This window comes from Paenibacillus tabacirhizosphaerae (assembly GCF_040812395.1).
Lineage (GTDB): Bacteria > Bacillota > Bacilli > Paenibacillales > NBRC-103111 > Paenibacillus_E.
Genome location: NZ_JBFNXH010000002.1, coordinates 288,357 through 403,699, shown reverse-complemented (window position 1 = coordinate 403,699; position 115,343 = coordinate 288,357). Strand labels below are relative to the sequence as shown.

Here is a 115,343-nt window from a genome sequence, read left to right as displayed (position 1 = left end):
AACACCCCTGTAAGAGTAAGATTCCGGGTACATTTCACCTCCGCAAGCCTCGCAAGAAAACGGTGAAGGTACCGCCGGACAGCCTATTCTCCATGCACAGCGATATCGACGGAACTACGAAGCCTTATTCCACGGCAACGTCCCTTTCCTCCCCCTGAAGCGGAACTATGGTGCGTTAAATGAGCGAAACTGTGCCTAAAGCCCAGCATTTCCTGCTCATAACGCACTGTAGTTCCGCGAAACTTCCCTACAACCGAAAATACCGCCTCTTAAGGAACCTGCGTTCCGCTCACCCGTGCAAACAGACGGACGATCTATCTATCGCAGATCGAGGCGCTATTTCAATACTCCAAACAACTTCAGCACTTCTGGATATTCTACATCCATCACGTCAAATGCAATTGCTCGTGCCACACGATTCGTTCGGAATCTCTCCGCTCTGTGAGCTCGTCACACATAAACCTGAAGGCATATGCTTTCTGTTTGTAAATAAAAGGAGCTTTCATCGCTGACAGCTCCTCTCTTATTTTATGAAACGATAGCCGATACCCTGCATCTCATCTTCACTTATTTTAAAATTTGCAAATGCGTCTTGAGCATCATCATTATCTTCGAATGCATCCATCATCTTCAGAAGCTTTCCGCATTTTCGCCATCAACCATTACCATAGTTTCGATCAAAGATAATCCAGCTCATAAAGCAAAAAAGACAGCTCCGAGTCGCCTCGGATACTGTCTTTTGTTGTTTGTGCTATGACACTCTATTTATAAGTGGGTAGACCCAATTTCTTATAATTTGGTGACGTTAGCTGCTTGAGGACCACGGTTGCCTTGAGTAATATCGAACTCAACTTCTTGGCCTTCTTCTAATGTTTTGAACCCTTCGCCTTGAATTGCGGAGAAGTGTACGAAAACGTCGTCTCCACCATCAACTGAAATGAATCCGTAACCTTTTTCTGCGTTAAACCATTTAACTGTACCTTTCAAGTGAACAACCTCCTAAAAATATCGCCATCTGTGACGAATAACAAAATTATATCACCAACAGCATGATAAATCAACTTCCAAAAGTGAGTGAAACCCCTGTAAACAGCGAATATTTCAACGGTTTGTCCCTATTCTCAATGGGACTTGCCGACACTCATATAGTGCTCCGAATTGGGCAAAAACGGTAATTCTGATTTCCTTTTTTCGGCTATATACCCCATCAATGTTAATTCTTCCAATAGTTCTTGCAGCCGTGTGTACTCCACTGTACGGAAACTCAGCAGCGGATAAATACGCACTTCTCCACCTGGTTTGCATACGCGAAGCAGTTCTTGAATCGCTTTAAGGTGAAAGTCATAATCGAATTGTTCTTCATACAAAAAAAGAAAATGACTGCATAACACAAGTTCGAACGTATCGTTCTCGAAAGGAAGATTGGGAAGCATGGCTGCGTGATATCTGTTGGATGCATCCTCACTCGCATAATCGTCCGCAAATAGCTCCAGGCTATTCTCACGCCCTGCTCTATGCTTTTCCACAGAGCCATAAAACTCCCAGTTATACACGTTAACAAGCTTTTCCATTTTGAGAGCAACAAGTTCAATCTCCTGCTTGCCATGTTCGGTTATCTCATTAACGGTTTTACTATACAACGGGTCGACTGCTTGCGCTAAGACGCCCTTCTGTCTGGCTTCCGTCGTAAACGACGAAGCGCCTCCTGCAACATCCAACACCTGTTTCCCCTGAAGCTCTTCCGTATTTAACACAAACATTTTCTCGTACTCGGCACACGATCTGGAGGTCATAGCAACCCCAACTTGCTCATAAATTCGATTTTTTTCCATCTTACTCGCTCCTCTGCTCAGCTCTAATTCGTCTCTACTAATCTCATATCCTAGCCCTCTGGAAAGGATTAGGAGAATTCTACCACCATCGCTACAAAACTGCAACTGCTATTTCTTGATTTCGCAGCCCCCTTGCGGTATGATGACTTCAACTTATGTAATGGGGAGCAGCGGATATGATTAAAAAACATACAATTTACAAAAAAGATAAGTGGAACATGATGAATGTCGAGGTGCATGGAACTAAAATCATTCTTACCGAGATCTCTGATCAATGGGGAGAAGAGTGCCACACCTTCATCGGTCGGCCGGCTATGATGCAATGGGCGAAGGAAAAGTTCCCCAAGGAAAGCTTTCAAGGCACTGAAGAAGAATGGCAAGCTATCATGGATGCTTTTAAGGAAGTCTAGTTTTCTTTAGAAATTACCTTGACTCCCAGCTTGTTTTTTATTTATAATAAAATCATAACTTTATAGTTTTCACTCCAAAGGGGAGTAGCTGTTACAGTAAAGTCGTCAATTCGGATCCTCATCAGGTCCCGGCTTTATTGGCAACGATAACGTTGTTAGCAAGACCTTTGCCAATTTATTTATTGGTGAAGGTCTTTTTTGATGAAATAGAGCCTTCACCGTTCAACGGTGCTGGGCTCTATTTTTTTCAAAAAACGTTAAAGGGAGTGTTTGAGTATGGATTGGTTGTCTGCTGGTTTTTTCGTCTCACTGCTAAGCATTATTCTGATTGACTTGGTACTGGCGGGGGATAATGCAATTGTTATTGGCATGGCTGCACGAAATTTGAAAAAACAAACGCAAAAACGAGTTATTCTTTGGGGCACAGTCGGAGCTATTGTCATTCGTGCATTAGCCACAATCGTCGTGGTGAGCATTTTGAAAATCCCTGGGCTGCTGTTAGCCGGAGGTTTGCTGCTGCTGTGGATTTCCTATAAATTGCTTACCGAAAAGAAAAATCACGATAACATTCAAGCCAAAGACAGCATGTGGGCTGCGATTCGAACCATTATTATCGCCGACGCAGTTATGGGTCTCGATAACGTTATTGCTGTTGCCGGCGCCGCACATGGCGAATTCTTGTTGGTTATTCTCGGTCTTCTTGTCAGTGTGCCCATCGTCGTATGGGGAAGCACCTTGTTCATTAAGTGGATTGAAACTTATCCATGGATCATATATATCGGATCAGGCGTACTTGCATTAACAGCGGGTAAAATGATAACCGGCGAGAAGTTCCTCGCGCCTTATTTTGAATCGAATCATTTTGCGAAATGGCTGCTCATCGGTTTACTCGTTGTCGTGGTGCTAGGCGCAGGAAAATGGACCAAAATGGTCGGTTACCTCGTCCAAGTGGGCGAGCGCGGACAGCTTACACTTCCTAAGGAATTGAGCATTGAAGCGCAAATTGAGCCGGAGGATCGTTTTTCCGTAAAAATGGATGCCCGAGGCAAACTGATTCTTGTCAAAATCGAACATGACAAAGATCCGGACGCCATGCAGCACGCAGGTTAACAAAAAGGAATTTGCTCCTTAACAGCGAAAGTTACTAGGTGAAGCAAGCTCGTTGTGTTCTTCCATATACTATAAGCTGATAGGATGATTCCGTAATGACCGATTCCGGCTCAATATTAACATTTATTCTCGTTTCCTTTTGTCTCGCCATCATTTTAATTATGAAAAAAGATTCGCTTGCTCCTCAAATGAAACGGTACTTAGCTCTTCTGGCCATCGTTATGGTCGCGATCTCTTTTGTACTCATCGTAATCAGCTTCTTCGGCGTCGGTATCTAAATTTACTTCTTTCCAGCTTTTTCATATAATCATAATTGAATGAGCTAACGGTCATACTAGGTGAAAACCATCTTATGGATTTCAATTTGAAATGCATGGGTGGGTAAACACCGGGAGCGTGACCATGATGCGCTGGATCTGCGTAACCGCGGCGATGAGCCTTCTTCTAAGCTCGATGCCTGCCAACGATTTGCATGCGAAGGAAGTAGCACGATTACCCCAATCTCAACACAAGGACAGGAGGGCTCCGATGAATCAAGTACTGGAACGCAAACAAGTACCGGCCGAGCACCGTTGGAATCTGGAGGATTTATTCGCCGATCAGAAGGCTTGGGACCAAGAATTTCAGAAAGTCAAAGATTCTCTTGGCAAAATCAGCGCCTTCCAAGGGAAACTTAGTGATGCCGCAGCGGTCAAACAATGTTTCGAGCTGGAAGATGACGTTTCTCTGAAGGCCGAAAGACTGTATGTTTACGCCAACATGAAGCACCATGAGGATACAGCAGAACCCACTTATCAGGCCTTATCCGATAAAGCGAAAAAAATCAGTGTCGAAGTTGGCGAAGCACTCTCTTTTATTTCCCCGGAGATTTTAAGTTTATCGGATGAAAAATTGCAACAGCTCGTGAATGAACCTTCCTTATCCTTTTACAAAGATACATTAGAGGAAATGATTCGCCAGAAGCCTCACACACTGAGCAAGGAGCAAGAGGCTCTGCTTGCACAAGCAGGCAATATGGCTGGAGCGCCGAGTACGATTTTCGGCATGCTGAACAATGCGGATTTGAAGTTCCCTAAGATCAAAAACGACAAAGGCGAAGAAGTCGAGCTCACGCACGGCAGCTACATTCAGTTCCTGGAGTCGCGCAACCCAGAGGTGCGCAAGAACGCTTTCGAAGCCGTCTATGCCACTTACCGCAGTCAAAAGAATACAATTGCCGCTACGCTTAGCGCGAACATTAATAAAAATATTTTTTACGCAAAAGCGAGACACTACCCTTCGGTGCTGGAGTCCACGCTATTTGGAGACAACATCAAGAAAGAAGTGTATACGAACCTCGTCTCCACGATTCATGATTCTTTGCCGCAACTACAGCGTTATTTGAAGCTCCGCAAGAAGCTTCTGAAGGTCGATGAGCTGCATATGTACGACTTGTTCGCTCCACTCGTGGAAGAATTCAACATGGATATCACTTACCAACAGGCCAAGGAAGAAATTAAGAAAAGCTTGCAGCCTCTGGGTGAGAACTATTTGAAAATTCTTCAAGACGGCTTTGACAATCATTGGATCGACGTCTACGAGAACAAGAACAAGCGTAATGGCGCTTACAGCTGGGGGGCATACGGCACGCATCCTTATGTGCTGCTGAACCACAAGGACAACTTGAACAGCATGTTCACTTTGACGCATGAGATGGGTCACGCTATCCATTCCTATTTGTCTGACGAAAATCAGGCTTACCGTTATGCGCAATACACAATTTTCCTAGCAGAAGTAGCGTCTACGCTCAACGAAGCGCTCCTGATGGATTACTTGCTGAAACGCGTCACAGATCCGAAAGAAAAATTATATCTGCTTACATACTACGCTGACCAGTTCCGGACGACGGTATTCCGCCAAACGATGTTTGCGGAGTTCGAGATGATCACGCACGATAAAGCGGAGAGCGGCGAGTCGCTCACACCGCAGGAATTCAGCGAGATTTATTATGGCTTAAATAAGCTGTATCATGGTGATGTTATGGTCGTCGATCAGGATATTGAGATGGAATGGGCTCGCATTCCGCACTTCTACAACAGCTTCTATGTGTACAAATATGCAACAGGGTTTTCCGCTGCTACCAGCTTTGCGAAGCAAATTCTCGATGAAGGCCAGCCTGCGGTTGATCGTTACCTAGGCTTCCTGAAAAGCGGAGGCAGCGATTATTCGCTGAACATCTTGAAGAAGGCCGGTGTGGATATGTCTACGCCAGAGCCAATCAAGCAGGCAATGAGCGTGTTCAGCTCCCTACTCGACCAAATGGAAGAGTTGACGAAGTAATTTGACGAAAAAGGTTGAAGGCGCAGGCTTTCAGCCTTTTCTCCTTGAAAGGAAGAGCACCCGATGAAGATGCAGTGGATCCTTATTTGCGCGTTAATATTCGCTCTCATCACAGCCGTTTTCGCTGTCGTAAACGTTGAGCCTGTACAGGTTAATTTCATGTTCGCGCAAACCCACACGCCATTAATCCTTGTTATTCTAAGCTCCACTTTATTAGGCGGTGTTATCGTCGGCATGTTCGGGATGATCCGCCAGTATAAGCTGCAACGTAAAGTTCGCAGCCTCGAGAAGCAGCTTCAGGAGTCGCTGACTGCACTGGCGGTTGAACAAGTCGTTCCGGAAGCTCAGCCCCAAGAATCAAGCAGCACCACCACAGTTCATTAGCCGTGAAAAAAGGAAAACAACCCTATTCCGATTCAGGAAATAGGGTTGTTTTGTATCCTTATGTGAATTACAATAATGTAATGGCAACGAGATTCATGCCTATCTTTGATAAGGGAGCTTGCTACCATGACTGCCGTTATTGTTTTTTCAATTCTTATCGTATTAGGAATGTTGAGCCTGCTGATTTGGGTCTTAAATAAAGCGTATTCCCGTAAAGATGAATAATAGGGTTCCTATGTTAGCAACACGCCAAGCATCAAACAGATTAAACCTCCAGCCAGAGAACTGACCGCATTCACCAGATCATTCGTCATGCCGCTTATTCCGCGAGTCTGCGAGGCACGCTGGTTGCAGTGAATTTGTTTTTCAATGGTTTTGCCGCAAACCTCACACCGATACATCACTTGCAGCGTTGCGCCTAACCAAGAATCCACCAAAGAACCTAACAAACCCGATGCTCCGCCCAACAAAAGCATAGCAAGCAGACCGTTATCCTTCGCCCCTATTTGACTGAGTCCCCACCCCATCGTTCCAATGAATATGCCACCGAACAAAGAAGCCAATAAGCCCATGCCCGTCACGCCGCCTGATGTACCGGCAAGCACACGTTTCCCATTTATGATCGAGCGCGGCAACGTTTTACTCAGCCCGCCAATTTCCGTCGCCCACGTGTCTGCGGTTACCGTTGCCATGACACCCACAAACAAATACCACCAAATCGGATTCGGCCACCATGCATGTCCGATACAAAGCAGCAAACCCAGACCTCCATTTGCTGCAACTTGGCCAGCATCTCTTCTTCCGCTTTTGGCATAGTCCTTTTCCGCTTCCGCTTTCCGTTTCTGCTTGAATTTGGACAACAGCGTGGATGAGACAAAAAAAGCGATAAGCGTGCCGAACCAAGCCATGCTGCCTAACCCGAACATTGTTGTCCCCAAAAGGACTGCAGCGAACAAGCCCGACAAGGATAAAGAACCTTTCCAGTAGGCAGCACCCGCGATTATCAAGCTCCCTGCCAAACCCCACACCCACACCCACACCAATTTCAACACTCCATTTCCCGCTAATCCGAACTTAAATAACTTACACTTATTGTAGCATACCCCTGTGTGCTATACACGGCTGGAAGAAAAGCAAATAATTTTTTCGACAAAAAAAGTCAGTATACTTGCATTTTTAGCAGGAAGTTCGATTGCTGAGGCTGAATTACTAATAAAAGCAAACTCTTAGGAGGCTTTCATGGAACACGAACTTTTTGATTTAGAGCCCCGTTTCCGTAGAGACCTAAATCCACAAGAAATGCTGCGGGTCATCTTTGACTATGCGGCAAAAATAGCAAATGAACGTATTGTCGATCATGTACTCATGCTGATGGCGGATATGGGCCGGGAAATGATTGTTTCTGATCGTTGCACAGTTTGGCTATTAGATACGAACAAAAATGAGCTATGGTCGAAAGTTGCGCACGGCGTCGATGAGATTCGCATACCCAAAGACGCAGGTCTTGTCGGCTACGCGGTTACCCACGATAAGCCGGTATTTATCGATGATGCCTATACGAATAAGGAGTATAAGCCCTATTTGATCAATGGCGCACTTCATACGGATCAACTCACCGGATATCGGACGAAAGCATTGATGGTTATTCCCTTCCGTAACAATGAAGGCGAAATTATGGGCGCTTACCAAGCGATTAATAAAATGACGCCTAGCGAGCAATTTTCGATGAGCGATATGGAATATCTAACACTTGCCGCTTCCTACGCCGGGAAATCATTGGAATCTGCCCTGCTGGCGAATGAGATTGAGGAAACGCAAAAGGAAATTATTTTTACGATGGGCGAAATCGGTGAAAGCCGCTCAAAGGAAACCGGTAATCACGTCAAGCGAGTAGCGGAATATTCCTATGTATTGGCCCTTGGTTTAGGCATGAGTCAAGAAGAAGCCGACTTGCTCAAAATGGCCTCGCCGATGCACGATATCGGCAAAGTTGCAATCCCTGACGAGGTGTTAAAGAAGCCAGGCAAGTTAACCGACGAAGAATTCAAGATTATGCAGAATCACACCCTCATCGGCTATCATTTGCTCAAAAATTCATCCCGGCGCATCCTCAAGACGGCTGCAATCGTTGCAAAGGAACACCATGAGAAGTGGAACGGCAAAGGTTATCCACATGGATTAAAAGGCGAAGACATTCACATCTATGGGCGCATTACAGCGTTAGCCGATGTCTTCGACGCACTAGGCAGCGAACGAGTCTACAAGAATGCATGGGATTTAGACCGAATTTTGAACTTATTTAAAGAAGAGCGCGGCGAACATTTTGACCCGAAAGTTGTCGACACTTTTTTTGAACAATTGCCAAGGATTCTTAAGATTCGGGATACGTACACGGACACCCAGCTACAGAAGGAAGCGCTATGATAAAAGAAAAAACGGGGGGATTTATCCCTCCGTTTTGATCGTTACCGCTCCGAAAACCTCTTCGCCCCATACCAGTTCCAGGCGATCGCCATTGCTGACCGGGCCTACTCCTTCCGGAGTCCCAGTATAAATGATATCTCCTACACCTAATCCATAATGCTTGGCAATGTAATCAACGATCGTTTGAAGATCAAAGATCATGTTGCTGCTATTTCCGTCCTGAACAACGTTTCCATTTTGAAGCAGTTGAAAATTCATTTGTTGCAGCGCAGCCACACCAGGGAAAGGACGGAATGCGCTAATGGGCGCAGAGCCCAGAAACCCTTTGGCCGGGAGCCAAGGCTGGCCTTTTTTCTTAATGACGGTTTGCACATCACGCAGAGTAAAATCAATGCCAAGCGCATACTTGTCGACGATTTCATCTACTGAAATGCCAACGTGATAAGGCTTCGCGATATGTAACACCAATTCAGCCTCGTAATGAATTTCGCCTTTATCGCCAGGCAGCGTTAATTCCCCGCCGTCAATTTCAACTAAAGCATGCGTTGGTTTTGTAAAGATCATCGGTTGATCCGGAACGTCATTGCCTAATTCTGCGGCATGTGCGCGGTAGTTGCGTCCTACACAGTAAATGTTGCGAATGTTTGCTGTCATATGGTTTTCTCCTCTATTCATTTCTTCCTAATATTCCCTTGTTCATCCACACGCGCGCCTATTGAAATTTGACTGAGCCGCTGAAACAGCTTTGCCCCGTCCTCCGTGTTCATCGGTGTTGGGAGCGCGCCTTTGGTAACAATTGGAACGAGATGAATATCACACTTGCTATCCTTGGAACATGCAGCTTCCAGAATGACGGTCTCCCATGTCTTCGGAACATCATTCGTCGTGAAAATGAAATTGCCCAGACTGTAAGCAATCCATTTCCCTTTGTACTCTTCGAATCCTTGAAGAACATGCGGATGTCCGCCTATGATGAGATCCGCGCCAGCATCGATGTAACGATGAGCGAGTTCCTTCTGGTACTTGTCCGGTTGATCCGTTCGTTCGACGCCCCAATGAGCCACGACCACAACGAGATCGGCCTTCTCCTTTGCCTTCTGAATCGCTTCGACAGGGAGCTTATAGCTATAAGTTTCAGCGACGCCTGGGTGCCCTGGAGCCGCTTTCCATGAAGATTCCGGCACGACCCGGCTAAATCCGAGGAATGCGATTTTGATTCCTTGCTTTTCCACGATAACAGGCTGGTAAGCCTCTTCCAAGTCTTTGCCAGCGCCGACCCGCATCACGCCTTCATGGTCCAGGGCAGACATCGTGTCTATGAGGCCTTCTGCCCCGTAGTCCATGACATGATTATTCGCCAAATTGACGAGATCGATGCCTGCTGACTTCAAAGCCGGCAGAGCCAAGGGGGATGACCGATACACATAATCTTTGGACTGTACAGTACCTCTAGCAGTTATGGGAGTTTCGAGATTGGCAATTGTATAATCAGGCTTGCTTAAGTAATCTGAAAGATTCGTATAAGGATAATCATAGCCTTTTTGTTTCAAAATATCTTCCACTTTAGAGGCAAACAGCACATCGCCAACGAAGCTTAACCTCACTTGCGAGCTGCTTCCCGTTGTTGGCTGATCCGAAGGAGCGGACGACGGTACTGCTGCTGAACCCGAAGGCGATGCAGCGGCTGTTGGCTGCGGTTGCTGAGAGTTCGGCTTGTCGCTTGGCTGGGGTGATATTTGCGCCGACAGCTGAGGCGTTGTAGCCGGTCCAGGCGTGGATGCTGATTGCTCTTCCTCAGCGGACCCGCTGCGTGTAGATAAATAGGAAGCGCCTACACCAATGGCGAAACAGACGACAGCGGCAAGTGTAAGTCCGCCAATGACTTTAAATGGAGTCTTGTTATAGTTACGGGCTGGTCGTTCCTGCTTTTGTTTACGATGACGTTCTGATCTGGATTCCAATGAAGCATTCCCCTTTCCCCCTATAAATTATAGCAGAACAGGCCCTAGAACGGTATTAGTAAAGTCGCTGACATTCTCATCTAAGCTTACGTATGGTATAAATGAAGCAGCAGCAACTTACGGACATGGGGAGAAAGGATGTACATTCATTGGACAAAATTGCAATTATTTCAGATATACATGGAAATATCCCTGCGATGGATGCTGTGCTTGATTATCTCAAACAAAGAGACATCAATCGTATTATTTGCCTCGGCGATCTTGTCGGCAAGGGACCCGGCTCCGCTGAAGCGGTCGACCGTGCGCGAACCGTATGCGAGTCAGTCGTACAAGGCAACTGGGACTTGGGCATCACATGCCCGCAAGTGGAGCAGGCAGGCTTATGGCATCAGCAGCAGCTTGGCGAGGAGCGCCTGGCATACTTGAAACAGCTGCCCTTCTCCGTCGATTTGCGTTTAAGCGGAAAGCTGATACGGCTCTACCATGCTTCTTCACGAAGCATCTTTCACAGGGTGAAACGCAAAGCCTCCAAAGAGGAGCGGCTGGCTATGTTTCAGAATACAGAAATGACCGGAACACCTCCTGATGGGCGGCAACCTGATATCGTTGGCTATGGGGATATTCATATCCCTTATCTGTTAACGCTCAAACGGCCTTCAGATGCGCTAGAACAAGCTATAAGGCCTGTGAACAAAGGACTGATGCTATTTAATGCGGGAAGCGTTGGAACGCCTTATGACGGCATTCCGCAAGCCTGCTTCTGTATACTGGAGGGTGAAGCGGGGAATGCCGATAATGCCGGGTTCTCTATTCAGTTCGTCCGAGTCCCTTATGATATCGAACGAGCCGTCCGGCTAGCTTACGATGCTGAAATGCCGGAGAGCAGGAGATACGAGCTTGAACTTACGACCGGGTTGGATCATAAATCATAAAACTAAGCATGTTGTTGGTCTGCTCACGAAGCAAATCATATAGACGAATGCGCAGCACGAAATGAGGACTTCGGATGGTTCGTTGGCAAATAAATTTGATCGTACTCTGGTTAGGTCAATTCCTTGTGATGGGCGGCATGACCATGATCGTCCCTTTCCTCCCGCTTTATTTGCAAGAGCTGGGAATGAAGGATCCTCATGAGGTAGCGACATGGGCAGGCATTATTTTCGCAGGCAATTTCGTAACATCCTTCATGTTTCAGCCGATATGGGGCGGACTAGCCGACCGCTATGGCCGTAAAGTGATGCTTCTGCGCTCCGGCTTTGGCATGGCGGTTATCATGACATTGATGGGCTTCGCCGGGAATGCTTGGCAGCTGCTTATTTTGCGAATGGTGAACGGAACCATCTCCGGTTATGCGCCGGCGGCCGTCGCGCTGATGTCCACGAACACGCCTAAGGAAAAAATGGGTTTCGCTATGGGTACGCTGCAATCCGGTGCGGTTGCCGGAACAATTCTCGGACCCTTCATTGGAGGCTTGCTGGCTGAGTGGATTGGCTACAGATACATTTTTTACATCACGGGCACACTGCTCTTTCTCGCTTCGATTTTGACAATGTTGCTGGTAAAAGAGAAATTTAATGTTAAAGAAGCAACCGCCAAGCCGAAAATTTCTGTCTGGCAAGGTTATAGTCAGCTTAAGCATGTCCGACAGCTGACTTCCCTTTACGCGGTCACCTTTCTTATTCAATTCGCCATGCTGAGCACCATGCCGCTCATGCCATTGTTTGTGGCAGAACTGCATGGCCAAACCGCGGGGCTCGCCTTTTTCGCTGGCCTTGTAGGCTCGATTACCGGTTTCTCGAACATGTTCGCTTCACCTGTACTAGGCAAGCTCTCCGATCGAATTGGACCAGAGCGGATACTCGGCGTCTGTCTCGCCGGCGCAGCGGTTCTTTTCATTCCGCAGGCGTTCGTGACCAACGTATGGCAGCTGTTTGCCGCAAGGTTCGGGCTTGGCATTTTCATGGGCGGGCTGCTTCCGACAGTCAATGCGCTTATTCGAAAATACACACCTGAAGGCATGGAAAGCCGATCGTACAGCTTTAATACAAGCGCGCTTAGCCTCGGCAACATGACTGGCCCAGTCGTAGGCGGCGCCATTTCAGGCATATTGAATATTCGCGAAATATTCATCCTGTCAGCGATCCTTCTCTTCGTCAATTCCTGGTGGGTCTATAAGACTCTTCTCATAAAAAAGGATAGCCAATAATTCCACATTATGGTAATATAGGTGTATTGTTGATAGAGAGGATGCCCATCATGAAACTGAACTGGCGCAAAATTGTGTTTATCGTCGTTTGTGCAGAGCTGCTCTTTATTTATTGGAATGGAATTACCGCAATTCCGTTTAAGAAGCAGCAAACCAGCAGTCCCATATCCTCACCACAATCGAATCCTACATTGACGCAAATAAAACCTCTAACCCCTCGCGGACTAACGACGGATATTGAAGAACATAACCAATTACAGAAAGCTTCTTGACCTAAAAAGCGCCGAGTGCTGTGAGATAACCAGCACTTGGCGCTTTTTCCATTTCAATTATGTTCTTTTACGCGAGCAAGCGCCAGCCCGTCATAAGCCGGAAGAATCGTGCTTTCCAAGCGGGGATCGCTGGCGATTAGGCTGTTAAACTTGCGCATCGCTTGAACGGAGGTTTTGTTCTGCTGCGCATCGACCACTTTGCCTCGCATTAATGTGTTATCGCCGGCAATCAGGGCGCCGGGATTCGCTAGCTGGATCGCGTACTCCAAATAATTCGGATAGTTCACTTTATCCGCATCAATGAAAAAGAAATCAAAGCGCTCACCCTGCTCGTGAAGCAGTTTCAAGTGCTCCAGCGCCTCTCCGATGCGATATTCCACGCAATCGCCAAGCCCCGCTTCGGTGACATAATGTTTAGCCACATCCGCAAATTCCTGCTTCAACTCGAGGGAAATCAGCCGACCTCCCTGCTTTAATCCTCTTGCCAAGCAAATTCCGCTATATCCGCCAAGTGCGCCGATTTCCAGAACCTGCTTAGCGCCAATCATTTTGACAAGCATTGTAAGCAGCCTTCCATATCCCGGGGCGATCGATATCTCAGGCATGTTATGCGAGCGAATACCTGCCTTCACCTTCTCCAAAACTTCATCTTCCTCATATAAGCCTTCCATATAGCTCTCGGCTGTTATCAATTCCATCACGGTAACGCTCCTAACTTTGGGGTTTCGTTTGTAAGTGTACCCTATTTGTCCTATACTTGTTAATTGTATGAGTTTTATGAACGATGCACAACCCGGTAGAAAGGGATACGATCATGTCACAACTTGAATTAATCGCTACATGTCCCATGGGACTGGAAGCCGTCGTAGCGCGCGAGATTCGCGATCTGGGCTACACAGAAGTGACCGTCGAAAACGGTCGCGTACGATTTATCGGAGACGAACTGGCCATTTGCCGTGCAAATATTTGGCTGCGTACTGCAGATCGGATCCTCGTGCTAATGGGCCAATTTCAGGCGCTCACCTTCGATGAGCTGTTCGAAGGCACGAAAGCGCTAGCTTGGCCGGACTGGATACCGAACGATGCTGAGTTTCCTGTGGAAGGGCGTTCGCACAAATCGCAGCTTTCCAGCGTGCCCGCTTGTCAGGGAATTGTAAAGAAAGCAGTCGTGGAGAAAATGAAGCTGCGCTACGGCGCCGAATGGTTCGCGGAATCCGGTGCGCGCTATGTTATTGAAGTCGCGCTTCTGAACGACATCGCTACGCTGACGATTGACACAACCGGCTACAGCTTACACAAGCGCGGCTACCGTAAACTAGCGACGGAAGCGCCGCTTAAGGAAACGATGGCGGCCGCTATGGTCCTGCTGAGCCGTTGGCGCGTCGAGCGCCCGCTCTACGATCCGTTCTGCGGATCGGGTACAATCCCGATCGAGGCTGCAATGATCGGGTGGAACATTGCGCCAGGCCTTCGGCGCAGCTTTCCCAGCGAGGAGTGGGACAACATCCCCTTCAAGCTATGGGAGCAGGCACGCGACGAGGCCTACGATGCAGTCCGCGACGATGTTCCGCTGAATATCGTTGGCAGCGACATCGACGGGTCGGCCATCGAAGTTGCCGAAGCTGCAGCAAAGGCCGCTGGCCTTACGAAGAAGATCAAGTTTATCGTCGAGCCTGTGGCTAAAGCGCGACCGCGAGGCGACTACGGCTGCCTGATCACTAACCCTCCCTATGGGGAACGGCTTGGGGAGCTGAAGGAAGCCGAGAAAGCACTTCGCGAGTTAGGCGCCATCACGGCACCGATGCCCTCCTGGAGTATGTTCGTGTTGAGCCCGACCCAACAGCTTGAGCACTTTATCGGTCGACGCGCCGATAAGAAGCGCAAGCTCTTTAACGGGAGGATCGAGTGTAATCTATTTCAGTACCTGGGCCCGCTTCCCCCACGTCGAGCGCAAGAAAACAACTAGGCGTCATCCTATGAAAAATCCCTCAAACATTTCTCCCGACTGCTTCGCGTAGCAGCAGTCAGGTAATGAATTGAGGGATTCTTTATTTAAAAAACAACCACCATATCAAAAGCGCCCAGAACGGAGTCGAAATGAGCATGCTCCACAAGCAGCCCTTGGCAAACCCCAGCTTCGGCTCTTGCTCGGTCTTCAAATCCGAATTACTTGGCATATTCAACCAACTCCAATGGCAAACCGTCCGGATCTGCAAAAAAAGTGTATTTCTGCCCTGTAATCGGGTCAATGCGAACAGGCTCCACGGTAATACCTTTGCTACTAAGTTCCGCAATACTTTGCTCCATATCCACTACAGTAAAAGCCAGATGCCGAAGCCCGCGCGCCTCTGGCTGATTCACTCTGTGAGGCGGATTCGGAAAAGAAAACAGCTCGATCTGGAGCTCTGACTCCCCGACTTGCAGATCCAGCTTATACGAATCCCTCTCCGCGCGGTACGATTCGTGAATTATTTTCAAGCCAAGCAGCTCCACATAAAAATGTTTAGACTGCTCATAATTTGAGCAAATGATAGCTACATGATGAATTCCCTTCATAATCATGATTTTCTCCTCCAAATTCACCGATTACAGCTCTCTGTCTTTATTGCTCATCATACCTTCTTGGCGCTGTCTGACGCAACACATTGAAGCTGCCAAACTATAGCCATCGCTTCGTTTCAAAGAAAAAAAACGGCTAGCCTATATAGGCTGAACCGTTCTCCATTTGGATGATAAACATTGATAAAGCCTATTCATAAAAGCTTCAATTTGAGATAATGGCGGTATTTTTACAGAAAGTTTAACTTCACCTTTCCAGTAGAAAATGAGAATACTGTTGCTGCGGCCATGAAACATTTCAACATCCCAGCAAGTTTCGTTCAAGGCATATTCGTCACGGTTGATCATTAATTTCGGTCCATCCAAAGATGGTACCAGACGGGCAACGTGATTACCGCATAATGAAGTGATTTTCTGTTCTTCATGTAGCATCCATTCTGGCTGCATAGAGCAGGATCCTCCCTTTTTATCTAGCTTATTGTTGACAAAAGAAATACCCCCACCTAGTAAAACGACTGGAGGGGATCTGAGTGTAGATGACCCAATCGTTAGGCGGCTGGCTGGCAGCTTGTCCGTTGCAGGACAAGTGAGCCCCTTTAGCTTTGCGTCGCTGGCTTTCGCCAGGTTTGCCTTTTGCGCGATATTGATTAGCGAGATATATCGAAAGCTGTCATAAGTTTTCTTCTATACTATAAAGATACGGGAAGTTGTTTTGAAATCGAATAGTTCTTCAGAACTATTTTTCACATATTCTTCATCATAACGTCGGGTTTTTCACAGAAATTCGATTTTTATATCAAATTGACGTTACCCTAGTTGGTAAAACATGGTTCCTCCTATAGTGATTACGGCCATCACGATATAAAGCGTTGTTCCGACAAAAGAAGCAAGCACAAATCCACCTACCTAAGGACCCATAAAATGACCTACATTCGTAAAGGCTTGCGCTCCAAGAATACGTGCCCCGCCCCGCATATGAGCAGGAGCTAATTTATCAATGAGGATGTTCACCACCGTAATTCAAAATCTCCCCAAGCGTAAAAACGGCCATTGAAATAATAAAAGGAATCATCATTTGCGAAAAAGCAAAATCGATATCACCGAGGGCAAACATCGGTAATATAATAACGAAATGTCGAATGCCGTTGAATAACATTCCATGCTGAGGCGAAAGAAACAGGCGCTCTCTTCTCGCCTTCGATTTTCTTAATGCCGAATGCGGACAACAGAACAAAGAGAGTGACAGCGTAAATAAAATAGACGATTCCCGTAAGCAGGAAATCACATTATACAACAAAAGTGTCCCGCGTGTCCTTCCGCACAAAAAAACACCTTTCCGGAGGAAAGATGTTCTCAATCGATACTGCGACAATTGAAGCCTAGGAGCAGCTTGATCCGGATGAGCAGCTTGATCCGGATGAGCAGCTGGAACCGGACGAGCAGCTTGATCCAGAACTGCAACTGGAGCTCGTGCTGCAAGAACTGCCGCCTCCCTGATCCCCCGAGCTTCCTCCATTGTCAGAATCGCCGCCGCCATCCCATAATCCGCTGCAGGAGCTGCAGCCGGATGTAGAACAGTTAGCACCATTCACTTTCTCCTTCCCTTTCTGCTGTAGCTCATCCGGCAATACTGAATCCATCATGCTGCCGTAATTCACGCTGTCAACGACTGAGAAATACAGCATCGCTCCTGCCAGAACCTGCATGTTGGTGGCGTTGTTCGGCGAGTTCGACCATTCGGTCTCCTCGAAACTGCTGCGCTGAGCAGCATGTCTAGTCTCATCTATCGCTTGCCTCACTAGGAAGCGAACCGTCTCTGCAACATCCGGGTGCCGCTCCGCTTGTTTCGCATCAAATAAAAGTTCGATAATTTCATCTTCATTGCCTGCCAGCAAAAGATCCGTCCGATCGGCATCCAGCGGATGACGGAAAAATCCGTTCCAACAAGCGGCACTCGAGGGCGCAAACTCGAACAAATGAGCATAAACCCAGTCAAACCAGGCCCGCTCGCCAGGCATTTGCTTCGGTTCTCGCTCCGGCGCATGATGAATCACACCGCCGGCGAACATGTCGCCGAAGCGTTGATATTCTCTTGTAAACATTAGCATTTCATGCCAAATGCCATCAATTGCGCCGCTAAACATGGGCGTTTGCTTTAGAATGACGCTCATTAGGAAATATCGCTGTAATTCAAACCATTTACAAGCAAATTCATCATCTGTCATAGTCCGATTTTCAGATAAAACACGATATTTCAATCTCTCCACATAGTCAAGCGGAATGGAGCGCTGAAGCCTTTCAACTGACTTCATAAGAGGAACACCAGCCAATAATCCAAGTCCTTGGGGCAACTTAGAGGCATCGTATTTGAATCTCGCTCTACGCACAGGTCGGCTGCGGTTCTTGTTTGACGGCGGCTTCTTCAGTAAGTTGTATAGAAAACGGAACATGCGTGCACCCCTCCCTTTTTCCAATATAACACATAACTGTTAACGGAAAAACAACGGCGATTGGAAAACACTTCTACGACGCCCTATAATGAAGGGAAAAGGAGGCTCGCAACGATGAAAATTGCAGTCACAGGAGGCAGCGGTTTTATTGGCGGCCGATTGATCACATATCTTCTTCAACAAGGGCATGAGATTATCAACATCTCTCGCTCAACCAGGGCTTCTATACCCGGCGTCAGGACGCTTACTTGGGAGCAGCTCAAAACGGATAACGCCGATTTGAAAGGTCTGGAAGCCATCGTCAACTTGGCCGGAGAATCGATTAATCAACGATGGACGTCAGATGCGAAGTCGCGAATTTTGGAGTCCCGGCAAAGGGCAGCTGCACAAATCGCCGATCTCGTCGAGCGGCTGGATATCAAGCCAAGGGTTGTCGTTAATGCTTCGGGCATGTCGATCTACGGAACTTCGGAGACGGCTGTTTTCGATGAGCGGAGTCCGCATCATGTCGTTGATTTCCTATCCGGGGTCTCTGAAGAATGGGAACGAGCCGCTGACCTCATTTCAGGAACAAGGTTAGTAAAAGTCCGCGTCGGTCTTGTTCTGGACGGCAAGGATGGCGCCTTTCCGAAGATGGCGCTGCCCTATAAGCTCGGCGTAGGCGGTACGATCGGCAGCGGCAAACAATGGCTATCATGGATTCACATCGAAGACATGGTCAGACTCATTGATTTCTGCATTCAGCATGATGACATCAGCGGTCCTGTGAACGCGACGGCTCCGAATCCAGTAACGAACAAACAGTTTGGAGCTGTGTTGGCAAAAGTCATGCGGCGGCCGAATTTCTTTCCACTGCCAGCATTTGTTTTAAAATTAATTTTCGGAGAGCTTTCCACCCTCCTTCTGGAAGGTCAAAAGGTACTGCCGAGAACGCTGCTTGAGCATGGCTTCGTATTTACCTATTCCACGGTGGATCAAGCGCTGTCCGATATTCTAGCGAAGCACTGAGATTGAGAAGCTCTGCAATGATAAAAAAACCCAGCAATCGAGATTCCGCTCGATCTGCTGGGTTTTTACCCTATTTATTTGTTCGACAGGGACAAATCGTCTGTTACTTGGATGAGCTGCAGTTGTGAAGGCACGCCGGTCAAGGTTAAATTCCCTTTTTCATCATAGCTGATTCCAAAGTCGTTATCATTCACAATCGCAATCGTATTTTTATCCGCTACGGCAATGCCCTCGATTTTCTCATAAGGGTAGCCCAGCTTTGCGATGTCAACGATAAGTTCTTTGCTAACAGGCTGAATGCCTTGATCTTTCAACTGCTTAACGGTTAGGCTCTCCAGATTTTTACTAATGTCTGTGCCGAGCACATTGGTAGCTTTGGAAAAGTCGGATTTATAAATACGCTTTAGCTGAGCGTCAGCCCCAGCGTTTTTATCGCGCTCATCCACAAGCAGCGTATTGTTTGACAAGGCGGACAGATCGCTGATAACGACATCCTTCTGCTTCACATTCGTGAAAAGCCCTGCCTGCTCAGCTAAGTAAATATATTCGCCGGTGATTTGCTTCGTTGCCACATCCATTTTCAGGATGCGGAGATTACGTGAAGCTTCGCCTGTTTTTTTATCCGGATTAGCCATTGGGCTTTGAATGGACGTATATAAGGTTTTGCCGTCTGGGGAAATGGTTACCCCCTCAAAACCACGGTTAGAGATACGTGTATTGTAGACTTCCGGCAGCGTTTCATAAATCGGTGTTTGTGCGCCGGCTTGGACGAGCTTGTCTTTCATGCCTTTCGGTACATAACGGCCAAGAATAGTGCCGTCACGCTTCACTTGTAAAATGGATGGACGATATTCCTCCGAAAGCCAGAAGGTATCGTCAGACGGGCTATACGCGATGCCTTCCAGATCAAGGCCATCCGCATCATAAGATAGCTGCTTTACGCCTTTTTCATCATATGGCACTTCGTCGTTGCCAACCAGATTGGGAAGTCCAGTTATGTATTTCATTTGACTTACTTTATCGATTTTGCCATCCGGGAGCTGCAATTTAATGGTATCCAGAATCTCAATTGCACCATTGGCAATTTTCAATTTATAAATGCGCGGATTGTAGGAATCGATTGGGAATGTGCGGAGCTTGTCTTTGCCGACTTCACCGTTAGGCCCGCGATCTGCGAGCGTGTAAAATGTATCCGCAGCATCCTTAGGCAGATGAACCAGACCGGAGAATCCGCCTTCTTTGATGCCTTTTCCGAGCTCAGGCGCATTTTTCCACTCGAACTTGCCTGTCACTTTCGGAATATCTTTAAGTGCGATAGTTTGATTCCATTCATTCCATTCAACTTGCTTGCCAAGCGCTTCACTAATCGTGCGAAGAGGAACATACGTGCTTCCTTCAATAACCACAGGATCCTTATCAAGGGTTAGCGTTTTGCCACCTGCTGTCAGCTGAAACTTGGCAGTAACCGCCTCCAATGTAGCTTGTCCAGCCGATACAACACTTGTGCCGGAAACGGCGAAAACCGCTGCCAGCACGATGAGTAGACGTTTTCTTCTAAGCAGTCTTTTCATATCCTACCTCCGCTATAAGTAAAATTGCAATATGATAAGCATACTTTCCTTGTATTTACGGAGTATTATTGGAATGTGAAGAAATTGTTAATGAATTGAAAATGCAGCCTACCATTTTACATAGACATCTGAATTAGCATCAATCGTTTTTAACCAGTTCTCCCACTGGGTTATTGCTGTTTCAAGCGATACGCCAAGCTCGTCCTTATATTTCAACTTAATCGTTTCCACATTATCTTCATACCGTAGGCTTTTCAAAAATGTTGTAAAGGCATCTCTTGTTTTGAGATTATTCATATGGAAAAAGACGAACGATCCTGCTTTATGGTATTCATCTGAATTGCGTATGGGCTTATCCATTAGCTTCAAGAGATTCGTGCTGCCATCCTGCAGCAAATACTGCTTGGCATTCAGGCTCACATTCTGCTCAACATAGGTTTTGTTTCCTTCGATTTGAAAGCATTGCGCCATTCCCTCATTGAAAAAGCTGTTGGAAACTGGAATCAGCGTATGGATTAGCTCATGAGATGATGACACATCCGACATGTCATAGACCTCGCTTGTGGCGTACTTGGCAAATGGGACGAGCAGGTTGAACCCTGAATTTTCCATTGTACTCGTATAATCCATGCCATAGTACCTGATTTTGGCCCTCTCGGGCTTTGATTTCCAGAAGGCTAATAGACGCTCCGTTAAAGTAGCATACATTTTTTCCAATTCGGCTGTTTTATCCGTTGTTCCCAACGTAAAGTATTCAAAATGATTGCTCGCATAAGCATGAATCGGTTTATCAAAATTGGAAGTCCCGTTGATCGCCGGATCGACATAAGAATTTTCGTTAATGCCCTTCACGTCCAAGCTGAATGGATCAATTGTCCACTCGCCATCCACCACAAATTTGTACTCAGCAGACTGATTCAAAGGAATAACAGCTGTGAACCAATTCCCTTGCTTGCTCATAGGTGCAGCCGTTGGCGACCATTGATTAAAGTCGCCCGCCAAATAAACTTGGTTCGCTGTGGAACTAAAATATTTAAATACAACCCATTTCCCCGTTTTATTCGTTACAGCTAATTCGCCCAATGAACCATCATTGGCTTGAATCACATCTTCTGGGGCAAAAGCCTTTTTCTCGATAAGATCCTGAACCAGTGTTTTCGTCTGTCCCTTGATCTTGGACTGCAAGGCATTGTAAGAAATAATGACGACATATTTCCGTAGAAATTGGTCCTTTTGCATTTCCTTTGTATCATCCGAAGTCAAAACGCCTACTTCAACAAGCTTCTCAACAGCTCGACTCCAATCAAAATCTCCTACCTTGTCATCATATCCAAGGACACGCAGGACAAATGTACAATATTGTTCTGCCGTCATTTCACCTGAGCCAAACTGAGTGGGGCTGCTGCCGCTTGTCAATTGATGGTGATATAAGTAACCGATGTAAGGATCTGCCCATGCTGGAATGTCAGAAAAGGGGTGGGCATTCCCTTGGATTAAGGCTTCTTTCTCTTTGCCCAACAAACGTACAAGCATGACAGCGCCTTCAATTCTACTTGTAGAGTTGTCCAACTCCAATCCATTGCTGCCGCCCTTAAACACATTAAGCTTGTTCAACACATCAGCTTGATGTTCTAACTCATCTGCGCTTGTGGCCAGAGCTACTCCAGCGCTCGACATAAAAATCATTAATGATGCAAAAATAGATAGGCCAAATTTAATGCTATTTTTCATCGTTAGCATTCAAGTCCTTTCAATTTGTATTTGCGTTGAGACATAGGAGAAGGCCTCATGAAAACGAAGTTCATAGCGAGAAAGGAGGGAAATAACACAAGTGGTTACTCCCTTTCGACTGTGCAATCGTTTGCATTTCACTCACTAAAAGATTATTTTTTACTTTCGAGGACCCTGTAATGTTGCCCGCGCCCTGAGTTGTAAAGCTGAAACAAAGCCACAGGAAGCAACGCTCGACTGTAGCTTCCCGTTTTATTAATATTTCTCTAAATACTCAGGCAGAACTGTAAATTCAGCTACAGTTCTACCTTCCTTATCACAAAATTCTACTTCATAAGCTTCGGTTGGCTGGGTAAAAATATGAACTATTGTACCAAAGTCACCTTTCCTTATGCCTTCCTTTTCAAAATCTTTTAACACCCTAACAACTTCAAGTTCAGAAAACTTCATCGAAATTTATCCTCCTTATTCCTTTACATAAATCGAAGTTAATCTCGGGACATTTGAACCTTCGTCAATTATCCAGCCGGTTCTAACATTAGCTGTTTTTCCATTCGGACCTGTAATACTCATATCAACTTGGAACTTTTGTCCCCATTTATCGCTGCCTTTTTCAAGAGATTCACTCTGTGACAATTTGTTTTTAACTTGCTTGATTAAATCATCAGCATTCGACTTGTTATATCCTAATGCACTATCAAACACCTTTGCTTTGTCCCCGCCAACTGGATGTTCAGGATTAAGTGCATATTCTGTTAATTTCCTTGAATCTATCGTTGCGTTCTCTAGATTAGGCAACGAATTATCTGCCATAAGAATCCCCGCACCCTGACTAACCGGCTCAGTCCTCGAAGCCTCCGCCGCCTTATAAATATCAGCGTCATTAAATTCGTCAATAGCCTTAAGAGCTTTGTATGCACTTTCTGCTGCTGCATCCGTAGTTTTAGCCGCCGTGCTGATTACTTTGGCAAGCAGTGTCTTTGCACTGGCTGCTGCGGGAAGGGCTACTGCTGCAATATTGAGCGTTTTTTCCAGTGTAGACAGTTCTTCACCTGTCAAAATATTTTTTCCGCGAATCGCTTCCACAAGCCCTTTTACTCCACCTACTGGTGTAAAGTCCAGTATGGTACTTGCCATTTGACCCAGTTCTTTTCTCATTGGCGCAGCAAATTTTTCTTCGTAGAACACTTCATCAAAAGCTTTCTGGTTAACAAAAGCTTGGCCAGTGGCATCCTTACTGTTTCCTGTGTAATTAAATGTTCGTGGATCATACCCTTTTTCTAAGGCAAATTGCAGGAAGTCCGAAGTTCCTTTCATACTCGAATTCAGAATGTCACCTGGGTAGTAGCGAGCCTTTGTTTGCGCATATTCATCCAGCAGTTCATTCATCTTCTTCGTGTTGACATCCAATTGATTTCCGTTTGTTGTTGTATAAACAATTGCGCCACCTAGCGATTTCTCGGTATAACTTCCTGAAATATCTTCTATTTTAACACCTGTTGAGCCCGACTGCAGAGTAGCACTGCCATATGTTTGATATTTTTGTTTCTCATTCTCGTTATTGATCGTAATGGGAACACCGTTTGCACCTATTTTAACATCAAATGAACTACCCTTCGGGGTGGTTTGGACTGCCTGATCCGATTGTCTCGCTGCCAATGCATCACTTCGTCTTTTTAATTCAATTATTGCTAATTGGCCTTCATACCCATCACTTTGCGAGAGCTCGTTCAAACGATCTTGACTCTCCTCTCGGAACATGCGGCTTAGCTCTTGCTTCGCATCATTATCACCGTTTTTGCTTTTTTCATACAAATTATCTCGGAGTTCAGAACGATTCAGTTCTGCTAATTTTTGCTTGGCCCAAGCCGCATTCCCGTCGCTGCCATTGCTTAATTTGGTCAAGTAAGTTCGTTGGTTTGCTGCTGCCTCAGATGTATCCAATTTAGCTAATTCTTGCTTAGCCCATGCCGCATTCCCATCACTGCCATTACTTAAGTTCGTCAAGTAAGTTCGTTGGTTTGCTGCTGCCTCAGACTTGTCCAATTTAGCTAATTCTTGCTTAGCCCACGTCGCATTCCCATCACTGCCTTTGCTTAAGTTCGTTAAGTAAGCCCTCTGGTTGGCATTTGGATCTTGCTTGGTAATCGGCTGACTGGTTGTAGCAGATAAACTTTGAATAGCGTAAGGTGAGGTTGACACTGTTTGATAAGGTGTTGTTGACACGTTCGTAGGTGATGCAACAACCGTATTGTTTAATTGCTGCTTAGCCCACTCGGCATTTCCGCCGCCGCCATTTACCAGGGTTGTCAAATAATCATACTGATTTTGCGAAATGACTGTTGGGGCCGGGGTTGTTGATACGTTCGGTCTTGGAGTCGCTGAGACAGCTAATGGCGTTGTGGATACCGTCTGGCTCGGTGTATAAGTTGGTGTCGTTGATGTTATTTTTGGTGTTGTTGACACGTTCGTAAGTGATGCAACAACCGTGTTGTTTAATTGCTGCTTGGCCCACTCGGCATTTCCGCCGCCGCCATTTACCAGGGTTGTCAAATAATCATGCTGATTTTGCGAAATGACTGTTGGAGCCGGGGTTGTGGATACGTTCGGTCTTGGAGTCGCTGAGACAGCTAATGGCGTTGTGGATACCGTCTGGCTCGGTGTATAAGTTGGTGTCGTTGATGTTATTTTTGGTGTTGTTGACACGTTCGTAAGTGATGCAACAACCGTGTTGTTTAATTGCTGCTTGGCCCACTCGGCATTTCCGCCGCCGCCATTTACCAGGGTTGTCAAATAATCATGCTGATTTTGCGAAATGATTGTTGGGGTCGGGGTTGTCGAGACGTTGGGACTTGGTGTATAGGACGGTGTCGCGGAAACGATCCTTGGTGTTGCAGAGACGTTGGGACTTGGTGTATAGGACGGTGTTGTGGAAACTGTCCTTGGTGTTGCAGAGACGTTTGGACTTGGTGTATAGGACGGTGTTGTGGAAACCGTCCTTGGTGTTGCAGAGACGTTTGGACTTGGTGTATAGGACGGTGTTGTGGAAACGATCCTTGGTGTTGCAGAGACGTTTGGACCTGGTGTATTGGAAGGTGTTGTGGAAACCGTCCTTGGTGTTGCAGAGACGTTTGGACTTGGTGTATAGGACGGTGTTGTGGAAACGATCCTTGGTGTTGCAGAGACGTTTGGACTTGTATATGACGGTGTCGGTAATGTTATCTTGGGTGATGTGGAAGCAGATGGACTTGTCGTGTAAGACGGAGTTACTGGTAGAGAAACAACCGTATTTTGTAATTGCTGTCTGGCCCATTCGGCGCTTCCATCTCCACCATTAACCAAATTCGTTAGATACGTATATTGGTTTTGGGAGATGACTGTAGACGATGTTGAAGAGTTTGACTTTGATTGCGATGATGAAGATGAACTTGAACTTGATGATGAAGATGAGTTTTGAGCTGCTTGCACCGCCGCCGTGGAAGGCACATATGGCTTTTGAACTGGTGTCGGTGTCGGTGCAGGCACTGGAGCTGGTTTAGACACCGGCTTTTCTACAGTGGTATCTTTTAGCTGGGCTTTTGCCCATTCAGCATTCCCTCCACCACCATTTACTAGGTTATTCAAATACGTATACTGATTTTGTGAGATTACTCCCATTTTGCTGAATTCCCCTCCCAATTATCTTGTTTTGAACATCCTTTCATGATTTATATATTCCAAAATATAGAATTTTTGTCGAAAATAACATTAACATATTTAGGTATTTTTTACTAGATACATTTCAGTTTATCGTTTGACACATTCAGAACTATTGACCTAATTCGACAAATTACCCTATAATATTAAATTATATGCCCAAATTATACATATTTTCCACAAAATGAACCCAACTTAAAGGAGCCCCTATGAATTCATTACTGCTGCCAAAAGAAACAGTTTACTATGGAAGAACACTGGTACTACCGGACGAGTTCCTAATAAATCCTCAATTTGAGGCTTTTTTTATTGTCGATTTTTCAAGAAAGTTCGACGATCCTGATTTGAATAAAACGCCCGCGCTGGTTGTTCAACCTTTAACAAAGCAAGATAAATATATGCTTTTTAAATATCAGGTAGTGCTAGGAGAAGTGATAATCAGTGATTAATATCGAATTTAAAAAACACTATGATGCTTTGCATTTTACAAATGAAATAGGCAAATATTTAGTTGGCGGACTAGGATCTTTTATGAACGAACTTTACATGCATCACACGGAAGAAATTGGCTTTGTTCATCTTTATAACGATGACTTTATTCACGATATTGAGATTAGTCGCTATCCAGGCACCAAAGATGTGCTTTCCGCAAAGTATAGCGAGGCATACCGGTTAGGTGAACTTTCATTTGACATCGCAGTATGCCATTTTTACGAGTTTCAGTTTATGATAGACGAAAATTTTTTAAGAGGCAGACCGCTAATTTATGTTATTCATTCGATTCCAACCCCCGAGCCTTATGACATCCATCAACCATTCGCTAGTTATCAAGACCTTAAAATTCAGTTTCAGAACTTATGCAACCGCGCGGACAGGATCGTATGTGTGTCTCATGCCGAAAAACTAAAATTGCAAGCGCTTTATCCTGAGTATGATCACAAAACGATGGTTATTCATAATGGCATGCAGTTTGAGAATAATTCGTTGACAGAGACGCGATCAACTCGTAATGAACGTATAAAATTGGGCTATATTGGAAGGTTGGACTATCGGAAAGGGATTCTCGAATGTTTAATGGCCATAAAGGAACTTCATGCGGAATTATGGATAGCTTCAGGTAATGATGATCCAACTTATCTTGCATCATTGATTAGTTATATAGATGGAGCTAATATGAAGGAGCGAGTACATTTTTTAGGCTGGTGCAGCGGGGAAAGAAAGAGAGGATTTATACAATCTTTGGATGCGCTGGTCGTCCCTTCCTTATATGAACCTTTTGGTTATGTGGTACTTGAAGCAATGAACGAACAAATTCCTTTAATTTGTTCTACAGGGGGAGGCATAGGAGAGATTGTCGGAAATTATAGATACAGTTATGATCCGTATGAATCCGGTGCACTTAGAAACACGATTCTGCAATTTCAAATGGATGATGCGGAAGTAATTGAAACAGAAACTATGAATCTGTTTAAAAGAACTTGCCTGTTTACATCCGAGCAAATGTGTGAAAATTACAGTACGTTATTTAACAGTTTATTACGAAAGTTTGTGTAAAATCCCCTTAAGAAGGTGACCTTATGAGCGTCCATCAATTTCAGGCTCGTACTATACGCGGCGAAGATAAGCCGCTTTCCGATTACGATGGCCAAGTGCTGCTGATTGTTAATACAGCGACAAAGTGCGGATTCGCTACGCAGTTCACGGGACTTCAGGAGCTTCATGATACCTTCAAGGATCAGGGATTTTCCGTTCTTGGCTTTCCGTGTAATCAGTTCAAAGATCAAGAGCCTGGCGACGATGCACAAGTTGAGCAGGCATGCCAGCTGAATTTCGGCGTCAACTTCCCGCTCTTCTCCAAAATTGACGTAAATGGTGCGAATGCTCACCCGCTCTACCGTTATTTAAAACAACATGCCTCTGGCATTTTCGGTTCCGGAATCAAGTGGAATTTCACGAAATTCTTGGTCGATCCTCAAGGCCATGTGATCAAGAGGTTCTCTCCTACTACTTCGCCTAAGAAAATCGAAGGTCAAATTCGCAAGCTGCTGGAGAAAAAATCTGCTGTGCACACTTAAAAAAAGCATCCCAACCACTTGCGTGGAGGGATGCTTGTCTGTTTTTCAGCTGTTACCGTCGTTACTTCACATACTTCTTCGCCTTTTCGATCGCTTCATCTTCTGTCGCTCCGGTCACGTAACGTCCATTAATAAAAATAAAAGCAAAACGAGAACACGGACCGCAATAAGATTTGCAGGCCACTTTGACGTCAGCGTCCGGCGCGATAAGCTTCAGCTTCGGCAGGGCGGTCTTCATTTTCATGTGTTTGCATTTATCACAAATGCGAATATCATTCGCCATTAGTGATCTCCGTGGTTCCCCTTGCCTGGGTTCGTGATCATGAAACCTTCTTCAGGCGTGTAGAAATAGTCAATACGAATGCCGTCAAGCAGCGGCTCATTTTTATCCAGCAACACATCAATGCCTTTATCCGTGCTGACAACAACATCGTTAGCCGTTTTATCATCAAGGCCCAAACCATAATGGGCATGGTCACCATGCTTATGAGTCACTTGGACACGAACGATTAAACCTTTGTTTTCTTCTTTCTCTAGCTCCAATTGAAGTACTTTTGCTGCGTTGCGAGAAATTTTGACGTTCATATGTACACATCTCCTGAAACATTTTTTATTTCTTATTGTAAAGAATCCGAAGAACGAAATCAACCTCTCTTCCAGCTTGCCATTTCTCCCATCACTCTTTAAAATGGATAGCAGTGGAAAGATTCATTACTAAATTCAATAATGAAACTTACTTACTTGAATGTTAGTAACCTACATAGAAAGGATGCGTTTCTTATGTCTACGCTAGAGAATGAGAAAGTCGCTCCGCTTAGCAATTATGTTCCCAAAGAACCGCAAGTCATTGAATGTTCGATCGAAAGAACACTTGAAGTCATCGGCGGAAAATGGGCTTTTCTCATTTTACGAGAATTGTTTTGCGGGACTCGCAGATTCGGTGAACTGCAGCGTCAAGTTACAGGCATTTCCCCAAAATCTTTAACGGATACGCTCCGCCATCTGGAAGAACACGGCGTTCTGGAGCGAACGGCCTATCCAACCGTACCTGTCACGGTGGAATATACGTTGACACCGAAAGGCGAGGATTTGCATCAAATATTGAAGGAAATGAAGTTATGGTCCGCGAAATGGACATAATAAACAATTAGAGAACCAGGGAAATGCACAGAGGAGTGTTACTTGATGATCACGATTAAATCCAAAGAACAAATTGAGAAAATGGGCAGCGCCGGTCGTATTCTGGCCGATTGCCATAAAGAGATCGCCAAAATGATTCGTCCTGGGATTACGTCCTGGGAGATTGATCAATTCGTTGAAAGCTTTCTGGCTAAACACGGCGCCACCCCTGAGCAAAAAGGTTACCACGGCTATCAATATGCAACCTGCGCTTCTGTCAATGATGTCATCTGCCACGGTTTCCCCAAAAAAGAACCTCTCAAAGACGGGGATATCGTAACCATTGACATGGTTGTTCGCTTAGACGGTTGGCTCGCTGACTCTGCATGGTCGTATGCGGTTGGCACGATTTCACCAACAGCAGAAAAGCTTCTGCAAGTAACGAAGGAATCGCTGTACAAGGGTATCGAGCAGGCTGTCCCTGGCAATCGCATTGGCGATGTCTCTCATGCCATTCAGGTGTATGCCGAATCGCATGGTTTCTCAGTCGTCCGAGACTTTATCGGTCACGGCATTGGCTCCGAGATGCACGAAGAGCCTCAAGTGCCGCATTATGGGCCGGCCGGTAAAGGCCCGCGAATTAAAGAAGGCATGGTTTTTACCATTGAACCGATGCTGAATGTAGGTAAATTCCATGCCAAAGTTGATTTGGATGGATGGACAGCCCGAACCGTTGATGGAAGCTTGTCGGCTCAATACGAGCATACCATCGCCATCACAAGCAATGGCCCTATTATTTTAACCGAACAATAACATGCCCCGGAGGTATCGGAGTGATTTCTTTTTATAAGAAATATTGGAGGACGGCCTTTGACATTGCGCTCATCGTTCTCACGGTCTATTTATTCATGCTGTTATTCAGCTACTTGTATAGGATTGCGACGCCTATTTTCCTGGCTCTCATCATTTTTGCAATGATAGAGCCCTTGGCTCGCTTTTTACATCGCAAAGGCATGCGGAAATCGATAGCCTCCGCGATTTCAACTTTGCTGTTCGTGCTGGTCATACTAGGCGCGCTAGCCGGTGCGGCTGTTATTTTCACAAGCCAGATCATGAGTCTGTTGGACAAGCTGGATGACTATCAGATCATTTTCCAAGAGCAGATTGTGCAGAAAATTAGTGATTTGAACGGACAATTCCAGACGCTTCCGCAGGATGTCATTGATAAAGCAAAGGATTATGCCGGGCAATTCGTCGGCAAGGCCACCAAGATCCTCATCGCGCTCTTAAGTGGCATGGTGAATTCGCTTACGTCCTTCTCAACCTTCATGTTTAACTTCATAGTCGGGATCATTTTAGCCTATTTCCTCAGCATTGAAATCGATTCGTGGAAAAGGCTGGCTAACGACAATACGCCGAATACGTTCAAAAAGGCTTTTTATTTCTTAAAAGAGAATGTCGTAAGAGGCATCGTTTCCTACATAAAAGCACAGCTTAAGCTGATTACCCTAACGTTCGTTGTCGTTTTCATCGCACTGCTCGTACTCGGCGTGAACAACGCATTCTCCATCTCATTGCTGTCGGCGATTTTTGATGTGCTGCCCTTATTGGGGGTTTCAACGCTGTTCATTCCATGGATTATCTACTTGTTCATTGTCGGCAACACAACCTTAGCGATATGGCTCAGCGCCGTGCTCCTGGTCGTCATTCTTGTCAGACAGATTATGGAGCCGAAAATAACGGGTGAATCACTTGGGGTATCCGCGTTTACGACACTCGCGTTTATGATTTTATCGCTCTCCTTGTTCGGCGTTGCCGGGGTTATCCTGTCTCCCGTGCTCATCATTCTGATTAAAGCGCTGTACGATCAAGGTTACCTGCAGCGCTGGATTCGCAAACCGGAGGATGAATATACAGAAGGCAACACGCCTTATAACGGTCCATAAACAAGAAAAACCTGAGGTTGTGGCAGGTCCTTAAACTCATACGTTTGAACATGGAGAGGGAATTGGGTATGTTTTGGATATGGGATTCCAACCGCTATCGCTTTTCCACCACACCCATTCCCTCTACTGTTCGACTTTGTGCTAACTTCCACTTCTCTTTTCCCTAACCTGTCTCCTATCCGGTATTTCTATCCATGAACGCCCTTGTAAGATTCCAGGGACATTTCGTCTTCGCAAGAAAACGGAGAAGGTACTGCCGGACCGCCTATTCCCCATGCACAGCGATATCGACGGAACTACGATGCCTTATTCCACGGTAACGTCCCTTTTCTCCCCCTGAAGCGGAACTAGAGTGCGTTAAATGAGCCAAAATGTGCCTGAAACCCTCCTAAAGCCCAGCATTTCCTTCTCATAGTTACAATGAACGAAACCGACTGCCACTTTGCGAAAAAAAAGAAAGAAAGAATGATTTTTGCAAACGATCAATTTCGGCATAAACAATTGCCTTGGGCACCTGTTTAATTAAATACCAATCCAGCGGAAACGCTGAGAAAACGCGGGCTTGTCGATTCGTCTTTGTGCACATAATTTTTCTCTAAAGACCACAGGAATTTATCCGCTGATTGCTGAACGCTCCTGTACCAGTCTTGTTCTTGGAAATGCTCATAATTCAGCATATCAAGCGGCTTATAGGATGTATAATAATGTCCCTTCGTGCCCAATACTGTATAGTAAACCGGCGCACTGGTCAGAAAAATAGAGCTGGTAATGGCTTCGAACTTATTTTCCAAATTGATTTGCGTATCATACCTGTCGTAATTCTCCGGGTTTTTGAGCATGTCCGAAATGTTCGGATCTTGTTCCAGCAAGGTGAACGTACGAAACGTCGTTCTCATGGATTCTTCGAACGACCTTTTCATTCGTTCCAGTTCTTCTTGGCTCTGTTCGCTGACCTTCAATCGAAGAACAGCCTCCATTTTCTTGAAATTGTACACATTTAAGATGGAGAAAGGCAGTAAAATTAACAAAATAAAAGCCAAAAACAGCTTGTTTTTAATGGTTGAAGGTACAAAATGCGATAATTTCGGTTCATAGCAAGCTCCTAGTCGATGACATCATCTATAAAAGATTATCCCCATTTTACACTTTAGCAAGTAAATGTTTTCGCGTACAGTAACAAAATCATGAACCCCAATAGAACAGTTTCTATATTTCGCCAATAACCACATCTGCAAATGGGTCTTTCCTCCCCTTGTAAAATATAACATGGTATGTTATATTAAAAGTGCGTCAAATCAAGGTTTCCACTTCAAAAAGTTGACATAGGAGTGATGAAAATGAGCAACAATAACGTCCAAATCCCGCAAGGCGAAGAAGTTATTCGTGTGGAAATGACGGTTAAGGAAGCGCTTGCACTTACAGGCGCGAAATTCAACCAAAACCACAAGATAGAAACAGACGCCATCAAAAAACTTAAGCAATCGCTTGAAGACAAATTGCTAACGCCAAACCACTGATCAGCACTACACACATAACCTTTAAGCCTGACGAACGATCCCCATCGCTCGCCAGGCTTTTATTTTTGTTTCCGTATCAAATTTAAGTCTCGGCTCATAATAAACGGGTAGTCCAATTGTCCACCCAAGAAAAAGGAGGAAAACATCTATGTCCGACAAAAAACAACAAGGTCACGGGAACCAGAACACGACCACACGCACTTCGGATCGAAGCGGTCAAAAAGGCAAGAAATAACCATTCTTGGTCCATAGGAGGCAGGACATGATCAATAATTTGGAAAGCAATTATGACTGCGCGAATGCAGGCAATGATTTGCACAGCTTAAAGGAAGAGCTCCAGCAATTTCAAACCCAAGCCTCATCCTCACAAGAAGCGAATGAGACTCTGAATCGGATCGAGAACCAGATTCGTTTTATTGAAAACAAATGCTCCATCCATCATAAGTAACATCAAAACAGCCCTTGCATCCAACTCTAGATGCAGGGGCTGTTTTGATGCGGTGTTCGATTAGACTAGCGAGTTTATTCAGGATACCTCTACGCAGCAGGCGAATTATGCTTATCATCGTTTCACCTCTACGTATATGACGGCATATCCTTCTCTCCTGTTCAATCAGTTGATGCGCTTTCTCGTAAGTATACACGGAACCCCTTTGCCTACGGCCCCCGGCTCCGACATATGCGCCAGATATCTCAGTCCCCTCGCGCATTGCTGTTTGCAAACCCCGCAAGTGGACGATTCTACAAGTCTCATCGTATATTGAACGCGAGATGAGAGTTCTTTCTTTTTCGTAACCTTGCCGCCTTTACCTTTCGGTGCCATGTTCATTCCTCCCAACAGTTTCCTGTCAACAGTATATGAACGCTGGGCGGATCGGTTCTTAACGTGCACGGCCAAGTTAGAGCGACTTGTCTCCGAACTAAACCTTTAACTTAAGTCCTTCTAACAAGATTGGCACTACTTCTTCATATAGTGCAAGGAACTTTTCGGCTGGGAGCGGATTTACGCCCAAACCAACCTCAACGGTAAATCCCGGTCTTCGAAAACATTGAATAAACCAGTCTTTATAACCGGCATCGCTCCCGGTAAGTTTAACGGCCTTATAGCCGCTAACCAAAGCCAAACGTTCCGCAAACGCCTCAGACTCCGTAGGTTCATAATCGCGATAGTTCCAGTAGATCTCTTGCCCTTGCGTATGCAAAGCCATAACCAGCTCGAAGGACCGCCATTCTGTAAAAGCAGCTATTGCAGTGGCTTCAGGCTCTGTTAATGGCGCTTCCCCCCCATAATCCCGCTCACCCGGTCCAAGCTGGCCTCTACGGGCAGCCTCCTCCTCCCAGTGCGCAGGGAATTGATCGTTGAGATCAACACCTCGAATATTCGCCTTCCAATTCTGAAAGTCTTCCGACCCGCTGTTCCAGTAGCGAAGCGCAGCCCCGAAAGGATGGTCGGCTGTAATGCCCTCCAGCACTAGGTCTACGCCATCTGGGTTAACCATGGGCACCAGCCATAATGTCGCTTCGGAAAGCAGCTGCCGAATGTTGCTGCCACGCCAAGATGCTCCCCTCGCATAAGCGTCGGCAAGCTCTTCCAGGAATCGCATAAGCAGCGGTGTTGTTATCCACTCGTTCGCATGAAAAGAGGCATTATACGAGATCTCTCTTGTCCCCTGTCCGATCCGAATAGCAGCCATATTTTTGCCCATGACACTTTGTCCGATAACCGGCATATGGAGAAATGGATATGCCTTCGCAAGCCTTGTCATTTCATGATGGAGCGTCCAAGAGCCGTACCCCTCCATGCAATCACCTCGCCACTTGATACTTGCTTCGTCACGTTAGATTATGCCTCAGAGCTTGGAATCATTCGGATGTGAAAAAACCTGAGGCTGCGGGCTGCGCCTCAGGTTCTTGTCTAGACCCATACGTCGGCGCATAGGGAGTGGACTTAAGAATGGGGTTCCGACCGTTTCTTGAAATCGTCTTTTTATTGAATTTACTTAGCGGTAATAAGACGATTTCAAATACGGGCGCTAACGCTTCTCCACCCCATACCCATCCCCCTCTCTGTTCGACTTTGTGCTGCCTTCCACTTCTCTTTTAACTACCTGTCTTCCATCCGGTATTCCTATCTATGAACACCCTGTAAGGTTCCGGGTGCATTTTGCCTCTGTAAGCTTCGCAAGAAAACCGGGGAGCAACTGCCGGACCGCCAATCCTCCATGCACAGCGACATCGACGGTCGACGGAACTACGATGCCTTATTCCACGGTAACGTCCCTTTCCTCCCCATGAAGCGGAACTAGGGTGCGTTAAATGGGCGAAAACTGGCCTGAAACCCAGCATTTCCTGCTCATAAGGTACGGTAGTTCCGCGAAATGTGCGTATTACCGTAAATACCACCAATTAAGGCATCTACGTTCCGATCACCGGTGCAAAAAGACGATCTATCGCGGATCGAGGCGGTATGGGTGATCCAAACAGCTGTGGCACTTCCGGATCTTCTACGTCCATCATCTCAAATGCTCGTACCGCATGATGCTTGCTTGTCAGAAAGAGTCTGTCCCAACAAACATGCCTAACGGAACGTGCACGTCCGTATTCAAAGAAAAAGTGAGTATCTGAATTGAAATAAGGAGCTAAGCGGCTTGTATGTGCTAAGCTCCTTTTAAAACGAAACAATGCGACTTCAAGTAGCCGTTTGAAAAATTTCATATACGTTCAATGCACATGAGATATTGTAAATAAATTACACAATTGATACGATATGTAACAATAAATTCATTGGAGGTTGATGTATGATCATTTCAGCGCGTAAAAAATTGATGCTCCCCATAATGTTGCTTGTTTTTTTTCTGCTACTGCTTTGTAGCCTTGCTTCAGTGGCCAAAGCGGAAAGTGTGGTTCTGGATAAAGTTCCAGGAGGGATAGAGGATTTTGATAGTAACAGAATTTTGTATATATCCAGTGACTCCGTATCTATCAAAGACAGAAACACTCAGCAGGTTACATCGGTTCCTTTCGAGAATGTGACAAAAGCTTATTTAACGAGTAGTGGGGCTATATTTGTGGCGATGAACAATCGGCGTTCCGATCTTTATTTGTGGAATACCGGTACAAGTCCGACTGTTATCATCAACAATGTGTTTCTAACGTCCCCCAAGTCCGGCAATTTTGTAGCGTTCTCATCCCATATTGGAGAAAATAAGGCTCATATCTGGATATATAATACCAGCAACAACAACTACAAAGATGTTTCAGCAGAAAATCAAGTCAGTAGTGAAAGTTTTTACGCAGCAATATCAAAAGACGGCCATTTGGCGTATAAAAATGAGCAGGGAACCATTATCATTTATTATGATGGAGCTATAACAAATACAAATTTAACTTCCGCTGATAGTTATACCATAGACGAAAAACGACTCATTACCAAAACGAGTGTTTATGAGTATGACCCACAGCTGGGTGGAAAGAGTTGGAAGTACAAGTTTTGGCTCTATGACATTCAAACACAAACGACCACAATTCTTGCTACTTCTGAACACCCTGTTTGGAGATTTCTATCGAACAACGGATGGTTCCTCTTCGTTGATACTTACTCAGTAACAACTCGGATATCCCCTACTGGAGTCATTACTCACTATTCTGGTTCGGAGGTGGAATCCCTTTCAGATAGCGGGGAAATCATTCTTAAAGGACCGCACAATTATCGGTATTTCATTAATTCGAACGGTGAAATGATCAAGATTGAAAATATGAATTTTGCCCCCCCATTCACCAGCTTCTACATAATGAATTTCAATAAATTTGAAAACGGAAAATGGTACGGGACTGCTTATGGACTAGATCTATTAATTGAATTCACACCTACACCAGCTCCTGAAAACATCATTCGAATCGATTCAAGAGAGACAAAGATCGAATCACATTCCAATAGTACCTCTGGCTTCTACGGTCGTGCCTACTTGAGCGACAACGTTCAGTTACTATGTTCATCCAGTAATACACAAGTCGCCACAGTTTCCTGCAAGTTTGATCCCGAAACTACAGGGTTGGAGGGCACGGTACATACACTAACACAAGGAACTGCGAAAATTACTGTAACTACTTCCATCGGTACGCCTACGGTAACAATCGATGTTAATATCGCTGATAAACCGGTCCAAGGTGTTTCTCTGGACGCCAGTGAACTCCATTTGTACACAGAGGGGTATGACGCAATAGCGCAATTAACAGCAAAAGTTCAGCCAGTAGATGCAGCCAATCCTAAAATTACCTGGCATTCCACAAATCCAAAAGTCGTGGAAGTAAGTAACTGGGGATATGTAAGGGCACTTACTCCCGGAACAGCAGATATCGTCGTGACGACAGAGGATGGGAACTACACAGCAACGTGCAAGGTTACGGTAAAAGGTCCAGCGCCATCTAAAGGCAAAGTAATGTTTGCTTCGAGTTCGTTGTTACAATGGGTCAATGAAGACGCCGGCACGGTAACCGCCAATGTGTACAGGGGCGGAGGAACCGCTGGCGAAATTGCGGTGAATTATACGACGGTAAGCGACACTGCACTGCCTAATACAGACTTTATTCCAGTGAAGGGACAGCTTATCTTTGCTGATGGAGAAACCGTAAAATCCATAAAGATCCGATTAGTGGACGATACCGTGAAGGAAGCTTTCAAATCTTTCTCCTTGAAACTAACCGGCCCTTCTGAGCTCCTGAACATGCCGGATACCAACACTACTTTTTTTGCGATAAGGGATAATGATTGAAAAAAAGACCCTGATAAGCTCCCTTTTAAGTTGACTGGTTTAATAAATAAACCGCTGCTTAAAGGGGCGTTTTATTTCAGAATATCCATTTAACAGGTCTGTTTGTCGAGGAGGCTGTCTCAAAAGCCATGAAATAATATGGCTGAGAGACGGCCTCTTTTCAAATTTGTCCTGCCAATGGATCTCGAGGAAGACATCCCTCCAAATCACCTCGTTCGCGTCGTGAATGCCGCCGTGAATCGGCTTGACGATGCCATCTTTGACGCGGCTTACCCCGGAGGCGGACGAGACAGCTGTCATCCGAAGATGCTCTCCTCACTTTTTCTTTGAATACGGACGTGCACGTTCCTTTTTTATTATTACTTTTGGGAAAGCCTCTTAATGTACAATTTTCGCTTCTCGGGTTAATCGAGTGTTTGTTCCAACTGCTCAACTGCCGCAAGCTGATCGTCATCTTCCGCTTTTTCTGCGCTTGCAAAGTTCCTGATCGCCTGTCTGTATTGTTCGTCGTTGTTCATCTGTAGGTCACGTTCTGCGTGTTTATCACTCAACAACATCATCACCTTTTCCTAAAAATAATGGTCGCTTACTTTCAAGGGCAAAAAGCTTGCCGCTTTGGACTACTCTTGCTTGGAAATGGAAAGCAGCGCTTCCCGGAAATTTTGGTCTTTATTTTTTTCCGAAGATCCCTTCTCCGTTGAACCCTTCTCTTCCGCATTCGGTTCATCCTTGGAGAATTGACGCAAAGCTTGCCTATACTGATCGTCATTGTGTCTCTTGTATCCCATAGTAACTGGCGACATGGCGTCCGAATTTTCCTGTTTCGAAGCGATCGGTGCTTCTTCATGAGCGGAGATGGAGGCTGCCTGAGAAGGAATGGGATGAACCGATTCAACTGGCGGCTTCTCCTCCGTTATTGTCGATGAGCGAACCAACTTCTCCGGAGCTGGATGTTCGGATGGTTTAGGAGATCTCTTTGCAGCCCGCATGTTGAATACGATCAAAAAAATGAAAGCCACTACGACAACAGCAATAATCGCATAAAGCATAAGTATTGATCACCTGCCCTACTTCAAGTTTAATTTGTTAAGTCAATTTTTTGGCGAATTCAGCTACCCGTTTTCCAAGCGCTCTCCCAAGGGCCAAATCATTAGCTGTGGGCAAATTAGGCGGATCGGCGGGAGACTGCTCTACCGAGCAGGTCACGCCTACACCGTAATAAGAGCCATAAAGCGCATTTTCTTTAATGTTACCGGGCAAACCCACTATGACCATTCCTTGATGCAGCATCGGTGTGATCAAATTCAGCAACGTGGTTTCGATGCCCCCATGAACCGTTGCTGTCGTGCAGAACACAGCGCCTAGTTTATCAACCAGCTTGCCATGCGCCCATAAATAACCTAACCGGTCTATCCACGCTTTCAACCCGGCGCTGATGGATCCGAAATGGCCTGGACATCCCCAAATAATCGCATCCATATGCTCCAATTGGTAGATATCCGCTTCATGTACATGATGAACCCACACCTCGGTCTGATCAACTTGCCGTGCTCCTTCTGCAACAGATCGCGCGAGAGTTTCAGTGTGGCCATTCTCGCTGTCGTAAACAATGTAGATTTTCATCGCAATCTCCTTTGTATGGTTTCGCCGAATTTATTTGGCTGGTTCGACGGCGATCTCCGTATGAGGGACAGTTAAGCTTTGCGGATTCTTCTTCGGGTTCGAAACAAAAAAAGAAAGCACCAGTGAGAAGGCAGCAAACAAAGTTGCGATCACAAATGCATCATTGATCCCCTTGATCGTGGCCTCTTTCATGGCTAACCCATACAGCGTTGAAACCGCAAGCGACTGTCCCGACTGAATGGGAATGCCTGCTGCCGCCGCTATCCCAGCGCTTAATCCTTGCAGCAAATCCACAATTTGCGGCTCGCTTGTCGTGATATTATTTGCATAATCGCCCATATGCACAGTCGTTCTTGATGTCATCACCGTAACGAGCAAAGCTGTTCCTATGGACGCAGCAATTTGCCGAATCGTATTCGACATGGCCGTGGCATGAGCATTGAGATTGTGCGGGATCTGATTGAGGCCCGCCGTTTGTACGGTCATCATAATGAGCGACATACCGAAGCTGCGGACCGTATACAACATAATAATATGCGAATAGGTGCTTTCTGAAGTCAGTTTACCGAACTCCCAAGTTGCAAAAGTGGTAATGATAAGCCCAACTATCGCTAATGGACGCACGCCGATCCGGTCGAACAGAGCGCCGGAAATCGGAGACATGACTCCCATCAGAAGCGCCCCCGGCAGCATCAACAATCCGGACTGGAGCGGTGTAAAACCGCGTATATTCTGGAGATAAATCGGAAGCAGGATCATCGCTCCAAACATCGTTAAATTGATTGCGGCTCCGATAATCGTCGTTAATGTAAAAATATTGTATTTAAATACACGCATTTCGAGGAGCGGCTCGTCGACCGTGAATTCCCGCCATACGAATGCCGCCGTAAAAATTGCTCCGAAGATTAAAAATCCGATAACAGTGAAGCTTCCCCACCCTTTGCTGCCCGCTTCGCTAAACCCGTACAATAATCCGCCGAATCCTAAAGTTGAGGTGAGAGCTCCCCAGCCGTCAAACTTCGGATTTGTCGGTTTAATAATATTGGACATATAGCGGAAGCCAAGCACAACAGCTAATGCGCCAAGCGGAATGACCATGATAAACAAAATCCGCCAGGAGTAATTTTGCACAATCCATCCCGCAAGTGTCGGCCCAAGGGCTGGAGCGAACATCATCACAATGCCCATTGAGCCCAAGGCTGCACCTCTTTTTTCCGGAGGAAACACGGTCAGAAACACACTCATGATAAGGGGCATCATGATTCCCGCACCGCACGCTTGCAATACACGACCGAGCAGCATTAGCGTGAAATTCGGGGTAATCGCACATACGACAGAACCGACCGTGAAAACAGACATCGCCAACACGAACAAGTTTTTGGTCCCAAAGCTTGCTATCAAATAAGCAGATATAGGGATCAGTACTCCGTTAACAAGCATGTAGGCCGTGGACAGCCATTGGGCCGTTGTCGCTGAGATATTAAAGTCCGTCATCAGATGCGGAAGCGCAATATTAAGCAGCGTCTGATTCAAGATGGTAATAAATGCCCCCAGCATCAATACGGTCAGCGTTCCCCCAATCGATTTTTGTTGTTCCATCCTTCGACCTCCTTAGATATGGATACGGACCTTTACACTCATTCCAGGGGCCAAGGCGACGCCTTTATACCCATCAAGCACCACGGTGACTGGAAGCACCTGCGCTACCTTGGTGTAGTTGGCATTTGTATTGGAGGAAGGCATAAGGGAGAAAGTTCCCGTTGTGGCAAGTCCAATTTTATCCACTTTACCGCTTAGGATCGTGCCAGGAAACGCATCTACATACACATCAACGGTTTGCCCTGTTTTGATATTGTTGTAACTTTTCTCTTCAATGTTGGCCGTGACCCACAAATTGTTCAAATCATAAGCGCGTGCCAGTATAGCACCTGCGGAAACAAATGAATTTGGGACCACAGACTGCTGCACGATAGTAGCACTTGTCGGAGCTTCAATATCTATCTTGCTCGCAGTAGGCTGCCCAATCAGCATTACACTGCCTATGCGGTCTCCCGAGGAAAATGCTTTGCCAATTTGGCCATTCCAATCCGTGAGCTTTCCTGATGCCGTTGCTGCAATTGTTACCTGCTGACCATCAATATGCGCATTATCGGTACTTATGAAATTAGCAGACTGGTTGTAATAGTAGGCTGCGGTTCCCAAACCGGCAAGGATGATTAAGATGACGATTACATTGATAAGAACCATTTTACTGTTCATAGTTGGCCTCCAAATTAATTTAATTTATCTATATTTTGATTAGTACAGCTGTTTTATATGCATGCCTTTTCCTTTTGCAGACACTCTCATTCCAATTTATCGGCGCTCATCATATGTAACCGATCACATTCACCTGAACGCAAAAAAAGACCGAGCAAGCTGCTCGATCCAAATTTGCTATCATACAATATTAGGTACCTGCCAGACGACAGGTGTAATGGATATTTGCTCTTTCAACCATGAACGGGCAATGTGCTTAAACAAGCCAGGCTTGCCGCTGCAAAAAAATTGATGCACAGGCAGTACCCCCGAATCCGCTAGCAATTCATGGTGATACAGAATGGTGCTGATCTCACGTGCTGTTTCATCGGCTGAGGAGATCAGCGTAACGTCCGGTCCCATAACACGGGATATCTCATGTTTCAGGAACGGATAGTGGGTACAGCCCAAAATTAAACAATCCATGGGCTTGCCAATCAGTGGTCGCAGCGATTGTTCAACGATATCATACGCTACGTCGGAGTCGTAGAGCCCCTTCTCTACCAAAGGAGCAAGCAGCGGGCATGGCTCGCTGACGACTTGGATACCCGGTGAAATCTTCCGAAGCGCATGCTCGTAAGCGCGGCTCCGAATCGTTCCTTCCGTCCCTATGACACCGACAACGCTGCTTCTTGTCGTTTTGATTGCTGCTCTCGCTCCAGGAGAAATGACGCCAAGAACAGGAATCCTGACACTTTCTCGAATATCGTCAATCGCTACGGCTGTTGCCGTATTGCAAGCGATGACAATCATTTTGGGGTTGAATTGAGTTAAATAATTGACAATTTGCCGAGTAAAGTTGCGTACTTCATTTGCAGATCGGGGACCGTAAGGGCTTCGGGCAGTATCCCCGAAATAGATCACTTTTTCTTGCGGAAGCTGTCTCATGACTTCTTTAACTACAGTTAATCCTCCAACTCCGGAGTCCAATACGGCTATCGCCTGCTGCACAACTATACGCTTCCTTTGCCGATTAATGAATAACGGAACCACATGGTTAGAATATGAACGCCCAAGCTCAAATGTACCTAGGTGTTTGTCTCAGATTTCGTCCGCAATCCTACTTTTGGGGCTGAAGCTCATTCACAAGTCCGAATTCATAACCTTTCTTCTTAATCTCTTTACAGATGCGATCCAGTGCCTGCATATTTTCCTCAGAACCTTGGTGCATCAAAATCACATTACCTTCGTGCAAATTGTTCATAATGTCATTATACGGATCCTCCGCGCCGTTCTTCCTGGGTTCCCAATCCCTCATTGCCGTGGACCAGAATACGGACGTATATCCCATCTCAGAAACTAAGCTAAGATTATGCATATTGTAGCTGCCAAATGGAAAGCGGAAGTACTTTTCTACATCTTTTCCTGTCATTTTCTTGTACATCTCTTCGAAATCCGTAATTTCCTTCTTAATCTGCTCATCCGTCATCTTATTAAAATCCTGATGCGTCATCGTATGATTCGCGATGAAATGGCCATCTGCCACAAGACGCTTCAAGTAATCCGGGTTTTTCTTAATATTGTTGCCGGAAATAAAAAAATTCGCTTTAACGCCATTGTCTTTAAGCGATTTAAGCATGAGATCTACCTCGATGAGCGGTCCGCCCGCGTCAATAGTGAGGTATACCTTTTTGCCAGTACCTACCCAAACGGCTTTCTGATCCCCTGTGAAGGATTTGGTCTCCTTCGGAAAATCAGGCACTTGCCCTGTTTTTTTCTTCATGTAATACCATGATAATGGGGTACGGTCTCCCGTTGACGGCTTGCTTGTGGAAGCAGGCTTCGTCGAAGCGGCAGGCTGTGCCGTAGGATGCGGCTCCATACTGGACGCAGGCGCAGCCGTTGGCGTCGGTATAGGTGGAACCGTTGGTTTCGGAGTTGGTGTTGCCGGGACGCTGGTCGCGCGAGGAGTTGCTGCTGCGGTCGCCGCTGCAGTTGCGCTTGCTCCCTTTTCGGATGATGTCGATAGCAGATTCTTGTCTGCACAGCCGATCAATGTTGCGCTCAGGACGATCAGCAGTGCAGCGCTTTTAGTTAATGGAGTCATGCCAGCACCTCGTCTTTTCAATGAATACTCTCGTACTCATTTCGACAGTGCCAGACAAATTACCTGCTTGTCCACGAAGGGGAAGAACTTATTTCGTAGCCCGATAAGTCAAATATTGTAGAATGGTGATCAAGATAAATGCGGTGCCAGCAAGCATCGGGATGGTAAGAAAGCTTAAGATGCCGGGCAGATCCAAGTAATCCACATCGCAAGGAATAGGTCCGCAAGCCGTCGCATCTTCATGGAAAACGCCGGACTGAAGCAGGACGTGATAGATGGATATACATGCGCCCCAAATCGTCATGGGCAGCACATAGATCGTTAGCTTATAGTCACGCCGGACGGCTGCAATACCTAATAGAATCACGAGCGGATACATCAAAATTCGTTGGTACCAACATAATTTGCAAGGCAAGAAGTGCAAAATCTCCGAAAAGTATAAGCTTCCGAGCGTAGCGACAAGTGCAATCAGCCAGGATACGTGCATTCCATTATTTTTGAACCATTTTTTTGACATGCGTGTTCGTCCTCCCTTTCCCCATTATTATAGAAAAATATAGAAAAGATGTATAGCCCGCATTCTCAGGAAAGGTTAAAGAGAAACCTGAGGTTGTGCCTCAGGTTCTCGTCTAAACCCATACGTCCAGGCATGTGGAGGGACTTGGGTATGGTTGAGTATGGGGTTCCAACCGCTGTTAAAGTCGTGTTCCTTGACTGGATAAGGTGGTGCGAACACGACTTTAAAGGCGGACGCTATCGCTTTTCGCCCCGCACATTTTCCGGGTACATTTCGCCTCAGTAAGCTTCGCAAGAAAAACGAGGAGGTACTGCCGGATCGCCTATTCACTAAGCACAGCGATATCCACGGAACTACGATGCCTTATTCCACGAAAACGCCCCCTTAATCCCCCTGAAGCGGAACTAGGGTGCGTTAAATCAGCGAAAATGTGCCTGCAACCCCACTAAAAGCCAGCATGTCCTGCTCATAACGCACGGTAGTTCCGCGAAATGTCCCTGCAACCGAAAATACCGACTCGTAACGCACCTACGTTCCGCTCACCCGTGCAAAAAGACGATCTCCCACAGATCAAGGCGGAATCTAAATACTCCGAACCGCTGTGACACTTCCGTATCTTCCACGTCCACCCTGTCAAATACTCGTACCACACGATGCATGTGGAATCTCTCCTCCCTGTGAGCTCGCCACACACAATCCTGACGACATTTAAAAAAAGAAACCCCAAAAGGGGTTCCTAGACCGAAAAGCTATATTCGACTTCTTTCGATTGCTTCACGAGCTCACGCCACTGAGAAGCCGGAACCATATCTACGACCGCTTTGATCGCGATGCTCTTGAAATCCAGCTTCAGCACCGCTTCCAAATCCATCCGATTGGTGATTACTCGGGCCAACCAGCCGGGATAAAGCTTCTCCATCTGTTGAAGACGGTAGATGGCGGTTTCGAAATCTTTGCGCGACGCGTTCACAGAGCCGATCACGCACTTGTTCTCCAGGACCATGCTCTGATTGAGCATGTCCGAAGAAATCTCCAGCCTCCGATCGGCTGGAGTAACGCCAAGCAGCGCCAGCACACCGTTGGGCGCTAGCACCGACATTGCCTCGAAGGCTAGCGGGCTGAAGCCCGTACATTCGAGGATGAAATCCACCGGCTTGCCGAGTCCATCGGCATAAGCCGTCAAGGTCGAGGCAGTCCCCGCTGCGCCGGACTGCTGATAGGAGGCGCCGCACGCACGCACAAGCTCCGCTTGTAAGCTGTCTGGCGGCGCCATGGACCATACTGCCGCGTCCAGCCCCAGAACCCGGCAAGTAATCGCGGCAAGCAAACCGAGCGGCCCTGAGCCCAGAATAAGGGCCGTACGCGGCTCCCAGATCAGCCGTTGCTGAACACGCAGCACCTGATCCCACACCTTTTCAACAATACTTTGCGGTTCCACCAGCATGCCAAGCTCCAGCAAAGAAGACGGCACTTGAACCAAATAACGGGCTTCCTCCTTATAATATTCAGAGAGAAATCCGTGAGCCCCCTTAATCCCCCGCTCTACATAGTCGCCCGTTTGACAGAAATCGGCGTGCCCATTCCGACAGTTCACGCAGCTCTGATCCTTGCACGGCCGTCTGACAATTGCCGTAACCAGATCCCCTGGCTGGAGCCCGCTTTCGCCTCCTGCCTCTGTTACGACGCCAAGAGACTCATGGCCCGTCGTGAGTTCATCCTCATCTACTGGTGGAGTCCCGTACTTGTCTTGCAAAATTTCTCTGTCCGTCCCATCAAGACCGACAGCCAATACACGGACTAACACTTCCTGTGGATGCCCAATGACCGGTTGTTCCACATTTTCCAGAGCGATGAACGGATTTCCCTGCCTTAGCTGTTTGATTCGAATTGCCTTCAACGGCTCCATCTCTCCCTTCTAACGGCTTACTGGCTCTAGAACCTTCGCCTCGCTGACATCAACTTTTTGCGCAGAGCCTCCCGAAGTAAGAACCTTCAGTTTAGATAAATATTCTTGGGTAACTTTAATAAACGAAGCATGCGACCAAGTTAGAGGGGATACCGACATCGGCTCTCCTGTGAAGGGGTGAACCTGCTCAGCCATCACGCCCGAAGGCAGCGCATGCTGGATCGCCCAGCGCATGAGGTTCTCTGCATCCGTTAGATCGTTTGCCGTCTTCGCAGATGCAATGAGCCACTCTGCATACCACAAGGTGCAGATAAACCACGGGTTACCGGGAACTTTTGCAATGTCATTCGTCACTTGATGGTAATAGTCGTTTTGATAACGAGCTATTCCTCCAATCGCCGTATGCACCCACAAAGTGTCCTTCAGAGCTTGCATAGTTGCAACGATCCGGGGATCTTCCAAAGCAAACAGGCCAAAATCAAACAAAGCGTACATGCTCATATCGAGCGTATAGTCCGGCACATAGGTTTGTTTGTCATAGTCCCAGTAGAGTGCTCTCAGGAAACGCTTGTGCTCTGGGGCGTAAAGCTGCTGTTCAGCGGCTTTCTTAACCTGAACGGCTGTATCGGCATAATAAACCGCGCGCGCTTTATCTCCGTGATACTCAGCGAAACGAGCCGCCGCCACGAGCCCCGCATACACACTAGCTACTGTAAAAGCAAATACACCATACCGTTCTTCCCACAAATCATAAGAGGGCAGCGGCAAACCGGATGCATCGCGATAATGCACCACGAAATCAGCCGCAGGCTTGACCAATTTCTCATAATCTTCACGGGACTGATCAAGCGTACCCGCAAGCTTACGATGATGCCACAGCGCATATAAGACGAGTGCCGTCTCATCTTCCTGAATCGCGAGCTGCTTAGTGCCCTGCACATTTACCCAGGGGTGCCAGCTTGAACCTACGGAACCATCAGGATTGTATTTATGCATAAGATACCCTTCCGGGGTCAAAGCCTTCGTACAAAAATCGAAAAACTTCCGGGACAGCTCGTAGTAACCGGCACGGTCCAAAGCATGCGACACTAATGCGCCGTCGCGGGGCCACATATAGGAGTACGAATCCTTGGCAAATTTCAAAATATCGGAATCGTTCGCCGCAATAATCGCTCCCCGATTGTCCAGATTTGTTCTTGTGATCAGCAAGCTTCTCTTGTAAAATAAAGCCAAATCTGTTTTCAGCAGCGACAGCTGATGCTGATCGCGGTTTACCCATTTCACCCAGTGATCATGGGTTCTCTGTAACATGGCTTGCGGAGTCGACTTTCGAAGCTGCAGCTCCAACTGCTCGACTTCCTGTTTATTCCGGCCAAAACAGATCCAAAACCACGCTTCCTTCGTGCTTTTGGGAGGCAGCGTCACCGTTAACTCGATCACGCCGTCGACCGAGCCTTGCGCAATCGGATTGCCGCCAAGATGACCATCCGCAGCATCACGCCACGTCCCTTCAAGGCCGTTTATTCCCTTTTGGCCTGTTGCATAGCCGCTCATCTTCACCTTGCCCTCATCGGGCGAGAGACAAGATAACGACAGGTAACGGTGCCCTTTGTAAAAAATAAGCGAATTCAACTCCGGATCAAAATAGATCGTATCCCCAATGCCATTCCCATAAATTTGCAAATCAAGATGAAAGTACAATTTTATTATTCGTTCCTTATCCCATCGGTTTTCCAATCTGACTTTACGCAAAAACACATTGTGCTGAACATCAACGCCATCTCTAATAAGGAGCTCCAAACCCAATCGTTCATGGGTGCACGTGGCATTGGTAACAAGAGAATCTTCTAAGTAACCCAAGCTTCGGGACACCTCCGAATCGTCAATCCAGAAGAATCCTTCCTCGCACCAAACGCCAAAATGTGAAAGATGATCGCTAGATTGATTTTCCTGACCTACTAAAGGGAAGTACATGTCACGAATATTATAAGCAGCATCAAAATTGATGAGTACATTCCCATTTCCAATGGGTAAATCTCTTGCCATGCGATCAGCCTCTTTCCAAGAATATGAACCTATTTTTCCAAATTAAAAGCTTATCTATGCATTTCTTGCTGACTGCGCTGGCAAATGAGGTAAATGCCGCCAATAAAGCCATTTACATTTTCATTTTTCTGAAAATTCGTTTACAATATGAGCAATGGAGGGATACGTGATTATGCAGCAATTAGAAGGATTCGGTAAATTTTTGGAGAGCTTGCGAGGCAAGATGTCCTTGCGAGAAGCAGCCCATAAAAGCGGACTTTCGCATGCCTATATTCGAGACCTTGAATTAGAGCGGAACCGTTCCACGAATGAGAAGATCAAGCCATCCCCAGTCACGCTGAAAAAGCTGTCGGATGCATACAATTATTCCTATACGGAATTGATGGAAAAGGCGGGTTATCTTGAAAAAGAGGACATGCACCATACAGAAGTGCCCATTCCTGTTCAGGAAGTTCTATTTATAGAAGTTAGCATGAAAGAAATTACCTATCATACCCACTTAAACCGGTTGAACAGAAGCGTGAATTCTTTAATTGATTTCAGCAATTTTCTCGACAAGCTTGAGGAACAGGGCTTTAAGAAAATGGATGCCGACTTGTTTGTAAACCTGACCTATGTGCAGAAATATGTTGAAAAAGAAGGCAAATTATTTTTTGATTCCTTAGGTCTCGGCAAATATGTCGTTATTGCGGCTATTCGGCAAAAAAAATATCATGAGCTTATTATTCGCAGCGTAGCCAAGAATACAGGCATGAGTCTCAACTATCAATTCGATCGTCAAGGACCTGAACCGTTATTTTCCACATTAAAACGACAGATCTAATCAGGAAATATGCCCAATTTCGGCAACATTCGACATTTTTCGCTTGATTGGTAAACATTTGTATAATAAAATGTTAAAATATGTTTACCTTTCGCACTGATGGAGCTGATCGAATGTCGCAGAAAATCCCTGTTACCCGTGATGGAAAAAAAGGATCTCCTATTTTGCTTATCGACGCTCATAAAATCGTCAAGATTGTTAAGGATCTTTATCGCGGCTATTTGATCCACACGAGAGAACATCAGTATTATCTGAACACATCGCCGACTGGCATCGAAGAATGGCTCTATGAAGAAGGCTTCCGGCTTGTCGATAGTTCGAATCTCGTCAATATGAATCAAGTTAAAGCCTACGATGCGGACAAAGGCATCCTTTATTTAGGCGATCCTGCCGACAAGAAGTCGAAGACAGCGTCTGCGGCACGCATTCATCAGAAGCACATCGAGAGTATTTTAGCCATCTTACAGACTTCTGCTGCTGCAGATGTATTCAAGGGCATTCCCAAACAAAACGATATACAACCTCCTTCATTCGTCATGAATGAGGATAGAGATTATTCCAGATCCTTTGCCACGATTCGGGCAATTAGCGCCAAGCGCATCGCTGAAGAGCAGCTTATACACATGGCCTACCACGACTCGCTGACGAATCTGCCGAATCGTCTACATTTTCAGGAACATCTCAAACAGTCCTTCGAGCATGCATTTGCCTCGCAGACGCAGCTTGCCGTTCTGTTCGTTGACTTGGATCGCTTCAAAATCATTAATGATACGCTCGGCCATCATGTCGGCGATCAATTGCTTCAGCACGTTGCAGACAAGCTTTCCCAGTGTGTTGGATCTGTTCATATGGTAGCCAAATTTGGCGGAGATGAGTTCATTATTCTCATGCGCGACGTCAAACAAGTTGAAGAGGTGCTCGCTTTAGCCGGAGACATCCCCCATTACTTGAAGGAAGCTTTCCATTTTGAACAACAGGAGCTGTACATAACAGCCAGCGTGGGCATTGCTTTATATCCGCGTGACGGAGATGATGTCCAAACCTTGATTAAAAATGCCGACACAGCCATGTACAAAGCCAAAGAAAAGGGTGGGAACACCTTCCAGCTCTACCATCCGGAAATGAGCATGCGCTCCCTGCATCACCTGACGATGGAAATTGAGCTGCGCAAAGCGATCGAACGGGAACATTTCATGGTGTATTATCAGCCGCTTGTCGATCTCTCCACCGGTACCATTTTTGGCACGGAAGCCTTGGTCCGTTGGCAGCATGCCGAATGGGGCATGGTATCGCCCGGCGAATTTATACCTCTGGCCGAAGAAACGGGCCTCATTTTACCGCTTGGAAACTGGGTGTTACTCCAAGCCTGCAAGCAAAATGCGCAATGGATGAAGATGGGGCTGCCACCGCTATGCGTATCTGTCAACATTTCAGTCAAGCAATTTATGCAGAACGGGTTTGTGCAACAAATCGAAAGTGCGCTGGCCTCCTCCGGGCTCTCGCCAAACTTGCTCTGTTTGGAAATTACAGAGAGTGTCGCTATGAATAACGTCACGGTCATTATAGACACGCTGGACAAACTCAAGCAGTTAGGTGTGCAAATATCGATTGACGACTTCGGAACGGGATACTCCTCCCTGAGCTATCTCAAACGGTTCCGTGTACATACGCTGAAAATAGATCAATCCTTCATCCGGGATGTGACAACGGATGAAGATAATGCAGCCATCGTAACCGCGTTAATTGCGATGTCGAAGCAGCTTAAAATGAAATCCTTGGCAGAAGGCGTTGAAACCTTGGAGCAGCTGCAATTTCTAAGGGAACGAGGCTGCAATGAGATCCAAGGCTACATTTTCAGCACGCCGTTGCCTGCCGAAATGTTTGAACATATGATCGCTGAAAACAAAATGCTATATCCTCATTGACGAAAAAGGAAAAAAGTTCAGCGAAATCTGAAACTTTTACTTCCTTTTTTTCGTTTATGTAAAAGGATTGTTACCCTGATTTGGAGAGGAATGGTTGCGCATATATGGCTTCACAGCAAACTGCTTCTCAACTGCCTCCTCGTCAAAACTTCAAAGCAAAGCGGAAAAAATCCGCTGGCATGCGTTTCGTACTCGTTTCGATTCTTATGTTTACGCTGCTAGCTTTGTTATCCTTATGCTGGTTTTTCCTGACTTCATCCGGAACGAATCTGAGACTGATGATGGCCGATACCATCATAGCAACCCAACATCGCGATTGGGCCAAATACTTGATAGGTTCAGAGGAATTGCAGAAACGTGTAGAAGCATATTGGAAAAAGTTTGATGAAATGGGCGTTGAGAAAGACAAAGGGTTAGTGGAGATTGAAAAAAAGTCTTCCGTACAAGCCCAAGCGAAAAAAGAACTCGTCAAAATCGATCCCATCTCCGGCACGAACTTCAAGGGCTACTTGGTTACGATTTCGGATCCTAAAAAAATCAGAATCGCTGTACCGGAGAAAGCCGGTAAAGGAGAGAAGGTCTCCTCCATGGTGAAACGGACCGGTGCGATTCTCGGTGTGAATGGCGGCGGATTTATCGATCCGAACTGGGAAGGGAACGGCTTTCAGCCTGAAGGTGTCGTCATCTCCGGAGGCAAAATTTTTTATAACGACAAGGGCATGAATGGCAGCGTCCAAGTAGTCGGTATTGATAAAGAGGGACGTATGATCGCGGGCAAGTACAAAGTTTCCGAGCTTGTGGACATGGGCGTTCAGGAAGCGGTATCGTTCTCTCCGCGCTTTATCGTGAACGGTGTCGGCCAGATCAAGAGCCAGGCCGACGGCTGGGGCATCGCTCCCCGCACCAGCATGGCGCAAACAAAAGATGGCTCGATCCTTTTCTGCATCATCGACGGCAGACAGAAACATAGCATTGGGGCCACACTCTATGATGTGCAGCAGATCTTCCTTGCTCATGGCGCCGTGACAGCAGCCAATTTGGACGGAGGCGCCTCGACAGTTCTCGTTCACAACAACGAGATCGTCAACAAGCCTTCCAGCGAATGGGGCGAACGTTATCTGCCCACAGCTTGGCTTGTCTTCGACCACCCGGAAACCGCCAAGATCAAAAATATTTGGGAAGGGCTCGATATTCGTAAAATCGACCCGTCCAAGTGGTGATTGAAAAACGCAAGCTTCTCGATACCTCCGAGAAGCTTGCGTTTCTTATTATCGATATGAATTAGACTTAGCGATTTCCGATAATAACCAGATCTTCAGCCGCTTCAGAAGCTTCCAGTTGATCGATCGACTCGTCGCCTTTTTTCCAGGAACGAACCGTTTCAACTACGCTAGAAGCCGTATCTTTCGCTTTGCCAACCAATTCGGAAGTTTGGGTGCTTACTGTTTTCGCGACATCCTGCGTTTTTTGCGTGACAGCGCCTGCGATTTGCAAAGTTTTATCACTTACGGCTTGCGCCCCCTCAGCGATGTCGCTTCGCAGCTCGCGCCCTGATTTTGGCGCAAACAATAGCGCTGTTGCCGCTCCCAAAACACCTCCGATAATCGCTCCAATAAGAAGATCTTTCCCTTTTGTTTGATTGGACATATGAATCCACTCCTTTAGAGATAATCAATCAGACCCTTTGGTGTCTGATTTGGCATTCTTGTGAGCCTGCCATCTTTGCCACAGTTCGAACCCGGTCGTTGCCCATTCCATGGCATCCTGCAATCGTTTCTGATGGGTATGCACGGTCTTTTCCGCACCCTGAATCGATTGATGGAGTACCTTTGCCGCCTTGCGAAGAACAGAAGCGACATCCCCTATAGCTGCTCCTGCCTGCTCTACAGAGTGAAAACAGGGCTCTAGCACCCGCACCTGTGTGTGCACGTCCTCTGTGAGGCCTTCTACGCGCTCCAACAGCTGCTCTGTCATCTTAGCCGTTTGTACGACGCTATGCGATGTTAACGCAATCGCTTCATTCATTTGACGCAGTGAATGCTTCACCGCAATTAACAAACGTACAGTAAAGACGACAAGCACGATAAATGCGCAAGCAGCGCTGACCGCGCTAAGCTCCATCCATGTCATGACCGGCACCTCCTTCGGTTTCACGCCTGGGCTGATGGCTTCTTTTTCTAACTTCTTCTAGACGAATGCCTATGAATTAGTACAGTATAAGTAGCTGCGGCTCGTCTTGACACAAAAAGGGTGGAAAAATTTCGAGGACCTGTCATAATGAAAATCAAAATGATGATTTGAAACTGTGGAGGCTATCATGAACCGTGAACAAGGACTTAAAGAAATCGAGCGCACGCGCATTGTAGCTATTGTCCGTGGCGTTAAAGAAACACATATCGCATCTGTCGCTCAAGCGCTTCACCAAGGCGGTATAACCGTGATGGAAGTGACCCTGAACACGCCCGGCGCACTGCGAATGATTAGTGAACTGCAGAGCCAATTCGCTGATCAAATGTATATTGGTGCCGGTACCGTTCTGGATCTGGACGATGCGAAGAAAGCCGTGGAAGCCGGCGCTGCTTTTCTGGTCACGCCAAACATGGACGAGGAGGTCATCCGCTGGGCGAAAAGCGAAGGCATTCCGATCTTCCCTGGGGCAATGACCCCAACGGAGATCGTCAAAGCCTGGAAAGCTGGAGCGACTGCGGTCAAAGTATTCCCAAGCGCGAGTCTGGGCATCGCCTTCATCAAGGAACTGATGGGCCCGCTAGACCACATCCCGATGATGGCCGTAGGCGGCGTAACGGAAGAGAACATCAAGCAATTCCTAGACATTGGCTGCTACGGACTAGGTATTGGCGGCTCCTTAATTAATGTGAAAGAAATCGAAGCAGGGCGCTTTGAATGGATCACCGACAAAGCGGCTCGACTTCTCGCGGCTTCCAAATAGGAGATCTCGCTCCCTTGTAAAAAAATAAGCCATCTCCCCCAGGAAGAACCTGCGGAAGATGGCTATTTTTGACTGATCCTATATACGCATTTGTTGCCGCCCTTGGCCAGACATTCCGTCCGGTCCACGTGCGCATCAAGCAAATTTTGAAACAATGTTAACTCACAATTGCACGCTTGCTGGAACAAATTGGCCACCTGTGTGATCGGGCAGTTGTGCTCGCTCAGGATATACTCACCTTCTCCCAGCTGCGACCACTCCACCATGTAGCCATTCTCGTTCTGAATTTGCGCCAGTTCAGCCACGCGCTCCTCCAGATTTCTCGCTTTCATTCGAGATTGATACCGGAGTTCCAGCTTCTCTTGCCTACGCTCAAACAGGTGATCGATCTTCTCATGTCCTTCGTCTTCCAGCAGCTCTCCCAGCAAATCCATCGTCAGCTGCATGTATTTTTTGGGGAACAATTCATCCGCCAAAGGTGTCAATGAATAGGCATTTGAAGGTCTGCCCATCGCTTGGCGAACCAGAGTAGCATCCAGCATGCCATCCTTCTCGAGTGTGTTAATGTGGCGTCTTACCGCCATTTCCGTAATTCCGAGCTGCTTCGACATGTCATGGACACTTAGAGGCCCTTGTGTTTTGAGCATGGAAAGGATCACTTTACGCGTGGACATCTCAAGTTCATGAATCATAAGCTCACCTACCCTCGGAACTGTCATTTAGTCTCATTTTACAGCATCCGATAGAATAAGTAAATTAAACAACAACTATGTATGTTATTCCATTTCCTTCTTAATGAATGCTCTTACACTGCCAGCAAACTCTTGGAAAGCAGCAGGAAGCTTAGAAATCAGGGGATGCAGCTCCGTGCGATTCCAGCTTACGAACTCCTGAACGAGCGGCTTGCGCAGCCTCACAAGCTGAAGTAAGGTCTCCGTCAATGTTTCCGAGTAGGCGCCCTCTCCGTGCACAATTTCGACAATATCCTCATAACTGCTAGCGTCTCTTAAAATAAAAGCATCGATTAATAAGCTGCCAACATCGGTAACTGTTTCAATCCCAAGATGAAGCACTCTTTCCTGAGCCATCTGCTGAATGAGCGCGGAATCGCCCTGACCCCAGTGCTCCTCAAGCTGCTTACACGAAAGTGCCAATTCATCCAGAAACTGAATTCTTTGATCGATTTGCTCATGATTAATAAAATACATGGGGCTATCTCCGTCCTCTTTTTCTCCATTTCGTCCATATCATCATGGCAAAGAACGTCACGATGACCAAAAAAATCAGCAAAACTGCCTGCATCACATACTCATAACTCACGTCAGTCACCCTCTTGATTTACTCTTCATTCATTCTCCTAACCAGTTTATCGCTATGACATGGGAGCGTCAAGCATGCCGCGCTCTAGCAGCTCTATTGTTCTCTCCTATCATTCATGATAAAGTGGACGAATGAAAAAGGAGAAGAATGATTGTGCAGAAACGTCCCAAAATACCGGAAATTGACTTCGTAAGAGCCATTGCCATCCTGGCTGTTCTCTTGATCCATGGCACGTCCACAGCCACTTTACTCACTGTGGGAAGCGCCTCGCAAGCCATCTTTTTCACCCTCAACCGCGCTTGCTTGTTTACGGTTCCCGTGTTTATATGGATCAGCGGCGTCGTACTCTTCTATAACTATTACGATCATTGGGAGCCACGAACCTCATTCGTTTTTTGGGCGAAAAGGTTGCGGCGCATTCTCATTCCCTACTTGCTGTGGTCCGTTTTCTATTATTTCTATAATCAGCTCATGTTCCATGGCAGAATCGACCTGGACGCCTTTTATTTATTCAAATTGCTCTTGTCCGGCAATGCGAGCTACCATCTCTATTATATGGTCATTATCGTGCAGTTCTATCTCTTGTTTCCAATTGTCATGACGGCTGTCCGCAAATTTCGATGGCTCAGGCAAGGTTTGATTCCACTAGGGCTCAGTATCCAGGCAGCTTCATACTGCATCAATCATTGGTTGTTTCCCATACCGGAGTACGCTTCCCTGTTTGCCAGCTACTCCGCACTCTTTGCGTTCGGGGCTTTCATCGGCATTCACTATGCTTCGATGATTGCATGGACAAGCAGAAATAAGCTATGGATCTGGTTAGTGCTTATCCTAGGCGGGGTCTCCTTTGTCGGCATGCTGCTGCTGCACCAGTACAGACTCATAGCCTTAGAAAATACGTGGTTCGAGCTGGCTCTGCTCCTCTACTGTTTCGCTGCCGCGCTTTGCCTTGTCGAGTGGGGACAGCGGATATTCAAGAAGAGCTCTCCCCTCAGAGCGGCAATGACGGGCTTAGGCGCCGCCTCGTTCGGCATCTATCTCGTTCACCCTGCCCTCTTAACGCTGTGGGATCGCCTCAAGCCCGTTCAGGAACAGCTCATGCTGTACGATCTGCACACTGCTTCTTCGATCCCCTTCGGGCTGTTCGGCTCCTGGCTGCTGGTCATGCTCTATCGCAGCGCTAAGAAAAAAGGCAAAGCAGCCGCTTTTTAAACGGAGCTTTGCCTTTTTTCATTTAAACCGCGCTAACAATGCCCAGCGACGCTGCTGTCTGCGGCTGTAACGGGGCAAGCCGCGATGGATGTCCAGCGCTTCACGATAAGCGCGCTTAGCCTCTTCGCCGCGACCAAGCTGCTGATACAGCTGGCCAAGACGATAGTAAGCTTCAACCGATGAAGAATGCACATCGCGAAACTGCTCCATATACGTTACCGCTTTCTCTGCCGAAACAGCGGCTAACGCTTCACCGAGCCGTAAATACGGCTCGCCATATTTGACCCTGGGATTCAGCTCGATCGCTTTGAGCATAAAGCTCTCGCCTCTTGGCAAATCCCCTAATTTCAAGCAGCATAAGCCGATTTCATAATGCACATCTGCCGAATCCTGCATCATATTCAGCGATTGCTCCAAGTATGGCAGCGCTTCGCTGTATTTTTTGCGCTCAATCAGAATTCTTGCAAGCTCCAGCTTGGCTGAGGTGTTATGGGGGTTAGCGTGCAGATCCTGGCGAAGCCTTGAGGCCTTGCGGCTCAGTTGAAACGGTCTAAATATATTTGGCGTTAACCCTACAAATCTGCGATCCAATACATACAGGATGACAAGTAAAATAATAAGGGCAATAAACGGATTGCCTGTAAGGCGCCATAGCAATCCAAATGCAAGCAGCTTGGTAAGCAAGTTGAATCCTCCTTCAATCTCTCAGTATGTCGCTCTGCCTCCCCTATACTACCATATTTTACATGCATTGGTCATCCTTCTAGCGAGTCAGTCGTTATTTTTCATATCCAATGCTATAATGAAATGAAAAACTGATCCTACGTTGCCTGTTTAATTGGCGCGAAAAATTTGAAGGAGATTCCGCATGAGCGATCCGCGTAAAGAGATTTGGCACAAAAGAAAACAACTGGGAAGATCCAAGTACTTGATTCTTTTCGGCTTATTGCCTTGGGGCATTGGACTTACTGTCCTTTTCGGCCTTGTTGAATTCATTAATTTTAACGAGATGAACCCGATATGGATACCGATTCGTCTTATCATCTTCTTTTTTGTAGGCTTTTTCATCGCGAATGCCCGTTGGATGTCCATGGAGCGTCGCTACGAGCCGTCCAGCCAGCAACGACCTTAGGGTCGTTTTTTCGATTTTGGCATATAAAATAGCGTGCAAATGGATTTATCAGCGGCTTGGCGCAAACCATATATTCCGAAAGTCGACCCAGCCCAGATCATTGATGCTTACACCTTTTATCGAGTGGTGATACGTTGTCTGAAGGGAACGGTGAAGAATGAATAGAAACGATTTCTCTTCCTGCAGCACATCAACAAGGTCATTCAGCTTGGCAATCCGTTCTTGCTGACTTGGATTCGCTAGAAGAAGCTCTACTTCCCGATCCATCCAGCTCTGTAGTTTATCGTTAAGATGAGCGCGTACATAGCTATTGCTTTGCTTAAGCGTCTGTACAATATGAAGATCATAATCGCTTTCCATGCAAATGTGATAAAAGATAAGATCAGCACACGCGATCGTCTCCTGCTTCATCATGTCTGATTTGCTTCGGGTCACAACATCAACCGTTATTCCTGCTTTCATACACTGCTCCGCTATCCAGGCCGCGTCCTCGCTATTATTGCTGTAGATATACATGCACAGCTTTTCGCCCTTATACCCAATCTCCTTTAACAAGCGCTGCGCTTTGTCTATATCCGCTCGATTAGGTGAGGCTCCGATTGACGCACTTGGCAAAAAGCTGGTCGCCGGCGCTTCCCGAAAACCTCCAAGCTCAGCAATCATTTTCTCTCTGTCGATAATCAAATCAACCGCTTGGCGGAATTGCCGGTGCTGCTGCGGTCCTTTTTTATTCATATTAAACGTAAGCAAGCTGCATCCGGTGACCGATTGTTCGATTTGCTGCCATTCCGACTCTTTTCCCACAGCCCCTACGGGCACTTTGGAATGTGTTTGATCTAACAAAACTTGAACCATATCCCAACTGGGACCGACCTCTGACAGATCCTGCGGAAGCAGCCAAATTTCCACTTGATCCAAATGCGGCCTGACCCCGAAATAGTCGTCGAACGCGCGGAGCTTGCATATATAGTCGTCATTGCGCTCCAAGCGAAACGGTCCCGTTCCAATCGGCATATTGGCAAATATAGACTCGTTATCCCTGCATATGTCCTCAGGTACGATTGACATTGAGGTATGGGACAACTGCTGGAGGAAGAGAACATTCGGATGTTTCAACTCGATAGCAATCGCGTTACGGTTCAGCACGATCATCGCCTCGATGCTTTCCGCCATCCACCCTTGACAAGCAACAGTTCCAAGCTCCTTCAATCGAGATAACGAGTAGTAGACATCATTAGCCGTCATCTCTCTACCGTGATGAAACAGGACACCTTTACGCAAATAAAAGGTATAGTGCAGTCCATCCTCACTGATTTCCCAATAATGGGCTAAATGCGGCTCTACGACTTGCGTATTCGAATTATACAAAACCAAAGTATCGAAGATTTGCCCCGTCAGATGGCAGTCAAACGCAAAAAAAGAACACGCCGGATCCAGACTCACCAGCCATTGATAGACCGGAAAGCGCAGCGTATCCTTGAACCTCTCCTCATGCTCATCTGCACGGTAACCGAAATAGCTGAACAACCACTCGATGAATGAATCTTGCAGCCCTTCCGCATGACCCAGATGATGAATGAGTTCAATCGTTCCTTTGTAGTCGCCTTTGGCGGCAAGCTCCATAGCTTGCTTCGATATCATTACTTCTGCAGAAACGTGAAAAGTCAGCTCGGACGCATTGCCTCTGCCCCGTCCAGGTTTCCAGCTAATCCATTCCTGCTCCGCCATTCTCTTCAGCAGCAGCTTCACATTGCGGGTACTGCAGTATAATCTTTCTGCCAATTCCTCTAGTGTTATGCGCTGCGGATGATTTTCCACACCGTGTTCAAAGCCAGATCTTAGCTCTAAATAATGGGTTAAAAGCTGCATGTTGCCTTCCTTCCAAGAAAAGGGGAAATAGTTAAAGTAAATTATACTCTTTTTGTTCCCCTTATTCTAGCTGTATGCTAGGAGCAACAGGAAAAGAAAGGAAGGCGATCGGCATGCAACCATCTGACATCTATATGTCCGAGAAGCTGATGCAATGGCAGCAAGAGGAAATTCGGAAAGAAGCACGCGAGATGTGGAAATGGAAATCGGTAAAAAAACGGAAAGTGTATATACTGCTTACAAACTTGTTCTTCTTCTAACCTTGGATCTAATGAAGAGTCCGAGGAGAACGATAATGATGGCAAGTACCATGCCAATTGTATCGATCGCAACATCGACCGCATGACCGGTCCTGCCTGAAACAAAGGTTTGATGCCATTCATCCGTAATCGCATAGAGCACCGAAATGATAAAGGAGGTGACCAGTGCCATGACAACTCTCATGGGTTTCGCCAGCAGCGTCAAGCACCAGAGCAGGGCTAGAATAGCGTATTCGCTAACGTGCCCTGCTTTTCTTATGAAGAATTCGATTAATCCGATGGGGTCCTGCCATGAGACCAGATCATGATCGTAAGCGAACTCCCAATGCGGTATGCTGTTTGTTAATTCCATACCATGAAACCACGACGATAACAACGGTCTCAGACTCTGCTGCTGATACGACTCCGCCGATTTGAAAAAAATAACCGCCATCCACAGGAGGGCAGCGGCCAATAACACATAATAACGCGTTGTAGATCCTTTGCGCATCTCTCAATCAAACTCCCTATGGATTCAATTTCTTCCGGATACTAAATAAAGCGAAAAACTCAAGCACCATAACATTGACTGAAGCTATTCCATAAAAGGCCATTCCGAACATCATCCGGAAACCTGCCGGACTCACTGACTTCCACCAGCATACAGCAGCTAGCGTCAGCACGATATTCAACGCCGTCGATACCCAGAATGAGAGCCCCAAACGATCCGTTTTTTTCATCATCCAAACGCCTAATAGAAATGGCAGAGCGCAAGCTCCCCCCAAATAAAGCCAGTACAACACATTGTCCGACACTTCCCGTCACTCCCAAACAAGAACTTCTAATGATTATATTAGGTTAGCATGAATGCGTAGTTGAAACAACGTTTCGTAGCGGCTTGCAACAGAATCGTCAATTGAAATCGGTCGTATGAGACCGCCGGTATTTTTCTGTTGGGCAGGGCTTGATCACGATGAACAATTCGTGTATAATACGAAAAGTCGACATTATACTTGGGGCCTTAGCTCAGCTGGGAGCACACCATGTAGCATTGAGACAGCCAGAGGAAGTAAGAATTGAATACCAGCATCATGTAATCCATTTCCTTAATTGGAAATATATGGGGAATTAGCTCAGCTGGGAGAGCGCATCGCTGGCAGCGATGAGGTCAGGGGTTCGAGCCCCCTATTCTCCACCAACACCTAACACAAACGGCAGAGATGCCGTTTTTTTGTTTCCTATAAATAGGATAACCGCGGAACAAGGCCAATTTCATTTTAAAAATAATTATTTAATTTTGTTAGTGCTAGAGCGGGTGGGAGGACAGGTTATGAACAAAGAAGATCAGGTTATAATGGGTTTCAGGGACTTATATAACAAGATGGTTTGGCTCAATAAGGATAAGATGGAAAACAGTCTAAAGGGTTATAAGTCTTCTGAAGTCCATTGCATCGAATACATTGAAAAAAATGTAGATTCCAACGTGACACAACTTGCGGAATCTTTTTATATGACTCGCGGTGCCATAAGTAAAATAACTAAGAAGCTCATAGAAAAAGGCCTTATCGAAAGCTACCAGAAGTCGGATAACAAGAAAGAAATCTATTTTAGGCTTACTGAGCAAGGGAAAGTCATTTATAAAATCCATGAGGACCTGCACAAAGAGTTTCAAGAGCGGGATAAAGCCGTATTTGAGCAGGTAACTGAGGAACAATTTGACAGTATGCTAGGCTTCTTGGACACGTATAGTAGGCATTTGGATGCAGAAATAAAGAAACTGGGTATAGATGTGAAGTCAGAATAAATTTGAATAATGAAAATGAAACCACAGGCAGCCGGGCTCTATTGAGAACGGGCTGCTTTTTTATTGTTGTTATTTTGTTGACAGGGAAACAATAGTGCGATACGATAACTTTGTTTCCAAGGAATCAAAATGATAGCTTTTGAGGAGAGATTTTAAATGTCCCGATTTAGATCACACAATGAACAGAACACAGAACAAACCATAGATAAACACGCTTTACTATTCGGTCTTATCTCTGTGTTTCTTTGCGGAATAGGCTTCAGTATCCTAGCACCTGTCGTCCCATTCTTAGTGCAGTCTTATACAAGCAATCCAGGAGAACAAGCTATCGTTGTTACGCTGCTGACCTCTGTTTATGCTCTCTGCGTGTTTTTTGCGGCCCCCGTACTTGGAGCTTTGAGCGACAAATATGGCCGTCGGCCATTGCTTTTAGTATGCCTTTTGGGTTCCGCAATCGGGTACTTCTTTTTTGGCATAGGAGGAGCTCTATGGGTATTATTTGCTGGGCGTATAATAGAAGGTATAACAGGCGGGAGCATAGGCACGATCTTCGCCTATTTTGCAGACATCATTCCTCCAGAACAGAGAACCAAATACTTTGGATGGGCGAGTGCAGCTGTAGGTGTAGGCACCGTCATTGGCCCAACGCTAGGCGGTTTATTTGCCAAGTTTGGTTATACTGTACCCATGTATTTTGGAGCCATTATAACTTTATTGAATGTTGTTTATGGATTCTTTTTTATGCCTGAGAGCCTTGACAAGAAGAATAGACTGAATGAGATAACCTTTGTTAGACTGAATCCATTTACACAGCTTGCTAACGTGCTTAACATGAAAAACTTAAAAAGGCTATTTGTCTCAGCGTTCTTACTTTGGATACCCAACGGGTCTTTACAGGCAGTTTTTTCACAATTTACAATGGATACTTTCAATTGGAAGCCTGGACTAATCGGACTTATGTTTTCAATTATTGGCTTTCAGGACATCATTTCACAAGGTTTCATCATGCCAAAGCTTTTAATAAAACTTAGTGATAAACAAATCACAATTCTTGGAATGGCCTCGGAGATTATAGGCTACAGTCTTATTGCAGCGTCTGCTTTGTTCTCATTCTATCCTCTTTTAATCGTTGGCATGTTTATATTTGGTTTTGGTGATTCGATCTTTGGGCCTTCATTCAATGGGATGCTCTCCAAGTCTGTCGCTTCCAGTGAGCAAGGAAGGATTCAAGGAAGCAGCCAATCTATTCAGGCTTTAGCAAGAATAATTGGGCCAGTCATTGGAGGTCAAATCTATGTATCACTTGGTCATGCCGCCCCCGCTTTTATGGGTATGATCCTTATTGCAGCCGCGATATCAGTTTTATATAAGAGAACGCATGTAAATATGTAAATAGCAAACTTAGTGACATCCTCTAGGCTCCATAAAGAAAAAGGTGAGCTTAGAGTAACACTTGATGAGCGATTGGCAGCGATGGAGTCAGGGGTTCGATCCCCCTAGCTCCACCATCCCCTGAGATTCACCATAATTGACCTTAAAACCGACTTGATGTCAGTTTTCTTCTTCGAGCCGATTTCGGTCTCAAGATCTGCTCTCCCATGTGTAGACTGGCAGCGGATCGGTCTGCTTGGGTTGCAGTATGCGTTCTATTCCCGCCAACGACTCCAGTAATGGCAACCGGGCTGCAGTGTTTCTTGCCCACATGCCGATGCGGCTCTTTGGTACCATGAGGCGGACATTAGGGCCAATCTGTTGCATTCGTTTGACCATTTTCCGGCAACCTTCCTCGTACCTTCTGAATGCGACCTGGTGGTTACTGGCCGAGGCAGCGATCTCCACTGCGAGTCGGTACGCGCCAACCAAGGCCAGTGTTGCCCCGGCGCCTGACGCCGGAGAAGCACAGTAGGCGGCGTCACCCACTAGCGCCACGCGTCCCGACGACCACGATGGCATCCGCACCTGGCTGAGCGCATCGAAGTAGAAGTCGGGATCGGCGAGTGCCGCAGTGAGCAGTTCCTGCACTCGCCACGACGATACGTCCGAAAACGCTTCGCTCAGCAATCGTTTCTGATGCTCAATGTCCCGGTGGTCGTACGTCAGCGGTTCGGACCGTCGGAAAATGAAGTAAGCTTTGGCCTCGGAGTGGTTGCCCGAGCGATAGATCCCTGTCATCATGCCCGGCATGTTATACATTGTCATCCAACGGTCCTCACCCAATGCTGGATCCGCATTCGCGAACCCAAAATAGTGCTGCTTGTATTGGATGAACCGTGATTCCGGACCAAAAACCAGATGACGGACCGTCGAATGCATCCCATCGGCACCGATGACCAGATCGAACTGGCGGGTAGATCCGCGTTCAAAGGAGACCGTTACACCATCGCCTGTCTGTTCCAGCGTCCGGATTGAGTCTCCGAAAACGTACTCGACGTCGTTCTTCGTCACCTTGTGCAGCAACGCCACCAGGTCACCGCGCATGATCTCGACTTCGCCACTGGCATGCTTGCGTTGGATGGCCTGCATGTCGATCCGCGCCACTCTTTGGTTAGCCGCGTTTACGAATGACATCCCGATGACGTCCGCCGCCGCATCTCGGATTTGCGGCAAGATCCCCATTCGCTCGACCACCTGGATGGCCTGCTCCCGTACGTCAACTCCGTTACCTCCTTTGCGCAACTGAGGGGCGCGTTCGATCACAGTGGGTCGGAACCCGTATTGCGCTAACCAGTATGCCAGAGTCTGTCCTGCAATGCTCGCTCCAGAGATTAGTATCCGTTCGTTCATTGTATTCCACCCTTCCTACCGCATCGTTTTTGATCACCTGATGATTGAGCAAATGCACCATCGTACCCATCAACTGTGAACGCCTTATCCATCAAATATTTATCGAACGTTCGTTTAGTGAATTGTTAAAAATTTTTTATTTAGACCATAGCCCTATCGTAAAATCGACTATTTTTTCAATATGTTTGTTATAATCCTCCTCGGCGCTGAACTCAAAGATGATTTGATTTATTGCAGTAAATCCGATGTGATAAACAATTTGCCTGACGGCAAGCCTGTAATCCATTTCGCGAATATGCCCTTCTCTTGCATGCTTCTCCAGAAAATGAATTATCGCGGTCATAGGTTGCTGACCCATTTGAGAAAAAGCTGCCAATTGCTCACGATCTAATAATTTTCGGTCTTGAATAAGAATCTGTAAAAGCTCCTTGTCCTTCGTGAAACGTTCGGAAGTTCGATGGGCAAATAAAAGCAAAGCATCACGGAATGGTACGTCGTCATTGAATGCTTGGATCACATCTGTATAGTCATCCACTTTCTTCTCATGCTCTTCTCGAACGATCGTATGCAAAATTTCCAATTTGCCGCCAGGAAAATAATGATACGTCAATGCCTCCGTCACGCCGATCTCCCTATTAATCGTTCGCATGGAAGTGGCATGATACCCGTTTTCAGCAAACAAACGTTTTGCCACATCCAAAATCTGCTGTCTTCTGTTTGCCGCCTGCAAATCCCTATTTGACATACTCTTTCTTTGGTTATTGGGGGTAGGGGACATAGGGGCGCCATCCTTTCTTAATGATTTTAACTAAACGATCGTTAAGTAAACAATATCATGCTGATTTTAATCCGTCAATATCGTGAGTAGCAATGTCATTGCAATAGAAGTAGGCGCGATAGACATTTGAAATATAGGGCAGTGAAACCAGCCAATGCGGTCGGGGGTTCGATCCCCCTAGGCTCCATAAGAAAAGAAGCACTTTGGGACCAACTTCAAAAAATCATATTAACTCTGGCGAAAGGAAGGCCGGTTAATCGGATATGCTCTCTCAGCATTTTATGTCAACGATGATGACAATTTTTTTTCTAAAGTCTATACTTAATTGAAGAAGAGCATCAAATTATGTTCTATTCCTTTCCAATCGCTGCGTAACCGCTCTTTTCAACAGATGACGCATTAACCCCAAAGCTTGAGTTTCTGAAGTCCCATAGAAAGACGCCGACCATCTGGCTTCTGGCCAGCTTCTTTTTCGACGCTGGTAGGGGATCAAGACTTCGGGCTCGGAGCCCTCCTCCGATTTCCAGCTCAATTATTTTCGCCTCTCAGATAACCCTTTCGCATCCATGTTGTTTGTTATCAATATAAATAACAGTACAGGAAACTATCGAAAGGTGATGACTATGAGAAAAAAATGGATCGCGTTCGGCTTCACGATACTCGCTCTCACCAGTCTCTCCGCATATGCTGTCAACCATCGCGGCGGCAATACAGCAAATACGGTATCCCAACCTATCGAGCGGGGTAACGGGCGTTATCTGGTACCGATGTTCAGAACGAGCGCACACCGCAACTTGATCTATGCCGACACGCCGGCCACTGGCCAAATTCCGTCTAAATTGTCACTCGACCTGTATGAACCCGAGAGCGACAATTTGCAAAAACGGCCAGTCGTCGTCTTTATCCACGGCGGCGGGTACAAGTCCGGCGACAAACAGGAAGCGACTGAAATCTGTACCGAATTGGCAAAACGGGGATTCGTTGCAATCTCCCCGAATTACCGCCTGCGAGACAATCCGGATTTAGATTTTTTTGGAACGCTGAACGACGCGATGGATGATGTGTCGAATGTGCTGCAGTGGATCGAGTCACATCAGGATGAATATCGGTTGGACGCTTCCCGCATCGCAATTGGAGGAGACTCTGCAGGCGGCCATCTGTCAGTCAATTTCTCCAACGAACGAAGCGATAAGCGGAACGCCAATAGCATTTTCGCTATCCTGAACTTTTACGGTGGCGGGATCATTTCTCCTGACTGGAAAACGAAGTATTATCCCCCCGTCATCTTCCTGCACGGACGTCTCGACCAGACCGTGCCTTACGAACGCAGCGTCGGTTTATCGGAACAACTGCTGAATCATCATGTATACCACGATTTCTTGACCTTCGATGATGCCGGACACAGGTTCTACAAAAGCAAAAAATATTGGGATCTCGAGCTGGCGGCGATCACCCATTTCATGAGAAACACGATGAACGCGGACAAACAAGCATTTCTCCCGGAGACGACCGGTATTCAGGCGTTTGCAGGGGACATTGCCAAAATTCGGTTAAAACGGCAGCCCGCTTTCGCAAATGCGCAAGGGCATATCCGACTGAAGCTGCCTGAAGGATGGAAGCAAGGCGACGACGGCGCATTTCAGGTGAACGCCGACGCGACCGTTTCGATTCAAGTGCCGAATGCAGCGGCAGGGTACTACCCGGTCGTGGCGGAACTGGCGAATGATCCGCAAGCCGCGGATGCGGCATCTTTCTCGTTCTACGTCGAGGTGGTACCGCCTTTGAAACTGACCGTATCGACGTTCTATGACGCGTCGTCGGAACAAGTTGGCACCCGCTTGGAAGCGCTTAACGTTTCCGCCGCCACCATGATGGGCAAACTGGTGATCCGGCAGGAAGCAAGCGGCAAACCGCGGGAAGAAACGTTTGACCTCGAATCATTGAATCCGGGCAAGACGAAAACGGTTGTGCTTCCCCAGGCTATCGACGGTGCGTACTCGGTAAGGGTCACCGATCCGGACGGAAACGTCTTGCAAAAGTATGAGGCGACTTCCCATGTGCTCGTTTCCGCAAAATCGACGAAGTCGTTCCGTATCGACGGTTCGTTGGCAGATTGGAGCGACCAAACCGTCTTTCCACTGGATAAGAAAGACGAAATTCGCATACCCGATTGGAAAGGGCCTGACGATATAAGCGGCAAAGGCTATGTGGCATGGGACGACCGGTATTTCCGGATCGCCTTGGAAATGACCGATGACCAGCATGTACCTGATAAACGGGATAGCGAAATCTGGCAAGGCGACAGCGTGCAATTTGCGCTTGCTCTCCCCGAATCGTCAGGCATCCCAGGCGTGCATGAATTCGGCGTGTCGCTGCAGACCGATGGTTCGGTAAAGACATGGCGCTGGATCGCGCCGGAAGGATTCCAAACGGGACCCGTGAAATCGATGGAAGTCGCGGCTGTCCGGAAAGGTAATCAAACCATGTACGAAATTGCGGTTCCTTGGGAGGAGATTTTGAAGCAACCGGATCGGTTGCAGGAGGGGGACGTCATCAAGTTCTCCCTGATGGTCAACGACAACGACGGAGACGGACGTCGGGGCTGGATCGAGTACAACAGCGGTATTAGCGACGACAAAAACATCCAATTGTTCGGTGACCTCTGTTTGGTTGGCGGATGAGCCAAAAGTTGACGTCACCCTACGCTCTGTACAGGGTCGAAGGGTTTATTTCCCGCTAGATTTGCGCAGAAAACAGGCTTCGCGGAAAATGACCTCAGCGTGTTTTTTGAAACGTTGAAGATGATGTTCGACCACGATCATTCGGCGGCGAGAGGTAAGATGTCTTGCGCGCAAATTATTTGTATTCAAGCATCCATAGATAAAGAAAATGTGCCAACGGGTGTTGAATTGCTCGAGATGTTATAAACGACAACCCGATAGCATTCGAAATGCTTCGAGACGATAAGGTGCGAATCGTAAGCTCACATAAAATTCCTGGGGGGATTCGCACCTTGCGTAAAGTAAGACTGAGGCGTTAATGTTTGAAACAAATTTCTAGTTTTATTGGTTTGGTAATTGTAGTTCGCACTTTATAGACTCTGAGGCCTTGTGGTATAAGGCTTCAATTATGTCGCTGTCGCTCCTTGTATAGGAGCGTGGATTGAAATACCTGTACCCGTTGTACTTTGTCCTGTTGTTAACGGTCGCTCCTTGTATAGGAGCGTGGATTGAAATCCGCATTCGGCCCCGATGTTAGCATTATACAGCCAGTCGCTCCTTGTATAGGAGCGTGGATTGAAATTCCACAGGTCCTCCACTGCATCCCTATCCAAACCAGTCGCTCCTTGTATAGGAGCGTGGATTGAAATACATTAAACGTTAGCGTAATCTTTTTGTCTCCAGGTCGCTCCTTGTATAGGAGCGTGGATTGAAATCTCCAGCTCGCGGCAATACTTGCTTACCGTTGAGTCGCTCCTTGTATAGGAGCGTGGATTGAAATCATGATAGGTTGACTGTTTGATTGCCAGGAATCGGTCGCTCCTTGTATAGGAGCGTGGATTGAAATCCCGAATTTGCAATAACGTTATTAGGCTTCTGCGTCGCTCCTTGTATAGGAGCGTGGATTGAAATTCAGCATCCAATAGACCATTTAACGACGGGTATAGTCGCTCCTTGTATAGGAGCGTGGATTGAAATTTTTTTTATTTGAGTGCACCTTTTGCCAGATCGAGTCGCTCCTTGTATAGGAGCGTGGATTGAAATACAGCAAAAGCAATCGGAGAACCGAGTGACATCGAGGTCGCTCCTTGTATAGGAGCGTGGATTGAAATATTGAAATGATGAGAGAGTCTGATGGTTACAAATTGTCGCTCCTTGTATAGGAGCGTGGATTGAAATATTGGTACGATTAGGAAGTTGATACCCTTTTACGTCGCTCCTTGTATAGGAGCGTGGATTGAAATGATCTTTCGTTGGCAGAGTGATAGGCGAGACAGGGTCGCTCCTTGTATAGGAGCGTGGATTGAAATGCCTTCAACGTCTGCAAAAAATCGTTTAATGCGTGTCGCTCCTTGTATAGGAGCGTGGATTGAAATGACAATCTCAGCAACGAATATGCCACCGATTTTGTCGCTCCTTGTATAGGAGCGTGGATTGAAATCTCGAACTGTCTGTAAAAAAGACAAGAACACATCTTGTCGCTCCTTGTATAGGAGCGTGGATTGAAATTGTCCCTGCCCTTGATAACGATATTGAAGGTCGCGTCGCTCCTTGTATAGGAGCGTGGATTGAAATTTCCATCGCTTCGAATTCTGGTTTCAACGCTTTGGTCGCTCCTTGTATAGGAGCGTGGATTGAAATTTGTAATGGACGACGTAGGCGTACGCGATTCAAGTCGCTCCTTGTATAGGAGCGTGGATTGAAATTTTTTGTTGTTGATATATTCACCAGCTTGTTGCCTGTCGCTCCTTGTATAGGAGCGTGGATTGAAATGTCCCTATATCATAAGGAAAGGAGAATACAAAACACGTCGCTCCTTGTATAGGAGCGTGGATTGAAATTGACCGTCGAACCCGCGCTTTACGAATAAACTGGTCGCTCCTTGTATAGGAGCGTGGATTGAAATACAAAGTAAACCTGCCCCTTGCCCGTTACCTTCGGTCGCTCCTTGTATAGGAGCGTGGATTGAAATGATTTCGTGCAGCCAGGTATCGTAATTCGTTCCCGTCGCTCCTTGTATAGGAGCGTGGATTGAAATACGTACTGATGGGATGCGCAAAGAATGCGATCGCAGTCGCTCCTTGTATAGGAGCGTGGATTGAAATTTCCGGCTTTTGCCGGATTACGTGAAAATTGTAGTGTCGCTCCTTGTGTAGGAGCGTGGATTGAAATGAAGGAGGCATGCTTGGTTGCTGCTTGATTGAAGCGTCGCTCCTTGTGTAGGAGCGTGGATTGAAATGATTACGACGCAAGACATTACAGAGGGTAGCGTGTCGCTCCTTGTGTAGGAGCGTGGATTGAAATTGGTGGCTACACCTTGTATAACTTAAATACGGGGACGTCGCTCCTTGTGAAGGAGCGTGGATTGAAATCGGATAACGGACATAGGGGATTATGATTGGCAAAGTCGCTCCTCGCATAGGAGCGTGGATTGAAATCGGACCAGTTGCGCTCGTTAAAATAGTTAACGCGGTCACTCCCTCATAGGAGTGTATAGGTCATACGTTGAAATCACCGAATGGCCAACGCTCAGTACGCCTACGTTTACCCCCATGAAGCCCCCCCAAATGCTTACTCAGGCATTTCCCACTCCGATCCCCCATCATTTTTCTCAAGCCAGAGCGTGTCGCACCAGTTCTTTCGTCATACGTCCGCTTGTCTGCCAATCAACGATTTTGCGGGAGTATAAATCCACTACGCAAGCGAGGTAAAGCCAGCCTTCTCCGGTCGCGACGCAAATGATATCTGTCACCCATTTTCATTTGGCTTGTTGGCTGTGAAATCCTGATTAAACACATTTTTATGCACAGGCAGGTTATGCTTGGAATTCGATGTCCGTTGTTGAGCAACGCGGAACAAAAAGAGAAGGCTCATGCTCAGCAGCACGGGCCTTCTCTTTTATCATAGCGTTATCAATTTGTATACTCTTTCCAAACTCCCCATTGCCCAGTGGTCCCTGGAACCTCACGGTTTGTCCACCATTGAGCTTTCCATAACTTCCCATTATAGGTCACAATTTCGCCGCCAACATACTGTTTATTAATATCCCAGGCAGGATACTGCTGGTTTGTTGTGTCTGTTGTGACATTCAATGTGCTGCTTGCATCAGATACATTGCCTGCAGCGTCTCTGGCCTTAACCGTAAAGCTGTAAGCCGTATTTGCAGATAAGCCTGTAATCGTATAGCTTGTATCCGATGTTGAACCTGCAAGAGTGGTTCCATTGTAAATGTCATAGGCTTGCACGCCAACATTGTCGCTCGAGGCGGACCATGTAAGATTAACAGATGCGGACGTTTTAGCCGGACTTTGCAGGTTTGCAGGTACGGTTGGCGCCTGTTTATCTATCGGTGGCTTGGGATCGATTTGTTCCGCAAGTTTGATGTTATCAAAATACAGTGTTCCGTTTCCTGCGTTCCCTTGCCCTTGATCGATATATAAGGAATACTCTGCGATGGATCCAAGATCAAGGGTTCCATTCCCGCCACTGTACCAGCTCGGGTGGGTAAAGCTGCTGAACGGTAGCGTTACGGTCGATGCTGTGGCGGAGGATAGGTTGTAACGTGTTTCCCAATACTCCCCGCCGGTTTCCTTGATCTGTATCGTTAGTTCTCGATTCGAACCGTCGGGTTTCAGCCAGAAGGAGAGTCCTTTAAAGCCAGACCAGCTCTTGTTGCCAATCGATCGAGTCACTCCCGCATAATTAGGCGAACCAATGGTGTATGCATAAGACATTCCGTATGCGCTTTCACTGTTGTGGTTATCTAGCCCAACTGTTAAAGAGTTCCCGTTCCCATTCTTCACATAAGCAGATTGCAAGCTGGAAGCTGAACCGGCATAACTCTCAAAGTTGTCTATTATATCTTGGCCTGAAGTATCTGCCACTGTAATCTTCAATACCGGATCAGTTCCCCGGTTGAAATCAAAGGTCAGGTTAACTGTCCCCACAGCTTGATTAGCCAGGTAGCTCTTCTTCACGGCCACAGTATTGCCCGATACCGTGTAGTCTGTGCCGCTTGTCAGCACAGCGGATCCATTCTTAATGCCAACAAACGTATTTCCGTTGGAAGTGAAAGAGACGGACACATCATTCTGTCTCGCTACGTTTTTGTCAAAAGAGGCTTCCGTCGAATTCAGCTCCGAGTTTAATATGCCTGAATCTATGATGTTTATCGTGGCTGACGGGTCATAGCCCGAGCTGATATCAAAGACAAGAGTGGCATTTTCTTGAGGCAATGCCGCTAGATAGCTCTTTTTGATGATCACGGTATTGCCCGATAGGGTGTAGTCGGTTCCTTTTACTAGAGTTGATGCGCCATTCTTAATCGCAGTTAACGTATTGCCTGACAAGAGACTTAGTGTCAAAGAGATATCTGCCTGCGTACCCTCTTTTTTGTCGAAAGTGGCCTGTGCAGGGGTTACATAGTTTGCGGCTACATTATTCTTGGCAGCCATTCTGTCTGAATGGGCTTTGAAATAGGTAAGTATGGGGTCGCCATGAACAATGGTAAAGTCGCTCAGCTTTTTGCTGTTGTATTCCCAGAGCAATCCGCCTGCTGCGCCTTTCTCTTCAATGACTCCAAAAACGGAGGGCCAATACAGATCCTTATTGTTATGGCTATTGAATTCGCCAGCGACAAACGGTTTGCCTATCACGTTATGAGAATCGTTAATCCACATTCTCATTATATCCGCATTTTTTTCCGGAGTAAGATTCGCCCAATATTCGTCCGGATACGGGTGTGCGGAAGTGAAGTCAATATAAGGAGATTGCTGAATATAAATAAACGGGTTGCCTTCATCCCCGCCAAAGCCATATCTGGTCTCATGTCCTTCGATTCCGGCGGTTACCATATGGTTGGGATCCAGGCTCTTGATGTAGGCACCCATTTCATCTACCCACGCCCTCAAGGTAAGGCCTGTTTTATTTTCATTAACTGGTGCATCCTGGTATCTCGGCTCGTTCATTAAATCCCATGCGAATATGGTAGGGTCGTCCTTGTAAGCTACTCCTGTATAGTGATTGATCCGGTTAATAAAATGTTCTGCATAGGCCTTGTAGTGCGCTCTCGTTTTTGTATTGGTGAAGAACTGGGCTCTTGCTGTGTGGTTTCCGCCGCTTAGCCCTTCCCACTGCAGCTTTCTATCAATACCGCCGTATGCGTCCCAGTAGTTCTCGAGGGTGATGATGATTTTAATGCCGTGTTTATTGGCAGATTCCATAATATAGTCAAACAGCATGAACTGCGCTTCGTTATACACGCCTTTCGCTGTCTCGAATCCATGCCAGTTTTCATTAGAGAAGCCCCAGGTTCTCACAACCTTAATGCCGTCTTGCGCCATCTGACTCATAATGGAATCGATTTTGTCCTTGTACATATACTTGGTTTCAATGTCTTCAGTGGAACTTGTGTTGGAACCGTCCCCATAGGTAAACAAATCATAGGAATTGGCTCCCGCAAAATAGAAGGGATGGCCGTCAACAATAAATTGTGTTCCCGATGCTTTGACAAATCCTGCAGATGACGTTTGCTGCGTCGTCGAAACCGCAGGTTCATTGGCAGCGCTTACAGTTACAGGGGTGATAATGCTGCCAAACATAACGCCAGCCACAAGTACAGACTTAAACTTTCTCATCATTTCTCCTCCAATGGAATATAGTCGCATAACACCAAACTTCCAAATTATATGAAAGCGTATACAAATAGAATTGTTTAATAATCCCTCCTTATTAATCGGAATGTAGTGATTATATCATTATATGAAAAAATTTGTAAATAGATGGCGATCGCTAGATTACTCGAAATCATTAATTCAATTTAATTATTTTTATGTAACTACTTAGAAGGATTTTTAATAACTAGTGTCAAAAATATACTTACCAACGCTGACACCGATACCCCATCAGTGTCAGCTTGTTTTCTGTTCCAATTATTTAACAAAGTTTCTCTTTGGGTTTCACGGGTGTCGGGTGCCTGGGACAATCCGTATTTTATAATTGACATAATTGATAAAAAAGAATAAATTAATTATATACCAATTGGTACAGAAAGAGTGGCCGAATATGGCAAGACCACGCGAATTCGATGAACAGAAAGCTTTGATGAAGGCAATGGAATTGTTCTGGCAAAAGGGTTACGAAGCGACTTCGATCAGCGACCTTACAGAGGTGATGGGCATACAGCGGCCAAGCTTGTACGGTACTTTCGGGGGCAAAGAAGAACTTTTCAACGCCGCGATCCGCAAATACGCCGATATAAGTCTTGTCTATATCAAGAGTAAGCTGAGCCAAGCGCCTTCCGCAAAAGAGGCCGTGCGACTCTATTTGTTGGGCATAACGAACAACGAGGGTGGGAAACGTCCTGAATGGGGTTGCTTATGCGTGAACACGTTGACGGAAATGGCGCCGCGGAATGCGAGCCTTGCCTCTTTCACAACAGAGTTTCATCAGAAAGTAACGGTTCTCCTGCGGGAGACGATCGAGGAAGGCATTCGTAATGGAGAGCTGTCGGCCGAATTGAATGCGGCAAGCGTCGCTTCCGCTTTATCTATTTCAGCCGTGGGCCTTTCAGTCACGATGAAAGGGCAGCCTGATCGCGCAGCCATCGGCGAAGCGATTGAACAATTGGTTCATCTTTTGAAATGAACCACTTTTTTTTGATCATTATGTACTCATCAGTACAAAATAAATGGCAAGCGGAGGATGAAATCGATGAACGATAAGAAAGTGGCATTAATAACGGGGGCTTACAAAGGGCTAGGTCTGGAGATCGCGAGACAATTAGGCCGGCAAGGGATCGCCGTACTTCTCGGAGCGAGGTCGATAGCCAGAGCCGATGAAGCCGCTGCCGGATTGCGCAAGGAGCAGATCGAGGCGCGAGGCGTCGAGCTGGACGTGACCGATGCTGGGCATATTCGCTCTATAACGGAGCTGATCGAAAGGGAATACGGCAGACTGGACATACTCGTGAACAACGCCGGCGTTTATTTGGATCATTTGGGCAATAATCTCGAAGTTATGAGAAGCTCGTTCGAAGTGAACATATTCGGGCCGCAGGCATTAACCGAAGCGTTGCTCCCCCTCTTGAAGGTGAGTGCTGCAGGCAGAATTGTTAACCAATCGAGTATTCTCGGTTCTCTCGGCACAATTCTCTCGAACGACATGCTCGGAAGCCGGGCCGTTCCGGCGTATACGACTTCGAAAGCGGCGATGAACGCATGGACGGCACAGCTATCGATAGCTTTACGCGATACGAACGTGAAGGTGAATGCCTGTCATCCTGGTTGGGTAAAGACGGACATGGGCGGGGACGGCGCACCGATGGAGGTAAGCGAAGGCGCCGAAACGGCGGTATGGCTTGCGACATTGCTGGCTGACGGCCCGACGGGCGGATTCTTCCATAAACAAGAAGCGCTCCCTTGGTAGAATCGGCGCCAACAGCCTAACCAGGGTTCAAAAGATTCCTGCTTCGAGGCTTACCCAAAGTAAGTCTGGAGATCGGGCGGCTTTTGCTCGCCCATAACCTGCTGAAGAGAGCAGCAGTGGACGTAAAAAACAAAGGAGTTAAGCACGCACAATCCGCTTAGCTCCTTTGTCCATTTAAAATCATAAAGTAGCAGAAATACTACATCCCAGCATGGATAGACATCTGTATGACCCCATTATATTGTTAATTGCAAGCCTCTTTGCATTTTCCGCAGCATATAGTAAGAAAGCATAACAAACATAAAGACTACGACAGACTTAATACTTCCCATAGGATTGCCGACAGCATTTTCCGACCAAAATGCAGCTATACAATCAATTGTAAAACCAGCATATGCCCATTCTTTGAGCCTGTAATATTTAGGAACAAGAAGAACAATGATGCCTATCAGTTTTGCCACTCCAAGAAGAGTCAGAAAGTATGCTGGGTAGCCCAACAGCTGCGTAGTTTCTATAAATGTTTTAGGAGATTGGGCAATCTCATTGACAGCACTGAGTGAGAACCCTATAAGTGTACAAACAGTGATTACCCAGTAGGTGATTATTATTTTTTTCATCTTCATAACTCCTCATATTGTATTTTCTTACACTTTGATTTTATCAAGAACATGGTGTAAGCAAATCTGTGAAAAGTCATGTATTCACAAAGAAAAAGGCAGAACGTTTGATCGCTAAAGCATGATTATTCTCACACTTTATGCCAAAAGTCATACCCTTTTAGTTATATTTGATGACGAACTGAAAATACAGCAGCTTGTGTTCGGTCGCGCAGCCCAAGCTTCGCTATGAGATTCGAAACGTGATTTTTCACTGTACCTTCCGTGATAATAAGAATACCTGCAATCTCTCTGTTGTTTAAGCCTTGGCCTAATAAAGATAGTACTTCTTTCTCCCGTTCGGTCAGAGACCCGAGCTCATCTGGCTCATTGATACTTGATGGGTGAGTCCTATTTGAGTTCACTTTCGACATTTTTTTAAGATCATGAATAAGCATTGCCGTTATCTCGGGTTGAAGCACTGTCCCGCCATTGTATACCGTTTGAATCGCACTGACGATCGCCTCAGACGGCATATCCTTCAACAAATATCCATGGACGCCTTTTTCCAAAACGCGTAAAATTAACTCCGCATCATCAAACGTGGTCAGAATCAGCACTTTTGTCTCCGGTAAAGCCCTAAGAATCAATTCCGATCCTTCCACGCCATCCATTCCCGGCATTCGGATATCCATCAATACAATGTCCGGCCGCGATTCAAGCGCTTTGGTATAGGCATCTCTCCCATCCACTGCCGTTCCAATTACTTCCATGTCCGGTTCCAAACCGATGATGGTCGCAAGCCCCTCTCTCATAAGCCGCTGGTCGTCTACAATTAGGATTCTCAAACATCGACACGCTCCATTTCCATTAAAGAGTAAGGGAGCTGCACTTCAACAGCAAAACCCTCGTGCCGATCCATGCAAAAACGCACTTCTCCATTCCACTCCCTCACTCTTTCTTTCAAATTGATTAAACCAAACCCCGGTTTTAGTTCTGCAGGGAGCTCTCCGTCATTGCGTATGCTCAGAGAGAACCCAGTCGCAGAATAGGCTAACAATATTTTTGCATGTTTCGCATGACCGTGCTTCTGTGCATTCGTAAGTGATTCCTGTGCAATTCGATAGGCGGTTAGTTGCAGATCACCTGGTAGTGGAACTGGAATCCCAATCACTTCAAAATCGGTTTGAACCTCGGCAAATTTGCTAAACTCCTCCGTTAGCTTGCCAAGACTATCCGTTAAAGAAGTAGACTTAAAAGGTTCATCCCGAATTGCCCTTACCGAAAGCCGGACCTCTTGCAATGACGATCTGATTAAATCTTCACATTCCAGATAGGTTTGTTCGCTGCGCAAAGAATCCAGACCGCTTAGTTTGCGGGCAGCTTGCATTTGAACCAATAATGCCGTCAGTTTATGACCTATCGTATCATGAATGTCGCGCGCGATTCGCACTCTTTCCCTTGTCGTAGCCCACTCTTCCGTCTTGAGAGCATAGTCCTGTAGTCGCTCATGGGATTGCATCAATTGTGCATATAACTGCATCGTATCCCTTCGTGCGCGTTGATAATAATGGATTAAAGAGCTCACAATACCTGCGAAAACAATAAACGAACCGGATATAAAGTAGCCAATTTCATCGAATCGTTTATATAAATACCAATCAATACTCCCCATCGTAACCACATATACAGCCAATAAAAGTATGCAAGTCATGATGATCGCTCTGGTGTTCTTTACTAACATTAAAATCGCCAAGGCTGTAATTCCAATAAATAAATGATTGGGGAAGTCTCCACCGATATACACATAACCATAAGAAGCGGATACCAAGAAATCAATGATGAGGATATGTAAAAGCCATGCCTGTTTTCTTTTCATGTTAAAGTAAAATAAATTTATCAAAAGGAAAACTACCAATGAAATGACGATAAAACTAAGTCTCCAAAAGATCGTAATCGAATTTTCAAAATAAAAAACACCTGTTAATGCTAAATCAAAGATTAGCTTTAAACCAAAAAACAGTCTCCATGTAAGAGTGCTATTTCTAATTTTGCCCGTTTCTTGGATCATTCTCTCTTGCTCACCTCATCTATTCGTGAATCTTAAATCTTATAAAAGCGATTATAGCATATATCGATTCACATACGATTCAGTATCGTTCTATTCCTTGTGTAAAAATACAAAAAACACTCTTTAGAAACTCAATTCCAAAGAGTGAGATCCATAGGCGCAGCCATGCAAGCTTATTTCCAGGTGGTCACTGTTTCCACGGGCAAGCGGTAAGACGGATATCCAGCCCCAGCTTTTTTCCCGATGGAGATCAGCATTACAGGTACGAAGCGATCTTTGTCCAGCTCAAAAGCCTCGGCGATTTGATCTTTCTCGAATCCGCCAATCGGATTTGAATCATAGCCATGCGCACGGGCAACGAGCATGAGCTGCATAGAGACGAGTCCTGCATCGACCAATATGACATCGCGCATATCGGCGTCCGAAATATTTGCATAGTATGGCGTGAAAGCTTTCATCTGCATATCTTTCACTTCTTGCGGCATATAGCCTAGCTCGACAGCTTTGCCAAAAATCTCTTCCGCGTACTGGAAATTATTCATATCCCCAAAGACGGCAATAACTGCCGACGAGGTTTTTACTTGATTTTGATTAAATCTGGCAAGAGGGGCAAGCTTAGCTTTCCCTTCTTCGCTGTCGATTACGACAAAGCGCCAAGGCTGCATATTGACCGAAGACGGGGCGCGAGTCGCTTCAGCTAGAATTTCAGTCATTTCCTCACGACTGATTTTGACGCTAGGGTCATAATTTTTAACGGAACGACGCCCGAAGACGACTTTATTAAAATCATTCGTTTTCTGATATTTACTCATGATGTTTGTTAACTCCCTTTCTTTCTCATCCTAAAGACAGATGGATTCAGCATATTTAGATATTGTTTTGCATACGGCCGAGAAGATCAACAAGGGTATGAAGTTCTTCTCGACTAAAATCTTGCAGCATTTGGGATACGAAGGCTGCTTTCTCTTCCTTGTATCCTACAATTCGTTTGCGTCCTTCTTCAGTAAGGCGGACGAAAGTGACCCTGTTGTCGTCAGGGTTCTTGCGTCTAACAACCATGCCGTCAGCTTCGAGTTGTTTGAGGTGCCGCGTAATCGCGGCGCTGTCTATATTGACGACCTTGCCTAGCGTGGATTGGTTTATTTCATCGGCTTGGTACAGCTCATGCAGCAATTCGTATCGTGACGAACTAATACCCGTACAACGTTCAAACTTAGGGTTGATTTTATTAGCGAGTCCTTTGAGCAGGTATAAAATTTGTTCCTCTTCCAACAGCGATCGAGACATGATCAGCCCCCTCTCGAGTGAGTCGCATGAAAACAATTTGTCATGGATACGCCAATAATTGACCCATCAATGATTGACATGTCAATTAATATACTACTTTTTATTATTCATTTCAACACGTGGTATTATTTACTTAAGATGCTTTATAGCAAGGGTTTTGTTTTTACGCATAAAGCTTGATAAACTTAGGTATGGGGGCTCTCGCTCAAATCAATTTCTGCTGTGAACAACAGGATTATTTTCTTCTTAATGAATATCGTGACCAATCTACTTTTCAGCAGAAGATCGGATGGTGTGAATCAAAAATCCAAAAAAAGAGCAAATACAAATACAAATACTGGGAGGCATCCGATTTGAGCAATCTCAACACACAAAGCTTGGACAACCATAAGAAATTCGTTCCTTTGTACCATTTTGTCCTGGCACCCATCTCTTTGATCGTTTTCATCGCGTCTGTGGTCTACTTACTAAAAGAAACATTCACTTTTTCTTCCTTGTTAATTTTCGGAATCTCACTTTGCGTTATGGTACTGACAGTGCTTGTCCGGCAATTTGCAACCAAACTGCAGGATCGTAGTATTCTTCAGGAAGAGAATTTTCGGCATTTCCGTCTGACAGGCAATGCGTTGGATGCCAGACTCAGTCTGCAACAAATCATAGCGCTTCGTTTCGCAGATGATGAATCTTTTCCCCAATTATGCGTGAAGGCTGCGGAAACAGGGATGACCCCTATGAATATCAAGAAATCCATCACCCGTTGGCGAGCAGACCACTTTCGCGTATGACAGCTCTAACCTTCTAGTGAAAAGGAGAACTGACTATGACAAAAGAACTTTGGTTGAATTTGCCGGTGAAAGACCTTAATAATTCCAAAGCGTTTTTCACTGCCCTCGGCTTTTCTTTTCATCCTCGACATGTAAATAGCAATGAAATGGCCGGCCTGGTTATCGGAGAAAAAAATGTATTGATTATGCTTTTTCCTGAACAGACTTTCAAAAATTTTACAAGAAATGAACTTGTAAATACACAGCAAGCATCTGAGATTTTAATCTCCATAGACGCAGAGAGCAAAGAGGAAGTAGATGAATTACTTAAGAAAGTAGTAATAGCCGGCGGGACAGTCTTTAGTGAGCCTCATGATCAGGGTTGGATGTACGGCGCTGGCTTTGCTGATTTGGATGGTCACCGGTGGAATGTGCTGTATATGGATATGAGTAAAATACCAGAAGTTTAGTGGTATTCATCACCGTAAGAAGGCTATCAACGAGCTAATCTGAGCCTAGGGGGGCCTCCCCCTAGCTCTTTATAGGTAAAAATAATTTACCTTTACCTATATACAAACCGATGGTCGGTTTATATAATAGGAAATAACCACATTTTAGAAGATAAGTTCAATACGAACCTGGAGGAATTCAATTGAGGCAAGAGGAACGCAGACTCCAAACCATACAGCAATTATTAGAAGCAACCAAAGAACTGATTCATGAAAAAGGCTGCCATTCCGTTACAATGAAGGACATTATGGAGAAATCCAAATTATCCAAGGGGGCAATCTTTCATTACGTGAAGACCAAAAATGAGATTTTTGCCTGGGTGCTGCAAGAACGGCTGGAAGAAACGAACCAACGATTCATGGGTGAAGTTGATCAGGAAAAGAAGACGTTCGATGGACCGATGCAGAAAATCACGAACAATCTGCAAGCTTTGGAAACGCCGAATGACGTGACAAATAAAGTTTTAGCTTATTTAATCGGGAAAGAAGATGATCCGGCGGTCGCGGAGGTGCTCACCCGGTTCTATGAACGATCCGTTCAGTTATCTGAGCAATGGATTGTAACCGGACAGCAGCACGGGGTTATTCCCATGTCCGTGGATACGGGCAAAACAGCTGAGCTTTTCGTTCTGCTTTCACTTGGACTGCGCATCCGTTCTTCATTCCCGCTCTTATCCAGATCCTTCACATCAGCGGATTTCTCAGCGTTTATTATCCAAATTTTGAAATCTGAATAACGAAAAAAGAATTGGAGGAAATTGTATGGCTCCCCTTATTGCCCTCGTCGCATCATTTTCGTTTATCCGCCTTATCGGTCTTATCGGCTGGTCTTATTTTGACGGCTGGCATCCATCCCTTCAAGCGGCGGTAGCTGTCATGTTTCTGCTGACCGCTTCCGCACACTGGGGAAAAAGACGTCCCGACCTGATCCAAATGGTCCCTCCTTCTTTACCCCAGCGCGAATGGATTGTAACGGCAACAGGTTGGCTCGAAATTGCCGGAGCGATCGGCATCCTGATTCCCGCAACTTCCCAGGCTGCTTCCATCTGCTTAGCGCTGCTGCTGCTTGCGATGTTCCCGGCCAATATACGCGCTGCGCGGGAGAAGCTTACCATTGGCGGCAAGCCAGTGTCGAAGCTTCTTGTTCGAACTTTGCTTCAGCTAATATTTCTTGCAGCTGTTCTTTTCGCTTCTCCCGATCTATTCAGCTTACTCGGCGTTTGAATCCAAAAGCAATTAAATATGCTGGGTTACAACCCGGGATACTTTACAACTGGCCATTTCTCCTTTCGCAACGCATCAAGCAGCTCCGGTCCGACATGCAAATTGTCCCTAACCAAATCGCGAGGCGTCAGCGCCATCCACTGGTTCAAGGATATATCTTCAAACCGATCACTTTTGAACATTTCAAGAAACCACAGGGTTTCTGTCCCGGTATTTTGGATGTAGTGGCCGTTCGCGAAAGGCACATACCCTACGTCACCAGCGCGGTAATCAAACGTCCTTGCTACTCCGTTGCCGCCAAATACCGTCATCCTTCCTTGCCCTGTCAGATAATATTGCCATTCATCATTATTCGGATGCCAGTGAAGCTCCCTCATCGCGCCGGGTTCGATCTCGACCAAAGCTGCAGCAATTGTTTTCGATATGGGAAAATTGGTGGAATCAACAATTCTCACCGAGCCTCCAGGTGTACGGAGGGGTGCCTGCGCAAGCAACCGATGCTTGAAGCTGAGAGGAATCGGGCCGTAAGGGGATTTGACCTCCTGACTTTCCAGCGAGCCTGGGACTGGGGATTGAAAGATATAAAGCTGATCGGATGGAATCGAATGAAAGGCGCTTGGGGAGACGCCAAAATTGGCAGCTAACACGTCTTTGGGCGTGTGAGCAAACCAATCGGATATCGATAACGTATTGAGATCAGAAAAATGCCCGTCATCGAAAACAAGTAAAAACTCGCAGCCTGATGCCAATGCTTGAATGGAATGCGGTAATCCGGCAGGGAAATACCATAAATCTCCAGGGCCGATATCCGCGATAAAATTACGCCCATTCTGGTCAACAGAGGTGATTCGTGCTGTTCCCCAGATCATATACGCCCATTCGGCTTGTTGATGCCAATGTAACTCGCGTACCCCTCCTGGCGTTAAGCTCATGTTTACACCAGCTAGCGTAGTAGCAACCGGCAGCTCCCGTACAGTAATTTCGCGTGACCAGCCACCGTGATTCAATTGCATATGCGTATCCGAATATGACATTTTCAGATTGGGAAGTAAGCCAGCGTCAGTGACCGGAGGCACTAACATGTCCGGATTTTCCATGTCCCTCATGATATCGCGCGGGCCAAAATCCGGTCCTCCCGCTCCATCGCTTCTTATCGGCTGTGGCACAATAATAGGTTTTCCATTATTTGAGTTTGGATTTGCCATGCAAATGTCATGCCTCCTCTGCATCCTGTTCGACCTTATCCATTAAGGATTATGAGCACATGCCGGTTATTATGAAGGCAATCGGCATGCAGATGGCAATTGAATTTTTCCAAGCAATAACTTTTCACTCTCATGAATAATAATCCATTAACTCCACAAACTACTCCCACACACAATAAGGAGTGAGTCAAATGGCTAGAAGAAGCAACACATTAGTTGTGCAGCAAGCGAAATCAGCTTTGGAACAAATGAAATATGAAGTTGCTCAAGAACTAGGTATTCAGATTCCTCAAGATGGCTATTACGGCTATATGGCAACACGCGATACTGGCGCAATTGGCGGTCACATCACTCGCAAGCTGGTTCAGATTGCTGAACAACAGTTAACAGGGTTCAAACGTTAATCAGAGTTAGCGCATGCCCATGATAAAAAGACTGCGTCCACCATTCGGTAGATGCAGTCTTTTTCATATCGCGAACTCCAAAAATTCGGGAGAGCGAAGCTTGCCCTCTTTCGTCCATGATTTCGTTTTGATTCTTGCCATGAGCACGGGCTCCATATAGGCAAAGTTGTTATTTTCTTTGTACACGAGACGCCGCTTGATGCTGTCTAAAGCTTTTTTATGCATCGGCGTAATACCTGACTCCACGATGCCGACTGGCACCTTGAAACCATTCTCAGCGTCGATAGAGGCCAATAAACTATAGTCATTTTTCCTAAATCCAGCTATATAGACGTCGGCATAAATCCAATTGATGACGGTTTGCCACGATTTCGTGCTTTTACCGCTATGGTAGGCGGATTTGAGGTCCGAACGCTTAATGACGATTCCCTCGAGCCCCTCCTGTTGAATGTGCCGGAAATGATCAGTCGCCTTGCCTTCGAATACGGTTATTTTCTTATAATGCTCATTTTCAGAAAAAGCTGCTTCCAATAAATCTTTCCGTTTGAGAAGCGGTAACCCTGTAACATCGACGCCTTTATAGCGAAGGATATCAAATGCATAAAAAATAACAGGCGCTCTATTCTTGCTGGATAACAGTCTGGCAGACATCGCTTCGAAATCAGGCTTTCCCCGGTGATCCAACATGATGAGTTCACCATCAACGATCGTTCCCTCAGGCAAAGGACATTTATGTAACTCAGGAAATCTATTCGTAATCAGTCTATTTTGCTTCGTATAGACCTGAAGCCGATCCATGTTGGCAACGATACAACGGATACCATCCAGCTTTGGCTCAACCACATAGTTTTTACGATTAAAGGGCTTATTGTCTTTGGCGGCTTGAAGCAGCATTGGAGAAATGAACATTGTTATCACCCAGTACTCATGTTACAACGAAGACCGCCTTGTGCCTATAGGAAGTTGAAGGAAAGGCGGTCTTTGAACATAATTCTACATGGAAAGCATATAATGTATGGCTTGTATCCCCTGTAGAGAGGTGCTGCCTAATGTTCCGAATATTCGTAATGGATTGCGACGAGAAAACGATTGAGCTTTCTTTCAAAGACCTGAATGAGTTATATAGGTTCGCTGATGTATTTATTGACCATGGCTATAAAGTCCGAATAGAAAAAGAAAATCTTGGCCTTACTGGGGACGATTCCATGGTTGACGATCTGAGCGGGTGACGTTATTGCCGCGGCTCATCAACCACAAGGTCATCCAAATTAGAAGGAAACCAAGCAGTTGACCGAGTGTCAACGATTGATTGAAAACGAGCCAATTTATCAGCACACCAACCGCAGGAAAGGCGAGTTCGGCAAGTGTCGCAAGAAACGCCTTTGTCGAAGAAAGGCCTTTGTAATAAAGCAGCATGCTAATCAAGCCCGGAAAAAAAGCTTGAAACAATAAATTCACAGCAATGATAGTTAATCCGCCGAAGTGGCTATCCACTTGCCAGACATCCCCACTGCCCAGAAGAATGACGGCAAGCAAAGGAATCGCCAGCAAAAATCTTAGAGACGTTACAACCGGAAAATCCAATTGTTTCTGTAACAAGAACTTGCCCATAACGGTGGAACCGCCCCACAAGCAAGCCGCAAGGATGGAAAATAAACAGCTCATGGTTCCGAGATCGTTCCAACCTAGATCAGGAGCGCCAAATCCGAAAGTTAGCAAGTACGTGCCCAGGAGAGCCACAAGGATATATACAAAAAACTTGGAAGGCAGAGACTCTTTCAGCATGAAACGCGCTAGGATAATCGCAAACAACGGCTGCAGCTTCTGAAGCAATAAAACCGCATTCGCATTCCCATGAACAAAGGCAGATGTAAAGAAGATCGTTGCGATGGCGGATCCTCCCCAAGAAATGAAGAGCAGTGCCCCGATGACGGCCAGTGTCAGCTTGCCAGTAAGCGTCCGCCGATATTTAATCAGGACCGGCAGCGCATAAAAGGCCAGGAGCACATGCTCCATGAAGACGATCTGCGAGGATGTGAAGCTCTTCAGCAGCAGGATACGAAAGAGAGGATCCAGCCCCCACAGCGTCGCTCCGAGCGCGACATACCAGATGCCGTGGATACCAGCAATCCGAGACGAAAGTCCTTTGGAACGATTACTTTGCAGATCGATTACATTTTCCAATTCAAAAACCTCCCAAAAGCGTGTTTTGAATTGAACCTTCTGAAAGAAACGATGCCCCCGTTTAACGAACAACGGGGGCATCGACAAACAGACTTGTTAAAATAATTCGTTTAACAAGCTGATTTTCACCTTCTCCCATCCGGACTATACCGTCGGCCTTGGAATTGCACCAAGTCAGTCCCGGCCAAATAAGCCGGGAGTCGCGGGCTGGAGATACACGCACGTATCCTCACCGCCGGTGTGGAATTTCACCACGCCCCGAAGGTTCATATTCTATTAAAACGTATATTAGCACAGGACGGCTTCAACTGACAATAACCATTTTCAGAAAATTTTCAGAAAATGACCCAAAGCCCCGCGTCTCAACCGATTGTAATCTTACCTTCCGGATACCGGTATTTCACTTTTTCAGGTTTCGGGACTAAGATGTATGCCATCGTGATGGGCCCGAAACGTCCGACAAACATGAGGATGATAATGAGGATTTTACCAAAAAAGGTCAGATTCGGCGTTAACCCCATCGACATGCCTGTTGTCGCATAGGCGGAAGTAACTTCGAATAAAATGCCCAGAAACGAGAACGATTCCGTAATAGATAGCAGCATAGTAGCAACAACGATAATGATGAACGAAAAAAGTGTAAACGTAATTGCTTTGTAAATCCGGTCTGTAGCAATTCGGTAACGAAACATGACGATGTCTTCTTTGCCCCGAATCATCGCAATAAGAGCACCCATCAAGATGGCGAAGGTCGTCACTTTGATCCCGCCCCCGGAGGAACCCGGCGCAGCTCCGATAAACATTAGCATCACAATGAAAAATTGTGTGGCCTGCCTGAACATCCCCACATCTACAGTCAGCATCCCAGCTGAGCGCGACGTCGTAGACTGGAACAATGCACCCAGCATTTTACCTGTCAGCGACAAGGGCTGGAACGTTTGAGGATTCGTAAATTCAAACACGAAGATAACCAACGCACCTATGACAACAAGTCCTCCCGAAACGGTGAGCACCACTTTGCTATGCAGCGTTAATTTTTTGCAATGCGGATAATGAACAAGATCGGAAATGACGATGAAACCAATGCCTCCCAGGAAAATGAGCAGAATGGTAACTACATTCACGAACGGATCCTCGGAATAATGGAGAAAGCTGCCTGCTCGTCCCTCCTCTCCGCCAAACAGATCAAATCCCGCATTATTGAAGATCGAAACGGTATGGAAAACGGCGAAATACAAAGCTTTCCCAAAAGGCATTTCGAAAAGCCAGCGAACGGTAAGCAGTAAAATACCCACAATTTCAATAATCAAAGCGTACAGAAGAACTTTCCTGATCAGGCTTACAATGCCTTGGGTTGACTCATGATTCATCGCCTCTTGCAAGATCAATCGTTCTCGGAACGAGATGCGCCTTCTAAATACAAGCGCAATTAAAGTGGCCATCGTCATAAAGCCTAACCCGCCGACTTGGACAAGCAACAGCAGCACAACTTCTCCAAAAAGAGAGTAATACTCTCCTACATTTAACAAAGATAACCCCGTAACGCAAACAGCGGAGGTTGCCATAAACAATGAATCCAAATAAGGAGTCTTTATTCCTTCCGCGGAAGCAATCGGCAGCGAAAGAAGGATGGATCCAATCACAATAATAATAATAAAACCAAGCGCTAAAAATTGCGGAGGGTTGATTCTAATTTTTCGAATCCATAACATGCTCATGAGATGCGCTCCATTATTTGAATTCCTTTGATTAGAGTAACACATGGAGGAGATAAATAATCATCATCTGCATCCCATTTATTTATCCCGCAAGGGGCCTGGATCGTGCTTGCCTAGAATTTGCGTCAGCTCTTTCAAGAACATGTTAATATCCTTGAACTGCCTGTAGACGGAAGCGAAACGAATGTAGGCCACTTCATCAACTGGGTACAACTGTTCCATGACAATTTCGCCTATGGCTAAGCTGTCTACTTCCGCATGAGCTGTATTCCGAAGCTGCATCTCAACCTCAGATACAATAACTTCCAGCCTCTCCATGGAAACCGGCCGCTTTTCACAAGCTCGAATCAATCCTCTTAGCATCTTCTCTCGGCTGAATTCTTCCCGGCTTCCATCCTTCTTAATGACGATAAGCGGTGTTTCTTCGACCATTTCGAAGGTAGTAAATCGCCGTGCGCACTTCTCACATTCCCGCCGTCTTCGTATCGACTTATTTTCATTAGCGGAACGGGAATCCAGCACCTTTGTCCCGGAGTGGTCACAGAATGGGCATTTCATCTTCTTATCTCTCCTCTCTCTGCTGGTTGGTTACCAGATGTTACATGTAATGAACTTCCCATATCCGCACATAATACAGTTACCAACGACAAGGAGGTGAACAGACATGGGCGCAGGACAATCCCGCAGCAGCAACACTTTAGTCGTTCCTCAAGCAACCGCAGCTTTGGATCAGTTGAAATACGAGGTAGCACAAGAGCTGGGTATCGCCATCCCTCAAGATGGATACTACGGTAATATGGCTACTCGTGACACTGGTTCCATCGGTGGTAACATTACTCGTCGACTGGTACAAATCGCAGAACAATCTTTGGCTGGTCAATTCAAGTAATCTTGAATTCCTGCTAACGTTGTAAACTGCAAACAAGAAGTATTGGACTCTTGCCCCGTTAAGGAGCTAGTCCAATGCTTCTTTGTTTATGTTTGAGGCCCTTCATTCCACTTCTCCATGTACAATTTTGTATATTTCTCGTAATAGTAAAGGACTCGCTGGACATAATGGCGTGTCTCGCCAAAAGGAATTTGATTGATGTTCGCCTCTGTACCGTCCCACACCTGGTTTTGCTTCCACCTGTTCACATTTCCCTGTCCCGCGTTATAAGCGGCGATGGCATAGACCAAATTACCGTTGTAATGCTTCATTAACCAATTCAAATACCAGGCACCCAAATTGATATTCTCTTCCACTTTAAGTAAATCTTCTTGCGAATGCGGCCCCAAATCCGCTGATTCTACAATCCAGGCCGCCGTATCCGGCATAAGCTGCATGAGACCAATAGCGCCTTTTTTCGATTCCAAATGATGCTGATAATTCGTTTCAACCCGGATTACAGCAGCTATAAGAAAAGGATCTACTTGATGTTTCGCTGCGCTTTGTCGAATTTCCTCCTTATAGTAGATAGGGTACAATTTTCTTCCAATAAAGGAACTGTTCATAAACAAGAATAGGACAAAACATACCAGCAGAAGCGCGAAAACCCGCTTTTTGCGTAGAAATGTCATGAGAGCCCCTTCCTCAACCAGAACTGGTCGATCAGACGACTCGTTTCTTCTTTCGATCCACTATTGTCGATAACAATGTCGGCGCGAAGACGCTTTTCTTCAATCGACATTTGCGAATGTAAACGTTCTTGCGCAGCCGTTTCGCTCAGGCCGTCTCGCTGCATTAATCTCGCTAATTGTACCTCACGAGGCACATAAACGACCAGTACTTCTTGAAACATATACGCAAGGTCAGACTCATACAGCAAAGGCACATCGACCACGATCAGTTTACTCGGATTCTCCCGTTCGGCTGTTTCCATCTGTTCGCGCATCAACGCACGGATAGACGGATGCAGTAAGCTCTCGAGATGTTTGCGTGCTGCCTGATCTGCAAATATGATCTCTCCAAGCTTCTTGCGATTGAGTGATCCATCCGCATGCAGCACGACTTGTCCAAAATGAGAAGCAACCCTATCCAGAACAGGGCTGCCAGGTTCAACAACGTCGCGGGCGAGTTTGTCCGCATCAACTAATATAGCGCCGCGGCTAACAAGCATTGCGCTAACCGTGCTTTTGCCGCAAGCGATTCCACCTGTTAACCCGATATTCATGGTTACGCTCCTTCGAGTTTTCCATATGGAAAACTTTCTTTCGTAAGCATCCTTTTTTTGCTATAGCATTTTCATTATTCCCATCACGATTAACACACACCCGGGAAGTACGGATAATTTCCGCATCCAACTCATCTCCGCGTACCGAAAACCGATCCTTAGTCCAACGGCAATGAAGGTCCCGCTCGATAGCGCTATGACTGAAGCTGTCAAGAGTGGTACGAAACCAATTAACGCGGCTCCAATTCCTGCGCCGAAAGCGTCAAGAGACAGCGCCAAGCCAAGAAGTGTCGCTTCAGATGCTGATATGTTGCCCGAGCGGTCTACGTCGGCCATGGAAGGCGTCCTTAAAATTTGAATGACCAAGCCGAACCGTTTTAATTCGATATTGAGAATTTCCTTCGTCCTCTGCAGGGTATCCAGCGTTTGCAGCGCCGGTTCTCCTCCACTGAGATGTAGGGTGTCATTCGGAGTCCCTGCTGTGTCTTGAGTTTCCAGCGTTTTTTGCTGCCTCATTTGTATGAGTGCCCAGATGCCAATGCCGATCAAGATTAAGGCGCCGATCCGCTGTGCAATCAAAGGACTCATGAAGGATGACATCAACACACCGATTTGCATGGAGCTAAATATAATAACTCCCGACCAAAGCGATATAATGCCAATGGACAAAAGCGGAATTCGGATTTTGCGCAATCCATACATCACGCCCACGCCGAATCCGTCCAAAGAAACTGCAAATGCCAGAACAAGCAATGAAATGACAGGAAGCATAATACCCCTCCTAATAATTTTCCGTTGGAGCCATGCATTTGCAAGCATGTTTCCTAGGCTAAGTCTCCATATCATATGGGGAGGGGGGACTTCACGTGCTTATTCACTCTAATTTCTTTCGCACTCACTTTCGCTTAAGGGGCTGGCATACGGGGCAAATATGGGTTCCTCTGCCCCCTACAACCGTTTTATAGATTTCAGTTCCGCACACACGGCAAGGCTGCGACCCGCGTCCATAAATGTTCAATTGATGCTGAAACAGCCCAATTTCACCTTGTCCGTTGACATAGGATTTAATCGAAGAACCGCCGACCTCAACCGACTCGCTGAGGGTTCGGACAATCGCTTCGTGCAGCAATTTAAGCTCCTTCTTGGAAAGCGAAGAGGCTTCGCGCTCCGGGTGGATGCCAGCTAGAAACAAGGACTCGTCTACATAAATATTCCCGATGCCAACGATATATTCTTGATTCAGCAGCAGCGGCTTAATTTTCGTAGAACGCTTCGCAATCCGCTCGCTGAATGCCTCCAGCGTGAACGCTTCATCAAGCGGCTCCAGCCCGAGCTTTTGCAGAGGCGGTTGTGTCAGTTCTTCGCCTTTTGGAAACAAATGCATCGTCCCGAACTGACGAACGTCCTTGTATCTCAGCTCGCTGCCGTCCGTAAACCGGAACAGCACGTGCGTATGCACCTCGAGTGGCGCATCGCCGTCATATAAGCCATATCGCCCTTCCATACGTAGATGGGACACCATGACATAATCGTCAAGCACAAATCGCAGAAATTTCCCTCTGCGCTCAATGGTCTCAATCGTCTGCCCTTGCAAAAGCACTTCGAACATCCGGATGTCATCCGGCTTCTGTATAATCCGGGGCAGTCTGACTACTACATGAGCGATTGTTTTACCGGTTACGAGCTTATTCAAAGTGCGTCTGACGGTTTCGACTTCAGGTAGTTCTGGCACCAAGTTCACCTCTTAGGTTCTAAAGTTTTCAACATCCGCTATTTACTTTGCGTCATACCACGTTAGACCGTAATCTACATCTGCGCGCAGCGGCACGTCCAGTTGTAAGGCGTCGGCCATCACCTCGGGTACGATGCGCTTCATCGTTTCCAGTTCCTCTTCCGGCACTTCGAAAACAAGTTCGTCATGCACCTGAAGCAGCATGCGGCTTTTGAGCCCGTCTTGCTTCAATCTCTCCGCCATCTGCACCATAGCCAGCTTAATAATATCAGCGGCTGTGCCTTGAATTGGCGTGTTCATCGCCGTTCGCTCTGCGAATGAACGAAGATTAAAGTTCGAAGCTGTAATCTCGGGAAGATAGCGGCGGCGTTGTAAAAGCGTCGTAACATAGCCATCTTTCCGAGCGTCTTTCACAATATCGTCCATATATTTCCGAACCCCTTGGAAGACGGCAAAATACTGCTCAATAAAGGTAGCCGCTTCTTTACGGGTAATGTCCAAGTTCTGGGATAAGCCATAATCGCTGATGCCATACACGATACCGAAGTTGACGGCTTTCGCCTGACGGCGCATATTGGCATCGACGCCGTCCTCCGACACGCCGAAGACGTCCATCGCCGTCTTCGTATGGATATCCATATTCTGAAGGAACGCTTCCTTCAGATTCTCATCCTGCGAGATGTGCGCGAGCACGCGAAGCTCGATCTGCGAGTAATCCGCAGCAAGTATGTACCAGCCAGGCTCGGATGGCACGAACACTTTGCGGATCTTGCGCCCCTCCTCCAGACGAACAGGGATGTTCTGGAGGTTCGGGTATTGGCTGCTGAGGCGTCCTGTGGCGGCAATGGTCTGACGGTAATAGGTATGCACCTTACCGGTCTCCGGTCGCACCTCTTTCAGCAGCCCTTCGACGTAAGTCGACTGCAGCTTCGCCAGCTGCCGGTAGTTCAGGATCTGCCCTACAACTTCGTGGTAGGGCGCAAGCTTCTCCAGCACCTCGGCATCCGTCGAGTAGCCGGTTTTGGTCTTCTTCCAAGCTGGCAGCCCCAGCTTCTCGAACAGAATCTCGCCAAGCTGCTTCGGCGAGTTGATGTTGAACTCCAGCCCGGCGAGGTCGTAGATGCGCGTCATAATCGCATCCAGCTGCTTCGCAAGCTCCTCGCCGAATGCCCTCAAATCCGCGGCATCGACCTTGATGCCGCGCAGCTCCATCTCCGCGAGCACGCCCGCGAGCGGCAGCTCCAATTCATAGAAGAGCTGATGCATCTCGCTCTTCTCCAGCTCTTCCCGCAGCACCGGCACAGCGGCTGCGGTCGCATACGCTTTGCGGCACAGGTGCTCGCTAAGCGCAGACAGCTCCGGCAAGCGAAACTTCGCGCCCTTGCCGAAAATCTCTTCATCGGCCTTGATGCCCGGCAAGCCGTACTTGCCCGAGAGGCCGCTAAGCGTCAGATTCGACTCTGTCGGATCAAGCAAATAAGCGGCCAGCAGCACATCAAAATCCACCCCGCGGAGGTGGATGCCTTGCCAAGCGAGCGCCAGCTCCGTGCGATGCTGGTCAAAGAGCTGCTTCTTCTTCGATGCATCGCTTAGCCATGCTCGGACCGGCGAGCCCGCTTCGCTATTCAACAGCTCGAAAGGCACATACAGCGACTTGCCGCTGAGTTCGATCTGGAACGCAATCCCCGCCACTTCCGAATGATGCGGGTTTTCTCCGATAACCTCAACATGGATAGGCGTGCTATCGCCCAACGCAGCGATTAAACTTGCCACATTTTCATCGGTAACTATCTCTGTTTCCAAGACTGCTGCCGTCTCTTCTTCCTCCGCAGCACCGCCCGCGAAATCCATCTTTTCGAGCAAGGATTTAAATTCCAGCTTGCGGAACATGCCCGAGAGCGCTTGTCCATCGTAGCCATCGTAACGGAAAGTCGACCATTCCGTTTCCATTGGAACCTCACGGAAGATCGTCGCCAGCTCTTTGCTCATGATCGCATCCTGTGCATGCGCCTCGACCTTTTCTTTCATTTTCCCTTTCAAACTCGCTGAATGGGCCAGCACCTCTTCAACCGTACCGAACTCGTGCAGCATCTTCAGGGCTGTTTTCTCTCCGACACCCGGAATTCCCGGAATGTTATCGGACGTATCCCCCATAAGACCTTTCAAATCAATGATTTGCTTAGGCGTCAAACCGTATTTCTCTTGAATGCCTGCAGGATCGTATAGTTCTACTTCAGTGATCCCTTTACGTGTAATTGCAACGGTTACATGGTCGGAGGCAAGCTGCAGCATATCCTTATCTCCCGATACGAGCAGCACCTTCTCGCCTTTTTCATCGGCAACCTTGGTCAATGTCCCGATAATATCGTCGGCTTCGTACCCAGTCAACTCAAACTGCGGGATTTGGAACGCTTTCAGCAAATCCTTGATCAGAGGGAATTGCTCGGATAACTCCGGGGGCGTTTTCGCTCTTCCCCCTTTATATTCTGTATATTCTTTATGACGAAACGTAATTTTCCCAGCATCAAAGGCAACCAGAAAATGCGTTGGTTTTTCTTCTTCAATAAGTTTAAGCAGCATGGTCGTAAAGCCATAGACCGCATTCGTATGCAGTCCGCTCGAGTTGCTAAGCAGCGGCAAAGCATAAAAAGCCCGATTGGCGATGGAGTTTCCATCAATAATAATTAGCTTATCCATAAATGAGCACCCCGTTTTTGACAGACTCTCTTCATCATAGCATACGAAATTAAAATAAAAAAACAGTTGCGCACATAAACATGTAGGGAAGCAACAAAAGGCTACAGCGGACTTCAGAAGGAGGTTCTCCAAATGAGCCCTTTTTTTTCCCCTACACGCAAAAAGGTTATTTTTTTCGATATGAATAATACGATTCTCGATCGCAGACAATGCTTTGATTCAGCTTTTATGGAAGTGATGAGCGACTATACAGCGCGATGGGAGCCTGACGAGCATGTTTGGTCTGCGCAAGATGCGCTCCAAGCTTATAAACTGGAATGGAACCGATACCGGAAAGCGCCCGTCCGAAGTCCAATTTCTCCGGATGAGCTGAGGCACGTCTGCTTGCGTAAAGCGCTCCAGCCCTTCCCCGTCCAAGTGAATCCCACGTTTACGCGCGCTTTCTTCGAGCAGGTCGAAGAGCAGGAGGACAACTTTGTCGCGCTCTTTCCGGGAGTAGAGGATACGCTGGAGGCATTGTCCCACAACTATCAGCTAGCCATCATCAGCAATGGGAACCGGAGGAGACTGCAAAGCAACTTGAACAAGCTGAAACTGACCGCGTGGATCGAGCAGGAACGGTTATTTAGTTCGGAGAAAGATGGACCGCGAAAGCCTCATCCTGCGATCTTTGAGACCGCTTTGAAGAAGATGGGCACTACGCCCGGGCAAAGCGTTATGGTGGGTAACTCGTGGCGGAACGACGTGGTGGGGGCCACTTCCTGCGGCTTGGATGCCATTTGGATTCATCCAGGCAATATGAAGAAAATATCCGAACGCCGCATCGGCAAGCAGAAGGTTATCATTGTCAGGTCTTTTAAGCAGCTTCAATATACGTTCTAGTACGCCATCGAAGCCGAAATCTTAGACACTTCTGATGTGATAGATGCTCCCCAAGTGCGCTTTAGCCTTCTTCTTCAGCATCGCGGCCGTTTGCGAAATCTGTTCGAGGGAGATGAGTGATTCGCAACTGCATACAACCAGCGAAAGCGAAAGCGTAACGCCTTCGCTTTGAACTGGATTACCGCTGCGATCCCATACGTACTCCCAAACCTCGCCCTCATAGAACATTTGCACGCCTTGTTCAAACCGGCGAATCATCTCTTGACACAATTGCTCGGGAAAGTTCGATGACGATATGGCGATAAAATCATCTCCGCCCACATGTCCAACAAAATCATGCGGTGTTCCGCAAACAGCAATAGCTTGCTGCATAATATCTGCGGTGTATTGGATTAATTGATCACCCCGCTGAAAGCCAAACCTGTCATTGAACCATTTGAAATAATCCAGATCCGCATAAACCACATGGAAAGGTTTATTTTCCATAATCCGCTTATTCAGCTCCCGATTGATTTGCAGATTCCCAGGCAATCCCGTAAGCGGATTAGCCACCCTAGCCGACTCCATCCGTACATTCGTGATACTCTCCAAAATCGTTCTGATGGAAGCCGTTCCTGCCATTTTCCCCTGGCTAGTGATGATGACCAGATCATATAAGTGATGAATCGAACGGGAAGTGGCCATCTGCGATACCTGCTCCACAGCCATGAATTCGTCCACAATGAGCGGGGCTTCATCCATCAAACCTTCAATAGCCCGATTCCAGAACAAAGAGAACGCATACTGCCCGGCCAACTGCTGGAACAGACGGTCTCTCATCATCAGTCCGACCGGAACCTCTTCGCTCACGATAACGACCCCAACGGCATCCTGATTTTTCTTCAAATAATCCGCCACTTCCGAGATGACAGTTCGCTTATCGAATACCTGTACGGGCGTCGCCAAATCACCAATCGTCCAAGTTATGGAACTGCCTTCCACTTTGCGATGCTGCCAGATCAGCATGCGATGGCTCTCATGAATGTTCACAGGCCGCTCAGACGGCCTCCCAAGCAAATAACCTTGGGCATAATGAACGCCAAGGCGGGTAAGTTTCTTTAGTTCATCCTCTTGCTCAATCCCTTCGGCAATGAGTGAAATGTTCATTTTCTTCGCGAAAGTGACGAACGTTTCCAGAATATACTCTCTCACTTTATTCGTATGAATGTTCTCGATCAGCGAACGATCGATTTTAATAAAATCCGGCTGCAGCTCGGCTATCGCTTGAAGAGACGAGTACCCAGCCCCTGCATCATCGATGGCTATGCGATACCCTTGCTTGCGGTAGTGTTCCAGCATCTTTTTGGCCAGAGAAAAGTCTTCGATTGAGCTTCTTTCCGTAATCTCGAACACCACATTATGAGGACGGAGCCCGTATTGATGAAGCACCTCCAATGTCTTCCCCGGCACGAACTGAGGATCATACAACACTTGTGAGGAAATATTGATGAACAGCAATTGCTGCGGATCCTCTAGAATGAAGCCCTGTATGGCTTTTTCCCTGGCGAGTCTTTCGAGAATATACAACTCCCCTTGCTGTTCTGCGAACTGAAACATATCCAACGGGGAGTCAAACGGGCTGTCTTTCGGGCCTCTTGTCAATGCCTCATATCCGAAAACATTCCCATCCTGCAAAGAAATGATAGGTTGATAGACTGAATAAATCGACTGCTGTTCAATGATTCTACGGAACTGCAACAATATGTCTGACTGATCGTTCATTGCTATCATCCCTTACTGGCTCTACTTGTCATTCAAATCTAGTCTATCAAACCAAATGATAAGCTTTATTAAGCATATGTAAAATCTATGTAAAGAGTTTCAATAAAAAAAAGGGTATTCACCATTTCTCCCCGAAAAAGAAAGCACTGGGATTGTTAGGTGCTCTTGTAACCGTGTACAAGCACAGAAAGGATATGGAATGGAACAAGGAGTAAAAATTTTGGCGGTGGATGACCGCTACGAAAATTTATTGGCTTTGAATAGCATACTCGCTTCATCTCATTACGATATCGTATCCTTGCAATCAGGCGAAGAAGTTCTAAAACATCTGCTTAAAGAATCTGCCGATCAAATAGCCGTCATTTTGATGGATGTGCAGATGCCCGGCTTGAACGGCTTCGAAACCGTCGAGCTGATCAAACAAAGGAAATCCTGCCAGGACATCCCGATTATTTTCCTAACCGCTCTTAGCACTTCCATTGAACATGTGCTGCATGGCTATCACGTAGGCTCCATTGATTATTTATTCAAACCTATACATCCAGAATTGCTCAGAATGAAGGTGGATGCGTTCGTCAAGCTGCATCGCTACCATCAGAAGATAAAATTCCAAAGCGAATTGCTGCAAACGCGGGCGCTCGAGCTTGAGGTAATCAACCGGAAACTAGCAGAAGCTGAAACGAGACTGAAGGAACAAAACCTGCTCTTGGAACAGTGGGTGGAAGAACGAACCTCGGAACTCGTAGATGCCCATGAGAAACTCATTAAATCGCAAGAGCATTTCAAAAGAATGTTCATCTCCTCCCCCTGTTTAATGGCCATCCGCCGTTTATCCGATTATACCTACATAGAAGTCAATGAAAGCTGGAAGCAATTTACTGGATACGGCGATGAAGTGCTGGGCACCTCGACAAATTTTCTGAGCATGAAGCTGGAGCTAGGTGAGGACCAGCCAATGAATCAAACGGTGCGGAACTATAAGATTAAATATGAAACTAAATCTAAAGATATCCGAACGGCTCTGCTTTCTACAGAAATCATTGATATTGAAGATGAGAAATGCTTACTTCAAGTTGCTATTGATATTACGGAAAATACCCGATATGAATCCGAAATGGCGCGCCTTGCCCAATTGAACCTGGTTGGCGAAATGGCCGCTGGCATCGCCCACGAAATTCGTAACCCCATGACAACCATCCGAGGCTTTCTTCAACTATTTCGAGACGGCAACCGTAAAATGGAAAATGAATATATTACAATCATGTTGGAGGAGCTCGATCGGGCCAATGATATTATTACAGAGTATTTATCTTTGGCTAAAAACAAGCGGACCCACCAGCAATTGGAGCATATGAACCGGATCATTGAATCTCTGCAGCCTTTGATCCAAGCTGAAGCCGCAATGTCCGGCAAGCATGTTGATTTCTGCTTAAGTGAATGCCCGGAACTAAATTTGGACGACAAAGAAATTCGCCAGCTTATTCTTAATATGTGCATGAACGGCCTGGAAGCAATGGATTCCGGCGGCAATCTGACTGTAACAACCCATATGGAATCGGACAGTGTCATCCTCACAATCGCCGATGAAGGCAGGGGCATCGATGACGAACATTTAGAAAAGCTGGGCAGACCTTTTTTTACCACGAAGGATCATGGCACAGGCTTAGGGCTAGCCATTTGCTATAGTATTGCGGCTAGACATCATGCACCAATTGAAATTCAGTCAAGCCCTACAGGAACGACATTTTCCATCCGATTCACTGTCCCAGCACCTCAACACGCACTAACTTAGCAATTTCATTTTCCATAAACGTATAAGAAAAAGCTAGCCTCGACTGCATGAGAAGGGAATTGGGTGTGGGATTCCAACCGTTGTCGCTTTTCCACCCCATACCCCTGAACACCCTTGAAGATTCCGGATACATTTCGGCTCCGTATGCTTCACAAGAAAACTGAGGAGGTACTGCCGGACTGCCAATCCCCCATGCATAGCGATACCACGTAACTACGATGCCTTATTCCACGGTAACGTCCCTTTTCTCCTCCTGAAGAGGAACTAGGGTGCGTTAAATGAGCGAAAACTTGCCAAAAAACCAGCATGTCCTGCTCATAACGAACGGTAGTTCCGCGAAATGTCGCTACAACTGAAAATACCGTCTCTTAAGGCATCTACGTTCCGCTCACCCGTGCAAAAGACGATCTATCGCAGATCGAAGCGGTATGAGATCAAACCGCGGTGGCACTTCAGGATCCTCTACGTCCACCAACTCAAGTGCCCGTACCACACGATGCATGCGGAATCTCTCCGCTCTGCAAGCTCGTTCATACACATACCTGACGACAAATCCTTTCTGGAAAAAAAAGGCGGCTACCCGAGGATAAACCCCAGTAGTCGCCTTTTTGTTTGCCCTTAAACGTTCAAATCCTTACGTTTGCCCGTTACCATATAGATAACGCCCTCGCCAATATTCGTTGCATGATCGGCAACACGCTCTAAATAATGTGCCACCAGCAGCAAATGCGTCAATTGACGGTTACGGTTGTAATCTGCGCTCATTAAGCTCATAAGCTCCTGCATGACCGTGCTGTACAGCTTGTCAACCCGGTCGTCCTTCTCCGCTAGCGCCGCTGCGCGGTGCACGTCGCGCTCGGTATATGATACCAGACTTTCTTGCAGCATTTCGATGGCAATCTCAGCCATTTGCGGAATGATCTCCAGTGGTTTAACGAGTTCTTCTCCCGCGAAACGAATCGTGATTTTCGCAATATCAACGGCATGATCCGCGATGCGCTCCAGATCGATCGCGATTTTGAGCGCCGTGCCTATGATACGCAGATCGCTCGCCATGGGCTGCTGCAAGGCGATTAAACGCAGAGAAAGCTCATCGATTCGAGTCAAATAATCGTCAATAATATCGTCGCTCTTAATTACTTGTGTCGCTGCTTTGTCATCAAGCTTGGCCAACGACTCCACAGCGGAACGGATCAGTTTTTGCGCGCTATTCCCCATCTCAAGCAATTCTTGCTGCAATAAGGCCAATGATTGATGGAACCCAGGTCTTGCGTCCATGCGTTTCTCCCCTTTTCTGCTCGGTTATCCGAATCGGCCTGTAATATAATCTTCAGTACGCTGATCGTTCGGATTGGTAAAAATCTTGTCTGTTTTGTCCGTTTCCACCAAATAACCATTGAGGAAGAAAGATGTCATATCCGATATGCGCGCCGCTTGCTGCATGTTGTGCGTCACAATGATGATGGTGTACTTATCTTTGAGCGTTTGTGTCAACTCTTCGACCTTCAACGTCGAGATCGGATCGAGCGCGGAAGTTGGCTCATCCATGAGCAGCACATCCGGCTCGACAGCCAGAAGCCGTGCAATACATAGACGCTGTTGTTGACCGCCGGACAACCCCAGTGCAGACTTGTGAAGACGATCCTTCACTTCATCCCAAAGCGCCGCTTGCACAAGGCTTCGTTCCACAATCTCATCCAGAACCGCTTTCTTCTTCGTACCGTGAATGCGGGGGCCGTATGCAATGTTGTCGTAAATGCTCATCGGGAACGGATTCGGCCGTTGGAACACCATGCCGACACGCTTGCGAAGCGATACGACGTCAGAGTCAGATCCGTAAATGTTATGTCCGTCAACTGCGACATTTCCCGTGATTTTCACACTGTCAATCAAATCATTCATCCGGTTGAGCGTACGCAGAAAGGTTGACTTCCCGCAGCCGGACGGGCCGATCAAAGCCGCAATTGTCCCTGCTTCTATCGATAATTCAATATCGTGGAGAGCATGATTTTCTCCATAAAATAAATTTAATTTGTCCGCTTTAATTTTATGCTTTGTCGTCACGTTTTATTTCCCCCCGGATAGTCTTTTTTGTAAGATTCGACTTGGAATGCCTACCAGCAAGTTAAAGATCAGAACGACTATGAGCAGCAGCGCGGCGCTTCCTTTTGCAATGTCTTTGGCATCTGGAACCAAAGCTTCGGCGCCGACATACCAGAGGTGAACGGATAAGGTTTCTCCCATTTTCGTCGGATTGAAATCCGGGAAAATACGCGATACGGACAACCCGGCCGTATAGATTAGAATCGCAGATTCGCCTAATGCGCGGCCAGCAATCAAGGTAATGCCTGTGATCAAATTCGGCAGTGCCGCTGGAAGCAACACTTTACGGATAGCCTGCCACTTCGTTGAGCCCAGCGCTAAACTGGCTTCCCAGTAAGAATCCGGAACGGTGCGAATGGCTTCTTCGGTAACGCGCACCATGACCGGTAGGTTGAGCAGGGCAACCGTCGCCGCTCCACCAATGATCGAAAATTTCAAACCGAGTAAATTGGCAAATAGTAGGAAGCCGAACAATCCGAACACTATTGAAGGTACAGAAGATAGAGCTTCAACCGATATTCGCACTAGATCCGTAAACCAATTCTTTTGTGCATAGACCGCCAAATAAATGCCTGCGCACACACCAATTGGAATCGATATGATTAATGATAAGAAAAGGACATAAAAGGAATTAAACAACTGCGGCCCTACGCCGCCGCCTGCTTTAATTTCTTCGGACTTGCCAAAAATAAAGTGCCAAGATAAATGCGGAATCCCTTCGCCCAAAATGCGAACCAGAAACCATCCCAAGATTAAAATAATAACGACGCCTGAAAGCCAGAAATAGATGGTGGCCAAACGATCCGTTGTTCTGCTGTTCATTTGACTTCACTCCTTTTGGCCACGATGCGAATGATTAGAATTAAAGCTAGCGATATGACCAGCAGGAGCAGCGCCATTAAATACAAGGCGTTATTCCAAGTTGTTCCGTAGTTGGTGTTCCCCATATCCTTCACGATCGCTGTCGTTAACACCGTTGTGGAGTCCAGCAGTGACTTCGGCATTTGCGGCGAATTCCCGATAACCATGAACACAGCCATGGTTTCTCCAATAGCGCGGCCCATGCCTAGGATAATCCCCGTCAGAATACCCGGTCTAGCCGCCGGGAGCAGAACGCGCCACATCGTTTGCCAGCGCGTTGCGCCAAGCGCAAGCGACGCTTCTTCCAAACGGCCGGGCAGAGAACGAATAGCATCCTCCGAGATGGAGAGAATAGTCGGTAGAATCATAATGGCTAAGATAATTGCGGCTGGCAAAATGCCATAGCCGATACCGCCTGTCAGCTTACCCAGGGCCGGTACGATGACCGTCATCCCAATCAAACCGTATACAACCGATGGGATGCCTACGAATAAATCAGTTGCAGGGCGCAGAATTTCGCGCACCCATCTCGGCGCTATTTTCGCCATAAATAAAGCACCGGATAAAGCAAGCGGAACGGATAACACAACAGAAACAAGTGTCAGCAGCAATGTGCTGTATAGAAAAGGAAGCGCTCCGAATTTATTGCTGCCGGGTGTCCAATCGGTTGAGAAGAAAAACTCCAGCGGGCTAACCCCTTGAAAGGTTTTGACACCTTGCATACCGACAAAAACAATGATCGAGAAAATGATGGCAGCCACAAGTGCCGCGCTTCCGACAAACACCCATCTCATCATGTTATCCTGTCTATGCTGTCCATGAGTCCATTTCGTTACAATCGGACGACTCTTCTCTTCTACCGTACTTGTCAGCTTGTCTGCTACAGAATTCAATGGGTAATCCCCCTTCTCTTAAATAAACAATACTTATAAGCTCATACGTTTATGATAGGTTATGAATGTAAATGGACCGTCAATGAATTGTTAAGGGAATGTAAAAGTTTAATCCTTCACAACAAGAAAAGAGCGCTGCATAGATATGCGAGCGCTCTTGGTGGTTGCAACTTATTATTTTTTAAGCAAGTCTGCAGGCAAGAATTTCAGGTCGCGAACTTGCTTGTCTTGGAAGCTTTTAGCTTGAATAAATTTGATGAAAGAAGCAGCCGGTTCTTTTGCTTCGCCTTTTGTATACATACGCTCAATACCGAACAATTTATAAGTGCCATTTTTAATGTTGTCTTCGGAGAAAGCTACACCATCAATTTTCAAAGCTTTTACTGTATCATCAATGTAAGGCGTATCTACATAACCGATAGAGCTGGATTGACCAACTACAGCTGTTTTCATAGCTCCGCTATTTTCTTGCGTAATTCCATCTTTTGTGAAGTCTTTGCCTTCAAGAATGATTTGTTGTACCAGTTTACGGGAACCGGAGCTGTCAGGACGGTGGATAAGAACGATTTTCTTATCTTCTTTACCGCCAACTTGGTTCCAGTTTGTGATTTTACCCATATAGATGTCAGCAGCTTGTTGTTTCGTCAGGTTGTCGATAGTTACATCTTTGTTCACGATGAAAGCAAATGGCGCTATAGCTACGAAATTTTCTTTCAAGCCTTTGTCTTTATACTCATCGCCAGGCGCTACATCTGAGTTACCGATGTCGGAAGTGCCGTCGGCTACGTTTTTAATACCCGTACCAGATCCGCCAGCTGTAACGTTGATTGTTACTTTTGGATTAGCTTTCATGAAATCATCAGCGGCTTGCTTCACTAAAGGAAGGAGTGCGCTAGAGCCGGAAGCTGTGATCGTACCGGATAGTTCTGTTGTTTTTGGCGCCTCGCTTGGTTTAGCTGAAGCTGATGCTGCTGCACTTGCTGCCGGTGTTGCAGATGCTGCGGTTTTCGTATCTGTATTGGCACCGCAACCTACCAAAGCCCCCATCATTAATACCGTTGAAAGTGTGAATGTGATCCCTTTTTTCGACATGAACTTGAACATAGTTTGCATGTCCTCCTTTGATTTTATCATTCATGGTTAGTATCGATGCCCTCTTGGTTGTCCGTCGAACTAACTTACGAAACCTATCGTAACAATCGAATGTAAAATCCAAACCCACGAAACGTAAACGTAATGTAAAACTTTTATTTTACAATTCGTTAACAGAATTAGAGACTTTAGTTAATAGAAACCTCCTATATTAATAAGAAAAAAGTCGATTCTTGTCAAAATAGGAGGAATGCACATGAGGACAATTACATTCAATATGACCATGCGCTTTAAACTGATCGCCAGCTTCAGCGGTGTACTTCTCATCTTTCTAGCCGTTGCTTTCTTTAATCTCCATCAAGTGAACCAGATTAAACAGCATATGAATGATCAAAATGAGAAAGTTCAATTGAAAGTTATGGCGCTTGAGCTAAAGGAAAAAGTGCAGGAACTGAACATCATCGCATCCGGTTTGGAAATCTCTAAAAAACCCGAGTACATTCTGAGATACAACAAAGAAAAAGAGCCCTTCAAGGCGATGATTAAACAAATCGGCGATACGGCTTCAACGACGGAACAGCAACAATGGAGGAGCCAATTGATCTTGGCTTCTGTCGATTACATCAGCAATTTCGATTCTGCTGCCCAGATGGTACAGGGTAACGGGACGAATCCGAAGGATCTCGAAATCAATCTCCTCTATCTATATAATGAGTCCCAGGATCTGAAAGATAAAATTTTTGAGCTCGTGGATAAGTTTTACGTCACCTATTCGGAAGCCGCTGACGGCGCCGTCAGCTCATCCACCGAGGCACTGGACAGCACCAGCCATGTCATGCTGATTGTTTCGGCCATCGTGCTCGTGGTGACCGTCATCATTGCTTTGCTGATTATCCGCTCCTTCGTACTTCCGATCTCACGCTTACAAAAAGCTGTCGCATTAATCGCTGCCGGGGATTTGACCCACACGATTAATTCTACTTCCAAGGATGAGCTAGGCGAACTGAGCGATAGTTTCGACCATATGATTATACAAGTACGGCAAATGCTAGGCGCTACCTTACATATTGCTTCATCGCTCTCTGTGCATTCGCATGAGTTTCACCGTTTCTCGCAGCTGACTGCAACTGCAAATGCCGATATCCTGAAAGCGATTCATGAAATCTCGTCCGGCGCCGACGAGCAAGCGATGAAGACCGAGCAAAGCTCGCTGATCATCGCGGAGCTGGAGGCGGAGATCCGCGACATAACCGCATACACGAATCAAATGATGCGGACCAGCGACGCCGCTGCAGCCGGAACGCAGCATGGCGCAACATCTGTTCGGGCGCTGAAGGATTCCTCCGAACAGTCGCAGGCCGTGCTGCTGAAGGTCGATGCAGCGATGAGAACCTTGTCCGCCAGCTCGAAGCAAATTGGCGCTATCGTTCACTCGATTACGGAGATATCGACGCAGACGAACGTGCTTGCCTTGAACGCCGCGATTGAAGCGGCTCGTGCCGGCGAGCATGGCCGCGGCTTCTCCGTCATCGCGGATGAAGTTCGTCAGCTGTCGCAGCAGACGAACGACTCGTCGAAGACGATCGGCAGCATTATTCAATCGCTGCAAAAACAAATTCACGAGCTTCAGAGCTCCTTGCAGGAAGCTCATGAATCCTCGGTTGCGCAAAACAGCCGAGTAACAGACACACTCGGCTCTTTTGAAGGCATTGAACGATCCATGACTGAGATCAAAGAACAAATTGAGCAAATTCATCTGAAGATTGCGCAGGCATCATTCAAAAATGACCAATTGATCGGTTCTGTACAATTCGTCGCTGCTATCGCTCAAGAAACAGCAGCCGGCGTAGAAGAGGTTAACTCGACCTCCATTCAGCAAGACGCTTCCATTCGCCGCATCGCGGAGGAGTCGGATGATATCTTGGATCTGGCCAAGCAATTATTCACCGAGATTAGTAAATTCCAAATCGGTGAAGCACCTGAGAATGGCTCACATAACGATACACAGGAACCAGATCTCACAAACATAACAGAAACAACGGCTACAACGAGCATTGTAGATTCCGTTCCACTCCCTCTCCAACATCCAAGTGAGGATACCTTAACGGAAACTGTCGATCACCCAAATGAGCGTAAGGAGCTTGCTCTCTCGGGCAAAGGTTAATTCAAAAAAAGGGCAGTCTTTGAGCCAATAGCGGCTTCAAGGACTTCCCTTTTTTTACATCTTATTTCGCAATTTCATCCGTAGCTTTAATATTGCGGATAATACTCACTTCGACTCTTCGGTTTTTCGCGCGGCCTTCAGTAGTATCATTTGAAATAATAGGACGATATTCGCCATAGCCCACCGAATGGTACGAAGCCGGATCAATCTTGCTGTTATTCAGCAATATTTTCATAAAATTCACAGCACGCTTCGCGCTTAAATCCCAGTTCGTTTCAAAATCTTGTCGGTGAATCGGTATATTATCCGTATGTCCGGCTACTTCGACCTGATATCCGGGATATCGGCTCAGCAAGTCAGACATGGTTACAGCCATCGTTTGAGCATCCTGCTTCACCGCTGCCGACCCGGAATCAAAGAGTGCCCTGTCGCTGATCGTAATCGTCAAACGCTCGTTGTCGAGCTTCGTTGTAAGCTGCTCGTTCAAATTATTGTCTTTGATGAAAGAGTCCATACTTTTCTTTAACTCTTCGAGATCCTTCTCTTCCTTTTGCAGCTTTGCCGCTAATTGGCTTTCCTCTTTATTCTCCGGCTTAGCAGGAGGGTTCTGATTGTTGTTATTGTTCTTCGTGGAGTTAGCCGCATCATCAATCGGAATCAGATTCGACATAGCAAATGGTGCTTCACCGCCAGTGAAAGCATTATTCAAAGACCGCATAATGGAATCATATTTCTTCGAATCCACCTGACTGGAGGCAAATAAAATAATAAAAAGCGCTAGAAGTAGAGTAAGCAAGTCCGCATAGGGAATGAGCCAAGTTTCATCAATGTGTTCTTCATGATCCTCATGCTTTTTCTTTTTACTCACTGTGAAACGGCCTCCCCGGATACTTCTTCATAAGCCGCACGTTCTGAATTCGCAATGAAGATCATCATTTTCTGTTTCACAGAGTTAGCTGAAACACCTGACTGAATGGAGAGCAAACCTTCAACGATCATTAACTTGATCTCCACTTCTTTTTTCGACTTTTGTTTTAACTTGTTAGCGAATGGATGGAAAATAACATAGCCCATGAAAATCCCAAACATCGTCGCAACGAATGCTGCAGAAATTAAGTGTCCGAGTTTTTCAACTTCACTTAAGTTCCCCAGTGCTGCAATCAAACCAACAACCGCCCCTAGTACTCCAAGTGTTGGCGCGTATGTACCTGCTTGCGTAAAAATGTTCGCATATTTTTTATGTCTAATTTCCATTTCGGAAATATCCTCTAGCAGTACGTCACGTACAAAATCCGGGTCATTGCCATCGATGATCAAGCGCATCCCGCTTTTCATGAATGGATCTGAAAGCTCCTCCGCTTGCTTCTCCAAAGAAAGCAATCCTTCACGGCGAGTAATCGATACCCAGTTAATGAATGTCTCGATCAATTCTTTTTTAGGCATCAGCTTTTGTTCAGTGAAAATGATTTTTAACAAAGTTGGAATCTTCTTCATTTCATCCAAGGAAAATGCAATAAACAAGGCTGCGCCGGTACCGCCAAAAATAATTAACGCAGCGGCCGGATTAAGGAGTGCGGCCAAACTTGCTCCTTTTAATACCATCCCCACACCAATAGCAATAAACGCCAAAACGATTCCAATAATTGATGACTTCTCCATTGTCCAACTCCCTTTCTGCTTCATATAAAATCAGATAACGATGTTACTGCTTAGCGATGCCATTAACCTTGTAAGGGTTTTCTGGTCTTCTCCAAGTATCGAAAAAAACGTATCATCTGCCTGCACCACAATAGCGAACGCCTTGTTCACGATACACTCCCCGTCCGGTGTAAGTAAAATGGACTTGGCTCTCGTATCAGAAGGATGTTCCTTGCGAACAAGGAAACCCTTCTTCTCTAAATTGCGAAGCACTTGCGATGCCATCATGGGATCGACATGCGCGTGCTGGGCAACTTGCACCTGTGTCACATCTCCTTGTCCCGACTGTGAATTCAACCATTGTGTAGAGGCAAGCAAAATGAATTGAACATGCGTAAGATCAAAGGTGTGCAGCGCGTGACGTAAATTTTTTTGCCATAAATTCGTAACTTGCCATAGCTGAAATCCTGGGCTATCGTACGGTTTACCATATTCAGATTTCATAGGCCCTCCGATTTTCGACAAAATTCTTGTATATGTACATATAGTAAGTTGATTTACTATAAATTACAACACTATTTTGTCGAATCGATAGTACAATAGATACACGATTTAGACAGGTGGAATCCCCGTAATACTTCATTTATACTTAAATCAAACGAATCCCTGCTCAAATCGACATCAAGCTACGATTGACAAAATTTGGACACAATACATTGTAAGGAGTGATCAATTTGCAAAAGCGCAATTTCGGCCAAACAGGCCAAAACTTCCCAATCTTGAGTTTTGGCGCTCAGCGTATTGTCGATGAGCATAATTGCACAGAAGAAGCAGCTATAGAAATAGTGAATAGAGCCATCGATGAAGGAATCACCTATTTCGACACAGCCCCAAGCTACTCAGACGGGCAGTCCGAGGAAAGACTTGGCAAAGCGCTGCAAGGTCGCAGACAAGATGTCTGGATTGCTACCAAAACACACGATCGGAGCAGAGACGGATCCTTAAGATTGTTGGAAGCAAGCTTAAAACGACTGCAAACAGATCACGTCGAAGAGTGGCGCTTACACAACATCATGACGCTTGACGAGCTTAATCAAGTCTTTGCCAAAGGTGGAGCATTGGAAGCTCTGCTAGAAGCCAGGGAGCAGGGCTTAATTAAACACATCAGCATAAGTGGCCATACCAATCCTAAAGTGCAGCTCGAAGCCATAGAGCGCTTTGCCTTTGACAGCGCGTTAGTTGCTTTGAGCGCTGCCGATCACCTCGTCTACAGCTTTGCTCACGAGTTCCTGCCGAAAGCCAATGAAAAAGGAGTAGCTGTAATAGGCATGAAAGTCATGGCTCTAGGCAAGCTAGCACCTTGGTACGAGAAAGCTCTGCGGTATACATTCTCCCTGCCTATTTCTACGGCCATAGTAGGTATGGAGTCCATGCAGCAGCTAGAACAAAATCTGGCCATCGCCAAAAATTTCAAACCGCTGACGGATGTCGAACAGCTTGAGTTTTTCAAAGAAATCGTTCACCTCGCAAATCCCGATGTACTTCGCTGGAAAGCCAGCGACTGGATGTCCGGCGAGTGGTACATCCGTTAATTGGTTTCAAAATAGCCAGCCGTTTCGCGCTACTCCATTCGCTGAGAGCCTGACGTTGCTGGCTTTTTTCCTTATGAAAACCAAACCTTATTATTACATAACGCCTATCTTTCGCGTTTAGATCTTCCGGCCGACTGAACTACCGAACTATCAACCTTTCACCTTCCCCTATCCTTCTTAAACAACTCATATGTTAACTATCCCCTTAACTCAGGGAAGCTCATTTCTGCATCCTGCATTCGCGTTAAACTGCAAAAAGTTCACTATTTCAAGTTAATATCATTTTAGTGTGCTCCTCTATTTTTTGAAATCCGCTTATGTTGCACTATCCCATACTCTCAGAAAGTCTTTGTAATAAATAAAGAAAAAATTTTCCATATTATATTGAAAAGAGATCACATGTTCGCTATAATGTGTGATAGAAACAAATGTTCGAGATGCCTTTTAGATCGGAGGAAAATGTCTATTGGAACTCACAAACATGTCTTTAGCACAATTTCGAAACCAATTTTCAACGGAAGAATCATGTATCTCCTATATTTCTCAGACAAAGTGGCCAAACGGTTTTGTTTGTCCTCGTTGTAACCAAAGACACGCCTATGTCACGGTAACGCGGCGCCTTCCTCTTTACGAATGTTCTCGTTGCCGTCATCAAACTTCTCTCCTTGCTGGCACGGTGATGGAAGGAATCCGAACTGATCTTCGTAAATGGCTCTTGGCTCTTTTTTTTGTTTCTCGAACGAATAAAGGTATAGCATCCTCAGGAACATTTACTGCTCGTGGGCGCTTCTCTTAATGTACAGAACGCTCCCATTAGCTTGAAAATAAAACATGTCATATTCCAACAATCCAAAAAATAAACATATTTCGCGCTTTGAACTAGATGCATTTCATAAACAGCATGTACAAGCGCACCCCAGCAATATTAAAAGCGTAACGGGTTTCTACAGTACCAAACGCACTCGCCCTCTCACAGCCTTTGCTGCTCAAGCGAGCAAATGGATCAATGAAACTTTTCATGGAATTGGTTCAAAATATCTGCAGCTTTATCTTGACGAATTTTGTTTTCGTTTAAATCTCTCTCTTCAAAATGCTTCTGTATTTGATAATTTGAGTCGTGTATGCTTCCTATCTGGGTCCCTTTCTCAGTCTTCCTTACCCTCAAGAGAAGTGGCATAATTATCAAATGATCCCAAAAATACTATCTTTTTTTACTCATCAATGCATCAGACCTGAACACACTCTTCTTGTTTTCTGAGAAAAATAGAGCAAAACAAAAAGCTGTGAAGAATTTATACCCTCACAGCCTTTCTAGACTATTACTCGATAATTAAGGCATAAATAATACCAGGACCGTGTACGCCAATGGTCAGATCATTTTCGATATCAGCGGATCGGCTCGGACCCGAGATGAAGTGTATGCCCGCCGGTCTGTCCTTTAACTTCAGCTCATCAAAAGGTCGGAGCACTTCGCCCAGTCTCGTTCTCAGACGTTCGGCTGGAAGGATAGCGACTAGCGTCGTTGGCAGCAAACTGACACTTCTTCCGCGCGACGGGTCGGATGTGACCACCAACGAGCCAGTGTGAGCCACTCCATGTTCAACTGCAACAATACCAATATCAGCACCAGCCGCTTTGGCAACAAGCTCGTCTTTGCCCCCTTCATCAGCTCCAAAAGAGTTCCATACAGTCATTTCCGTATCGGTGGTTTCCGCCAGTGCTGCTCGAAGCGGTTCGAGTTCAGCTTGATCCTGAATGATCACATGCTTTGCTTTTGTCTCCCTAATGAAGTTCTCGATGAAAGCTTGAGCTTCAACCATGCTGCTCAGCCGTTTCGCGTGCCCCCCTGCTTTTTGCCAGTTTGTCATAAATAATTCAATGCGTTGTTCCATGGTCAGATTCACAGCTTCCCAGAGCTCAGGAGCCCCTTTGATGCTGCGAACAGGTGCGTTTCGCAAAGGGCTCTCTCTGCCGAGACGAGTAGCGATATTATTGAAAAAGGCTTGCTGCTTCTGGAGCGATTCTTCCTGCAGCATTTGAAGAAATTCACGATCTGATTTAGCCATGATGTCCGCCCCCTTTTTTTCGATCAGCAAGGAGCTTCTCCATGCGAGCTTTCATGTCCGGATTCATGTCGGGCAGTGTGCCTTCCAGCCCCTGTTCGATATCTTTCCAAGTCTCCCGAAACGTTTGCTTGGCTAGACTAGGTGCATAACGATACGTGTTCCATCCTTTTAGTGGACCAACCTTCGCTTTGATATACCCGTCCCTCACCAACATTTTTTGTCCAATTCGGCCTAATTTAATAAATGCTTTAACCCGCCAAGCATCCGACATTAGGAACTTAAAGCCTGTCATGCCTACTTTTTCTACGATATCTCCCCCGCCACGTTCAACTTTGCGTTGACGGAGATAAACCAGCATGTCGTGCAGCGGAATTTTCACCGGACATGCTTCATAGCAGGCGCCACAAAGGGAGGAAGCATTGGCGATGTCGTCCCATTGCTCGACATTTTTATTAAGCGCGGGCGTGAGCACAGCGCCAATCGGTCCGCTGTATACACCGCCATAGGCATGGCCGCCAATGTGACGATAGACGGGACAGGCATTCAAACAAGCACCGCAACGTATGCAGTTGAGCAGTTCTTGAAATTGCGGATCCCCCAATTGTAAGGAGCGTCCGTTATCCAAAATGATAACATGCATTTCCTCCGGCCCATCACCGTCATGCTGCCGCTGCGGTCCGGAGATGACGGACATATAGACGGTTAGCTTTTGTCCTGTAGCTGAGCGCGGAAGCAGCGTCGCCATAACTTCCAAATCATCCAGAGAGGGGATGATTCGCTCCATACCCATGAATGTAATTTGTGTTTTAGGGACGGTGCTGACCATACGAGCGTTCCCCTCATTTTCGAAAAGCACAATAGAACCTGTCTCCGCAATGGCAAAGTTGCAGCCCGTCATGCCGATATCGGCTTCCAGAAATTTCTCTCTCAATTTTCTACGGACAAACCCCGCCAAAATCCCCGTATCCGGCGGCAATTCTTCGCCAGCTTCCTTTGAAAGAAGCTCAGCGATTTGATATCTGTTTTTATGAATAGCCGGAATAATAATATGTGAAGGGGTTTCGCCCGCTAGCTGGATGATATACTCACCTAGATCTGTTTCGACAGCTTCGACGCCTAGCTCTTCGAGAGCACGGTTGATATGCAGTTCTTCGGAGACCATCGATTTAGATTTGACCACGCTTTTTGCCTTCTTGTGCTCGGCAATTTGCATCGTCAAACGAACAGCATCCGCCGCATCGGCAGCAAAATGAACATGAACGCCTTGCGCTCTCGCGTTTTCTACGAATTTGGCTAAATAGTAGTCCAAATGGGCAATGGTATGCAATCTAATCTGGCGGCCGCGTTCCCGCCATGCTTCCCAGTTTCCCTGTTCTTCCGCGGCTGCCAGCTTGCCATTTTTCAACCGCTCTGTTGTAAATTTAACAGCACTGCGCAAAAATTCGTTGTTCAGGGCAACTTTGGATCTATCCTTGACCGTACCGCCTGCTTTATGCTCGCTCATTTGAAAGATTCACTCCTTCGGCAAGTAATTCTGCCAGATGCATCACTCTCACAGGCTTTCCGCGATGATGCAAGTTTCCTGAAATATTCATCAGGCATCCCATATCGAGGCCAACTAAAACTTCTGCCTCCGTTTCAAGAACATGGTCTGATTTCTCGGTAACCATTGCTCCGGAAATATCGCACATTTTCACAGCAAATATGCCTCCAAACCCGCAGCAGTCCTCTGCATGAGGAAGAGGGACCAGTTCTAAATCGCGAATTTGCTGCATAAGCGCCATTGGCTCCGCTTTTACGCCAAGCAATCTACTACCATGACAAGAGGGATGATACGTTACTTTATGCGGAAATACGGCCCCTAGGTCCGTGACACCCAGCACCTGAACAAGAAACTGCGTGAATTCATACGTCTTTTCCGCAAGCCGGTTGGCTCTGCCTAAATTCACTGGATCCTGTTCAAAAAGCTTCGGATAATAGTGATGAACCATACTTGTGCAAGATCCTGACGGCGAAATGACGAAGTCGCTATCCTCAAACGCTTCCAGCATCGTCATTGCGGAGCCTCTAGCTTCAGTCCAATACCCGCTATTGAAAGCAGGCTGTCCGCAGCACGTTTGTACTTCGGGAAAGCCGAGCTTAACTCCGTAACGAGCCAGAAGTTGAACCATCGCTGCACCGACATTGGGATACACGAGGTCGCTTAAGCAGGTAATAAACAAAGAAACTTTCATAAGGCAAGTTACTCCCTTCCCTTGATCGTATCGACTCCCTCATTCGCTATACAAAAAACCATCCTCAGTACGATGGGACTACTACTGATGATGGAAGAGACGTTCATCCTTATTCTGTATCTAATTGGAGGACATGCACACCTTTTTCCCGTATCCGATTGACATCGATAGCGATTTCGGAGATAGAAGCCCACCAGTAGAAATCACTTGAATTTTCTCTTTGTTGCTGATCTCAAGTGCTACTTTCATAGAATTCGTTATGATCGTAAGCGGCATATCCGGAATAATTTTGGCCCTATACCAAGCTGTTGAACTTGCATCTAAAATAATACGGTCATTCTCTTGGATTAGCGACACAGCTTTCTTGCCAATACTGATCTTAGAATCAGCGTGAGCCGTTTCCCTTTCCAGAAAAGGAACTTCGCTTTGCGCTTCCTTTACGCTTACTGCGCCGCCATGGCTCTCTTTACGCCCCCCCTTATCCAGCCAATCTAGATAAAAGGGCTTGCTTTAATCGTCCGGCAGCCAGTTGGTGTCGTCTGGAACGTCGTACTCCCCAAACTCTTGCCCTTGCTCTTCATCCGCCATATTCTGCAAATCAAACGCATTGATCGTTACAATGGGATAGGGCTGCGTAGCCGCCATCTGCAGTGCCTGCAGCTTCATAAACTTCGGCGATCCTTCCGTTTCTTCGTCGTAGACTAGTATGATTCCGTCCGTATTGCGCAGCAAAAATTTATCTCTTTCCTTGAACTGCCATGGCCCTTCGTATTTCGTCTTCGTTACGCTGTTCACATAATCGGCACGGCCAATAACGCTGCTGTAGATGTTTTTCTTTTCTTCGCTCCACTTTTCTTCCTGCTCCAGAAACGGGGTAATGACGGCAACCTTGAGCTCCTTGTAGGTTCGCTTTAGCTCCAGCGCCGCTTCTGCGGCCCACAGTTCCACGCCCCACTGGCCACTCACAATAACCCATTCCAGGCCCTCATCCAAGAGGGAATTGAGCTTCTTTTGTATTGATTTTTTAATAATTTGTATACCTGGATGCTTTAAGGAAAAAATACCGAGCTCAGACGCTTTGTAACCTGTGATTAAAACCCGTTTCAAAGAAGGCACACCACCTTGTTCACTCTCTGTAACAGGTTAGCACAGGTACGTCTTTAATTAAAGCGAAGCGCATTCACCAACCAGGGATAGGCCACTTTTCCGCTTACTTGGTGCATGCCCTCGAATAGATGTGTCCCCAAGCGGTCAATTGCCTGCTCCCCATAGATGCTCTGTATTTTCGCTATAGCCGCTTTCACCGTCTCCAGCGGAAAAATAGGATCTTGTTCACCCGACTCAATAAATAATGCTCGTGGGGCAATTAAACCGATTAGCTCAGGAAGCTCCGCGAAGTCTAGAGCGTCCGGTAAATAATTATCGATACAGTGGCGAACATGCATGATGCTGCCTTTAAACGTATTCGTAAAAGCGCACAGCACCGTGGCTTGAATGCGTTCATCAACCGCTGATGCGTAGGCTCCAATTAAAGCGCCTCCGGAAAATCCGATACAACCGATCCGATCCTGATCCACCTCGTCGCGGGAAATCAAATAATCCAGTGCCCGAAGCGCTTCCTGCACGCGAAGTCCGGCCAGTGATATGCCGTATAAGAGCAAATGGGAAGCGAGCGTTTGACAGGAGGAGTTGCCTACCTGTCCCGCTTCCTGATCCGCAGCCAGCCTGCGATCTCCGAACCCAATCCCTTCGGGAACGACAACGACCAGACCGCGCTTTACCAGCTCCAGCGCATAGTTGCCGTGCAAATCCGGTTCACCTGCGTGCTCCGAACCATCTGGATCAAGACCTACAATTTGCCTACTGCCATAGCCATGTCCATGTAAGGCAAGCACCGCCGCACTCCGGCCTGTAAGCCCTTTGGGAATCAGCACATACGCTGGTACACGCAGGCCCCAGACGGTGCCAAACTCAACGCGTTCGCGCGTATATCCCTCAAATTCCGTCCGTTCAATTCTTACTGGCCGAAGCTCATCCTTTTTCTCCGTTTTCACATCCAAAGCTTGGGTCAAACGCAGACGCAGCCGCGCTTTCGTTTGCACAGTGCTTTCCGAACGCTCCTGCGCTCTGCGCTTCTCTTCAAATGATTGATAGAGATGCTCCATAAACGAATCTGGAGTCCACATGCTCATTCCCCCGTAGCAGCTGCGTTAAAATTTGACGAGTTGGTTCACTGCGACCGGCTGGCCGGTCCGCAGCGATATATTGCCGGCGATGCCCGTCAGAATCGACATGGCTCCGTCCACATGAGAAGCTGCACGCTCAAAGCGGTCGTTGGACGGCTTGTCGAAAATATCCCGCAGCAGAATCGGATCGCCGCCGCCATGACCGCCAACGCCTTCTTCAATATCCACCTGGTAAGGCGCATCGAACATAGGGAAGACGGTGATCGTTTTATCCTTCAAAGCGCCCTCATCTTCTTTCGAGCCGCCTGAATTCACATAGGATTTCTCCACGACCTTCATCTCAATTCGTCCTTTACTGCCGTTCATATGAACATTAAAGCCTTCCCAAGGCATGTAGGCATTCAGCGAGTATGTCAAAATCGCTTTATTTTTATAGCGCACCATGACGCCCATTGTATCCTCGATATTAATTCCGTCGCCGAATACGCTTTGATCCCTTTGATAGCCATCCTCATGCTCAGCATCCAGATACAGCCCTTTGAGGTGATCATTTTTGTCCAAATGAAGCGCAAAGGGATCGTTCTGCGCATGCTCATTCCCTGTCGCGCGCTGATAGAATTGCGTTACGCCGCGCTTCTCCGCATTTTCACGCCCATAAAACATCAGGCCCCCCAAAGCAAATACCGTCTCCGGCTGCGTGCCGAGCCAGAAATTCACCAGATCAAAATGATGCGTTGATTTGTGCACCAGCAGCC

General features: G+C 46.5%; 113 protein-coding genes, 1 tRNA gene, 5 pseudogenes, 1 CRISPR repeat array and 2 riboswitches (1 of these 122 only partly in view). Of the genes and pseudogenes, 47 read left to right on the top strand and 72 right to left on the bottom strand.

What is annotated here, in order from left to right; genetic code table 11:
* Window positions 1-789: 789 nt before the first annotated feature.
* On the bottom strand, window positions 790-987 hold the full coding sequence (locus tag ABRS97_RS04820; protein ID WP_367811767.1) for a cold shock domain-containing protein: 198 nt from the start codon (window positions 985-987) through the stop codon (window positions 790-792).
* Window positions 988-1,121: 134 nt separating this feature from the next.
* Window positions 1,122-1,832 (bottom strand): methyltransferase domain-containing protein, encoded by a 711-nt coding sequence (locus tag ABRS97_RS04815; RefSeq protein WP_367811766.1) that lies wholly within the window; start codon window positions 1,830-1,832, stop codon window positions 1,122-1,124.
* 176 nt (window positions 1,833-2,008) lie between these two features.
* Here ABRS97_RS04815 and ABRS97_RS04810 point away from each other — a divergent pair, with 176 nt between their 5' ends.
* From ABRS97_RS04810 to ABRS97_RS04790, 5 genes and pseudogenes are all read left to right on the top strand, one after another.
* Window positions 2,009-2,242, top strand: a complete 234-nt coding sequence (locus ABRS97_RS04810; protein ID WP_367811765.1) for a hypothetical protein — start codon at window positions 2,009-2,011, stop codon at window positions 2,240-2,242.
* 276 nt (window positions 2,243-2,518) lie between these two features.
* A pseudogene (locus ABRS97_RS04805) lies at window positions 2,519-3,160 on the top strand (TerC family protein); the annotation flags it as partial.
* Between the two features lie 287 nt (window positions 3,161-3,447).
* A complete protein-coding gene (locus ABRS97_RS04800) occupies window positions 3,448-3,630 on the top strand; it encodes a hypothetical protein (RefSeq protein WP_367811763.1) in 183 nt (60 codons plus the stop codon).
* Window positions 3,631-3,880: 250 nt separating this feature from the next.
* Window positions 3,881-5,671, top strand: a complete 1,791-nt coding sequence (gene pepF / locus ABRS97_RS04795; RefSeq protein ID WP_367811762.1) for an oligoendopeptidase F — start codon at window positions 3,881-3,883, stop codon at window positions 5,669-5,671.
* A 63-nt stretch (window positions 5,672-5,734) separates the two neighbouring features.
* Complete coding sequence (locus tag ABRS97_RS04790; RefSeq protein WP_367811761.1) at window positions 5,735-6,055, top strand: LapA family protein; 321 nt, start codon at window positions 5,735-5,737, stop codon at window positions 6,053-6,055.
* Window positions 6,056-6,288: 233 nt separating this feature from the next.
* Here the strand turns inward: ABRS97_RS04790 and ABRS97_RS04785 are convergent, their stop codons facing one another.
* Complete coding sequence (locus ABRS97_RS04785; RefSeq protein WP_483312416.1) at window positions 6,289-7,098, bottom strand: DUF92 domain-containing protein; 810 nt, start codon at window positions 7,096-7,098, stop codon at window positions 6,289-6,291.
* 196 nt (window positions 7,099-7,294) lie between these two features.
* Here ABRS97_RS04785 and ABRS97_RS04780 point away from each other — a divergent pair, with 196 nt between their 5' ends.
* The gene (locus tag ABRS97_RS04780; protein ID WP_367811760.1) at window positions 7,295-8,479 is read left to right on the top strand and encodes a GAF and HD-GYP domain-containing protein; all 1,185 of its coding nucleotides are present in this window, start codon (window positions 7,295-7,297) and stop codon (window positions 8,477-8,479) included.
* A gap of 21 nt (window positions 8,480-8,500) precedes the next feature.
* On the opposite strand, the gene ABRS97_RS04775 is transcribed toward ABRS97_RS04780, so the two are convergent.
* Together ABRS97_RS04775 and ABRS97_RS04770 are read right to left on the bottom strand one after the other, a co-directional pair.
* Complete coding sequence (locus ABRS97_RS04775; RefSeq protein ID WP_367811759.1) at window positions 8,501-9,133, bottom strand: fumarylacetoacetate hydrolase family protein; 633 nt, start codon at window positions 9,131-9,133, stop codon at window positions 8,501-8,503.
* Between the two features lie 17 nt (window positions 9,134-9,150).
* On the bottom strand, window positions 9,151-10,440 hold the full coding sequence (locus ABRS97_RS04770) for a CapA family protein (protein ID WP_367811758.1): 1,290 nt from the start codon (window positions 10,438-10,440) through the stop codon (window positions 9,151-9,153).
* A 149-nt stretch (window positions 10,441-10,589) separates the two neighbouring features.
* Here ABRS97_RS04770 and ABRS97_RS04765 point away from each other — a divergent pair, with 149 nt between their 5' ends.
* From ABRS97_RS04765 to ABRS97_RS04755, 3 genes are all read left to right on the top strand, one after another.
* A complete protein-coding gene (locus ABRS97_RS04765; protein ID WP_367811757.1) occupies window positions 10,590-11,372 on the top strand; it encodes a metallophosphoesterase family protein in 783 nt (260 codons plus the stop codon).
* A gap of 74 nt (window positions 11,373-11,446) precedes the next feature.
* Window positions 11,447-12,646: an MFS transporter gene (locus ABRS97_RS04760; protein ID WP_367811756.1), complete on the top strand. Its 1,200-nt coding sequence runs from the start codon at window positions 11,447-11,449 to the stop codon at window positions 12,644-12,646.
* A 50-nt stretch (window positions 12,647-12,696) separates the two neighbouring features.
* Entirely contained in the window at window positions 12,697-12,918 is a 222-nt protein-coding gene (locus ABRS97_RS04755) for a hypothetical protein (protein ID WP_367811755.1), read from the top strand.
* A 53-nt stretch (window positions 12,919-12,971) separates the two neighbouring features.
* Here the strand turns inward: ABRS97_RS04755 and ABRS97_RS04750 are convergent, their stop codons facing one another.
* Window positions 12,972-13,616, bottom strand: coding sequence for an O-methyltransferase (locus tag ABRS97_RS04750; RefSeq protein ID WP_367811754.1), 645 nt, complete (start codon window positions 13,614-13,616; stop codon window positions 12,972-12,974).
* A gap of 116 nt (window positions 13,617-13,732) precedes the next feature.
* Here ABRS97_RS04750 and ABRS97_RS04745 point away from each other — a divergent pair, with 116 nt between their 5' ends.
* Window positions 13,733-14,884: a THUMP domain-containing class I SAM-dependent RNA methyltransferase gene (locus ABRS97_RS04745; protein WP_367811753.1), complete on the top strand. Its 1,152-nt coding sequence runs from the start codon at window positions 13,733-13,735 to the stop codon at window positions 14,882-14,884.
* A gap of 82 nt (window positions 14,885-14,966) precedes the next feature.
* On the opposite strand, the gene ABRS97_RS04740 is transcribed toward ABRS97_RS04745, so the two are convergent.
* The 4 genes from ABRS97_RS04740 to ABRS97_RS04725 all read right to left on the bottom strand — a co-directional run bounded on the left by ABRS97_RS04740 (window position 14,967) and on the right by ABRS97_RS04725 (window position 17,927).
* Entirely contained in the window at window positions 14,967-15,095 is a 129-nt protein-coding gene (locus tag ABRS97_RS04740) for a hypothetical protein (RefSeq protein ID WP_367811752.1), read from the bottom strand.
* Complete coding sequence (gloA2, locus tag ABRS97_RS04735) at window positions 15,085-15,480, bottom strand: SMU1112c/YaeR family gloxylase I-like metalloprotein (protein ID WP_367811751.1); 396 nt, start codon at window positions 15,478-15,480, stop codon at window positions 15,085-15,087. Before gloA2 ends, ABRS97_RS04740 begins: the two co-directional genes overlap by 11 nt.
* A 138-nt stretch (window positions 15,481-15,618) precedes the next feature.
* A complete protein-coding gene (locus tag ABRS97_RS04730) occupies window positions 15,619-15,924 on the bottom strand; it encodes a hypothetical protein (protein ID WP_367811750.1) in 306 nt (101 codons plus the stop codon).
* A 101-nt stretch (window positions 15,925-16,025) separates the two neighbouring features.
* Window positions 16,026-16,118: riboswitch (cyclic di-GMP riboswitch) on the bottom strand.
* A 738-nt stretch (window positions 16,119-16,856) separates the two neighbouring features.
* Window positions 16,857-17,927 (bottom strand): glycine-rich domain-containing protein, encoded by a 1,071-nt coding sequence (locus ABRS97_RS04725; protein ID WP_367811749.1) that lies wholly within the window; start codon window positions 17,925-17,927, stop codon window positions 16,857-16,859.
* Window positions 17,928-18,041: 114 nt separating this feature from the next.
* Between ABRS97_RS04725 and ABRS97_RS04720 the strand changes: the two genes are divergently transcribed.
* The gene (locus ABRS97_RS04720; RefSeq protein WP_367811748.1) at window positions 18,042-18,935 is read left to right on the top strand and encodes a TIGR01777 family oxidoreductase; all 894 of its coding nucleotides are present in this window, start codon (window positions 18,042-18,044) and stop codon (window positions 18,933-18,935) included.
* A gap of 74 nt (window positions 18,936-19,009) precedes the next feature.
* Here ABRS97_RS04720 and ABRS97_RS04715 read toward each other — a convergent pair whose 3' ends face one another.
* From ABRS97_RS04715 to ABRS97_RS04700, 4 genes are all read right to left on the bottom strand, one after another.
* The gene (locus ABRS97_RS04715) at window positions 19,010-20,506 is read right to left on the bottom strand and encodes an esterase-like activity of phytase family protein (protein WP_367811747.1); all 1,497 of its coding nucleotides are present in this window, start codon (window positions 20,504-20,506) and stop codon (window positions 19,010-19,012) included.
* A gap of 108 nt (window positions 20,507-20,614) precedes the next feature.
* Complete coding sequence (locus ABRS97_RS04710) at window positions 20,615-22,237, bottom strand: glycogen-binding domain-containing protein (RefSeq protein WP_367811746.1); 1,623 nt, start codon at window positions 22,235-22,237, stop codon at window positions 20,615-20,617.
* 255 nt (window positions 22,238-22,492) lie between these two features.
* On the bottom strand, window positions 22,493-22,687 hold the full coding sequence (locus tag ABRS97_RS04705; protein WP_367811745.1) for a DUF4926 domain-containing protein: 195 nt from the start codon (window positions 22,685-22,687) through the stop codon (window positions 22,493-22,495).
* 15 nt (window positions 22,688-22,702) lie between these two features.
* The gene (locus ABRS97_RS04700; protein ID WP_367811744.1) at window positions 22,703-25,894 is read right to left on the bottom strand and encodes a DUF6883 domain-containing protein; all 3,192 of its coding nucleotides are present in this window, start codon (window positions 25,892-25,894) and stop codon (window positions 22,703-22,705) included.
* Between the two features lie 248 nt (window positions 25,895-26,142).
* Between ABRS97_RS04700 and ABRS97_RS04695 the strand changes: the two genes are divergently transcribed.
* From ABRS97_RS04695 to ABRS97_RS04685, 3 genes are read left to right on the top strand one after another with little or no spacing between them, the layout of a single operon-like run.
* The gene (locus tag ABRS97_RS04695; protein WP_367811743.1) at window positions 26,143-26,382 is read left to right on the top strand and encodes a hypothetical protein; all 240 of its coding nucleotides are present in this window, start codon (window positions 26,143-26,145) and stop codon (window positions 26,380-26,382) included.
* Complete coding sequence (locus tag ABRS97_RS04690; RefSeq protein ID WP_367811742.1) at window positions 26,375-27,487, top strand: glycosyltransferase family 4 protein; 1,113 nt, start codon at window positions 26,375-26,377, stop codon at window positions 27,485-27,487. Before ABRS97_RS04695 ends, ABRS97_RS04690 begins: the two co-directional genes overlap by 8 nt.
* Before the next feature lie 23 nt (window positions 27,488-27,510).
* On the top strand, window positions 27,511-28,008 hold the full coding sequence (locus ABRS97_RS04685) for a glutathione peroxidase (protein WP_367811741.1): 498 nt from the start codon (window positions 27,511-27,513) through the stop codon (window positions 28,006-28,008).
* Between the two features lie 61 nt (window positions 28,009-28,069).
* Here ABRS97_RS04685 and ABRS97_RS04680 read toward each other — a convergent pair whose 3' ends face one another.
* Together ABRS97_RS04680 and ABRS97_RS04675 are read right to left on the bottom strand one after the other, a co-directional pair.
* A complete protein-coding gene (locus ABRS97_RS04680) occupies window positions 28,070-28,291 on the bottom strand; it encodes a YuzB family protein (RefSeq protein ID WP_367811740.1) in 222 nt (73 codons plus the stop codon).
* Complete coding sequence (locus tag ABRS97_RS04675) at window positions 28,291-28,593, bottom strand: iron-sulfur cluster assembly accessory protein (protein ID WP_367811739.1); 303 nt, start codon at window positions 28,591-28,593, stop codon at window positions 28,291-28,293. The genes ABRS97_RS04680 and ABRS97_RS04675 overlap by 1 nt, the downstream gene beginning before the upstream one ends.
* A 195-nt stretch (window positions 28,594-28,788) precedes the next feature.
* Between ABRS97_RS04675 and ABRS97_RS04670 the strand changes: the two genes are divergently transcribed.
* Genes ABRS97_RS04670 through ytvI form a run of 3 tightly spaced genes read left to right on the top strand, consistent with a single transcriptional unit; the run spans window position 28,789 to window position 31,073 of the window.
* Window positions 28,789-29,148: a winged helix-turn-helix transcriptional regulator gene (locus tag ABRS97_RS04670; RefSeq protein WP_367811738.1), complete on the top strand. Its 360-nt coding sequence runs from the start codon at window positions 28,789-28,791 to the stop codon at window positions 29,146-29,148.
* Window positions 29,149-29,193: 45 nt separating this feature from the next.
* Window positions 29,194-29,940, top strand: coding sequence for a type I methionyl aminopeptidase (gene map, locus ABRS97_RS04665; protein ID WP_367811737.1), 747 nt, complete (start codon window positions 29,194-29,196; stop codon window positions 29,938-29,940).
* Between the two features lie 20 nt (window positions 29,941-29,960).
* Window positions 29,961-31,073 carry a sporulation integral membrane protein YtvI gene (ytvI, locus tag ABRS97_RS04660; protein WP_367811736.1) on the top strand — a complete coding sequence of 371 codons (1,113 nt, stop codon included), beginning with the start codon at window positions 29,961-29,963 and terminating at the stop codon, window positions 31,071-31,073.
* Window positions 31,074-31,591: 518 nt separating this feature from the next.
* Here ytvI and ABRS97_RS04655 read toward each other — a convergent pair.
* Window positions 31,592-32,032 (bottom strand): hypothetical protein, encoded by a 441-nt coding sequence (locus tag ABRS97_RS04655; RefSeq protein ID WP_367811735.1) that lies wholly within the window; start codon window positions 32,030-32,032, stop codon window positions 31,592-31,594.
* A gap of 378 nt (window positions 32,033-32,410) precedes the next feature.
* On the opposite strand from ABRS97_RS04655, the gene ABRS97_RS04650 reads away from it, so the two are divergent.
* Window positions 32,411-32,590, top strand: a complete 180-nt coding sequence (locus tag ABRS97_RS04650; RefSeq protein ID WP_367811734.1) for a hypothetical protein — start codon at window positions 32,411-32,413, stop codon at window positions 32,588-32,590.
* A 262-nt stretch (window positions 32,591-32,852) separates the two neighbouring features.
* The gene (locus ABRS97_RS04645; RefSeq protein ID WP_367811733.1) at window positions 32,853-33,038 is read left to right on the top strand and encodes a DUF2524 domain-containing protein; all 186 of its coding nucleotides are present in this window, start codon (window positions 32,853-32,855) and stop codon (window positions 33,036-33,038) included.
* A gap of 165 nt (window positions 33,039-33,203) precedes the next feature.
* Here the strand turns inward: ABRS97_RS04645 and ABRS97_RS04640 are convergent, their stop codons facing one another.
* Window positions 33,204-33,413, bottom strand: a complete 210-nt coding sequence (locus tag ABRS97_RS04640) for a hypothetical protein (RefSeq protein ID WP_367811732.1) — start codon at window positions 33,411-33,413, stop codon at window positions 33,204-33,206.
* Between the two features lie 97 nt (window positions 33,414-33,510).
* Window positions 33,511-34,392, bottom strand: coding sequence for a M14 family metallopeptidase (locus tag ABRS97_RS04635; RefSeq protein WP_367811731.1), 882 nt, complete (start codon window positions 34,390-34,392; stop codon window positions 33,511-33,513).
* Between the two features lie 996 nt (window positions 34,393-35,388).
* Between ABRS97_RS04635 and ABRS97_RS04630 the strand changes: the two genes are divergently transcribed.
* Both ABRS97_RS04630 and ABRS97_RS28165 read left to right on the top strand, forming a co-directional pair.
* Window positions 35,389-37,362: a Calx-beta domain-containing protein gene (locus ABRS97_RS04630; RefSeq protein WP_367811730.1), complete on the top strand. Its 1,974-nt coding sequence runs from the start codon at window positions 35,389-35,391 to the stop codon at window positions 37,360-37,362.
* A 138-nt stretch (window positions 37,363-37,500) separates the two neighbouring features.
* A pseudogene (locus ABRS97_RS28165) lies at window positions 37,501-37,689 on the top strand (transposase); the annotation flags it as partial.
* 77 nt (window positions 37,690-37,766) lie between these two features.
* Here the strand turns inward: ABRS97_RS28165 and ABRS97_RS04620 are convergent.
* The 10 genes from ABRS97_RS04620 to ABRS97_RS04575 form a co-directional block, all read right to left on the bottom strand.
* Window positions 37,767-37,913 (bottom strand): hypothetical protein, encoded by a 147-nt coding sequence (locus ABRS97_RS04620; RefSeq protein ID WP_367811728.1) that lies wholly within the window; start codon window positions 37,911-37,913, stop codon window positions 37,767-37,769.
* A gap of 69 nt (window positions 37,914-37,982) precedes the next feature.
* A complete protein-coding gene (locus ABRS97_RS04615; protein WP_367811727.1) occupies window positions 37,983-38,411 on the bottom strand; it encodes a hypothetical protein in 429 nt (142 codons plus the stop codon).
* 37 nt (window positions 38,412-38,448) lie between these two features.
* On the bottom strand, window positions 38,449-38,985 hold the full coding sequence (locus ABRS97_RS04610; RefSeq protein WP_367811726.1) for an NAD(P)H-dependent oxidoreductase: 537 nt from the start codon (window positions 38,983-38,985) through the stop codon (window positions 38,449-38,451).
* Between the two features lie 30 nt (window positions 38,986-39,015).
* Complete coding sequence (locus ABRS97_RS04605) at window positions 39,016-40,584, bottom strand: DHA2 family efflux MFS transporter permease subunit (protein ID WP_367811725.1); 1,569 nt, start codon at window positions 40,582-40,584, stop codon at window positions 39,016-39,018.
* Window positions 40,585-40,596: 12 nt separating this feature from the next.
* The gene (locus tag ABRS97_RS04600; RefSeq protein ID WP_367811724.1) at window positions 40,597-41,244 is read right to left on the bottom strand and encodes an HlyD family secretion protein; all 648 of its coding nucleotides are present in this window, start codon (window positions 41,242-41,244) and stop codon (window positions 40,597-40,599) included.
* Between the two features lie 180 nt (window positions 41,245-41,424).
* On the bottom strand, window positions 41,425-42,234 hold the full coding sequence (gene racE, locus ABRS97_RS04595; protein ID WP_367811723.1) for a glutamate racemase: 810 nt from the start codon (window positions 42,232-42,234) through the stop codon (window positions 41,425-41,427).
* A gap of 109 nt (window positions 42,235-42,343) precedes the next feature.
* Complete coding sequence (locus ABRS97_RS04590; protein ID WP_367811722.1) at window positions 42,344-43,330, bottom strand: polysaccharide deacetylase family protein; 987 nt, start codon at window positions 43,328-43,330, stop codon at window positions 42,344-42,346.
* Window positions 43,331-43,418: 88 nt separating this feature from the next.
* On the bottom strand, window positions 43,419-43,847 hold the full coding sequence (locus tag ABRS97_RS04585; RefSeq protein ID WP_367811721.1) for a disulfide oxidoreductase: 429 nt from the start codon (window positions 43,845-43,847) through the stop codon (window positions 43,419-43,421).
* A gap of 736 nt (window positions 43,848-44,583) precedes the next feature.
* Window positions 44,584-45,753, bottom strand: coding sequence for a glucose 1-dehydrogenase (locus ABRS97_RS04580; protein ID WP_367811720.1), 1,170 nt, complete (start codon window positions 45,751-45,753; stop codon window positions 44,584-44,586).
* Between the two features lie 9 nt (window positions 45,754-45,762).
* A complete protein-coding gene (locus tag ABRS97_RS04575; protein ID WP_367811719.1) occupies window positions 45,763-47,799 on the bottom strand; it encodes a glycoside hydrolase family 15 protein in 2,037 nt (678 codons plus the stop codon).
* A gap of 172 nt (window positions 47,800-47,971) precedes the next feature.
* Here ABRS97_RS04575 and ABRS97_RS04570 point away from each other — a divergent pair, with 172 nt between their 5' ends.
* The 3 genes from ABRS97_RS04570 to ABRS97_RS04560 all read left to right on the top strand — a co-directional run bounded on the left by ABRS97_RS04570 (window position 47,972) and on the right by ABRS97_RS04560 (window position 51,767).
* The gene (locus tag ABRS97_RS04570) at window positions 47,972-48,622 is read left to right on the top strand and encodes a helix-turn-helix domain-containing protein (protein ID WP_367811718.1); all 651 of its coding nucleotides are present in this window, start codon (window positions 47,972-47,974) and stop codon (window positions 48,620-48,622) included.
* A 113-nt stretch (window positions 48,623-48,735) separates the two neighbouring features.
* Entirely contained in the window at window positions 48,736-50,547 is a 1,812-nt protein-coding gene (locus tag ABRS97_RS04565) for a putative bifunctional diguanylate cyclase/phosphodiesterase (protein WP_367811717.1), read from the top strand.
* A 104-nt stretch (window positions 50,548-50,651) separates the two neighbouring features.
* A complete protein-coding gene (locus tag ABRS97_RS04560) occupies window positions 50,652-51,767 on the top strand; it encodes a phosphodiester glycosidase family protein (RefSeq protein WP_367811716.1) in 1,116 nt (371 codons plus the stop codon).
* 67 nt (window positions 51,768-51,834) lie between these two features.
* Here ABRS97_RS04560 and ABRS97_RS04555 read toward each other — a convergent pair whose 3' ends face one another.
* Entirely contained in the window at window positions 51,835-52,194 is a 360-nt protein-coding gene (locus tag ABRS97_RS04555) for a YtxH domain-containing protein (protein WP_367811715.1), read from the bottom strand.
* A gap of 24 nt (window positions 52,195-52,218) precedes the next feature.
* Window positions 52,219-52,677, bottom strand: a complete 459-nt coding sequence (locus tag ABRS97_RS04550) for a DUF948 domain-containing protein (protein WP_367811714.1) — start codon at window positions 52,675-52,677, stop codon at window positions 52,219-52,221.
* A 187-nt stretch (window positions 52,678-52,864) separates the two neighbouring features.
* Between ABRS97_RS04550 and ABRS97_RS04545 the strand changes: the two genes are divergently transcribed.
* Window positions 52,865-53,497, top strand: coding sequence for a bifunctional 4-hydroxy-2-oxoglutarate aldolase/2-dehydro-3-deoxy-phosphogluconate aldolase (locus ABRS97_RS04545; RefSeq protein WP_367811713.1), 633 nt, complete (start codon window positions 52,865-52,867; stop codon window positions 53,495-53,497).
* Between the two features lie 62 nt (window positions 53,498-53,559).
* Here ABRS97_RS04545 and ABRS97_RS04540 read toward each other — a convergent pair whose 3' ends face one another.
* Entirely contained in the window at window positions 53,560-54,189 is a 630-nt protein-coding gene (locus ABRS97_RS04540) for a helix-turn-helix transcriptional regulator (protein ID WP_367811712.1), read from the bottom strand.
* 84 nt (window positions 54,190-54,273) lie between these two features.
* Window positions 54,274-54,705, bottom strand: a complete 432-nt coding sequence (locus ABRS97_RS04535) for a DUF86 domain-containing protein (protein ID WP_367811711.1) — start codon at window positions 54,703-54,705, stop codon at window positions 54,274-54,276.
* Between the two features lie 265 nt (window positions 54,706-54,970).
* Here ABRS97_RS04535 and ABRS97_RS04530 point away from each other — a divergent pair, with 265 nt between their 5' ends.
* Window positions 54,971-56,029: an acyltransferase gene (locus ABRS97_RS04530; protein WP_367811710.1), complete on the top strand. Its 1,059-nt coding sequence runs from the start codon at window positions 54,971-54,973 to the stop codon at window positions 56,027-56,029.
* A gap of 18 nt (window positions 56,030-56,047) precedes the next feature.
* On the opposite strand, the gene ABRS97_RS04525 is transcribed toward ABRS97_RS04530, so the two are convergent.
* Window positions 56,048-56,713 carry a tetratricopeptide repeat protein gene (locus ABRS97_RS04525; RefSeq protein ID WP_367811709.1) on the bottom strand — a complete coding sequence of 222 codons (666 nt, stop codon included), beginning with the start codon at window positions 56,711-56,713 and terminating at the stop codon, window positions 56,048-56,050.
* A gap of 184 nt (window positions 56,714-56,897) precedes the next feature.
* Here ABRS97_RS04525 and ABRS97_RS04520 point away from each other — a divergent pair, with 184 nt between their 5' ends.
* On the top strand, window positions 56,898-57,161 hold the full coding sequence (locus ABRS97_RS04520) for a hypothetical protein (RefSeq protein WP_367811708.1): 264 nt from the start codon (window positions 56,898-56,900) through the stop codon (window positions 57,159-57,161).
* A gap of 48 nt (window positions 57,162-57,209) precedes the next feature.
* Here the strand turns inward: ABRS97_RS04520 and ABRS97_RS04515 are convergent, their stop codons facing one another.
* Window positions 57,210-59,030, bottom strand: coding sequence for an SgrR family transcriptional regulator (locus tag ABRS97_RS04515; RefSeq protein WP_367811707.1), 1,821 nt, complete (start codon window positions 59,028-59,030; stop codon window positions 57,210-57,212).
* Between the two features lie 113 nt (window positions 59,031-59,143).
* On the opposite strand from ABRS97_RS04515, the gene ABRS97_RS04510 reads away from it, so the two are divergent.
* On the top strand, window positions 59,144-59,290 hold the full coding sequence (locus tag ABRS97_RS04510) for a hypothetical protein (protein WP_367811706.1): 147 nt from the start codon (window positions 59,144-59,146) through the stop codon (window positions 59,288-59,290).
* On the opposite strand, the gene ABRS97_RS04505 is transcribed toward ABRS97_RS04510, so the two are convergent.
* Window positions 59,268-59,780 carry a VanZ family protein gene (locus tag ABRS97_RS04505; RefSeq protein WP_367811705.1) on the bottom strand — a complete coding sequence of 171 codons (513 nt, stop codon included), beginning with the start codon at window positions 59,778-59,780 and terminating at the stop codon, window positions 59,268-59,270. The genes ABRS97_RS04510 and ABRS97_RS04505 overlap by 23 nt on opposite strands.
* A 16-nt stretch (window positions 59,781-59,796) precedes the next feature.
* Window positions 59,797-60,084, bottom strand: a complete 288-nt coding sequence (locus tag ABRS97_RS04500; protein WP_367811704.1) for a hypothetical protein — start codon at window positions 60,082-60,084, stop codon at window positions 59,797-59,799.
* Window positions 60,085-60,391: 307 nt separating this feature from the next.
* Here ABRS97_RS04500 and ABRS97_RS04495 point away from each other — a divergent pair.
* From ABRS97_RS04495 to ABRS97_RS04485, 3 genes are all read left to right on the top strand, one after another.
* A tRNA-Ala gene (locus ABRS97_RS04495) sits at window positions 60,392-60,467 on the top strand.
* Between the two features lie 132 nt (window positions 60,468-60,599).
* Window positions 60,600-61,073 carry a MarR family transcriptional regulator gene (locus ABRS97_RS04490; RefSeq protein WP_367811703.1) on the top strand — a complete coding sequence of 158 codons (474 nt, stop codon included), beginning with the start codon at window positions 60,600-60,602 and terminating at the stop codon, window positions 61,071-61,073.
* 156 nt (window positions 61,074-61,229) lie between these two features.
* Window positions 61,230-62,465, top strand: a complete 1,236-nt coding sequence (locus tag ABRS97_RS04485; RefSeq protein WP_367811702.1) for an MFS transporter — start codon at window positions 61,230-61,232, stop codon at window positions 62,463-62,465.
* A gap of 189 nt (window positions 62,466-62,654) precedes the next feature.
* Here ABRS97_RS04485 and ABRS97_RS04480 read toward each other — a convergent pair whose 3' ends face one another.
* Entirely contained in the window at window positions 62,655-63,857 is a 1,203-nt protein-coding gene (locus ABRS97_RS04480; RefSeq protein WP_367811701.1) for an FAD-dependent monooxygenase, read from the bottom strand.
* A 136-nt stretch (window positions 63,858-63,993) separates the two neighbouring features.
* Window positions 63,994-64,635: a TetR/AcrR family transcriptional regulator gene (locus ABRS97_RS04475; protein ID WP_367811700.1), complete on the bottom strand. Its 642-nt coding sequence runs from the start codon at window positions 64,633-64,635 to the stop codon at window positions 63,994-63,996.
* 623 nt (window positions 64,636-65,258) lie between these two features.
* Here ABRS97_RS04475 and ABRS97_RS04470 point away from each other — a divergent pair.
* Together ABRS97_RS04470 and ABRS97_RS04465 are read left to right on the top strand one after the other, a co-directional pair.
* Window positions 65,259-67,316, top strand: coding sequence for an alpha/beta hydrolase fold domain-containing protein (locus ABRS97_RS04470; protein ID WP_367811699.1), 2,058 nt, complete (start codon window positions 65,259-65,261; stop codon window positions 67,314-67,316).
* Window positions 67,317-67,370: 54 nt separating this feature from the next.
* Window positions 67,371-67,562 (top strand): annotated as a pseudogene (locus ABRS97_RS04465) (type I CRISPR-associated protein Cas7); the annotation flags it as partial.
* Between the two features lie 210 nt (window positions 67,563-67,772).
* Window positions 67,773-69,793: a CRISPR direct-repeat array (repeat unit 32 nt; unit sequence GTCGCTCCTTGTATAGGAGCGTGGATTGAAAT).
* A gap of 179 nt (window positions 69,794-69,972) precedes the next feature.
* Here ABRS97_RS04465 and ABRS97_RS04460 read toward each other — a convergent pair.
* Together ABRS97_RS04460 and ABRS97_RS04455 are read right to left on the bottom strand one after the other, a co-directional pair.
* Window positions 69,973-70,190 (bottom strand): annotated as a pseudogene (locus ABRS97_RS04460) (DDE-type integrase/transposase/recombinase); the annotation flags it as partial.
* A gap of 77 nt (window positions 70,191-70,267) precedes the next feature.
* A complete protein-coding gene (locus ABRS97_RS04455) occupies window positions 70,268-72,994 on the bottom strand; it encodes a X2-like carbohydrate binding domain-containing protein (RefSeq protein ID WP_367811697.1) in 2,727 nt (908 codons plus the stop codon).
* A 424-nt stretch (window positions 72,995-73,418) separates the two neighbouring features.
* Between ABRS97_RS04455 and ABRS97_RS04450 the strand changes: the two genes are divergently transcribed.
* Entirely contained in the window at window positions 73,419-74,000 is a 582-nt protein-coding gene (locus tag ABRS97_RS04450) for a TetR/AcrR family transcriptional regulator (protein WP_367811696.1), read from the top strand.
* A gap of 66 nt (window positions 74,001-74,066) precedes the next feature.
* On the top strand, window positions 74,067-74,780 hold the full coding sequence (locus tag ABRS97_RS04445; RefSeq protein WP_367811695.1) for an SDR family oxidoreductase: 714 nt from the start codon (window positions 74,067-74,069) through the stop codon (window positions 74,778-74,780).
* 236 nt (window positions 74,781-75,016) lie between these two features.
* Here ABRS97_RS04445 and ABRS97_RS04440 read toward each other — a convergent pair whose 3' ends face one another.
* The 5 genes from ABRS97_RS04440 to ABRS97_RS04420 form a co-directional block, all read right to left on the bottom strand.
* Window positions 75,017-75,397 (bottom strand): DoxX family protein, encoded by a 381-nt coding sequence (locus ABRS97_RS04440; protein ID WP_367811694.1) that lies wholly within the window; start codon window positions 75,395-75,397, stop codon window positions 75,017-75,019.
* 164 nt (window positions 75,398-75,561) lie between these two features.
* Window positions 75,562-76,224 (bottom strand): response regulator, encoded by a 663-nt coding sequence (locus tag ABRS97_RS04435; protein ID WP_367811693.1) that lies wholly within the window; start codon window positions 76,222-76,224, stop codon window positions 75,562-75,564.
* Complete coding sequence (locus ABRS97_RS04430; RefSeq protein WP_367811692.1) at window positions 76,221-77,447, bottom strand: sensor histidine kinase; 1,227 nt, start codon at window positions 77,445-77,447, stop codon at window positions 76,221-76,223. Before ABRS97_RS04430 ends, ABRS97_RS04435 begins: the two co-directional genes overlap by 4 nt.
* Window positions 77,448-77,620: 173 nt before the next feature.
* Window positions 77,621-78,259 (bottom strand): nitroreductase family protein, encoded by a 639-nt coding sequence (locus ABRS97_RS04425; protein ID WP_367811691.1) that lies wholly within the window; start codon window positions 78,257-78,259, stop codon window positions 77,621-77,623.
* Window positions 78,260-78,314: 55 nt separating this feature from the next.
* The gene (locus ABRS97_RS04420; protein WP_367811690.1) at window positions 78,315-78,734 is read right to left on the bottom strand and encodes a MarR family winged helix-turn-helix transcriptional regulator; all 420 of its coding nucleotides are present in this window, start codon (window positions 78,732-78,734) and stop codon (window positions 78,315-78,317) included.
* A gap of 353 nt (window positions 78,735-79,087) precedes the next feature.
* Between ABRS97_RS04420 and ABRS97_RS04415 the strand changes: the two genes are divergently transcribed.
* From ABRS97_RS04415 to ABRS97_RS04400, 4 genes are all read left to right on the top strand, one after another.
* Window positions 79,088-79,519, top strand: a complete 432-nt coding sequence (locus tag ABRS97_RS04415) for a DUF6526 family protein (protein ID WP_367811689.1) — start codon at window positions 79,088-79,090, stop codon at window positions 79,517-79,519.
* 35 nt (window positions 79,520-79,554) lie between these two features.
* Entirely contained in the window at window positions 79,555-79,968 is a 414-nt protein-coding gene (locus ABRS97_RS04410; protein WP_367811688.1) for a VOC family protein, read from the top strand.
* A 182-nt stretch (window positions 79,969-80,150) separates the two neighbouring features.
* Window positions 80,151-80,744 (top strand): TetR/AcrR family transcriptional regulator, encoded by a 594-nt coding sequence (locus ABRS97_RS04405; RefSeq protein WP_367811687.1) that lies wholly within the window; start codon window positions 80,151-80,153, stop codon window positions 80,742-80,744.
* A gap of 25 nt (window positions 80,745-80,769) precedes the next feature.
* Window positions 80,770-81,231 carry a DoxX family protein gene (locus tag ABRS97_RS04400; protein ID WP_367811686.1) on the top strand — a complete coding sequence of 154 codons (462 nt, stop codon included), beginning with the start codon at window positions 80,770-80,772 and terminating at the stop codon, window positions 81,229-81,231.
* A 26-nt stretch (window positions 81,232-81,257) separates the two neighbouring features.
* Here the strand turns inward: ABRS97_RS04400 and ABRS97_RS04395 are convergent, their stop codons facing one another.
* Window positions 81,258-82,436 (bottom strand): oxalate decarboxylase family bicupin, encoded by a 1,179-nt coding sequence (locus ABRS97_RS04395; RefSeq protein ID WP_367811685.1) that lies wholly within the window; start codon window positions 82,434-82,436, stop codon window positions 81,258-81,260.
* Between the two features lie 191 nt (window positions 82,437-82,627).
* Between ABRS97_RS04395 and ABRS97_RS04390 the strand changes: the two genes are divergently transcribed.
* Complete coding sequence (locus ABRS97_RS04390; RefSeq protein WP_367811684.1) at window positions 82,628-82,840, top strand: alpha/beta-type small acid-soluble spore protein; 213 nt, start codon at window positions 82,628-82,630, stop codon at window positions 82,838-82,840.
* A 63-nt stretch (window positions 82,841-82,903) separates the two neighbouring features.
* Here the strand turns inward: ABRS97_RS04390 and ABRS97_RS04385 are convergent, their stop codons facing one another.
* From ABRS97_RS04385 to nrdR, 4 genes are all read right to left on the bottom strand, one after another.
* Window positions 82,904-83,749, bottom strand: coding sequence for an ATP-dependent DNA ligase (locus ABRS97_RS04385; protein ID WP_367811683.1), 846 nt, complete (start codon window positions 83,747-83,749; stop codon window positions 82,904-82,906).
* A 279-nt stretch (window positions 83,750-84,028) separates the two neighbouring features.
* Window positions 84,029-85,024 (bottom strand): DMT family transporter, encoded by a 996-nt coding sequence (locus ABRS97_RS04380; protein ID WP_367811682.1) that lies wholly within the window; start codon window positions 85,022-85,024, stop codon window positions 84,029-84,031.
* Window positions 85,025-85,147: 123 nt separating this feature from the next.
* Window positions 85,148-85,294, bottom strand: a riboswitch (FMN riboswitch).
* A gap of 92 nt (window positions 85,295-85,386) precedes the next feature.
* Window positions 85,387-86,742, bottom strand: a complete 1,356-nt coding sequence (locus ABRS97_RS04375) for a TrkH family potassium uptake protein (protein ID WP_367811681.1) — start codon at window positions 86,740-86,742, stop codon at window positions 85,387-85,389.
* 78 nt (window positions 86,743-86,820) lie between these two features.
* Complete coding sequence (gene nrdR / locus ABRS97_RS04370) at window positions 86,821-87,300, bottom strand: transcriptional regulator NrdR (RefSeq protein ID WP_367811680.1); 480 nt, start codon at window positions 87,298-87,300, stop codon at window positions 86,821-86,823.
* A 106-nt stretch (window positions 87,301-87,406) separates the two neighbouring features.
* Between nrdR and ABRS97_RS04365 the strand changes: the two genes are divergently transcribed.
* Window positions 87,407-87,631 (top strand): alpha/beta-type small acid-soluble spore protein, encoded by a 225-nt coding sequence (locus ABRS97_RS04365; RefSeq protein WP_367811679.1) that lies wholly within the window; start codon window positions 87,407-87,409, stop codon window positions 87,629-87,631.
* Between the two features lie 86 nt (window positions 87,632-87,717).
* On the opposite strand, the gene ABRS97_RS04360 is transcribed toward ABRS97_RS04365, so the two are convergent.
* The 5 genes from ABRS97_RS04360 to polA form a co-directional block, all read right to left on the bottom strand.
* Entirely contained in the window at window positions 87,718-88,302 is a 585-nt protein-coding gene (locus tag ABRS97_RS04360; RefSeq protein ID WP_367811678.1) for a lytic transglycosylase domain-containing protein, read from the bottom strand.
* Window positions 88,299-88,895, bottom strand: a complete 597-nt coding sequence (gene coaE, locus ABRS97_RS04355) for a dephospho-CoA kinase (RefSeq protein ID WP_367811677.1) — start codon at window positions 88,893-88,895, stop codon at window positions 88,299-88,301. The genes ABRS97_RS04360 and coaE overlap by 4 nt, the downstream gene beginning before the upstream one ends.
* A 60-nt stretch (window positions 88,896-88,955) precedes the next feature.
* Window positions 88,956-89,666 carry an MntP/YtaF family protein gene (locus ABRS97_RS04350; RefSeq protein ID WP_483312413.1) on the bottom strand — a complete coding sequence of 237 codons (711 nt, stop codon included), beginning with the start codon at window positions 89,664-89,666 and terminating at the stop codon, window positions 88,956-88,958.
* 124 nt (window positions 89,667-89,790) lie between these two features.
* Window positions 89,791-90,627 (bottom strand): DNA-formamidopyrimidine glycosylase, encoded by an 837-nt coding sequence (gene mutM, locus ABRS97_RS04345; RefSeq protein WP_367811675.1) that lies wholly within the window; start codon window positions 90,625-90,627, stop codon window positions 89,791-89,793.
* 42 nt (window positions 90,628-90,669) lie between these two features.
* A complete protein-coding gene (gene polA, locus ABRS97_RS04340; RefSeq protein WP_367811674.1) occupies window positions 90,670-93,324 on the bottom strand; it encodes a DNA polymerase I in 2,655 nt (884 codons plus the stop codon).
* A gap of 132 nt (window positions 93,325-93,456) precedes the next feature.
* On the opposite strand from polA, the gene ABRS97_RS04335 reads away from it, so the two are divergent.
* Window positions 93,457-94,206, top strand: coding sequence for an HAD family hydrolase (locus ABRS97_RS04335; protein ID WP_367811673.1), 750 nt, complete (start codon window positions 93,457-93,459; stop codon window positions 94,204-94,206).
* 21 nt (window positions 94,207-94,227) lie between these two features.
* Here the strand turns inward: ABRS97_RS04335 and ABRS97_RS04330 are convergent, their stop codons facing one another.
* Window positions 94,228-95,967 (bottom strand): GGDEF domain-containing protein, encoded by a 1,740-nt coding sequence (locus ABRS97_RS04330; RefSeq protein ID WP_367811672.1) that lies wholly within the window; start codon window positions 95,965-95,967, stop codon window positions 94,228-94,230.
* A 199-nt stretch (window positions 95,968-96,166) separates the two neighbouring features.
* On the opposite strand from ABRS97_RS04330, the gene ABRS97_RS04325 reads away from it, so the two are divergent.
* Window positions 96,167-97,759: an ATP-binding protein gene (locus ABRS97_RS04325; RefSeq protein ID WP_367811671.1), complete on the top strand. Its 1,593-nt coding sequence runs from the start codon at window positions 96,167-96,169 to the stop codon at window positions 97,757-97,759.
* A 618-nt stretch (window positions 97,760-98,377) separates the two neighbouring features.
* Here the strand turns inward: ABRS97_RS04325 and phoU are convergent.
* The 5 genes from phoU to ABRS97_RS04300 form a co-directional block, all read right to left on the bottom strand.
* A complete protein-coding gene (gene phoU, locus ABRS97_RS04320; protein WP_367811670.1) occupies window positions 98,378-99,037 on the bottom strand; it encodes a phosphate signaling complex protein PhoU in 660 nt (219 codons plus the stop codon).
* A 24-nt stretch (window positions 99,038-99,061) separates the two neighbouring features.
* Entirely contained in the window at window positions 99,062-99,823 is a 762-nt protein-coding gene (gene pstB, locus ABRS97_RS04315; RefSeq protein WP_367811669.1) for a phosphate ABC transporter ATP-binding protein PstB, read from the bottom strand.
* A gap of 3 nt (window positions 99,824-99,826) precedes the next feature.
* Window positions 99,827-100,684, bottom strand: a complete 858-nt coding sequence (pstA, locus tag ABRS97_RS04310; RefSeq protein WP_367811668.1) for a phosphate ABC transporter permease PstA — start codon at window positions 100,682-100,684, stop codon at window positions 99,827-99,829.
* Window positions 100,681-101,616, bottom strand: coding sequence for a phosphate ABC transporter permease subunit PstC (gene pstC / locus ABRS97_RS04305; RefSeq protein WP_367811667.1), 936 nt, complete (start codon window positions 101,614-101,616; stop codon window positions 100,681-100,683). Before pstC ends, pstA begins: the two co-directional genes overlap by 4 nt.
* Window positions 101,617-101,790: 174 nt before the next feature.
* Window positions 101,791-102,720: a phosphate ABC transporter substrate-binding protein gene (locus ABRS97_RS04300; protein WP_367811666.1), complete on the bottom strand. Its 930-nt coding sequence runs from the start codon at window positions 102,718-102,720 to the stop codon at window positions 101,791-101,793.
* Between the two features lie 244 nt (window positions 102,721-102,964).
* On the opposite strand from ABRS97_RS04300, the gene ABRS97_RS04295 reads away from it, so the two are divergent.
* Window positions 102,965-104,872: a methyl-accepting chemotaxis protein gene (locus ABRS97_RS04295; RefSeq protein ID WP_367811665.1), complete on the top strand. Its 1,908-nt coding sequence runs from the start codon at window positions 102,965-102,967 to the stop codon at window positions 104,870-104,872.
* Window positions 104,873-104,933: 61 nt separating this feature from the next.
* Here the strand turns inward: ABRS97_RS04295 and motB are convergent, their stop codons facing one another.
* Genes motB through ABRS97_RS04280 form a run of 3 tightly spaced genes read right to left on the bottom strand, consistent with a single transcriptional unit; the run spans window position 104,934 to window position 107,014 of the window.
* On the bottom strand, window positions 104,934-105,740 hold the full coding sequence (gene motB, locus ABRS97_RS04290; RefSeq protein ID WP_367811664.1) for a flagellar motor protein MotB: 807 nt from the start codon (window positions 105,738-105,740) through the stop codon (window positions 104,934-104,936).
* Complete coding sequence (gene motA, locus ABRS97_RS04285; protein WP_367811663.1) at window positions 105,737-106,531, bottom strand: flagellar motor stator protein MotA; 795 nt, start codon at window positions 106,529-106,531, stop codon at window positions 105,737-105,739. Before motA ends, motB begins: the two co-directional genes overlap by 4 nt.
* 30 nt (window positions 106,532-106,561) lie before the next feature.
* Window positions 106,562-107,014 (bottom strand): MarR family winged helix-turn-helix transcriptional regulator, encoded by a 453-nt coding sequence (locus ABRS97_RS04280; protein ID WP_367811662.1) that lies wholly within the window; start codon window positions 107,012-107,014, stop codon window positions 106,562-106,564.
* Window positions 107,015-107,244: 230 nt separating this feature from the next.
* Between ABRS97_RS04280 and ABRS97_RS04275 the strand changes: the two genes are divergently transcribed.
* The 3 genes and pseudogenes from ABRS97_RS04275 (at window position 107,245) to ABRS97_RS04265 (ending at window position 109,281) form a co-directional block, all read left to right on the top strand.
* The gene (locus ABRS97_RS04275) at window positions 107,245-108,102 is read left to right on the top strand and encodes an aldo/keto reductase (RefSeq protein ID WP_367811661.1); all 858 of its coding nucleotides are present in this window, start codon (window positions 107,245-107,247) and stop codon (window positions 108,100-108,102) included.
* Between the two features lie 481 nt (window positions 108,103-108,583).
* Window positions 108,584-108,856 (top strand): annotated as a pseudogene (locus ABRS97_RS04270) (transposase); the annotation flags it as partial.
* Window positions 108,857-108,933: 77 nt separating this feature from the next.
* Window positions 108,934-109,281, top strand: a complete 348-nt coding sequence (locus ABRS97_RS04265; protein WP_367811660.1) for a transposase — start codon at window positions 108,934-108,936, stop codon at window positions 109,279-109,281.
* Between the two features lie 140 nt (window positions 109,282-109,421).
* On the opposite strand, the gene ABRS97_RS04260 is transcribed toward ABRS97_RS04265, so the two are convergent.
* From ABRS97_RS04260 to ABRS97_RS04230, 7 genes are all read right to left on the bottom strand, one after another.
* Window positions 109,422-110,168, bottom strand: coding sequence for a LutC/YkgG family protein (locus tag ABRS97_RS04260; RefSeq protein ID WP_367811659.1), 747 nt, complete (start codon window positions 110,166-110,168; stop codon window positions 109,422-109,424).
* Window positions 110,161-111,672, bottom strand: coding sequence for a LutB/LldF family L-lactate oxidation iron-sulfur protein (locus tag ABRS97_RS04255; RefSeq protein ID WP_367811658.1), 1,512 nt, complete (start codon window positions 111,670-111,672; stop codon window positions 110,161-110,163). The genes ABRS97_RS04260 and ABRS97_RS04255 overlap by 8 nt, the downstream gene beginning before the upstream one ends.
* The gene (locus tag ABRS97_RS04250) at window positions 111,659-112,402 is read right to left on the bottom strand and encodes a (Fe-S)-binding protein (RefSeq protein WP_367811657.1); all 744 of its coding nucleotides are present in this window, start codon (window positions 112,400-112,402) and stop codon (window positions 111,659-111,661) included. The genes ABRS97_RS04255 and ABRS97_RS04250 overlap by 14 nt, the downstream gene beginning before the upstream one ends.
* Before the next feature lie 120 nt (window positions 112,403-112,522).
* Window positions 112,523-112,813: a DeoR/GlpR family DNA-binding transcription regulator gene (locus ABRS97_RS04245; protein ID WP_367811932.1), complete on the bottom strand. Its 291-nt coding sequence runs from the start codon at window positions 112,811-112,813 to the stop codon at window positions 112,523-112,525.
* Between the two features lie 99 nt (window positions 112,814-112,912).
* The gene (locus ABRS97_RS04240) at window positions 112,913-113,509 is read right to left on the bottom strand and encodes an SLOG family protein (protein ID WP_367811656.1); all 597 of its coding nucleotides are present in this window, start codon (window positions 113,507-113,509) and stop codon (window positions 112,913-112,915) included.
* A 53-nt stretch (window positions 113,510-113,562) separates the two neighbouring features.
* Window positions 113,563-114,588: a dienelactone hydrolase family protein gene (locus ABRS97_RS04235; RefSeq protein WP_367811655.1), complete on the bottom strand. Its 1,026-nt coding sequence runs from the start codon at window positions 114,586-114,588 to the stop codon at window positions 113,563-113,565.
* Window positions 114,589-114,612: 24 nt separating this feature from the next.
* Window positions 114,613-115,343 carry the 3' portion of a Gfo/Idh/MocA family oxidoreductase gene (locus ABRS97_RS04230; RefSeq protein WP_367811654.1) on the bottom strand. The gene runs 553 nt beyond the window's last position, so only the last 731 of its 1,284 coding nucleotides appear in the window; the start codon falls outside the window, past its right edge; the stop codon is at window positions 114,613-114,615.

Bases quoted from the DNA above. Each gene is read 5' to 3' on its own strand.
- ABRS97_RS04760 (WP_367811756.1), top strand. From the start codon at position 11,447: ATGGTTCGTTGGCAAATAAATTTGATCGTACTCTGGTTAGGTCAATTC.
- ABRS97_RS04430 (WP_367811692.1), bottom strand. From the start codon at position 77,447: ATGATCCAAGAAACGGGCAAAATTAGAAATAGCACTCTTACATGGAGA.
- ABRS97_RS04745 (WP_367811753.1), top strand. From the start codon at position 13,733: ATGTCACAACTTGAATTAATCGCTACATGTCCCATGGGACTGGAAGCC.
- ABRS97_RS04485 (WP_367811702.1), top strand. From the start codon at position 61,230: ATGTCCCGATTTAGATCACACAATGAACAGAACACAGAACAAACCATA.
- ABRS97_RS04685 (WP_367811741.1), top strand. From the start codon at position 27,511: ATGAGCGTCCATCAATTTCAGGCTCGTACTATACGCGGCGAAGATAAG.
- ABRS97_RS04705 (WP_367811745.1), bottom strand. From the start codon at position 22,687: ATGAAGTTTTCTGAACTTGAAGTTGTTAGGGTGTTAAAAGATTTTGAA.
- ABRS97_RS04335 (WP_367811673.1), top strand. From the start codon at position 93,457: ATGAGCCCTTTTTTTTCCCCTACACGCAAAAAGGTTATTTTTTTCGAT.
- ABRS97_RS04695 (WP_367811743.1), top strand. From the start codon at position 26,143: ATGAATTCATTACTGCTGCCAAAAGAAACAGTTTACTATGGAAGAACA.
- ABRS97_RS04630 (WP_367811730.1), top strand. From the start codon at position 35,389: ATGATCATTTCAGCGCGTAAAAAATTGATGCTCCCCATAATGTTGCTT.
- ABRS97_RS04680 (WP_367811740.1), bottom strand. From the start codon at position 28,291: ATGGCGAATGATATTCGCATTTGTGATAAATGCAAACACATGAAAATG.
- ABRS97_RS04700 (WP_367811744.1), bottom strand. From the start codon at position 25,894: ATGGGAGTAATCTCACAAAATCAGTATACGTATTTGAATAACCTAGTA.
- ABRS97_RS04375 (WP_367811681.1), bottom strand. From the start codon at position 86,742: ATGAGCATGTTATGGATTCGAAAAATTAGAATCAACCCTCCGCAATTT.
- ABRS97_RS04360 (WP_367811678.1), bottom strand. From the start codon at position 88,302: ATGACATTTCTACGCAAAAAGCGGGTTTTCGCGCTTCTGCTGGTATGT.
- ABRS97_RS04725 (WP_367811749.1), bottom strand. From the start codon at position 17,927: ATGTTCCGTTTTCTATACAACTTACTGAAGAAGCCGCCGTCAAACAAG.
- ABRS97_RS04610 (WP_367811726.1), bottom strand. From the start codon at position 38,985: ATGAAAATCTACATTGTTTACGACAGCGAGAATGGCCACACTGAAACT.
- ABRS97_RS04385 (WP_367811683.1), bottom strand. From the start codon at position 83,749: ATGTTCATTTCTCCAATGCTGCTTCAAGCCGCCAAAGACAATAAGCCC.
- ABRS97_RS04520 (WP_367811708.1), top strand. From the start codon at position 56,898: ATGAGCGATCCGCGTAAAGAGATTTGGCACAAAAGAAAACAACTGGGA.
- ABRS97_RS04710 (WP_367811746.1), bottom strand. From the start codon at position 22,237: ATGAAAAATAGCATTAAATTTGGCCTATCTATTTTTGCATCATTAATG.
- ABRS97_RS04235 (WP_367811655.1), bottom strand. From the start codon at position 114,588: ATGTGGACTCCAGATTCGTTTATGGAGCATCTCTATCAATCATTTGAA.
- ABRS97_RS04540 (WP_367811712.1), bottom strand. From the start codon at position 54,189: ATGATTCATGAACTTGAGATGTCCACGCGTAAAGTGATCCTTTCCATG.
- ABRS97_RS04720 (WP_367811748.1), top strand. From the start codon at position 18,042: ATGAAAATTGCAGTCACAGGAGGCAGCGGTTTTATTGGCGGCCGATTG.
- ABRS97_RS04515 (WP_367811707.1), bottom strand. From the start codon at position 59,030: ATGCAGCTTTTAACCCATTATTTAGAGCTAAGATCTGGCTTTGAACAC.
- ABRS97_RS04815 (WP_367811766.1), bottom strand. From the start codon at position 1,832: ATGGAAAAAAATCGAATTTATGAGCAAGTTGGGGTTGCTATGACCTCC.
- ABRS97_RS04650 (WP_367811734.1), top strand. From the start codon at position 32,411: ATGAGCAACAATAACGTCCAAATCCCGCAAGGCGAAGAAGTTATTCGT.
- ABRS97_RS04775 (WP_367811759.1), bottom strand. From the start codon at position 9,133: ATGACAGCAAACATTCGCAACATTTACTGTGTAGGACGCAACTACCGC.
- ABRS97_RS04490 (WP_367811703.1), top strand. From the start codon at position 60,600: ATGAACAAAGAAGATCAGGTTATAATGGGTTTCAGGGACTTATATAAC.
- ABRS97_RS04590 (WP_367811722.1), bottom strand. From the start codon at position 43,330: ATGACTCCATTAACTAAAAGCGCTGCACTGCTGATCGTCCTGAGCGCA.
- ABRS97_RS04330 (WP_367811672.1), bottom strand. From the start codon at position 95,967: ATGAACGATCAGTCAGACATATTGTTGCAGTTCCGTAGAATCATTGAA.
- coaE (WP_367811677.1), bottom strand. From the start codon at position 88,895: ATGAATATCGGGTTAACAGGTGGAATCGCTTGCGGCAAAAGCACGGTT.
- ABRS97_RS04250 (WP_367811657.1), bottom strand. From the start codon at position 112,402: ATGAAAGTTTCTTTGTTTATTACCTGCTTAAGCGACCTCGTGTATCCC.
- ABRS97_RS04780 (WP_367811760.1), top strand. From the start codon at position 7,295: ATGGAACACGAACTTTTTGATTTAGAGCCCCGTTTCCGTAGAGACCTA.
- gloA2 (WP_367811751.1), bottom strand. From the start codon at position 15,480: ATGATTATGAAGGGAATTCATCATGTAGCTATCATTTGCTCAAATTAT.
- ABRS97_RS04645 (WP_367811733.1), top strand. From the start codon at position 32,853: ATGATCAATAATTTGGAAAGCAATTATGACTGCGCGAATGCAGGCAAT.
- pepF (WP_367811762.1), top strand. From the start codon at position 3,881: ATGAATCAAGTACTGGAACGCAAACAAGTACCGGCCGAGCACCGTTGG.
- ABRS97_RS04550 (WP_367811714.1), bottom strand. From the start codon at position 52,677: ATGACATGGATGGAGCTTAGCGCGGTCAGCGCTGCTTGCGCATTTATC.
- map (WP_367811737.1), top strand. From the start codon at position 29,194: ATGATCACGATTAAATCCAAAGAACAAATTGAGAAAATGGGCAGCGCC.
- ABRS97_RS04800 (WP_367811763.1), top strand. From the start codon at position 3,448: ATGACCGATTCCGGCTCAATATTAACATTTATTCTCGTTTCCTTTTGT.
- ABRS97_RS04255 (WP_367811658.1), bottom strand. From the start codon at position 111,672: ATGAGCGAGCATAAAGCAGGCGGTACGGTCAAGGATAGATCCAAAGTT.
- ABRS97_RS04585 (WP_367811721.1), bottom strand. From the start codon at position 43,847: ATGTCAAAAAAATGGTTCAAAAATAATGGAATGCACGTATCCTGGCTG.
- ABRS97_RS04420 (WP_367811690.1), bottom strand. From the start codon at position 78,734: ATGTCTCGATCGCTGTTGGAAGAGGAACAAATTTTATACCTGCTCAAA.
- pstA (WP_367811668.1), bottom strand. From the start codon at position 100,684: ATGAACAGCAGAACAACGGATCGTTTGGCCACCATCTATTTCTGGCTT.
- ABRS97_RS04545 (WP_367811713.1), top strand. From the start codon at position 52,865: ATGAACCGTGAACAAGGACTTAAAGAAATCGAGCGCACGCGCATTGTA.
- ABRS97_RS04365 (WP_367811679.1), top strand. From the start codon at position 87,407: ATGGGCGCAGGACAATCCCGCAGCAGCAACACTTTAGTCGTTCCTCAA.
- ABRS97_RS04280 (WP_367811662.1), bottom strand. From the start codon at position 107,014: ATGAAATCTGAATATGGTAAACCGTACGATAGCCCAGGATTTCAGCTA.
- nrdR (WP_367811680.1), bottom strand. From the start codon at position 87,300: ATGAAATGCCCATTCTGTGACCACTCCGGGACAAAGGTGCTGGATTCC.
- ABRS97_RS04715 (WP_367811747.1), bottom strand. From the start codon at position 20,506: ATGAAAAGACTGCTTAGAAGAAAACGTCTACTCATCGTGCTGGCAGCG.
- ABRS97_RS04395 (WP_367811685.1), bottom strand. From the start codon at position 82,436: ATGGCAAATCCAAACTCAAATAATGGAAAACCTATTATTGTGCCACAG.
- ABRS97_RS04640 (WP_367811732.1), bottom strand. From the start codon at position 33,413: ATGGCACCGAAAGGTAAAGGCGGCAAGGTTACGAAAAAGAAAGAACTC.
- ABRS97_RS04260 (WP_367811659.1), bottom strand. From the start codon at position 110,168: ATGGCTAAATCAGATCGTGAATTTCTTCAAATGCTGCAGGAAGAATCG.
- ABRS97_RS04470 (WP_367811699.1), top strand. From the start codon at position 65,259: ATGAGAAAAAAATGGATCGCGTTCGGCTTCACGATACTCGCTCTCACC.
- ABRS97_RS04555 (WP_367811715.1), bottom strand. From the start codon at position 52,194: ATGTCCAATCAAACAAAAGGGAAAGATCTTCTTATTGGAGCGATTATC.
- ABRS97_RS04740 (WP_367811752.1), bottom strand. From the start codon at position 15,095: ATGCCAAGTAATTCGGATTTGAAGACCGAGCAAGAGCCGAAGCTGGGG.
- ABRS97_RS04445 (WP_367811695.1), top strand. From the start codon at position 74,067: ATGAACGATAAGAAAGTGGCATTAATAACGGGGGCTTACAAAGGGCTA.
- phoU (WP_367811670.1), bottom strand. From the start codon at position 99,037: ATGGACGCAAGACCTGGGTTCCATCAATCATTGGCCTTATTGCAGCAA.
- ABRS97_RS04750 (WP_367811754.1), bottom strand. From the start codon at position 13,616: ATGGAATTGATAACAGCCGAGAGCTATATGGAAGGCTTATATGAGGAA.
- ABRS97_RS04755 (WP_367811755.1), top strand. From the start codon at position 12,697: ATGAAACTGAACTGGCGCAAAATTGTGTTTATCGTCGTTTGTGCAGAG.
- ABRS97_RS04325 (WP_367811671.1), top strand. From the start codon at position 96,167: ATGGAACAAGGAGTAAAAATTTTGGCGGTGGATGACCGCTACGAAAAT.
- ABRS97_RS04450 (WP_367811696.1), top strand. From the start codon at position 73,419: ATGGCAAGACCACGCGAATTCGATGAACAGAAAGCTTTGATGAAGGCA.
- motA (WP_367811663.1), bottom strand. From the start codon at position 106,531: ATGGAGAAGTCATCAATTATTGGAATCGTTTTGGCGTTTATTGCTATT.
- ABRS97_RS04570 (WP_367811718.1), top strand. From the start codon at position 47,972: ATGCAGCAATTAGAAGGATTCGGTAAATTTTTGGAGAGCTTGCGAGGC.
- ABRS97_RS04480 (WP_367811701.1), bottom strand. From the start codon at position 63,857: ATGAACGAACGGATACTAATCTCTGGAGCGAGCATTGCAGGACAGACT.
- ABRS97_RS04810 (WP_367811765.1), top strand. From the start codon at position 2,009: ATGATTAAAAAACATACAATTTACAAAAAAGATAAGTGGAACATGATG.
- polA (WP_367811674.1), bottom strand. From the start codon at position 93,324: ATGGATAAGCTAATTATTATTGATGGAAACTCCATCGCCAATCGGGCT.
- ABRS97_RS04390 (WP_367811684.1), top strand. From the start codon at position 82,628: ATGGCTAGAAGAAGCAACACATTAGTTGTGCAGCAAGCGAAATCAGCT.
- ABRS97_RS04575 (WP_367811719.1), bottom strand. From the start codon at position 47,799: ATGGCAAGAGATTTACCCATTGGAAATGGGAATGTACTCATCAATTTT.
- ABRS97_RS04615 (WP_367811727.1), bottom strand. From the start codon at position 38,411: ATGCTTTATGCGATTATTGCTGTTGTCGTAGTGGCTTTCATTTTTTTG.
- ABRS97_RS04790 (WP_367811761.1), top strand. From the start codon at position 5,735: ATGAAGATGCAGTGGATCCTTATTTGCGCGTTAATATTCGCTCTCATC.
- ABRS97_RS04730 (WP_367811750.1), bottom strand. From the start codon at position 15,924: ATGCAGCCAGAATGGATGCTACATGAAGAACAGAAAATCACTTCATTA.
- ABRS97_RS04675 (WP_367811739.1), bottom strand. From the start codon at position 28,593: ATGAACGTCAAAATTTCTCGCAACGCAGCAAAAGTACTTCAATTGGAG.
- ABRS97_RS04350 (WP_483312413.1), bottom strand. From the start codon at position 89,666: ATGCTTCCTGTCATTTCATTGCTTGTTCTGGCATTTGCAGTTTCTTTG.
- ABRS97_RS04560 (WP_367811716.1), top strand. From the start codon at position 50,652: ATGGCTTCACAGCAAACTGCTTCTCAACTGCCTCCTCGTCAAAACTTC.
- ABRS97_RS04295 (WP_367811665.1), top strand. From the start codon at position 102,965: ATGAGGACAATTACATTCAATATGACCATGCGCTTTAAACTGATCGCC.
- ABRS97_RS04600 (WP_367811724.1), bottom strand. From the start codon at position 41,244: ATGAACAGTAAAATGGTTCTTATCAATGTAATCGTCATCTTAATCATC.
- ABRS97_RS04475 (WP_367811700.1), bottom strand. From the start codon at position 64,635: ATGTCCCCTACCCCCAATAACCAAAGAAAGAGTATGTCAAATAGGGAT.
- ABRS97_RS04565 (WP_367811717.1), top strand. From the start codon at position 48,736: ATGTCGCAGAAAATCCCTGTTACCCGTGATGGAAAAAAAGGATCTCCT.
- ABRS97_RS04635 (WP_367811731.1), bottom strand. From the start codon at position 34,392: ATGGAGGGGTACGGCTCTTGGACGCTCCATCATGAAATGACAAGGCTT.
- ABRS97_RS04605 (WP_367811725.1), bottom strand. From the start codon at position 40,584: ATGGAACAACAAAAATCGATTGGGGGAACGCTGACCGTATTGATGCTG.
- ABRS97_RS04425 (WP_367811691.1), bottom strand. From the start codon at position 78,259: ATGAGTAAATATCAGAAAACGAATGATTTTAATAAAGTCGTCTTCGGG.
- ABRS97_RS04410 (WP_367811688.1), top strand. From the start codon at position 79,555: ATGACAAAAGAACTTTGGTTGAATTTGCCGGTGAAAGACCTTAATAAT.
- ABRS97_RS04455 (WP_367811697.1), bottom strand. From the start codon at position 72,994: ATGATGAGAAAGTTTAAGTCTGTACTTGTGGCTGGCGTTATGTTTGGC.
- ABRS97_RS04300 (WP_367811666.1), bottom strand. From the start codon at position 102,720: ATGTTCAAGTTCATGTCGAAAAAAGGGATCACATTCACACTTTCAACG.
- ABRS97_RS04400 (WP_367811686.1), top strand. From the start codon at position 80,770: ATGGCTCCCCTTATTGCCCTCGTCGCATCATTTTCGTTTATCCGCCTT.
- ABRS97_RS04440 (WP_367811694.1), bottom strand. From the start codon at position 75,397: ATGAAAAAAATAATAATCACCTACTGGGTAATCACTGTTTGTACACTT.
- ABRS97_RS04265 (WP_367811660.1), top strand. From the start codon at position 108,934: ATGTCATATTCCAACAATCCAAAAAATAAACATATTTCGCGCTTTGAA.
- ABRS97_RS04535 (WP_367811711.1), bottom strand. From the start codon at position 54,705: ATGTATTTTATTAATCATGAGCAAATCGATCAAAGAATTCAGTTTCTG.
- ABRS97_RS04670 (WP_367811738.1), top strand. From the start codon at position 28,789: ATGTCTACGCTAGAGAATGAGAAAGTCGCTCCGCTTAGCAATTATGTT.
- ABRS97_RS04580 (WP_367811720.1), bottom strand. From the start codon at position 45,753: ATGGAGCCGTTGAAGGCAATTCGAATCAAACAGCTAAGGCAGGGAAAT.
- ABRS97_RS04505 (WP_367811705.1), bottom strand. From the start codon at position 59,780: ATGCGCAAAGGATCTACAACGCGTTATTATGTGTTATTGGCCGCTGCC.
- ABRS97_RS04510 (WP_367811706.1), top strand. From the start codon at position 59,144: ATGCAACCATCTGACATCTATATGTCCGAGAAGCTGATGCAATGGCAG.